Source organism: [Muricauda] lutisoli (nom. illeg.) (genome assembly GCF_017313105.1).
GTDB lineage: Bacteria > Bacteroidota > Bacteroidia > Flavobacteriales > Flavobacteriaceae > Flagellimonas > Flagellimonas lutisoli.
The window spans coordinates 1,451,271-1,566,613 of the sequence record NZ_JAFLND010000001.1; the positions used below are offsets into that span (position 1 = coordinate 1,451,271).

99 protein-coding genes (2 of these 99 cut by a window edge) are annotated in these 115,343 nt (G+C 41.3%); 43 read left to right on the forward strand and 56 right to left on the reverse strand.

The features are described from left to right. The 7 genes from ppdK to J0X13_RS06780 all read left to right on the forward strand — a co-directional run. On the forward strand, window positions 1-26 hold the 3' portion of the coding sequence (gene ppdK / locus J0X13_RS06750) for a pyruvate, phosphate dikinase (protein WP_207070650.1). The gene continues 2,695 nt to the left of window position 1, outside the view; only the last 26 of its 2,721 coding nucleotides appear in the window; the start codon falls outside the window, past its left edge; its stop codon occupies window positions 24-26. A 140-nt stretch (window positions 27-166) separates the two neighbouring features. After that, window positions 167-1,048: a cation diffusion facilitator family transporter gene (locus J0X13_RS06755; RefSeq protein ID WP_207070651.1), complete on the forward strand. Its 882-nt coding sequence runs from the start codon at window positions 167-169 to the stop codon at window positions 1,046-1,048. Between the two features lie 60 nt (window positions 1,049-1,108). Beyond that, complete coding sequence (locus tag J0X13_RS06760; RefSeq protein ID WP_207070652.1) at window positions 1,109-2,839, forward strand: alpha/beta hydrolase-fold protein; 1,731 nt, start codon at window positions 1,109-1,111, stop codon at window positions 2,837-2,839. A gap of 4 nt (window positions 2,840-2,843) precedes the next feature. Beyond that, a complete protein-coding gene (locus tag J0X13_RS06765; protein ID WP_207070653.1) occupies window positions 2,844-3,560 on the forward strand; it encodes a DUF6090 family protein in 717 nt (238 codons plus the stop codon). A gap of 108 nt (window positions 3,561-3,668) precedes the next feature. Next, the gene (locus J0X13_RS06770) at window positions 3,669-4,511 is read left to right on the forward strand and encodes a C-GCAxxG-C-C family protein (RefSeq protein ID WP_207070654.1); all 843 of its coding nucleotides are present in this window, start codon (window positions 3,669-3,671) and stop codon (window positions 4,509-4,511) included. Between the two features lie 5 nt (window positions 4,512-4,516). Next, window positions 4,517-5,011 (forward strand): hypothetical protein, encoded by a 495-nt coding sequence (locus J0X13_RS06775; protein WP_207070655.1) that lies wholly within the window; start codon window positions 4,517-4,519, stop codon window positions 5,009-5,011. Between the two features lie 43 nt (window positions 5,012-5,054). Next, window positions 5,055-5,243, forward strand: a complete 189-nt coding sequence (locus J0X13_RS06780) for a hypothetical protein (RefSeq protein ID WP_207070656.1) — start codon at window positions 5,055-5,057, stop codon at window positions 5,241-5,243. Window positions 5,244-5,247: 4 nt separating this feature from the next. Here the strand turns inward: J0X13_RS06780 and J0X13_RS06785 are convergent, their stop codons facing one another. From J0X13_RS06785 to J0X13_RS06820, 8 genes are all read right to left on the reverse strand, one after another. After that, entirely contained in the window at window positions 5,248-7,002 is a 1,755-nt protein-coding gene (locus J0X13_RS06785; protein ID WP_207070657.1) for a hypothetical protein, read from the reverse strand. After that, window positions 6,995-9,229 carry a tryptophan-rich sensory protein gene (locus J0X13_RS06790; RefSeq protein ID WP_207070658.1) on the reverse strand — a complete coding sequence of 745 codons (2,235 nt, stop codon included), beginning with the start codon at window positions 9,227-9,229 and terminating at the stop codon, window positions 6,995-6,997. Before J0X13_RS06790 ends, J0X13_RS06785 begins: the two co-directional genes overlap by 8 nt. After that, window positions 9,226-10,506 carry a BatA domain-containing protein gene (locus J0X13_RS06795; protein WP_207070659.1) on the reverse strand — a complete coding sequence of 427 codons (1,281 nt, stop codon included), beginning with the start codon at window positions 10,504-10,506 and terminating at the stop codon, window positions 9,226-9,228. The genes J0X13_RS06790 and J0X13_RS06795 overlap by 4 nt, the downstream gene beginning before the upstream one ends. Further along, window positions 10,507-11,406, reverse strand: coding sequence for a DUF58 domain-containing protein (locus tag J0X13_RS06800; protein WP_207070660.1), 900 nt, complete (start codon window positions 11,404-11,406; stop codon window positions 10,507-10,509). It abuts the gene before it with no gap. Then, on the reverse strand, window positions 11,406-12,410 hold the full coding sequence (locus J0X13_RS06805) for an AAA family ATPase (protein WP_207070661.1): 1,005 nt from the start codon (window positions 12,408-12,410) through the stop codon (window positions 11,406-11,408). The genes J0X13_RS06800 and J0X13_RS06805 overlap by 1 nt, the downstream gene beginning before the upstream one ends. Window positions 12,411-12,420: 10 nt before the next feature. After that, window positions 12,421-13,041 carry a DUF4159 domain-containing protein gene (locus J0X13_RS06810; RefSeq protein WP_207070823.1) on the reverse strand — a complete coding sequence of 207 codons (621 nt, stop codon included), beginning with the start codon at window positions 13,039-13,041 and terminating at the stop codon, window positions 12,421-12,423. Between the two features lie 89 nt (window positions 13,042-13,130). Then, entirely contained in the window at window positions 13,131-14,447 is a 1,317-nt protein-coding gene (locus J0X13_RS06815; RefSeq protein WP_207070662.1) for a TldD/PmbA family protein, read from the reverse strand. 26 nt (window positions 14,448-14,473) lie between these two features. Further along, a complete protein-coding gene (locus tag J0X13_RS06820) occupies window positions 14,474-16,114 on the reverse strand; it encodes a TldD/PmbA family protein (protein WP_207070663.1) in 1,641 nt (546 codons plus the stop codon). Between the two features lie 314 nt (window positions 16,115-16,428). Here J0X13_RS06820 and J0X13_RS06825 point away from each other — a divergent pair, with 314 nt between their 5' ends. The 4 genes from J0X13_RS06825 to cls all read left to right on the forward strand — a co-directional run bounded on the left by J0X13_RS06825 (window position 16,429) and on the right by cls (window position 20,831). Next, complete coding sequence (locus tag J0X13_RS06825; protein WP_207070664.1) at window positions 16,429-17,112, forward strand: aspartate/glutamate racemase family protein; 684 nt, start codon at window positions 16,429-16,431, stop codon at window positions 17,110-17,112. Window positions 17,113-17,248: 136 nt separating this feature from the next. Beyond that, on the forward strand, window positions 17,249-17,914 hold the full coding sequence (locus J0X13_RS06830) for a peroxiredoxin (protein ID WP_207070665.1): 666 nt from the start codon (window positions 17,249-17,251) through the stop codon (window positions 17,912-17,914). A 57-nt stretch (window positions 17,915-17,971) separates the two neighbouring features. Continuing rightward, window positions 17,972-19,300 carry an MBL fold metallo-hydrolase gene (locus tag J0X13_RS06835; protein WP_207070666.1) on the forward strand — a complete coding sequence of 443 codons (1,329 nt, stop codon included), beginning with the start codon at window positions 17,972-17,974 and terminating at the stop codon, window positions 19,298-19,300. A gap of 124 nt (window positions 19,301-19,424) precedes the next feature. After that, on the forward strand, window positions 19,425-20,831 hold the full coding sequence (cls, locus tag J0X13_RS06840) for a cardiolipin synthase (RefSeq protein ID WP_207070667.1): 1,407 nt from the start codon (window positions 19,425-19,427) through the stop codon (window positions 20,829-20,831). Here the strand turns inward: cls and J0X13_RS06845 are convergent. The 11 genes from J0X13_RS06845 to J0X13_RS06895 form a co-directional block, all read right to left on the reverse strand. Next, window positions 20,826-21,833 (reverse strand): 2-hydroxyacid dehydrogenase, encoded by a 1,008-nt coding sequence (locus J0X13_RS06845; RefSeq protein WP_207070668.1) that lies wholly within the window; start codon window positions 21,831-21,833, stop codon window positions 20,826-20,828. The genes cls and J0X13_RS06845 overlap by 6 nt on opposite strands. Before the next feature lie 21 nt (window positions 21,834-21,854). Beyond that, window positions 21,855-22,298, reverse strand: coding sequence for a hypothetical protein (locus tag J0X13_RS06850; RefSeq protein WP_207070669.1), 444 nt, complete (start codon window positions 22,296-22,298; stop codon window positions 21,855-21,857). 51 nt (window positions 22,299-22,349) lie between these two features. After that, window positions 22,350-22,790 (reverse strand): Hsp20/alpha crystallin family protein, encoded by a 441-nt coding sequence (locus J0X13_RS06855; RefSeq protein ID WP_207070670.1) that lies wholly within the window; start codon window positions 22,788-22,790, stop codon window positions 22,350-22,352. 77 nt (window positions 22,791-22,867) lie between these two features. Further along, complete coding sequence (locus J0X13_RS06860) at window positions 22,868-23,275, reverse strand: hypothetical protein (protein ID WP_207070671.1); 408 nt, start codon at window positions 23,273-23,275, stop codon at window positions 22,868-22,870. 86 nt (window positions 23,276-23,361) lie between these two features. Beyond that, window positions 23,362-23,790, reverse strand: coding sequence for a hypothetical protein (locus J0X13_RS06865; RefSeq protein ID WP_207070672.1), 429 nt, complete (start codon window positions 23,788-23,790; stop codon window positions 23,362-23,364). A gap of 14 nt (window positions 23,791-23,804) precedes the next feature. Further along, window positions 23,805-24,656 carry a universal stress protein gene (locus J0X13_RS06870; RefSeq protein WP_207070673.1) on the reverse strand — a complete coding sequence of 284 codons (852 nt, stop codon included), beginning with the start codon at window positions 24,654-24,656 and terminating at the stop codon, window positions 23,805-23,807. Between the two features lie 59 nt (window positions 24,657-24,715). After that, window positions 24,716-25,531, reverse strand: a complete 816-nt coding sequence (locus tag J0X13_RS06875) for a universal stress protein (RefSeq protein WP_207070674.1) — start codon at window positions 25,529-25,531, stop codon at window positions 24,716-24,718. 9 nt (window positions 25,532-25,540) lie between these two features. Then, on the reverse strand, window positions 25,541-26,383 hold the full coding sequence (locus J0X13_RS06880; protein WP_207070675.1) for a universal stress protein: 843 nt from the start codon (window positions 26,381-26,383) through the stop codon (window positions 25,541-25,543). 152 nt (window positions 26,384-26,535) lie between these two features. Continuing rightward, on the reverse strand, window positions 26,536-27,372 hold the full coding sequence (locus J0X13_RS06885; RefSeq protein ID WP_207070676.1) for a universal stress protein: 837 nt from the start codon (window positions 27,370-27,372) through the stop codon (window positions 26,536-26,538). A gap of 88 nt (window positions 27,373-27,460) precedes the next feature. Further along, window positions 27,461-28,510 (reverse strand): response regulator, encoded by a 1,050-nt coding sequence (locus J0X13_RS06890; protein ID WP_207070677.1) that lies wholly within the window; start codon window positions 28,508-28,510, stop codon window positions 27,461-27,463. Then, a complete protein-coding gene (locus tag J0X13_RS06895; protein ID WP_242535628.1) occupies window positions 28,482-30,020 on the reverse strand; it encodes a sensor histidine kinase in 1,539 nt (512 codons plus the stop codon). The genes J0X13_RS06890 and J0X13_RS06895 overlap by 29 nt, the downstream gene beginning before the upstream one ends. Before the next feature lie 86 nt (window positions 30,021-30,106). Between J0X13_RS06895 and J0X13_RS06900 the strand changes: the two genes are divergently transcribed. Then, window positions 30,107-30,514, forward strand: coding sequence for a hypothetical protein (locus J0X13_RS06900; protein ID WP_207070678.1), 408 nt, complete (start codon window positions 30,107-30,109; stop codon window positions 30,512-30,514). On the opposite strand, the gene J0X13_RS06905 is transcribed toward J0X13_RS06900, so the two are convergent. The 3 genes from J0X13_RS06905 to J0X13_RS06915 all read right to left on the reverse strand — a co-directional run bounded on the left by J0X13_RS06905 (window position 30,515) and on the right by J0X13_RS06915 (window position 32,698). Continuing rightward, the gene (locus tag J0X13_RS06905; protein WP_242535629.1) at window positions 30,515-31,420 is read right to left on the reverse strand and encodes a universal stress protein; all 906 of its coding nucleotides are present in this window, start codon (window positions 31,418-31,420) and stop codon (window positions 30,515-30,517) included. It abuts the gene before it with no gap. Between the two features lie 69 nt (window positions 31,421-31,489). Next, a complete protein-coding gene (locus tag J0X13_RS06910) occupies window positions 31,490-31,780 on the reverse strand; it encodes a chaperone modulator CbpM (RefSeq protein WP_207070679.1) in 291 nt (96 codons plus the stop codon). 6 nt (window positions 31,781-31,786) lie between these two features. Beyond that, window positions 31,787-32,698 carry a DnaJ C-terminal domain-containing protein gene (locus J0X13_RS06915; RefSeq protein ID WP_207070680.1) on the reverse strand — a complete coding sequence of 304 codons (912 nt, stop codon included), beginning with the start codon at window positions 32,696-32,698 and terminating at the stop codon, window positions 31,787-31,789. Window positions 32,699-32,877: 179 nt separating this feature from the next. Here J0X13_RS06915 and upp point away from each other — a divergent pair, with 179 nt between their 5' ends. Further along, entirely contained in the window at window positions 32,878-33,531 is a 654-nt protein-coding gene (gene upp, locus J0X13_RS06920) for a uracil phosphoribosyltransferase (protein WP_207070681.1), read from the forward strand. Between the two features lie 8 nt (window positions 33,532-33,539). On the opposite strand, the gene J0X13_RS06925 is transcribed toward upp, so the two are convergent. After that, complete coding sequence (locus tag J0X13_RS06925; RefSeq protein ID WP_207070682.1) at window positions 33,540-34,910, reverse strand: MBL fold metallo-hydrolase RNA specificity domain-containing protein; 1,371 nt, start codon at window positions 34,908-34,910, stop codon at window positions 33,540-33,542. Window positions 34,911-34,916: 6 nt separating this feature from the next. Further along, complete coding sequence (locus J0X13_RS06930) at window positions 34,917-35,759, reverse strand: ATP cone domain-containing protein (protein WP_207070683.1); 843 nt, start codon at window positions 35,757-35,759, stop codon at window positions 34,917-34,919. 286 nt (window positions 35,760-36,045) lie between these two features. Between J0X13_RS06930 and J0X13_RS06935 the strand changes: the two genes are divergently transcribed. Next, on the forward strand, window positions 36,046-37,227 hold the full coding sequence (locus J0X13_RS06935) for a GAF domain-containing sensor histidine kinase (RefSeq protein ID WP_207070684.1): 1,182 nt from the start codon (window positions 36,046-36,048) through the stop codon (window positions 37,225-37,227). Between the two features lie 82 nt (window positions 37,228-37,309). Here the strand turns inward: J0X13_RS06935 and J0X13_RS06940 are convergent, their stop codons facing one another. The 5 genes from J0X13_RS06940 to J0X13_RS06960 all read right to left on the reverse strand — a co-directional run bounded on the left by J0X13_RS06940 (window position 37,310) and on the right by J0X13_RS06960 (window position 46,516). After that, window positions 37,310-40,456, reverse strand: coding sequence for an efflux RND transporter permease subunit (locus tag J0X13_RS06940; RefSeq protein WP_207070685.1), 3,147 nt, complete (start codon window positions 40,454-40,456; stop codon window positions 37,310-37,312). Between the two features lie 8 nt (window positions 40,457-40,464). After that, window positions 40,465-41,673, reverse strand: coding sequence for an efflux RND transporter periplasmic adaptor subunit (locus tag J0X13_RS06945; protein ID WP_207070686.1), 1,209 nt, complete (start codon window positions 41,671-41,673; stop codon window positions 40,465-40,467). Window positions 41,674-41,695: 22 nt separating this feature from the next. Next, entirely contained in the window at window positions 41,696-43,117 is a 1,422-nt protein-coding gene (locus J0X13_RS06950; RefSeq protein ID WP_207070687.1) for an efflux transporter outer membrane subunit, read from the reverse strand. 182 nt (window positions 43,118-43,299) lie between these two features. After that, complete coding sequence (locus J0X13_RS06955; protein ID WP_207070688.1) at window positions 43,300-45,837, reverse strand: ABC transporter permease; 2,538 nt, start codon at window positions 45,835-45,837, stop codon at window positions 43,300-43,302. Window position 45,838: 1 nt separating this feature from the next. Then, window positions 45,839-46,516, reverse strand: coding sequence for an ABC transporter ATP-binding protein (locus J0X13_RS06960; protein ID WP_207070689.1), 678 nt, complete (start codon window positions 46,514-46,516; stop codon window positions 45,839-45,841). Window positions 46,517-46,558: 42 nt separating this feature from the next. On the opposite strand from J0X13_RS06960, the gene J0X13_RS06965 reads away from it, so the two are divergent. After that, complete coding sequence (locus J0X13_RS06965; protein ID WP_207070690.1) at window positions 46,559-47,260, forward strand: arylesterase; 702 nt, start codon at window positions 46,559-46,561, stop codon at window positions 47,258-47,260. A 141-nt stretch (window positions 47,261-47,401) separates the two neighbouring features. Beyond that, complete coding sequence (locus J0X13_RS06970) at window positions 47,402-49,594, forward strand: PAS domain-containing sensor histidine kinase (RefSeq protein WP_207070691.1); 2,193 nt, start codon at window positions 47,402-47,404, stop codon at window positions 49,592-49,594. 16 nt (window positions 49,595-49,610) lie between these two features. On the opposite strand, the gene J0X13_RS06975 is transcribed toward J0X13_RS06970, so the two are convergent. Beyond that, window positions 49,611-50,336 (reverse strand): NUDIX hydrolase, encoded by a 726-nt coding sequence (locus J0X13_RS06975; protein WP_207070692.1) that lies wholly within the window; start codon window positions 50,334-50,336, stop codon window positions 49,611-49,613. 147 nt (window positions 50,337-50,483) lie between these two features. Here J0X13_RS06975 and J0X13_RS06980 point away from each other — a divergent pair, with 147 nt between their 5' ends. After that, entirely contained in the window at window positions 50,484-51,842 is a 1,359-nt protein-coding gene (locus J0X13_RS06980; protein ID WP_207070693.1) for a TolB family protein, read from the forward strand. Between the two features lie 20 nt (window positions 51,843-51,862). After that, window positions 51,863-53,263 (forward strand): Gfo/Idh/MocA family protein, encoded by a 1,401-nt coding sequence (locus J0X13_RS06985; protein WP_207070694.1) that lies wholly within the window; start codon window positions 51,863-51,865, stop codon window positions 53,261-53,263. Between the two features lie 134 nt (window positions 53,264-53,397). Here J0X13_RS06985 and J0X13_RS06990 read toward each other — a convergent pair whose 3' ends face one another. Next, entirely contained in the window at window positions 53,398-54,852 is a 1,455-nt protein-coding gene (locus tag J0X13_RS06990; RefSeq protein ID WP_207070695.1) for an alpha-L-fucosidase, read from the reverse strand. A 189-nt stretch (window positions 54,853-55,041) separates the two neighbouring features. On the opposite strand from J0X13_RS06990, the gene J0X13_RS06995 reads away from it, so the two are divergent. Beyond that, a complete protein-coding gene (locus tag J0X13_RS06995; protein ID WP_207070696.1) occupies window positions 55,042-55,617 on the forward strand; it encodes a Crp/Fnr family transcriptional regulator in 576 nt (191 codons plus the stop codon). Window positions 55,618-55,632: 15 nt separating this feature from the next. Here the strand turns inward: J0X13_RS06995 and J0X13_RS07000 are convergent, their stop codons facing one another. Beyond that, complete coding sequence (locus tag J0X13_RS07000) at window positions 55,633-56,310, reverse strand: DUF4386 domain-containing protein (RefSeq protein WP_207070697.1); 678 nt, start codon at window positions 56,308-56,310, stop codon at window positions 55,633-55,635. A 179-nt stretch (window positions 56,311-56,489) separates the two neighbouring features. On the opposite strand from J0X13_RS07000, the gene J0X13_RS07005 reads away from it, so the two are divergent. From J0X13_RS07005 to J0X13_RS07020, 4 genes are all read left to right on the forward strand, one after another. Further along, complete coding sequence (locus tag J0X13_RS07005; protein ID WP_207070698.1) at window positions 56,490-57,068, forward strand: Crp/Fnr family transcriptional regulator; 579 nt, start codon at window positions 56,490-56,492, stop codon at window positions 57,066-57,068. Between the two features lie 77 nt (window positions 57,069-57,145). After that, window positions 57,146-57,769, forward strand: coding sequence for an NADPH-dependent FMN reductase (locus J0X13_RS07010; RefSeq protein WP_207070699.1), 624 nt, complete (start codon window positions 57,146-57,148; stop codon window positions 57,767-57,769). 10 nt (window positions 57,770-57,779) lie between these two features. After that, the gene (locus J0X13_RS07015) at window positions 57,780-58,508 is read left to right on the forward strand and encodes a GNAT family N-acetyltransferase (protein ID WP_207070700.1); all 729 of its coding nucleotides are present in this window, start codon (window positions 57,780-57,782) and stop codon (window positions 58,506-58,508) included. A gap of 70 nt (window positions 58,509-58,578) precedes the next feature. Continuing rightward, window positions 58,579-58,878, forward strand: coding sequence for an antibiotic biosynthesis monooxygenase family protein (locus J0X13_RS07020; RefSeq protein WP_207070701.1), 300 nt, complete (start codon window positions 58,579-58,581; stop codon window positions 58,876-58,878). A 5-nt stretch (window positions 58,879-58,883) separates the two neighbouring features. Here J0X13_RS07020 and J0X13_RS07025 read toward each other — a convergent pair whose 3' ends face one another. From J0X13_RS07025 to J0X13_RS07050, 6 genes are read right to left on the reverse strand one after another with little or no spacing between them, the layout of a single operon-like run. Beyond that, window positions 58,884-59,306, reverse strand: coding sequence for a hypothetical protein (locus J0X13_RS07025; protein WP_207070702.1), 423 nt, complete (start codon window positions 59,304-59,306; stop codon window positions 58,884-58,886). Between the two features lie 52 nt (window positions 59,307-59,358). After that, window positions 59,359-59,820: a nuclear transport factor 2 family protein gene (locus J0X13_RS07030; protein ID WP_207070703.1), complete on the reverse strand. Its 462-nt coding sequence runs from the start codon at window positions 59,818-59,820 to the stop codon at window positions 59,359-59,361. Window positions 59,821-59,824: 4 nt separating this feature from the next. Then, window positions 59,825-60,967 (reverse strand): alpha/beta hydrolase-fold protein, encoded by a 1,143-nt coding sequence (locus J0X13_RS07035; protein WP_207070704.1) that lies wholly within the window; start codon window positions 60,965-60,967, stop codon window positions 59,825-59,827. 9 nt (window positions 60,968-60,976) lie between these two features. After that, window positions 60,977-61,321, reverse strand: a complete 345-nt coding sequence (locus J0X13_RS07040) for a 5-carboxymethyl-2-hydroxymuconate Delta-isomerase (protein ID WP_127022734.1) — start codon at window positions 61,319-61,321, stop codon at window positions 60,977-60,979. Between the two features lie 24 nt (window positions 61,322-61,345). Continuing rightward, entirely contained in the window at window positions 61,346-62,674 is a 1,329-nt protein-coding gene (locus J0X13_RS07045; protein ID WP_207070705.1) for an amidohydrolase family protein, read from the reverse strand. A gap of 4 nt (window positions 62,675-62,678) precedes the next feature. Next, window positions 62,679-64,136, reverse strand: a complete 1,458-nt coding sequence (locus J0X13_RS07050; RefSeq protein ID WP_207070706.1) for a serine hydrolase domain-containing protein — start codon at window positions 64,134-64,136, stop codon at window positions 62,679-62,681. Window positions 64,137-64,311: 175 nt separating this feature from the next. Between J0X13_RS07050 and J0X13_RS07055 the strand changes: the two genes are divergently transcribed. The 3 genes from J0X13_RS07055 (at window position 64,312) to J0X13_RS07065 (ending at window position 67,015) form a co-directional block, all read left to right on the forward strand. Continuing rightward, window positions 64,312-64,761, forward strand: coding sequence for a DMT family transporter (locus tag J0X13_RS07055; protein ID WP_207070707.1), 450 nt, complete (start codon window positions 64,312-64,314; stop codon window positions 64,759-64,761). 38 nt (window positions 64,762-64,799) lie between these two features. Then, complete coding sequence (locus J0X13_RS07060) at window positions 64,800-65,429, forward strand: NAD(P)H-dependent oxidoreductase (RefSeq protein ID WP_207070708.1); 630 nt, start codon at window positions 64,800-64,802, stop codon at window positions 65,427-65,429. A gap of 98 nt (window positions 65,430-65,527) precedes the next feature. Continuing rightward, on the forward strand, window positions 65,528-67,015 hold the full coding sequence (locus tag J0X13_RS07065) for a serine hydrolase domain-containing protein (RefSeq protein ID WP_242535630.1): 1,488 nt from the start codon (window positions 65,528-65,530) through the stop codon (window positions 67,013-67,015). A gap of 132 nt (window positions 67,016-67,147) precedes the next feature. On the opposite strand, the gene J0X13_RS07070 is transcribed toward J0X13_RS07065, so the two are convergent. Both J0X13_RS07070 and J0X13_RS07075 read right to left on the reverse strand, forming a co-directional pair. Then, window positions 67,148-67,678: an NADPH-dependent FMN reductase gene (locus tag J0X13_RS07070; protein WP_207070710.1), complete on the reverse strand. Its 531-nt coding sequence runs from the start codon at window positions 67,676-67,678 to the stop codon at window positions 67,148-67,150. Window positions 67,679-67,823: 145 nt separating this feature from the next. Beyond that, window positions 67,824-68,432 (reverse strand): superoxide dismutase, encoded by a 609-nt coding sequence (locus tag J0X13_RS07075; protein WP_242535631.1) that lies wholly within the window; start codon window positions 68,430-68,432, stop codon window positions 67,824-67,826. Window positions 68,433-68,519: 87 nt separating this feature from the next. Here J0X13_RS07075 and J0X13_RS07080 point away from each other — a divergent pair, with 87 nt between their 5' ends. After that, window positions 68,520-69,152 carry a helix-turn-helix transcriptional regulator gene (locus J0X13_RS07080; RefSeq protein ID WP_207070711.1) on the forward strand — a complete coding sequence of 211 codons (633 nt, stop codon included), beginning with the start codon at window positions 68,520-68,522 and terminating at the stop codon, window positions 69,150-69,152. Window positions 69,153-69,209: 57 nt separating this feature from the next. Here J0X13_RS07080 and J0X13_RS07085 read toward each other — a convergent pair whose 3' ends face one another. The 11 genes from J0X13_RS07085 to J0X13_RS07135 form a co-directional block, all read right to left on the reverse strand. Further along, on the reverse strand, window positions 69,210-69,773 hold the full coding sequence (locus tag J0X13_RS07085) for a YceI family protein (protein ID WP_207070712.1): 564 nt from the start codon (window positions 69,771-69,773) through the stop codon (window positions 69,210-69,212). A 50-nt stretch (window positions 69,774-69,823) separates the two neighbouring features. Beyond that, a complete protein-coding gene (locus J0X13_RS07090; protein WP_207070713.1) occupies window positions 69,824-73,588 on the reverse strand; it encodes a family 78 glycoside hydrolase catalytic domain in 3,765 nt (1,254 codons plus the stop codon). Window positions 73,589-73,615: 27 nt separating this feature from the next. Then, on the reverse strand, window positions 73,616-75,232 hold the full coding sequence (locus J0X13_RS07095; protein WP_207070714.1) for a carboxylesterase/lipase family protein: 1,617 nt from the start codon (window positions 75,230-75,232) through the stop codon (window positions 73,616-73,618). Window positions 75,233-75,512: 280 nt separating this feature from the next. Next, entirely contained in the window at window positions 75,513-76,127 is a 615-nt protein-coding gene (locus tag J0X13_RS07100) for a nitroreductase family protein (RefSeq protein ID WP_207070715.1), read from the reverse strand. A gap of 228 nt (window positions 76,128-76,355) precedes the next feature. Continuing rightward, a complete protein-coding gene (locus tag J0X13_RS07105) occupies window positions 76,356-77,243 on the reverse strand; it encodes a sugar phosphate isomerase/epimerase family protein (RefSeq protein WP_207070716.1) in 888 nt (295 codons plus the stop codon). Window positions 77,244-77,270: 27 nt separating this feature from the next. After that, window positions 77,271-79,619 carry an alpha-L-rhamnosidase-related protein gene (locus tag J0X13_RS07110; protein ID WP_207070717.1) on the reverse strand — a complete coding sequence of 783 codons (2,349 nt, stop codon included), beginning with the start codon at window positions 79,617-79,619 and terminating at the stop codon, window positions 77,271-77,273. A 47-nt stretch (window positions 79,620-79,666) separates the two neighbouring features. Further along, entirely contained in the window at window positions 79,667-81,268 is a 1,602-nt protein-coding gene (locus tag J0X13_RS07115; RefSeq protein WP_242535632.1) for a carboxylesterase/lipase family protein, read from the reverse strand. Between the two features lie 159 nt (window positions 81,269-81,427). Then, window positions 81,428-84,730 (reverse strand): glycosyl hydrolase, encoded by a 3,303-nt coding sequence (locus tag J0X13_RS07120; protein WP_207070718.1) that lies wholly within the window; start codon window positions 84,728-84,730, stop codon window positions 81,428-81,430. 181 nt (window positions 84,731-84,911) lie between these two features. Continuing rightward, window positions 84,912-86,369: a RagB/SusD family nutrient uptake outer membrane protein gene (locus tag J0X13_RS07125; RefSeq protein ID WP_207070719.1), complete on the reverse strand. Its 1,458-nt coding sequence runs from the start codon at window positions 86,367-86,369 to the stop codon at window positions 84,912-84,914. A 39-nt stretch (window positions 86,370-86,408) separates the two neighbouring features. Then, window positions 86,409-89,510: a SusC/RagA family TonB-linked outer membrane protein gene (locus tag J0X13_RS07130; protein ID WP_242535633.1), complete on the reverse strand. Its 3,102-nt coding sequence runs from the start codon at window positions 89,508-89,510 to the stop codon at window positions 86,409-86,411. A 196-nt stretch (window positions 89,511-89,706) separates the two neighbouring features. After that, on the reverse strand, window positions 89,707-90,735 hold the full coding sequence (locus tag J0X13_RS07135) for a GntR family transcriptional regulator (protein WP_207070720.1): 1,029 nt from the start codon (window positions 90,733-90,735) through the stop codon (window positions 89,707-89,709). Between the two features lie 99 nt (window positions 90,736-90,834). On the opposite strand from J0X13_RS07135, the gene J0X13_RS07140 reads away from it, so the two are divergent. The 6 genes from J0X13_RS07140 to J0X13_RS07165 all read left to right on the forward strand — a co-directional run bounded on the left by J0X13_RS07140 (window position 90,835) and on the right by J0X13_RS07165 (window position 98,857). Beyond that, the gene (locus J0X13_RS07140; protein ID WP_207070721.1) at window positions 90,835-92,934 is read left to right on the forward strand and encodes a bifunctional aldolase/short-chain dehydrogenase; all 2,100 of its coding nucleotides are present in this window, start codon (window positions 90,835-90,837) and stop codon (window positions 92,932-92,934) included. A gap of 81 nt (window positions 92,935-93,015) precedes the next feature. Then, complete coding sequence (locus J0X13_RS07145) at window positions 93,016-94,296, forward strand: sugar isomerase (protein ID WP_207070722.1); 1,281 nt, start codon at window positions 93,016-93,018, stop codon at window positions 94,294-94,296. 10 nt (window positions 94,297-94,306) lie between these two features. Continuing rightward, entirely contained in the window at window positions 94,307-95,680 is a 1,374-nt protein-coding gene (locus J0X13_RS07150) for an FGGY-family carbohydrate kinase (RefSeq protein ID WP_207070723.1), read from the forward strand. 1 nt (window position 95,681) lies between these two features. Then, entirely contained in the window at window positions 95,682-96,827 is a 1,146-nt protein-coding gene (locus J0X13_RS07155) for an alpha-hydroxy acid oxidase (protein ID WP_207070724.1), read from the forward strand. Window positions 96,828-96,867: 40 nt separating this feature from the next. Continuing rightward, window positions 96,868-98,277 (forward strand): purine-cytosine permease family protein, encoded by a 1,410-nt coding sequence (locus tag J0X13_RS07160; protein ID WP_207070725.1) that lies wholly within the window; start codon window positions 96,868-96,870, stop codon window positions 98,275-98,277. 256 nt (window positions 98,278-98,533) lie between these two features. After that, window positions 98,534-98,857: an early set domain-containing protein gene (locus J0X13_RS07165; protein WP_207070726.1), complete on the forward strand. Its 324-nt coding sequence runs from the start codon at window positions 98,534-98,536 to the stop codon at window positions 98,855-98,857. Here the strand turns inward: J0X13_RS07165 and J0X13_RS07170 are convergent. The 5 genes from J0X13_RS07170 to J0X13_RS07190 all read right to left on the reverse strand — a co-directional run bounded on the left by J0X13_RS07170 (window position 98,775) and on the right by J0X13_RS07190 (window position 104,075). Continuing rightward, the gene (locus J0X13_RS07170) at window positions 98,775-99,122 is read right to left on the reverse strand and encodes a cyclophilin-like fold protein (RefSeq protein ID WP_207070727.1); all 348 of its coding nucleotides are present in this window, start codon (window positions 99,120-99,122) and stop codon (window positions 98,775-98,777) included. The genes J0X13_RS07165 and J0X13_RS07170 overlap by 83 nt on opposite strands. Window positions 99,123-99,350: 228 nt before the next feature. Next, on the reverse strand, window positions 99,351-100,220 hold the full coding sequence (locus J0X13_RS07175) for a helix-turn-helix domain-containing protein (RefSeq protein WP_207070728.1): 870 nt from the start codon (window positions 100,218-100,220) through the stop codon (window positions 99,351-99,353). 77 nt (window positions 100,221-100,297) lie between these two features. After that, on the reverse strand, window positions 100,298-102,535 hold the full coding sequence (locus J0X13_RS07180; RefSeq protein WP_207070729.1) for a xanthine dehydrogenase family protein molybdopterin-binding subunit: 2,238 nt from the start codon (window positions 102,533-102,535) through the stop codon (window positions 100,298-100,300). A gap of 84 nt (window positions 102,536-102,619) precedes the next feature. Then, window positions 102,620-103,183: a sugar O-acetyltransferase gene (locus J0X13_RS07185; protein ID WP_207070730.1), complete on the reverse strand. Its 564-nt coding sequence runs from the start codon at window positions 103,181-103,183 to the stop codon at window positions 102,620-102,622. Window positions 103,184-103,262: 79 nt separating this feature from the next. Next, window positions 103,263-104,075, reverse strand: a complete 813-nt coding sequence (locus J0X13_RS07190; RefSeq protein ID WP_207070731.1) for a hypothetical protein — start codon at window positions 104,073-104,075, stop codon at window positions 103,263-103,265. A gap of 154 nt (window positions 104,076-104,229) precedes the next feature. Between J0X13_RS07190 and J0X13_RS07195 the strand changes: the two genes are divergently transcribed. The 10 genes from J0X13_RS07195 to J0X13_RS07240 form a co-directional block, all read left to right on the forward strand. After that, window positions 104,230-105,132 carry a helix-turn-helix domain-containing protein gene (locus tag J0X13_RS07195; protein ID WP_207070732.1) on the forward strand — a complete coding sequence of 301 codons (903 nt, stop codon included), beginning with the start codon at window positions 104,230-104,232 and terminating at the stop codon, window positions 105,130-105,132. A gap of 239 nt (window positions 105,133-105,371) precedes the next feature. Next, the gene (locus J0X13_RS07200; RefSeq protein WP_207070733.1) at window positions 105,372-105,743 is read left to right on the forward strand and encodes a hypothetical protein; all 372 of its coding nucleotides are present in this window, start codon (window positions 105,372-105,374) and stop codon (window positions 105,741-105,743) included. A gap of 40 nt (window positions 105,744-105,783) precedes the next feature. After that, window positions 105,784-110,754, forward strand: coding sequence for a 2-oxoacid:acceptor oxidoreductase family protein (locus tag J0X13_RS07205; RefSeq protein WP_207070734.1), 4,971 nt, complete (start codon window positions 105,784-105,786; stop codon window positions 110,752-110,754). Between the two features lie 11 nt (window positions 110,755-110,765). After that, window positions 110,766-112,127, forward strand: coding sequence for an electron transport complex subunit RsxC (gene rsxC, locus J0X13_RS07210; RefSeq protein ID WP_207070735.1), 1,362 nt, complete (start codon window positions 110,766-110,768; stop codon window positions 112,125-112,127). After that, entirely contained in the window at window positions 112,120-113,139 is a 1,020-nt protein-coding gene (locus J0X13_RS07215) for an RnfABCDGE type electron transport complex subunit D (protein WP_207070736.1), read from the forward strand. The genes rsxC and J0X13_RS07215 overlap by 8 nt, the downstream gene beginning before the upstream one ends. Continuing rightward, window positions 113,136-113,837 (forward strand): RnfABCDGE type electron transport complex subunit G, encoded by a 702-nt coding sequence (locus tag J0X13_RS07220; protein WP_207070737.1) that lies wholly within the window; start codon window positions 113,136-113,138, stop codon window positions 113,835-113,837. Before J0X13_RS07215 ends, J0X13_RS07220 begins: the two co-directional genes overlap by 4 nt. Then, complete coding sequence (rsxE, locus tag J0X13_RS07225) at window positions 113,824-114,456, forward strand: electron transport complex subunit RsxE (RefSeq protein ID WP_207070738.1); 633 nt, start codon at window positions 113,824-113,826, stop codon at window positions 114,454-114,456. Before J0X13_RS07220 ends, rsxE begins: the two co-directional genes overlap by 14 nt. Further along, entirely contained in the window at window positions 114,453-115,034 is a 582-nt protein-coding gene (locus tag J0X13_RS07230; RefSeq protein WP_207070739.1) for an electron transport complex protein RnfA, read from the forward strand. Before rsxE ends, J0X13_RS07230 begins: the two co-directional genes overlap by 4 nt. 16 nt (window positions 115,035-115,050) lie before the next feature. Beyond that, on the forward strand, window positions 115,051-115,260 hold the full coding sequence (locus J0X13_RS07235) for a hypothetical protein (RefSeq protein WP_207070740.1): 210 nt from the start codon (window positions 115,051-115,053) through the stop codon (window positions 115,258-115,260). A gap of 45 nt (window positions 115,261-115,305) precedes the next feature. Next, window positions 115,306-115,343: the beginning of a ferredoxin reductase domain-containing protein gene (locus tag J0X13_RS07240; RefSeq protein WP_207070741.1), read on the forward strand. 820 nt of this gene lie beyond the right edge of the window; 38 of the gene's 858 nt are visible here — the first part of the coding sequence; the start codon lies at window positions 115,306-115,308; its stop codon lies off the right edge, out of view.

Genomic DNA, 115,343 nt, shown 5'->3' on the forward strand with positions numbered 1-115,343 from the left:
CAGCTGCTCAAGCCGTAATATCATAATTGTAAATACACCTGACCATTCTGTTTTTTTTAATCCCCGACTTTTGGATACATTTCAAAGTCGGGGATTTTTATAACTCAAATTTCTCAACCCAGATTCCACTTGTAATGATGATCTTTGCAAAGCAATCCATAGTAAAATGAGTAACGAAAAAACTGCCATACGAACTACCTATTTCAGCCTTCTTGGCAATTTTAGTTTGGCCTTGGTAAAAGGTTTGGCCGGATTTTTTGGGAACTCCTATGCACTGATTGCCGATGCCATAGAATCCACAACGGATATTTTTTCGTCACTTTTGGTTTTGTTAGGATTTAAATATGCGGAAAAACCACCTGATGAAAACCATCCCTATGGCCATGGTAAAATAGAACCACTCATTACATTCATTGTTGTAGCTTTCTTGGTCACCTCCGCCACGATCATTGCGTACGAAAGTATTCAGCATATACAAACCCCTCATAAAACACCGGAGTCATGGACGTTGATTGTTTTGGGAGTCATTATTTTATGGAAAGAGATATCATATCGGGTTGTCATCCGAAAAAGTAAACAGACCCAAAGTTCTTCGTTGAGAGCGGATGCTTGGCACCACAGAAGTGATGCAATAACATCGGTAATGGCCTTTTTGGGTATTTCCATAGCACTCATATTCGGTGAAGGCTATGAGACAGCCGATGATTGGGCCGCTCTGTTGGCATCGGGATTCATTCTATATAATAGTTATTTGATTTTTCGTCCGGCCTTGGGCGAAATAATGGATGAACACCAATACGATGATTTGATATTGGAGGTTAGGAAAAAATCCTCCCAGGTAGAAGGAGTTTTGGGTACAGAAAAATGTTTTATCCGAAAATCAGGGATGATTTACCATGTAGACCTTCATGCCATAGTAGATGGCAAAATATCTGTAGAACGAGGCCATTGGATTGCCCATAACCTAAAAGATCATCTTCGAAAAGAGATTCCCAATTTAGGACATGTATTGATTCATATAGAACCGAACGAATACACTTACAAATAGGGACTTATGCTTTGGTTAATGGGTTAAATGGATTATCTTATTCATCTAAACCTAACTACCATGACCAAACTCTCCATTCTTTTTTTTAGTTGTTTTCTAGTGTTGATTTCCTGTAATACGGATGAAAAATCAAAATATGGCATAGCTGTAAGTTTTGATGAAACCGTTGGTGCCGCAAGTAAAGATGGGCGATTGCTCCTCATGCTTTCCACGGACGACAGCAAAGAACCACGTTTTCAAATCAATGATGGCTTAAACACCCAACTTATTTTTGGAATGAATGTGGATGGAATGTCAGCCGGCGAATCCATTACGTTTGATGAATCCATTTTCGGATATCCTTACCCTAGTTTATCCGAAGTTCCACCTGGAGAATATAATGTTCAAGCATTATTGCACGTGTATGAAACTTTTGATCTATCCACGGGACATACTGTAAAACTCCCTATGGACAATGGCGAGGGCCAGCATTGGAACACCTCTCCCGGAAATCTATACAGCAAGCCCTTTAAAATAACGGTTGGGGAAAACGGAGTCGAAAATGTGTCTGTAGTCATGGATCAAGAAATTCCTCCAATCCCCGAACCAGAGGATACAGAATGGATCAAGCACATTAAAATTAAATCGGAAAAATTATCGGAATTTTATGGAAGGGATATGTATTTGGGAGCCCATGTGCTGTTGCCCAAGGGTTTTGATGAGCATCCCGAAGCAAAATATCCGTTAATGGTCTTTCATGGTCATTTTCCAAGTGATTTTAGAGGATTTCGCACTACCCCACCCGACCCGAATTTAGAACCAACCTTTTCGGCACGTTTTGATTTGGACGGTTACAATATTATTCAACAACAAGAGGCTTATGATTTTTATAAACGTTGGAACGAACCCGATTTTCCGCGCTTCCTAATTATAGAAATTCAACACCCAACCCCCTATTACGATGACTCCTATGCTGTAAATTCTGCCAGTCAAGGACCCTATGGAGACGCCATTACCTACGAATTGATTCCTGAAATCGAGAAACAATTCAGAGGGATGGGTGAAGGTTGGTCACGTTTTTTATATGGTGGTTCAACCGGAGGCTGGGAAGCCTTGGCCGTGCAGGTAAAATACCCCGAGGAATACAATGGTTGCTTTGCCGCTTGCCCAGACCCAATTGATTTTAGGGCCTATTGCCTTACCAATATTTATGAAGATGACAATGCGTATTATTACGATTCAGAGCATAAGAAATTAGAGGTTCCCTCCCATCGAAATTATTTGGGGGATATCCAATCCACTCTACGGCAGGGGAATCATTTAGAGCTTGTTTTAGGTGACAAATCCAGATCAGGACAACAATGGGATATTTGGGAAGCTACCTATTCCCCTCAAGGAGATGATGGCTACCCAGTTCGGATTTGGGACAAAATGACCGGTGACATCAATCACGATGTAGCTGAATATTGGAAAGAAAATTACGATTTGAGATATATTTTGGAACGTGACTGGGACAAATTAGGCCCACAGCTAAAAGGTAAAATCCACATCTATTGCGGCGACATGGACAACTATTATTTAAACAATGCGGTCTATTTGATGGAAGATTTTCTGGAAAGTACCAGCGAACCTTATTATGATGGTGAAGTTCTGTATGGCGACCGTGCGGAGCACTGTTGGAACGGGGATCCCGACCAGCCCAATGCCATTAGCCGCTTAAGGTATAATTCCATGTACGTACCAAAAATTATGAAACGTATTGCAGAAAGTGCGCCGCAAGGAGCAGACTTGACCAGTTGGAGATACGAATAAATCAATGATCACATTCTTTAGAAAAATTAGGAAGGACTTCCTTTCTCAAGGAAAAATGGGAAAGTATTTAAAATACGCCGTTGGAGAAATTGTTTTGGTGGTCATTGGTATTTTGATTGCTTTACAAGTAAATGATTGGAACGAAAACAGAAAAAGTAATGTTTTTGAGCAGGAAATGCTTGCCCAAATACAGGAAAACATAGGAAATGACAAAATTTCCCTTAAGAAAATCCAGGATAATTTTAAAAAAGCAATTACCTCCATCGATAAAATTATGGATCATCAACAGCATAAATACCCGGATAGTTTGAAGTTTTGGCTGGGGGATATCGTCCAGTTCGAAAGGTTCGCCTCAATAACCAATTCCTACGAAGCCCTAAAATCCAACGGATTGGATAAAATGTCGGACAACGAGCTGCGGTTGCTTTTAAGTAATTATTACGACAATGATATAAAGCAAGTAAGTAGGTCGATCACCGATGTGGAATACTCATTTCTGACCGATTGGAAACCATTGTTACAGGAAATATCCCTCGTTGACTTTAAGTTTCGGGAGTATGTCATAGTTACGGACCCAACCATTTTTGATACCCATTCCAAAGCGCGTAACAACTTAATCTTGAACAAAGACAATTACGCAGGAGGAGTCAATCGAATTTCCACCGTCATCCAATCCATTGAAAAAATCGAGCATAGGTTGTCAATGCTAACGGATGAATAGCATATCCTGAGGAATGCAGTTTATCGTTTTCCATCAAACTAACCTATATCATAGGATTGTATTTTGAATCGCATTACCTTCTAAAGGTCAAATTCAAAATATATTCCAATGGAATCTGATGTAAAAATGCCCAAAGAAGGTCCAAAGGACGGTAAAAAGGTGTTTAAGAAGCTAAGAACTTGCTCCCGAACCTTTTTCTACATTTTGAACCGTGAATTTGGCCATTTAAAAGAGCTGGAAGAACGTGCATCTGATGCACTGGCCGGAGGAATTATGCAAGAGGGTCATCAATGCGGTATGCTTTGGGGAGCATCCTTGGCAGTAGGGGCCGAGGCTTATAGAAAATGCAAGGATAAAAATCAGGCTATTTCCGTGGCTGTCCATGCCACGAAAAATATCATGGACTCATTTTCAGAACGGGAACACACGATAAATTGCCGCGATATTACCCACTGTGACTTTTCCAGTAATTTAAGTATGGCCAAATACTTTTTCACCGGAAGGTTTTTGCACTGCTTCAATCTAGCCGAACAATGGGCACCAGAGGCAATAAAATCGGCTATTCAAGGTATATCGGAGAGTAAAAGCGAAACCTCGGGGGAATGCCATAGCTGTGCTTCCGAGGTTGCCAAAAAAATGGGGGCAAGTGATGAAGAGTCCATTATGGTAGCCGGATTTGCAGGAGGCCTTGGTTTAAGTGGGGCTGCATGTGGCGCTCTGGCTGCAGCAATTTGGATGAAATCCCTCCAATGGTGCCGTGAAGTAACTGAAAGATCGTCCATGGACAACCCTTATGCAAAAGAAACTTTGGATACATTTTATCAATATACCAACTCGAACATTTTGTGTTCCCAAATAACAGGTAAGCAATTTGAAAATATTGAGGAGCATACAGGATTTATAAACAATTCTGGATGTGAAGAACTTATAAATGTTCTGTCAAATTCTTAAAAAGAATGGAACTCTTAAAAGAAAATCTTATCCCATGGTCCATAAGCAATGGTCTCGCCTTAATTGTTCTGGCAACATCTTTTCGATGGACAAAGCTTACTCGATTGCTCCTTTTTATACTATTTGCCTGGGCCAGTTGGTTAAACTATACCACTGCCCATAAAACACCCGAATTTTATTTACTTTATGCCAACTTCACCCCATTTGAAGGGTATCACAATTTCATAATACATTGGTTCAAGTCCAACATTGTTACTACTGTTACCTTAATATCGATTGGACAGGGGCTTATCGCCTTTGGTATTATCTTAAAGGGAATGGTTGTTAAAATCGCATGTGCGGGAGCCATACTATTCTTTGTTGCCATTGCTCCATTGGGTATTGGTTCGGGATTTCCTGCTACGCTTATAGCCGCAGCAGCTACCTTTTTAATATTAAAAAAAGATAATTTGGATTATTTGTGGCACTTTAAAAAAAATGGTGAACACAAAGAGCTTTAAAATGAATCAAACTATAGTTAATCTATAAAAACCTACAATCAAAATGAAAAAAAGAGAAGAGTACAGGAAATACATTTATATGGGAATTGTGGTAATTTCTATAGGAGTTGTTTTCTCAGCAACCTTCGAAGGAAATGTTGAATCTTTGGGAAATGTTCTGGTAGCTGTTGGTGGATTGTTATTTATTGTTGGAATGAGCAAAAAGAAAAGGGAAGAAAAAGACAATCAATAAAAAACTAATTAACCAATTTTGGCTCCAACCAAAACCAGCCCAAACACAAAAGAAGCACGATATAAAACCACCATGGTGATATAGGCTTCAATTCCTTTTTTGTTGCAGAAACGGAGGCGGCAAAACTGTTGGTCTTACCAAACGTCCGATAATTGGCTTTTAAAGTCCGTGAATCAGCAATAGACTGCAATTGATTCTGTCCATAGACGAAATATGAAAATGGCGCAATAGAATCATGGGAAACCTGGAGTTGGTTCCACCCTGTTTTTCGAGGATATTGCGTTCCTGTCCATTTATGGGCCATCAAATCATCCTGAAGCAACGTAATAGTAGTCCCCTCATCGGTTTTCAAGGTCAAATCGTTTAAAGCAGTATACAACTCAAATTCAAAAGGCTGGTCTGGTCTTGGATATTGGGTAACACTTGACCATTCCGCTACACTTTGTCGTTCCTTCGCTATACTGTTTAAAATTTGAGTCCAGATATGAGCATAAAGCGGTTCGTTCCCATCCAAAATCAGTTGATAGGTGTTTTGGAGCAATGTAGTGCCCACCTTACCCGTTTGTACCGGTACATAGGCAGCCAGAGCAACGGAATCTGCCAGAACTTTCTGTTTTCGAATTTCTTCTTGAAATGCAAATGGATATTTTTGTAAGGTCTGTTCCGGTTCCCCAAACATGATCTCCGTTATAAAATCCCGATTGAATTTAAATGGGTAACTACTGTCTCCACGTCTGAACAAGCTTTCATCGGGTTGGATAAAAACACCCAGTCCATTTGATTCGACGATCTCTTCCATAGCTGCTTTTGATGCTCTTCCAAGACCAGTGTAAGAATCCGTATCGATAATCAATAGATCATACTCCTTTAAATTTTCGGAGGTAAAACCATAAATAGGGTCCGATGATCCGTTGAAGTACTCGAACTTGTACTTGTCTTTGGTAAGTTGCGTACGTGCCAAGACTTCATGACCCCGATCGGTCAAGAAATTCTTGAGATATTTGGTCTCAAAAGTTGGGAAGGTATTGACCATCAATACTTTTAAGGGCTCACCTTCCACCACTTTAATGGGAAGGGGCTCATCCGAGAGCAGCCCCTTCTCGTTCTTCACCAAAAGATGGTATACAAACTCTCCGCTTGCTATGGGGGTGGTCCTGAATGTGACCACCTGCTCCCCTATTTCCTCAAAAGGGACCGAGTCCAAAGGATTGCCGCCATTGTCGGTCAAAACGGCCCAATGCCCCGCTTCAGGATTGGAGTATTTTGCATTTATTTCCAGTGACTCCCCTAAAATTGCTTCACTCTTATTCGGACTGATAGCCGTCCATCCTTCCACATTTTCGCCACCCAAAAAAGCAACGGATTTATCCTGTATTTGCCACAAATCAAATGGAACCAGCCCATGACCGAGAAGAAACAGTGAGTCCGTATCTTCCAAAATCGATAAAGTTCTTCCTTTGGTGTACTCCTCCGTCGGGATCCTTTTGTATATGGCTGTTAAACTGTCCAGTTGGGCGGGTCGATAACCATGGGTCAGAACGATTCCTTTACCACTTGAGGATTCTTGCCGGTTACTTGGCTTCAATACAATCATAACAAGTGAGATAATGGCCAAAAATGCGGCCACCAACTTTATCCAAAACCTTTGTTCCCTTCGCTGCGACCATTCTTTCCAAACAAAAACCACGAAAAGTAACAGTCCGATCAACACTGCGGGCCATAAGAAATTCTGATTCAAGAAAACCGCACCATCACTCATATACATCCAATTCTTTTAAATACAATAGATTGATTTCGTCTTGGTATCTTGCTTTTTTCATAGGATTGTCATCCACTTGAGGCAACACGGACAAAAGATTTTTCTGAACCATCCGGTAATTTTCTTCGGTTCTGTTGACGGCTTTTCCCAAGTCACGCAACCCTTGCAATACTTTCAAATATTTTACCGGTTCTGAGATGGCCTTTTCTGCCAATTCGTTTCCTGCATCAACAAAAAGAGCGCCATCGGTATCCGAAAATGATGCTTCGTTTTTTATCAAAACCTCTAAGCGTGAAATAGCTTCCCTGGTTGCAGCAAAAGACATTTGGTACACATATTCTTCCTGTTTATCAAAATTGGTGATATCTTCAATATCGCCGCTCAACCTGTTCTCCTCTTTAATGGGAGGGGGGTCAAAACCAATACGGTGTACATAGATTCTAGCACTATTTTTAATATCCTGGATTATTTTGAGCGCATCATATTGATGTGGCAACGATTTTTCGGGTTCATACAGTCTCAGGTATAGTTCGGCATCCCACATAATGTTCAAGGCATCCCTAAGTTTTGCTTTTAAGGATTTCTCGAACAAGGTCGACTCCTCCGGGTCCGAATGATTGTGCAGATAATCATGGAGTGGGTCTTCCTCTTCTACTTGATCCTCATTTTCATGGTCGTGTTCTTCAACTAAATTATGTTCGTTCTCGTTATCGTGTTTATGACTGTATCCATCCAGAAGATCTTCCTCCCCCTCTTCTCCAGAGTGTTCCTCAGCTTCTCCCTCTTCAGTAGATGAAACCTGCCCAGGGGCCGCTTGCATTTCGGTCTCATCTCCCATAAACTGTCCGTACTTTAAGCGCAGCTGTTTTTGGTCAAAACCTAGTTCATTGCTCCTAAACTTGAAATCCTTTTCGGAAATATTGGGCCGATCGGCAATCAATTTTTCGGTATCTATAATCAATTGACGCTGGCTCCTAAAATAGTCGGGCATCAAGTCAACGCCCAAATTTCCCTCCACTGCAAATGCATCGGTAAGGGTATCACGGATTACAGCAAAATATGTTTCGCTGCGAGCAATGTTCGGTGATGGTGTTTTTTGATCAAGTGCCTCCACATAAAAATAGAGTTCGTCCCCCGGTTCCATTTTAAGGGCATCAAGATCCAATTGTTTTTTAAGCCGAAGTAACTTTTCCCCTTTGGGAACAGCATTATCAAATGGTACGGTCTCCTCCCTAAACTTTACAGACTCGCCTGATCCCCTACTTACCGTTGCAACAATGTAGGCGTCGGCAATCCCAAAATCATCTGAAATATTGGTGTTCAACTTCAAGCGTTTGTCGTCATCGAATTCGAAATAGCTATAATTGTCCAATCCCATAATTTGAACCATGGGTGGTTCATCGGTCACCATTTCCAAGGAATATAGATCGCTAACATAGTCGTTGCCATCAGCATCTTTAAAAGTAAAACTATAAAATCCAGAGGCCTCCAAAGTCTTGCTCAATCGATACCCGGTCTGGTTTTTTGTAAAACTGATGCGCTCTCCCATCAGGTCCATTTCCACTTCCGTTACTTTTCCTTCGAATTTCAGGTTCCAAACAATTCTGGAGCCTTGTACCGCTTTAATGTTGGGGTCCGTTGTGTTCAATGCCCCCTTTTTAGTATAACTTGGATACTGAACGGTTATGCTCGTACCTGTTAATTCAGGAATTTCAAGGGTGGCGGACAGGCTGTCTTTTGGAGCAAAAGTGATTTGTTCCTTATTGGATGGTGTCGCGTTTAAGGGATTTTCCACCTTGGCCAATATAAAACCTGCTGCAAGTCCCAGTAAAATCAATCCGAACATTACAAGGGCCGCCCGGAGCAAATTATGGGGAGGTATTAGTTTGGACAAAACAGGCTGTAATTGCTCTGCTATGCGATATTGCTGCAGCCTGGACAGATTGGAGAGTTCATGGTCCGGAGATAACAAAAGACCGCTACTATATCCGGCCTGGGGCAAATGGGCATCAATATAAGCTACGGCGTTTTCCGAACTTATGTTCCATGGTTTTAAAACAAAAACAGCAATTACCGCAGCGATTGCAATCCCTATAATTCCATAGAACAGATTATGGGTCAACAGGTACACAAAACCACCAAACCCAACAGCATAGAATGTCGCTTCCACATACATGGATTGCCGCCATCGGCGTTGAAATTGTTTTATATCCCCTGCTCCGATCATTGTTTTTTATAATTCGCTATCAACCGTTCCAGAATCATCAACCCTGCAAGTAAACAAAATACCCACAGGGAAATATCGATCATGGTCGCCCTTTCCCGTTTCTTTTTAGGTTCCACATAATTGGGGTTGATCTCAGTTTCATCCAATTGCCTTACATCAACTTCCCGTACCAATGCCTTTAATTCCTTGTTCAAATCCAAAATATCCAATAACTGTTCCGGCAGGTGCTTTTCTACCGTGTTTTTAGGATTTAATCTTGAAGTGAGGTGATATATATTTTTTGCATTTGTCAATTCAATCAACTGTTTGGCCATAGGATTTGGCCAATAAATCAACCATTTGCCCTCTGGATGGTCGTTTGCTTCATTACCCAACCAGATATTCAAAGTTGTTTCATTATTGGGCAATATATCCTCCTCTTTGTGAATAATGATCTCCCGCTTTAAAAATGCTGATAGGGCCCTAAAAGATGCTTTGATATAATTTTCTTCCCGTTCAAAATTTTCTTCAACATACATATTTATATGAAGCGTATCCAAACTTATCAATGGAACTGTTTTTGCAGCACTGGAAAGTAAACGAAGACTATCCCCGCTATCAAAAATTTCAAAGCCATCGACCAACAATTCCCTATGGATCCCGGTTGCAACACTATTGCTCGAAGATGTGATCAATTCAACTCCAGACTCACCATTTAAAGCCAGCAAGGGTACATCCTGGGTTTCTTCGGATTCCATGACCACCCAATGAATTTTCTTTTGGGTATTGGGCCGCATGCCCCGAATACCTTTTACCATTGCCTTGGTGAACACCACAATGCTATCGGAACGCAACGAATCGATTTTTTGCACCAGTTGCCAATAGTTGGGTTGCTCTTGATCCCCACTATAATCAATATCCGTTTCCCATTCAGGAAAACCTTTTTTCAACAAAAAAACCGGGGAATCCTCGTGTAAACTATCCAAAATACTGCCTATGGATGGCTCGTTGGCAATGGATGCCTCAACCAAATATGTGATCTGTTTTTGATTACCGTTGATGCGCCATTGAGGACCCGCCATCAGCAGAACAATAAGTGCAACGATCAACATTCGAAGCAACAGCAACAACCATTCATTCAACTGAATGCTGCTGGATTGCCGTGAATTGGATTCGTCCAATAATTGGATACTTCCAATTTTTACGGTCCTAGCCTCCTTCTTGCTCCAGAAATGGATGGCCAAGGGAACCAAAAGTCCCAAAAGTGCCCAGAGATATGAAGGATTCGCAAAAACCATTTACACCAATCGTATTCGTTCCTTTAAAAAGAGCTGCAAAGCATCGCCCAAATCACTGTCCATTCTAAACAGATGATAGTGAACACCTTGGGACAGCAACCGCTCTTTGGTCTGTTTTATTTTTTCTTCCAAGGTCCTCAAGTAGGCGGCCTTGGCCTTATTAACGTCCACTTTTACTTTCGCTCCTGTTTCCAAATCTTCAAAAGTGATCGAGTTTTTATAATTAAAATCCATCTCTGAACCCGCCATAATTTGAAGTACCACTACCTCATTATTTGCCGTTTTCAAGTTATTTACAAAGTCTGACAGTTCGGAAACATCTTCATACATATCGGTCAAAAAAAACACCAGCTCCTTTTCTCCCCTAATGTGTATCCTGCGCGAGGCAATAGAAAGTTCGGGCCATCTCCCTTTGGTGGATATCTTTAACAGTTCGAGCAATAAACGGTTAAAGTGTTTTTGGTCCGCTTTGGGGTAAATGCTCACAAAATCATCTTCATTTAGGGCAAAAAGACCTACGGAATCCCCTTGTTTTTGTGCCATATGGGACAGACAGGCTACCATGACGCGGGCAAACTCCAATTTGGAAATCCCGTTCTCTTCGTGCTCCATGGATGCACTGGCATCTACAATAAACTTAACGGTTACATGACTTTCCACTTCGGATTGTTTAATGTAGTACCGCCCAGAGCGTGCCAACATTTTCCAATCGAGCAGCCTAAGGTCGTCCCCAGGTTCATAACCTCGGTATTGACTGAATTCCATACCGGGCCCCACGCTCTTGCTCCGATGCAGACCAGATGTATATCCTTCCACCACAATACGTGAAATCAAGCTAAGGCCCGATACGGTATTGATGACTTCCGGTTGTAAAAGGTCGTGGTAGTCCCTGGCCGCCATTATTTATCCCTTAATTGAACTGATTTCAATATTTCTTTTGTGACCGTATCCGAAGTGATTCCTTCGGCATCTGCCCTAAAGTTCACGAGCACCCTGTGCCGCAGTACGGGCAAAACCACGGTTTGCAAGTCTTCCAAGGTAACGGCCAATCGGCCTTCCAGGAGTGCATTTGCCTTAGCTGTCAAGATCATGGCCTGACCAGCGCGGGGACCAGCTCCCCAATCCACCCATTGTTTCACATAATCCACCGATGTAGTATCTGGCCGGGTGGCCCGTATCACATCGCTCACATATTGAATCAATCCATCACTAATGGAAACTTCCCGGACCAATTGTTGTAATCTGATGATATCCTTTCCCGACAACACTTTGTTCAATTTCGCCTTTTTGGTTCCGGTGGTAGCCTTTAAGATTTGTGTTTCCTCCTCATCCGTTGGATATCCAATTTTGATGTACAACAAGAATCTATCCTGTTGCGCTTCCGGCAATACAAAGGTTCCTGATTGTTCTATGGGGTTTTGTGTGGCCAATATAAAGAATGGCCTGTCCAACTGGTATGTTTTGTCTCCATAGGTCACTTCAAACTCCTGCATGGCCTCCAAAAGGGCCGCTTGTGTTTTTGGGGGCGTTCGGTTGATTTCGTCCGCCAAAATGATATTGGAGAAAATTGGTCCTTTATTAAACTTGAAGAACTTTTTGCCCGTTGTATGGTCCTCCTCCAAAATTTCAGTTCCGATAATATCCGAAGGCATCAGGTCGGGTGTAAACTGTATCCGTTTGAATTTTAAATCTATAGCGTTGGAGAGCGTACGAATCATCAAAGTTTTGGCCAGTCCTGGAACACCTTCGAGCAAAGCATGCCCTCCTGCTAAAAATGTGATCAGCAATTGGGAAACGGTCTCGTCTTGACCTATAATTACTTTGCCAATTTCCTTTTTAAGGGCAATCAGTTTTTCGGAAAGCCCTTCTACTTCATTTGCAATTTGTTGTAGTTCTTTATCCAAATTAGTATCGTTAAGAGGTTAAAGCGTATAAAACAATATTTACCGCAAATCGGGTATTGTCAATTTTATACCATCGTTTGTTTCTAAAGTCGTAATCCCATTCGCAGCCGTAGTCCTTGTTGCTGTATAGCACACCGATTCTTCCATCGATTACAATGGCTTTGAGGTAATCGTGCACCAAATCGTCTCCCCACCCGTTAAGCTCTTGCGATGTAGTGGGCGGACCATCATCAAACTCAAAGAAAATGGTATAGATTTCGTGGTCATTGGGTATTTTTTTCAATGCTCCGGACCCAAATATTTCTTCCATTTGGCGTTCGAAGGATTTGGCGAACAGGCCATCAATATCATGGTTACAGTCATCGGCAAACACAAAACCGCCATTGCGGACATATTTTTCAAAGTTTTCCCGTTCCTTCTTGGTGAACTGGACCAGTTTATGGCCCGAAATATAACAAAAGGGGCTTTTAAAAATATCGTCGCTGGCGAGGGTAATGATTTTTTCTTGGGTATCCACCTTGAGAGTGGTATACTCAACTAAAGAATTCAACAAATTGGAAGGCATACGCTGGTCCACCTCCCAATCTCCCGATTCATACTGTAAGCGTGTAAAAAAGAATTCGTTATCCAATGCCATTTGGGTCGTAGGCTAAAAAGTTGCCAAAATAAAAACTGGCGATCAAGGATAACCTGATCACCAGTTTGTTTTAATTCCAATGTTTATACCGCGTCCGAAAGACTGGTGAAAGTAAAGTCACGAATCTTCATATAGGGTATTAAGTTACCATTGACACGTACTTGTTGTCCAAGAGATTCCAAATTATTCAACATAATGATCGGGCTCTCATTGAACCTGAAGTTTTTTACTGGAAACTTGATTTCTCCATTTTCAATATAAAAAGTTCCATCCCTTGTCAAACCGGTGTACAATAAGGTTTGTGGATCCACGCTTCGGATATACCAAAAGCGAGTTACCAAAATACCTTTTTTGGTTCCCTTTATCATATCCTCAAGGCTTTCATCTCCACCTTCCATAATACCATTGCTAGGGAAAGGTACAGGGTCTACACCTTTTTGTTCCGCCCAATAACGGCTGTAAGCCAAATTTTTGACCACTCCATTTTCTATCCAACTGGTTTTTTTGAGTGGTTGTCCAGCCCCGTTCCATGTAGATGTTGGTACATCCGGGTGCAATGGATCGGACCAAATATTAACACGTTCGTCCACTATTTTTTGACCGATTTTTGTTCCACCTTCTTTTGCGGACATAAAACTTCTACCTTCATCGGCAGATCTTGCATCAAAAGATCGGAACATGTTTCTCAAAAGCCCAATCGATGCCGCAGGTTCCAAAATCACCGTATACTTTCCTGGTTCAATTGCTCGTGCCTCTCTCGACATAACAGCTTTGTCGATAGCCACTTTTGATGCCTCATCAGCATCAAACTTGGAAATATCATTGTAATCCCTTGTTACCCAGCCCGAACCTGTACCATCATTGGTACGCATGGTTACAGTAAAGTCCACATCGGTGGATTGGTTATATGCAAACAGTCCGTTGGAGTTGATCATCGCCGAAAATTGGGCCGAATCGTCCAAGAACCCAGCTGCGGTCACATCTTTTGCTGCTGCGGGAACAATACTACTATTGGCCACCTCTGCTCTGTATTCGGGTGTTACATTGGCCGTAGCTTCCTTAAACGTGATAGCTTCGTCATATTCTTGTGGTCCCAAGGGTGGCATAAACTCGGGGTTCTCTGGTGACAACTGAGCGAGTTCTTCCGCTCTTCTCACCACTTTTTCCAATGATGCATCATCGAACTCATCTATGGTCGCAGTACCCACTTTTTTACCAAAGCTTGATTGTACCGCTAAACTTTGAGTTGATCTATACCCTGCCGTGGACACGGTATTTCTAGCATACCGGATGTTTCCACTATTACTTCCGCTTAGGTTTATTTCGCAGGCATCGGCCTTGGAAAAACTCAATGCTTTTTCCAAAATCTTTTTTGCTTCTTCTCTTGTATATATAGCCATTGTCTTATTATTTGATTAAATAAACCTTAAATGGTTCTACCTGTATTGATTACATTGATTCCATTAAATCTGGATGTAGAGCTACCGTGCGAAACGGCGCTTACCTGTGAAGGTTGTCCTTTTCCATCAAAGAAAGAACCAAACAACCTATAATCATCCTTATCACAGATTTTCACACAAGAATTCCAGAATTCTTGGGTATTGGACTGATATGCTACATCATCGAGCATACCAACAATCTCACCATCCTTGATTTCATAGAATAAGGTTCCTCCGAACTGGAAGTTGTAACGCTGTTGGTCGATGGAATAAGAACCTCGACCTAGAATATAAATTCCTTTGTCCACATCCTTGATCATGTCCTGCAAGGAATACTTTTCCTTACCTGGCTCCAATGAAACATTGGGCATACGCTGGAACTGCACATCTTCCCAACTTTGGGCATAACAGCATCCGTGGGATTCGTTTTGATCGATCATATGAACTTGATCACGTATGGCCTGATAGTTCACCAAGGTTCCGTTTCTTATCAAATCCCATTTTTTGGTCTTCACGCCTTCATCATCATATCCTACGGCGCCCAGAGATCCAACTTGGGTTTTATCGGCTACAATGTTTACAATGTCGCTACCGTAATTAAAGTTTTTCGACTCCCATTTATCCATGGTCGCAAAACTGGTTCCTGCATAATTGGCCTCATAACCTAGTACACGATCCAATTCCAATGGGTGGCCCACAGACTCATGAATCGTTAATCCAAGGTGGTTGGGTTCCAAAACCAAATCGTATTTACCGGCTTCCACCGATTTAGCGGTTAACTTTTGCCTGGCTTGCTTAGCTGCCAAGGTAGCATCTTCCACAATATCATAACTTCTGTTATAAAGTTTAATACCTTCTGGACCTGAAAGTTTTTCGGATTCCAAACCATCCATATACTCATATCCCATACCCATTGGGGCACTCAATGCCTGACGACTCTTAAATTTTCCTGCCTGGCGATCAATCGCCGTAACATTGAAGGTTGGCCAAATGCGGTGTACGTCTTGATCTATATAAGAACCATCTGTAGATGCAAAATACTTTTGCTCATTCACCATGAAAAGTGCCGAGTTCACAAAGTTGGCACCATTTTCCATGGCTGCGGAATTTGCGCTCAAAAGCAAATCGACTTTTTCCGAGATAGGCACTTCCTTAAAGTCTTTTTGGATCGGTGTTTTCCAAGATACCTCACCATGTGCCTCAACTGGTGCCAACACCACGGGCTCTTTCTGTATTTTGGAATTTGCCTTGGCAATGGCTACGGCATGTTGTGTAGCTTTTTTAATTCCATCCTCAGTCACATCATTGGTTGAGGAAAAACCCCAAGTACCATTGGCAATAACCCTGATTCCTATTCCAAATGATTCGGTATTTACTACATTTTGGACCTTGTCCTCCCTGGTAAAAACATATTGGTTTAAATATCTTCCTATTCGAGCATCCGCATAGGTGGCTCCCATGGACTTTGCCGTATTAAGGGCAACATCGGCCATTTTCTTTTTGAGTACGGTATCCATACCCGGTTCGAGCAAGGCTTCTGTGGGAATGTTGTTTCCCATAAGAAGCGAGGGCATCATCATGGCCCCTGCACCCATACCGGCGTACTGTACAAAATCTCTTCTTTTCATATGTTAGTTATTTGATTTATTTTGAGTTAACAATGGGTAGGTATCTGCTAAAATTGGTTTCATCAAATCCATGGGTCTTAAAATTAAGTAGTGCGTATTTAGCTTTATGTTAATTTTAACCTAAAATCCTAGATCAGTGGTTATAATCTGTTACATTTTCCAGTGAGAAACAATGATTTGTTTTCAGATTCCTTGCCGCTCTTGAAATCCGTCACTTATTTTAAATAAAATGCAATACGTCATATTTTTATGTATCACTTTTCTGTAAATTGTTACACTTTCACTGATATTTTTTGAAGATAATGACAGAAAACATGAAAACTTTGGGAATGATCGGAGGAACTTCTTGGCATTCCACGATAGCTTACTACAGGCTCATTAATCAAATAGCCTCAAAAATAATTGGTGATTGGGCCAATCCTCCATTGATCATACACAGTATCAATATTGAATTGATGCGGGAACAGAACAAAGAGAAAATCAACACGACATATTTAGAGACTGCAAAAAAACTCCAAACTGCTGGTGCGGAGGCAATAGTAATCTGCGCGAATACGCCTCATATGGTTTATGATTTTGTACAGCCCAAAATAAATATCCCCATTCTACATATTGCCGATGCAACAGGAAAGGAAGCCCAAGGTCTAGGGCTGAAAAAACTTGGATTATTGGGCAATAGACCCACGATGACCGGAAGCTTTATCCCTAAAGTTTTAATGGATAATTATGGTATAGAAACCATTATTCCGGATAAGGAGTACATTCCACAATCACACGAATACGTTTCCAAAGAGCTTACACAGGGCGTATTCTCCGAAGGAGCCAAACAATTTTATTTAAAACAAATTGAATTGCTGAAAGCAAGAGGTGCAGATGGAATAATCTTGGGATGCACGGAGCTACCGTTATTGATACAGCAAAGTGATGTTGATATCCCCACCTTGGCAACAACTGATTTACATGCCCAAATGGCGGTTGATTTTATCTTTGATAAATAGTATATTAAAGCAAATTGTTTTCCAACAGTTAAACTCCTGTTAAGTATCCATTATGTAACATACGTTACTGCGACATCTATAGTTATAAGTTAATTTTATCGAGAATTTAATATCAATAAATATAATTTATAACACTATGGAAAAGCCTTATTCAGAAAACGAAAAAGTAAATCAAATGCCCCGAATTGGGGATACTGCTCCAGATTTTGAAGCTGTAACTACCAAAGGAAAAATAAAATTCTCAGAGTTTGCAAAGGATAAATGGACTGTTATGTTCTCTCACCCTGCAGATTTTACTCCTGTCTGCACCACAGAAATGAGTGGGTTCGCTCAAAGAAAGGATGAGTTCGAAGCATTGAACACCGAACTTATCGGTTTGAGCATTGATAGTATCCACGCTCACTTGGGATGGGTTCAAAACGTAAGGGAAAATACCGGCGTATACTTTGATTTTCCCATTATCGCCGATTTGGATATGAAGGTGTCTAAGTTGTACGGAATGCTTCAACCCAATGAAAGTGAAACTGCAGCAGTTCGGGCAGTTTTCTTTATAGATCCTTCTAAAAAAATCAGATTGATCATGTACTACCCTTTAAATGTTGGAAGAAACATGGATGAAATTTTAAGGGCTTTGGAAGCATTGCAAACTTCGGATAAGCATAAAGTATCTATGCCATTGGATTGGAAAAAAGGAGACAAAGTCATAGTTTCCCCTCCCAAGACATTGGACGAGTTGAACGAAAGAATTACAGATGATTCTTTGGAAAAGGTAGATTGGTACCTTGCCAAAAAGGAAATCTAAAAAAAACATTGTTGAATACAGGGCACCTTATTTCAGTGCCCTTTTAAACCCTATTTTATGGAAATAAAACAGTTTGAATATAAACCATTGGCCCACTATTCCTATGCCATTGTGGACAATGGTGAAATGGCCGTTATAGATCCAGAAAGGGATCCTATGCAATACTATGCCTTTGCCCAAGAGCATGAAGCAAAAATAGTAGCCGTTATTGAAACCCATCCACATGCTGATTTTATAAGCTCCCACTTACAGATACACAAGGAAACCGGAGCCTCTATTTATCATAGCAAAGATTTGGGGGCCGATTATGAATATGAACCTTTTGATGAAGGCCAGCATATTATGGTCGGCGACATCAAAGTATCTGCGCTGAACACTCCAGGGCACTCACCGGACAGTATTACAGTTGTAGCGGAAAAAGATGGAAAAACTGCACTTTTTACAGGTGACACACTTTTTATTGGTGACGTTGGCCGACCAGATTTACGCGAAAAAGCAGGCAATATGACTGCAAAACGCCAAGAACTGGCCGAAATGATGTACCATAGCATCCAAAATAAATTCAAAGACCTGCCCGATGGGGCCTTGGTCTATCCTGCACACGGAGCGGGTTCCCTATGTGGAAAAAACTTGAGTTCCGACAACAGTAGCACCTTGGGCAACGAAAGAATGGGTAATTGGGCCTTTAAACCACAATCGAAAGAAGAATTTGTGAATACCCTTTTGGACAGTCAGCCCTTTATCCCATCTTATTTTGGTTTTGACGTGGACACCAATAGAAAAGGTTCGGAAAACCTAAGAACATCCATAGCACAAGTCCCCTTAAAACTAAATACCAGCATTAATGGGTTAATTGTGGATGTAAGGGATGAAAACGAATTTAAAAAAGGTCATCTACCAGGAAGTATCAATATTATGGCAGTTTCTGAAAACTCCAAATTTGAAACTTGGCTGGGAGCCATTATAAATCCAGAAGAGCCATTTAGCTTGGTTGTTGAAAAACCTTCCGATGCAGAAAGTATATTGAAGAGGGTTGCCAAAATCGGGTATGAGAAACAAGTGAAATTAGTTTTAACGTTGGACGAAAACGCACTAGTGCAAAGTGATAAACTAGATCTTACACATTTTAAAAACAACCCGGACAAATATACTATTGTAGATATCCGCAATAAAAGTGAAATCGAGGAAGGAAAGTATTTTGAAAGTGCATTGACCATACCCCTGAACGACCTTAGGGCTTCATCAACACAAATACCCAAAAACAAACCCATTATAGTTCACTGCGCTGGTGGGTATCGAAGTTCTGCCGGAAGCAGTATCATTGAAAGTTTAAGTGAGAATGTCCAGGTCTATGATCTTGGAGACAACATCAATGATTTTATATAAAGCATATGCCCTTCTTTAAAAGAAGGGCTTTTTATTTTGGCAAGATAAATATTCGATTCGCCTCCGAGCACCAAATACTTTTGCTAACTTGTATATAGAATTTAACCAAGTATCAAAAAAATAGATGCTCGTTCCCATTCTTATTGCGGTTTACATAATAATTGCCCTTGTAATGGTGATAAGCTTGCTATTGAACGGGGTGAGACCCAGCAAGACCCTGGCTTGGTTATTGGCCATTTTTACCATTCCCGTAGCTGGTGTTTTGTTGTACATTTTATTTGGGCGCAATAGAAGAAAAAGTAAAATGTTCTCCTTAAAAAATCAGTATGGTTCCTTGATCGAACCAGAGAACGCCACATGCCTTCCAAATCTTTCAGGAAACAAGCAACGTATTGTATCATTAATAAACAAAACATCGAAGTGCCCCATTACCTGTCATAATGATCTGGATTTGCTGAAAGACGGAAAAAACACTTTTGAAAGTATTTTTCAGGCCTTGGAAGAGGCCAAAGAGCATATCCATCTGCAGTACTACATTTTTGAGGACGGACTGCTTGCGGATAAACTATTGGAGGTTTTTGAAAGGAAAATAGGGGAAAATGTGACCATTCGACTTCTTTACGACGGCATTGGAAGCTACTCCTTAAGTAAAAAATACCTTAAAAAACTAAGAAAGATCGGTGTGGAAACCGCCCAGTTTCTGCCTTTCAAATTTGGTAGGTTCCTTTCTGCATTAAATTACCGGAACCATAGAAAAATAATTATAATAGATAATAAAATCGGGTTCACAGGTGGAATCAATATTTCGGACAAATACCTCAAAGGAGATCCCGCCTTGGGCAAATGGCACGATACTCATTTAAAAATAGAAGGTGAAGCGGTAGACTTTTTAAATAGAACTTTTGTAACCGATTGGTACCTTGCCAGTGGCAAAAAAGTCGATGTTTCCACATTTCATAGGTATAGGCCCCTTAAAGAAGGAACCTCCCTTCAAATAGTACCCAGCGGACCAGATGATGATTTTGATGTGATGGAACAGGTTTATTTTTCCATTATAAACAGTTCGGAAAAATATCTCTACATCGTCAATCCCTACATTATTCCCAACCATGCCATTTTACAGGCTTTAGTGACGGCTGCATTGAGTGGTGTCGATGTCAGAATCCTAATGTCTTCCAGCACGGACATCAAACTGGTGGATTGGTGTGTTAGGGCCTATTTTGAATCCTACCTTAAGGCTGGCATCAAAATTTATTTGTACGCGGAAGGATTTTTACACAGTAAGGTAATGCTTTGCGACGATGAAATTGCGAGCATAGGCACGGCAAACCTGGATAATCGAAGCCTCCAACAAAACTACGAAGCACAGGTTTTTGTTTATGATGCTTCCCTTTGCGAACGCATGAAAACCGATTTCCTAAAAGATTGCGAAAAATCCATACTCCTCAGTGATTATAAAAAATATAAAGAAAGGCCTTGGGGCAAAAAACTCATAGAGGGTTTTGCAAAACTGTTGAGTCCCCTTTTATAGCATAATGGTTTCGAAACCCAATTCGTTTTTACAGGTTTTCCCTTCTTCCCAACAATCCAGGTTGTAAATCGTGGTCTCCGCAATTCTTATAAGAGCTTCTTTGGTAGCAAAGGCTTGGTGCGGGGTTAAGAGAACATTGGGCAACGAAATCAACTCTTGCAGCTGTTCATCTTGGATTCCTTTCTTACTATTGTCCTTAAAGAAAATATCCCTTTCATACTCATAAACATCGGTAACGTATCCGCCAATATCACCCTGTTTTAATGCCAAAATAATATCATCGGTTTTAACTATTCCACCTCTGGCCGTATTTATTAAAATGGCCTCGCTCTTCATTGCTTTGAACAGGGGTTCGTCAAAAATATGGTGGGTTTCATAAGTTAGGGGGGTATTAATACTTATGATATCCGATTTTTTACAAAGCTCTTCCAAAGGAAGGTATTCCACATCATAATGATTGATCAAGTACTGACTTCGATGTATATCCGTGGCCACCACCTTGCATCCGAACGCATGGAAGATCCGTACCAAATTGGAACCGATTCTTCCCGTACCAAATATGCCCACGGTCTTTCCATTCAAGTCAAAACCTATCAAATCATCCAATAAAAAGTTATACCGGTGCACCTGTTCATTCGACAGGATCAGCTTTCGGTTAAGGGCCAACAAAAGCCCAACAGCGTGTTCCGCTATAGCATGTGGAGAATATTCAGGTGCGTTGGCTACCTTCAAGCCTATCCGCTTGGCGGATTTTACACTTACATTGTTATAACCCGTTGAACGAAGGGTTATATACTTAATGCCCATCTCGCGAAGAATCTCCAATACAACCAAGGAAGCATCATCATTCGAAAAAATGGAAATAGCATCGTACCCGGCGGCCATCACTGCCGTAGTGGAATTGAGGGCGTCGGGTACAAATCTTATTTTGTGTTTGTTGCCGTTTGATTTTTCCAAGTTTTTTATTTCAAAATCCTTGGCACTATACACCAGTACTTTCATCTTTCTTGTTTCTAAATAAATTTAGTTCAGTAATCTCTTCTGTTTTTTTCGCTTTATCACGTTGGACACGATATCGAATATCTTGGATTTGGAGTCGCGGTAATTTTCAAAGTAATCCTGCACCTCCATAGCAAGGTCGTTATGAGTATCCAGGTACGCGGCTTCCATTTTTTCTTGATTGACCTCATCAACCATAATTTGAAGCTGATTCTCGTGCAACTGTACCTTTTTGAAAAGGTCCACCAAATCCTTCTCAGATTTGTTCAAAGACTCCACAATAGGCTGAACGGTCTTGAACATGTCGGAATCAATAATATCCAAAGTATAGTCCTTCACCATATTGTTTAGGAACTTTTGCTCGTCTTTTGCAAATTTTAATTCCGAGAACCATTTTTTTGATTCTTCGTGCAACTCTTCTGCACTGAACCACTCCCTAAATTTTCTTTTGCTTGATTTTGTTTCCATTTCTTTAATACATTGAGCGGCAGACGAATGCTCATCTGCCGCAAATTTCATTTAAACCACCTCGATAACTTTTTTATGGTCTTCTTTAGCTTCTTCCATTTTTAGGACTTTTAGCTTAAGAATACCATTTTCGTAAACTGCCTTTACATCTTTTGATCGGTCAACAGAAGTAGGCAATTGCAAGGTTCTTGTAAATGCATTGTAGTTGAATTCCCTTCGTGTGAAGTTTTCATCCTCCTCGGTCTCCTCTTTGCTTTTTTGGGCAGAGACCTCCAATACATCATCTTTCATAGTGATCTCGAAATCTTTTTTTTCAAATCCGGGTGCGGCAAATTCAATTTCAAAATCATCTTTATGCTCTTTGACATTCATTGATGGATGGGTTTTTTCCAAATTGAAAAAATCATCATCAATAAACGTGTCCCGATTGAAGAAATCAATCAGACTTTCATTCCATGGAAATCGTTTTCCATCTAATTTGACAAGTGACATAACTACATAATTTACTGATTAATGAATATGTGTCAATCCGACAAGAACTCCATTTCACTTATTAAAACAAAGCCCTGTCAGTACAACGGCTTCTTTTTTTTGAGTACCGAACCTGCATAATTGTAGACCTCTTCTTTAAGGTTGATGTAGGTTTTGATATACTCGGCGATTTTTTCCTTTAAATCCTGGTGCTTTTCATAATAATGATCGTCGCATTTACGCTCCACGCATTCAAAAATGCCACCAAGGCCATTCTCATGTTTTTTAATGGATTCCGATAGCGACTTTCTGTTTTTTTGGGAAGTATGGAAATGTTGTTTAAATGTATCCAACCGTTCAAACAAGTTGGGCGTACTCGGTTCAAAGACATAGGAATCCAACAACCTCTGTATAAAGGCCATTTCATCCTCGATAAACAACAAATAGGATTTCCAGTTTTGCAGCTCATCGTGCATTACCTCTATTTTTCTTTCCCTTACCATCATTACGGTATTACATTTTTTAATTACTAATGAATGTAAGGTTTGGTCGGTTCCTGTGAAATGATCTAAATCACTTTACTGGTTTAAATTTAGGTGGTCTCAGGATAACGGTCATCTATTCCAAAAGATCGTTTCACCAATGCTTTGAACTGGTTTTCCGACATACTATCGGCTGTCTCGGTTGTTTTTACCTTGGCGGCCAATCCAGGGTGTCGTTCTTTAAGTGAACCCACAAATTTTTCAGGGGCTTCGGCGGGTCCAAATATGGCAATTTGATCTGCATCCGAAATCTTTTCGGCTATCTTTTCAAAATAATTATGTAATTGGTGTTTTTCCCTTTCGAGATACTTGCTATCCTGCACCACGTCTTGTGGACCCCATTTGGTTTTTGATCTTGCGCCTCCCTTAGGATTAAAAAAATCGAGTTCCGAAGGAATGTTAAAAAGACTTTCCTTTCCATTGTTCAATATTACTCCATTGGCTTCTTGTTTATCCAGCCATATTCCTACTTGCTTCATAGTTCCATCTTTTATTAGTTATCATTCAGTTCTAAAATGGGCACTTGTGGATCGTACCCTATTTTTTTTACCAACGGGTTTGACAGTATGCTCCCAAAAAACAAATGTTTCTTGTTTAAAAAAGCTACCATATCGCAGTTGTGGTCCTCAATGAACTTATTGATTCCACTACTGATTTTATCAGCTGGCAAAAAATGCATTTCGTAATCTGTTCCCTGCAGAATTTCTTGTAGCAGTTCCTTATTTATCTTTTCTTTTCTACTGAGCTTTCCGTCTTTATCCTTATCAATGTGAACTACATTGATTTTTGCATCGAACAATTTGGATATCTCTATCAAGTCACCTATTTCCTTTTTCTTGAAAGGTGTCTTATAATCTGTCGGGAAGACAATTTCCTTTGGTTCCTCGAACATATAGTTATTGGGAACTGCAATCACTGGACATTCCCTTATCTGCTCCATCACATTTACGGTATTGGTACCAAATATGCGAGCTTTGGACTCCGTTATCCCTTTAGTGCCCATTACAATAATATCGATGTCCTTTTTATCGATCACGTTTCTGATAGCTTCTGTTAAGCTATTGAAAGTTGTAATGGTATGAAATTCGTGCTTATCATTTTGGGGGTGTAATTTCACCATTTTCATCAATCGTTCCATTCCTTCCTCCGATTCCTGTTTCGCTGCTTCATAATATGGCTCACCTGCTTCGGGCACCCTCATACTGTCCAAAGTGTAACCGGAAACATGAAAGGCGTTCAGGATATAAAAATCGCATCGTATATTTTTATAGAGTTCCAGTGCATATCGAATGGCGTTCAATGCATTTTTTGAATAATCCGTAGGTAACAAAACTCTCTTGTCCATGATGATCTTTGGTTTTTATGAAAGTTACATTTCCTTAAAATGATATACCATGATTTTGGTCAACTTGGGTCGTGGGGCAAAATCAAAAAGGGCACGTTCAATTTCGTGTTGAGCTCCTTTATGATCCCCTTGCCAATAAACTCCAAGAAAAAGTGATGTGGATAGTAAACCATGCACAACATATCAATACTCCATAGGTCCACAAATTCCAAAATGGTATTTACTTTACCATCAAAAACAGGAAGCTCAACTTCTTTGGAACATTTTTGGTCGATTTCCTTAAAAAAGCCAGCCTTGTTTTTCTCGGAGGCAGGATCATCCTTATCCTCATCGATGCTCATGGGTACAATTATGCCATCAGATAAATCACAGAAATACTGTAAGGTTTTACTATTTTTCTTTGCTATTGGATTTATATAATTGGAGGTAAATGCAATTTTGTCCACCTTTTTAAAGTCGATTTCCAAAGGCACTATCAACACCGGGCAATTGCTTATCTCCCGAACTATTTGCATGGCATTGTTACCAAACAGGATATGCTTGATATCCTCTTTGCCTTTATTTCCAATCACTGTCAAGTCCACTTGGTGATCTTCTGCATATTGGGCAATCCCCTCGGTCATATCGGAGCATAAAGAAACTTTTTTAAAGACATGTTTTGTATTTTCCCCAACATCCCTGACCAATCTATGTACCATGGCATCCAAATCTTGGGCCGATTCCGTTTTGGCCTTTTCCTTATCAGGATCAGTATCCCCACTGCAAACATTCACAAGATGAAATATGCATTCCCTGTTCTGAAATAACCTTGCTGCATAGTAAAACGCATTGTACGAGTTGTTTGAAAAATCGGTGGGCACTAAAATCTTTAACATGGCTTTTGCTTATTGTTGATATGGAAGTACTAAAAAAGGAACTTTGGTATGGAGACCTATATTTTTGATTGTAGGTTCCACGAAAAGGCGCTCTAAAAAAGTATGTTTGTTTTTGACCATGGCCAACATCTCCACGGGGGTTTCCTTTTGAAATTCATTTATGGCTTCTATGAGCTCCTGATCTGGTAGGTCGTGAAATTTATGGTTTTGTTCCAATAGCTTGCTCTCCAAAAAAACCTTGTGGTTTTCCTGATCCAAATCAAGTCCATCAGGTGTGGTCACGTGCATAATATGTAATTTGGAATGCCACAATTTGGAAAACTTGAGCAGAAAGTCAAGATTGGCTTTATTATAATCCACTTCATAATCGGTAGGGAACAAAATGTTGTTCGGTGGCTTATATTCAAAATCATAGGGTACGGCCAGAACAGGAATACTTGATTTTTGGATCACATGAACCGTATTGGACCCAAAAAGAATTTCTTTGGCTCCGGTGGCCCCCTGTGTTCCCATTACAATAAAGTCGATGTTTTCCTTTTGCGAAACGGACTCAATTTCATCACCCAAAGAATTAAAAGCGGCATGTGTGATATAGGTGTGTTTAGATATATTGAAAAGAGCCTTTATTCTTTTCCTTGTTTTTTCCAGTGCTTCCTCGGCCTTATATTTCTCATCATCCGCCAATCCAAATTGTCCTGGACTTCCCAGTGCATAATCTACTCTATAAATAGCTGGGGTATATGCATGTACCAAGTAAAAAATGCAGGTAGAATCCTCTAATAACTTCACTGCATAAGAAATAGCATGAAATGCTTGTTCGGAAAAATCGGTGGGCAATACTACTCTGATCATAGCTCTATTATTTAAAAACCTACTATAAACAAAGCTATCCACAGTACTTATTTTATACTATGATTTACATCAGATATTAAATAAATTCAGGGGAACCAAACTAATGCCGGAACAAAAATTGGACTCGATTCGATTGGTCTGGAAATAAGAGCTTATTCGTGAATTACGTAAAAGGGGATTTTTGTATGAAAACTTATTTGTTCCACTATGGAGTCGAACAGGATCTGTTGAATAAAATTTAGGTTTTTTGCGACCATAACAATCATATCAATGTCCCTGCTCTCCACAAAACACTGAATGGCCGGCTTTACCTTTTGATTGCTAATTGTATGAAAACCGTATTTTCCTTCAAAAGAATCTTGCATGAAATCCAGTAAATGTTCTTTGTTCTTTTCTTGTTCTTCATTTAAACTATCACCCTCTTTTAAGGCATTCATGACACTGAATTTTGCTTTACCCAAAGTAACCATTTCTTCCATCGGCCTTAAAATTTTAAGGGAATAGAAAATATTAAAATCTGTAGGGAATGCTATTTCCTTTGGTTTGGAAAGTTCCACACCAACGGGAACAACAAGGGTATTGCACTGTACTTTGGTGATCACATCCCCTGCGTTGCTTCCCAGTACCTTTTCCCTTATTCCAGAAATACCTTTGGTACCCATTACAATAAGTTGTATGTTTTGCTCCTCTACATGTTTTTTAATAGTGGGGATAAAAAAGCCGTACTCGTGCAAAGCAAAGAAAAAGTGGTTGGCCTCCGTACTGTGTTTCCGGCTTTTTTTAACCAGATCATTAAGTCGTTTTTTGGTGTTTTCGCTGGAATCATTTTCCACTTCCTGAAAAGACTCCGAATCCTTTTTCGTGTCCAACAATGTTCCGACGTAAAGCAAATAAAAATTACATTCCATAGCGCTAAAGAGCACTTGGGCATACTTTAATGCTCGAATGGAATTTTCGGAAAAATCTGTTGGGACCAGAATATTCTTCATTTGTCATAAATTGATAGTACAAGTTTGTCATTCATTAAAAAAAAAGGAATGATATATATCACTTGACTAATTTATGACCCATATTTTGTTAGTGCACTTGTTCCAATGCTTCCTTATCAAGGACCAAAATATTTCTGTTTTCTATCGCAATAAGTCCCTCATGTTTAAAATCCGAAAGGGTTCTGATAAGGCTTTCCGTAGCAATACCGGCCACTCCGGCCAAGTCGCTACGTGCTATTTTTAAGGGAGCCTGTTTGTCCCTGTTCATGGCCTTGCAATACATTAAAAGGGTCTGGGCTGTTTTTTTTCTGACCGAACTATAGGCCATTTGCAGTAATTGCTTTTTAATATTTTCTAGGTCTCCTGCCATGACATCCATCAGTTCGAGGGAAACACTTTTGTTGTCTTCCAAAATCGCTTTTACCTTTTCTTTGGATATTCCCGCCAACTCCACATCTTCCATGGCCACTGCATACTCTTTGTACGGCAGGTGGTCGGTTAACGAGGTAAAGCCCAAAAAATCGTCCTCTGCATAAATAGATGTGATCAATTCCTTCCCTTCCTCGTCCAATCCACAACTTTTGACCACTCCTTTTAAAATCAGATATACCATGTTGGAATGGTCTCCCTTGGAATAAATGGTCTCGTCCTTATCGTAGGAAAACAACTGACCATGATCATCAAAAAAGTTTTTCAGTTCGTTCAAATTCCTTATTTCATGCTCTTGGCTTGCTTGTTTTGGATGTTCCTCCAGAACAGCCTTCATTTGTTCGGCCTTCTCCAATCGACATTTAATGGCGGACAAAAGTTCTTCCTCTTCAAAGGGTTTTGTCAAATAATCATCCGCACCAAGGTTCATTCCCTTTCTAACATCTTGTTTTTCTGTCTTGGCAGAAACAAAAATAAAAGGGATGTAACGGGTATTTTCGTAGGTCGAAAGTTCTTCCAATACTTCGTAACCATCCATTTCCGGCATCATAATATCACAGAGCACCAAGTCCGGATGTTCTTTTTTGGCCAGTTCCACGGCCATTTTTCCGTTCGATGCCGAGCAAACGTTAAAGCTGGATAATTCCAACAGTTCGGCTATATTTTCACGCAATGAGGTGTCATCCTCCACCAACAGAATTTTTTTCATCTTTTTCCTTGTTATTTATTGGTATGTACAGTGTGAATGTGGAACCCTTACCCAGTTCACTTTTAAAAGTAACATTGGCGTTTAAGTTATGCATGTGTTGCCTAACAATATTCAATCCTATACCTGTACCTTGATAGGTTAAAACATTACTGGCCCGATAATATCTATCAAAGATAAAGGGTTGGTCTTCCGATGGAATTCCAAAACCTTGATCCACTACATCGATTTTTAACTGATTTTCTCCTTTTGAAACCCTTAGCTCTACAGTTCTATATTCGGGAGAATACTTTATGGCATTGTGCATAAGGTTGGAAAGTGCCAATCCCATAATTTTTTCGTCAAACTCCATTACAATACCATCTATATTCTCGGGATACTTAATACGTTGCCCTTCCTTTAAAAGTGTATTGGAGTCGTAAACCACTTCATTGATCAATCTGCTCAAAGGAAAGGTGGTCATATTGTATTTTACCTTTCCAAGGTCCAAACGCTCAATAGACAAAAAATCCGTTAAAATATTGTCCAAATACTTTACTTTGGATTTAATGGTGGCTATGTGCTTGTTTCTTCGCTCCTGATGGCCGGTTTCCGTATACTTTGATAGTAGCGAGGTAGATGTTAGAATACTCGTCAAAGGTGTTTTAAACTCATGGGACACGAGCGACAGGAACTTTGTTTTCAGCTCATTGAGCTTTTTCTCTGCCTTCAAGGCCTGTCTTAACTGTTGGGTACGTTCTTCCACAGTGTTTTCCAACTGTTGGGTATAATTTTTCCTTTCGGTAATATCCAGTACAATGGCCACACAAACCTTCTGCTTGCCAATAAATGATAATTGAAGGTGCACCTCGACCGGGTATCTCCTGCCATCCTTGCGTTGGTGTACCGTTTCAAAAATCACCTTTTCCCTTCTTTCCGATAACAAAGGTGAAATCAATCGTTTCATGACCTCCGAAGTAACCTCGGGCTTAATATCCATTACCGACATTTCACCCAATTCTTGCATGTTGTACCCCAAATTGAGCTGGGCACCTCGGTTTACATTGATAAAGGTGAACGACTCCGCATCGAACACATAAATTTCGTTCAGGGATTCATCAAAAATTTGATACCAATAATCTATGGTCTGTTCGGCCTTCTTCCTTTCGGTTATATCCTTTATTAACGCAAGGACATACTTTTTTTGAAGAAGTTTGAAAGGGTTGAGGCTTATTTCCAAAGGAAACTCTTCACCTCCTTTTCGTATGCCCACCAAATCCACTTCCGGGCCCATCTGTCTTGATTTGCCCTTTCGCATAAAGCCCGAAAACAAATGCTCATGCCCGTCCCTGAAACGTTCCGGCAACAAAATCTCCAAGGATTCACCGTTAAGTTCTCCATCGGCATAATCAAACATTTTGTTGGCTGCAGTGTTGCTCGCCGTAATTCGCTGTTGTTCATTTACAATAAGAATGCCCTCGGAGATTGCCTCCGATAAAATGCCAAGTACGTTACTATCTTCGAATCTTTCCAAAACAATAACTAAATTTACTGATTTACATCATGGGGGGAAATTATTTACATGAGTATATTTAATCTCTTAGTCTAAAATTTAAGAAAATGTTGGAATCCAAAAAAAACCTTGGTAATAAACTTTATCAAAATTTAGGAAAATTATTTTATGCCATGGCCATGGCCGACCATAGTATCCACATGAAGGAAATGGAAAAACTGAATGAAGTGGTGAAAGATTATTGGTTGGAAGTAGATGATATTGAAGATGAGTATGGTACCGATGCCGCTTTTCAAATTATTTCTGTTTTTGATTGGTTGTTGGAGTATGAAAAGGACAATGACGAGATTTACGAAGAGTTTGAAGCTTTTTATATGGACCACAAAATTCTTTTCACGCCAGAGATCAAAAATTTGGCAATGTCCACTTCAAGAGCTATCACCGCTTCGTTTTCGGGGAGTAATAAATCTGAATTGATTTTGTTGGGGCGTCTACAGTTACTTTTCGAAAAATAATCAAAGCTTGATGGTCATTACCGGTATTTTGGCATGATTGGATACATTTTCTGCTAAACTTCCCACAACAAAATGCGCCAATCCTTTTCTTCCATGGGTTGGGATCACCAATAGATCTGCATCTTTTTCAAAACAGTAATTCAGGATTCCACGCTCAACACTGTGGTGGTTATAGAAATTAATATTGATTTCCTGGCCCAATTCCTTTTTAAAGGATTCCATTCTTTTCTCCACATCGTCGAACCCCATAAAATTTGCCCCTGATGTATTAACATAAACAACTTCCAAGGATGCAGAAAACAATTCTGCAAACGCTTTGGCCTTGTTATAAACAGGTATGCTTTCTTTGCTCAAATCACTGGCCAACACTATTTTTTTGATGGTAAAATCATCATGTGACTTTTTGATCACTATTACGGGCAAGTCGGAAGTTCTTACCACTTTTTCGGTGTTAGAGCCCACAAAAAGCTCGCTCAGGCCTCCTGTCCCATGAGAACCCATTACCACCAAATCACAATTTTGTTCCTGGGCCACATTATTTACCTCTGTAAAGTCCTTGTAATTTTGAATGATAGCGTTCACAGAAATATCTTTAAGATATTCCTTTGCCGTAAATTCCTTGATTTTATCCTTTGCCAACTTTAAAAAGTATTTGGCTTCGGCTTCTTCGGCAATCTCAGAATTGGCCAATACCGAATCGGATAATCCTATCATGTGAAGTAAAACAATGCCTGCCTCATGTTGCCTAGCTATTTTGGAGGCAACTTCCAAAGCGTATTCAGAGTGTTTCGAAAAATCTACGGGTACCAATATTTTTTTCATGACATCCAATGTTAAAACATAATGGCTTTCTTCCTGAATTAGAAAGGATGCTTGCAAAACTCCTATTCCTTGAGCCATTTCCATTTGTTGCGTTTTATTCTAAAGATAACATGGATGCACTCCTTATACTATGACCTTGGTCATATCTACAGATCATTCCAATCTACCCAATTTCTTTTTAAGGGAAGCTACTTCTTGCTGCAGGCTCTCTACTTGTCCCAACAGATGGTAAATGGCCTGGATTCCTTCTGGATTAATATCCAACTCGTTGTGCAAGCGCACCATTTTTTCCAGAAGTGGTAGATCCTCAATATGGAGCATATCTTCATCTGTGTCCCGTTCCACTTGCAAAATCTCATACTCGTACATGGAGTAAACAAAAGATTCCCCAACCCCATGGCGTTCACAAAAAGTTTTTATGGATATGTAGTTTTCTTTTTTCATGATTTCTTATGCTAGGTTGGTCTTTTCCAAAGATTCGAACAACTTTTTTTGCTCCGGGGTAAGGTTCTTCGGTATTTTTACGGAATAGGTCAAGTAAAGGTCTCCAAACTGACCTTCTTTTTTATATTTTGGGAATCCTTTGCCTTTAAGTTTCACTTGGGTACCATTATCGGTTCCCGGAGCTACTTTTAATTTCACTTTTCCTGTTAGGGTATCCACCTGAATGTCTCCTCCAAGCACTGCTTTTACCAAAGGAATCTGCACGGTTTTGTACAAATTTGCACCGTCTCGCTTAAAAGGTGTGTTGTTGGTAATGGAAAAAGTAATGTAAAGGTCCCCGGCAGGACCGCCCTCTATTCCCGGTCCTCCATGGTCTTTTATTTTAATGGTCTGTCCATCCTCGATACCTGCAGGAATGGTTAATCTAATGTTTTTCCCATTAACCGTAAGGGTTTGTTTCTGAGTAGTGTAGACATCCATTAAGGATAATTGAAGCTGGGCATTGTAATCTTGCCCGCGAAAACGCACCCTTTGACCTCGTGAGCCAAACCCCGAAGCACCTCCGCCGAACATAGATTCAAAAAAGTCTGAAAAGTCCTGGGCAGACCCCCCTGAACTATATGTGTAGCCGGAATAATCGCGTCCATGGCCCTGTTGCGCTCTTGAACGTTTTGCTTTTTCAAATTCTTCGGCGTGCTGCCAATCCTTTCCGTACTCATCATATTTTTTCCTTTTTTCAGGGTCGGAGAGCACCTCATTGGCCTCATTGACGCGCTTAAAATTCTGTTCCGCCTCCTTATCGTTCGGATTAAGATCAGGATGGTACTTTCTGGCAAGCTTTCGGTAAGCTTTTTTTATTTGGTCGGTGGATGCATTTTTAGCCACACCCAACACTTTATAATAATCGATAAAATCCATAGGTCGATCAGAAATCTGAATTCATTTAACCTTAAAAACAACTCTTTCAAATTTCGTCAAAAATCTTCTTTTATTCCAATGACCTTTATCAGTGTTCGGAGCAACTGCTCATGGCAAGGTTTTTCATTTTTATATATTCCCAACAACAATTATCTTTAAGAAGAATCAATTATCAAAAAATGATTATCCACCAGTTTGATCAAGCCAATTCCATTCTGAACACTTTTATTTCAGAAATTAGAGATGTGGAAATACAAAAAGATTCCATGCGGTTTCGAAGGAACATTGAACGCATCGGGGAAGTCCTTGCTTACGAATTGAGTAAATCCCTGGATTATGAGGAAACCGAGGTGAAAACCCCTTTGGGAACCAAAAAATCCTTTTTGTGTTCGGATAAGTTGGTTCTTTGTTCCGTGCTCAGAGCTGGGTTACCGCTTCATCAAGGTATTTTAAGCTATTTTGATCGAGCGGAAAATGCATTTATTTCGGCATACAGGCATCACCCGAACAATGAAGATGCTTTTGAAGTTATCGTAAAATATTTTGCCGCACCTGCTTTAGATGATAAAATATTGGTACTAACGGATCCTATGCTGGCCACGGGAAAAACATTGGAAAATGTACTCAACGCACTCAAGAGCCATGGAACACCAAAGCAAATACATATTATTTCGGTCATCGGTTCAAAATCTGGAGTAGCAAAGGTTAAAAAAGTATTTCCCAAAGACACCCACCTTTGGATTGCCGCTGTTGATGAGCATTTAACAAGTAAAGGGTACATAATTCCAGGGCTGGGCGATGCAGGGGATTTAAGTTATGGGGTAAAGTTATAAAGCCTGGGCTATAGTAAAATCTCGACAACCTCGTGCATTTTGGGAATATGGCAATTCCAATTGAATCGTTCTTCGATTTTCTTCTTGTAAACCTCCATCGCCTCCTGCTCTCCATGAACCAAAAATACTTTTTCGGGAATATTTTTAATGGACCCCATCCAAGTTAATAGTTCACCTTGATCGGCGTGGGCCGATAGGCTCTCCAAATGGTATAGTTTCGCTTTAATGGGTACATATTTTCCATATATTTTTAGTTCTGTGGCCCCTTCCAACAATTTTCTGCCCCGTGTTTCCTCCGCTTGGAAACCCACAAGTAAAATGGTGGTGGTATCCATATCGCCCAATTGTTTGATATAGGTAAGTACACGTCCGCCGGTAACCATTCCGCTTCCTGCAATCACTATTTTAGGTCTTGTATCATCAATGGTCTCCCAAGTTTCGGCATAAGAGCTTACCAAGGTAATATGGTTGCACATATTACGATATTCTTCTGGAGTTAGTTTATGCCAGTTTGGAAAATCCTTGAATACCTCCAAAACATTGTTTCCCATGGGGCTATCTACAAAAATCGGTATGTTGGGAATTCTATTTTTCTTATACAGCTTCCATAATTGGTACATTAGGGATTGCAACCGCTCTACCGCGAACGAAGGTATGATCAAAGTTCCCCTATGGGACAACGTTTCTCTGATCAGACCGGTTAAAATATGGGCTACGTCCTCATCTGGGTGCTGTCTATCTCCATACGTACTTTCCACGAACAAATAATCGGCCCAGTCGGGTTGTTTCGGAGGGTTTAGCAGTTCGTCTTCCTGACGGCCTACATCACCTGAAAAAACAAGTCGTTTTCCATGTAAATCAATCTCGATGTAGGTGGAACCGATAATATGTCCGTTGTAAAAAAAACGGGCATCACAATGTTCGGAGAGCGAAAGCTTCTCCCCTTCCTCTATTTGCTCAAAAAAATTCAGCGCAAATGCCACATCTTCCTCTGTATATAATGGCAAAGCAGGGTCGTGCTTGCTATATGCTTCCTTATTGGCTTTTTCGGCTTCCTCTTCCTGTATTTTGGCACTATCTTCAAGAATAATCCTAGCTATTTCCAGTGTAGGCGCCGTTCCCAAAATTTTTCCGCGAAATCCATGCCTAACCAACAGGGGCAAATATCCACAATGGTCCAAGTGTCCGTGGGTAAGTAGTACATAATCTATCTCTGAAACATCAACAGGCAACCGTTCCCAATTTTGCCTCCTTAATTCTTTTAGCCCTTGAAACAAACCGCAGTCCACCAAAATTTTGACCTCTTCGGTATGTAAATAAAACTTAGACCCGGTCACAGTACCGGAACCTCCCAAAAAATGGACTTCAAGCTTTTTCATAACCTATTATGGGTTGCACAATGATTTCATTTCCTTTAAAATTCTTTGTTTACGACCATTGGAGACCCCTAAATGATCCAGGAGAAAATCATTTTTTTCCAATTGCCTACAGAGAACTATATCCCGTTCCAATAAAAAAGCTTTTTCCCTGCTCGATAATAATGTAGATACCGTAATGGGATAAAGTCTCAATCTATCGATCCGTTCTTTAAGTCCATCTCCCTGGGGATAATCCCAACTCAAAAGATAAAGCCCTGCACATTTTCCATATTCAAGTGCATCTTTGGTAAATCTGGTGTTGGTTACCACCCAACCTTCAGTATTTTTAAAAGGTTTATCCTTTTGTGAATTCAATGGGACCTTTACATCCGTATATCTTGACTTTACGTATAACGGAACCTTCACGTTGCACTTGAGACCATCCTCACTATGGAATTTACATTCAATTACATTTAAAGTTCCATTTTTAAAGGCAACTACATCAATTTCATGCGAAACACAAGTACCTTCCAACATCTCTCCCACCCTGGTTTCGTAACCCGAATAATGCAAAATCCCGCTTATAAACCGTTCAAAGGGAAACCCAGTAGGTCCAAGTTCGTAAATAGCCTTTTTTAATTTATACTTTGATGCATAAACTGACTTTTTCTTTTTTAGCAAAGCAAAGGCACGGTTGTGTATCTCCCTTGTTGAAATGCCCGGATACAATTCATCCTGTACACGTTGCACTATCTCCTGAATCATCTCTTCACTGGCACCACTGTGCTGAAGAGATCTTTTAAGCTTATTTATAGAAAACTTCACCTGTTCGCCAGATGATTTGGTAATATGGAACTCCTTAATTGCCATACTACTAAGTTACATATGAAACTGAACTTTTAGAAATTATTTCATTAGGGTGGCCATTGGTCCAGATGTGTTTTTCCAATAAATCACGATAATCTGAATTTATAAACTCAGCCATGCCCTGCTATTTGAAACACAAAATATTGAATGCCAACCTCATAAGATTATTAAAAAGATCAATGAATTGATTTGAATCAAATAGATATTAAAATTTAACATTTTGTAATACTATTCTTTCAAATAAAATAGACTGAATTCCGTTCGATGAATACTTGATAAAATAATAATGATGTTGAAAGATTCCATGAAGACCATTAACGAATATCAGAGGTCCAAAAAGTTAAACGATCTTGATTTGGATTATGCCGATCTTCAGGATGAGTTTGAACGCTTGGTAAAATTGGCCAAATATATAACTGATACGGATATTTCCTATGTTAACCTAATCGATAATTATTCACAATGGACCATTACCTCATCGATTTCAGAACCATTTCAAGTTGACCGCGAAGATTCAATTTGCCAATACACCATACAAGGAGAGGGCATCCAAGAATTACCAAACCTTGATCAGGACAAAAGATTTAGTGACAATCCTTTTGTAAAACGGGATAAGTTGAAATATTATCTAGGAATACCATTAAAGGTGAGTACCGGGGAAAATATCGGAGCCCTATGTGTATTGGACCAAAGTGAAAAAAACATATCACTCGAAAAGAAAAGACTATTACAGTTGATTGCCGATGAAATTGTGGGAAAATTGGAAAACAAAAAGAAGTTGGACCAACTGGAGGACCAATTGGCCAGTGCCATTAAAGAACGCTACCAAATAGCGCATGACATCAGAAGCCCATTGGGAGGGATACTTGGTCTTACTTCTACTATTGAAGAGGAAAATATGGATGCCGAAGAATCCAAAGCTTATTTTAAATTGATCAATGGTTCGGTTTCGAAGTTAATGGAATTGACCGACGATATTTTAGAAAAACGCCAAAAGCTTCGAGATAAAAATCAATTTGACCTTTCCTCTTTAAAAGCGCATTTGGAAGAGCTTTACTTAATTCCTGCAGGCAATAAGGATATCGCACTTGATGTAAGTTTTGACCAGACAAAAAATCAATATAAATTTTCACGAAGAAAACTGCTCCCCATTATAGGGAACCTTATTGCCAATGCCATTAAATTCACTCCTCCCAAAGGGAGTATAGCCGTTACACTTGATATCATGGAAATGGACAAAAAAGCCTTTCTTACGGTAAAAGTATCCGATAATGGAATAGGTATGTCAAAGGAAAAACTGAAAGACCTGACAAACGATACCTTAGGTCTAAATCCAGGAACAAATGGCGAAAAGGGATTTGGTTTGGGCCTTCAGCTTGTAGCAGAGATGGTAAATAGTATCGATGGTAAACTAAATGTTGTGTCTGCAGAGGACAAAGGGACTACAGTGGATGTGACAGTACCCATTTAATGCAATTTAGTTTTAGAAATAAAAATTCCTTCCTTTAAAAGCAATAAAATTCATCTTTATCCAAACGGATGAGGGAATGCCATCAAGAAATCACACTCTCGGAAACGTCCACGTTCTTCACGGTTCTACCTTTGTTAATGGATAACCGAACATCTTCCAAAATCAAATACAAACATGGAACAATCACTAGAATGATGGCTGTCGCGAACACGATACCAAACCCTAATGAAATGGCCATGGGAATTAAATAAAAAGCCTGACTCGAGGTCTCTAAAATAATAGGGGCCAATCCACCAAAAGTGGTCATGGTTGTCAAAATAATCGGGCGGAACCTTCGTAAACCAGCTTCGTGAATGGATTTATATATGGGATCTCCCTCTTTACGCCGTTTATTGGCATAATCAATCATGATCAAGGAGTCGTTGACTACCACACCGGATAGTGCGATAACCCCCATTAAACTTACCAAAGAAAGGTCGTAACCCAATAAAATATGTCCAATGACGGCCCCAACGATTCCAAACGGAATTGCCGTCATTACGATCAAAGGCTGCACATAACTACCAAATGCAATGGCCAACAGTGCATAGATCAAAAGCATGGCAATAGTAAAACCTGCCCGAAGGGTGCTCGTACTCTCACGCATATCGGCCTGGCTCCCCTCAAACGTCCAAGTTATTCCAGGATAATCGGCCCTGAGTTGGGGCAAGGTTTCTTCCTGTACCTTTGCGATTACCCTGTTCACTGCATTTGCGGGTTCCACATCCATTCCTACATTGACCACTCTACGACCATCTCTGCGATTGATGCTGGTAAATGCTTCGCGTTGCTGTACCTCGACAACATCCATTAAGGGTACTTCAACGCCGTCCTGTGTCCGTATCAGGAAGTTTTCAAGATTTTTGATGTCCTTGCGCTCTTCCATTGGAAGTTTTACACGGACTTCAACTTCGTCCATACCACGAAGTTGTCTCATGGCCAAGGCTCCAAAAAATCCGTTTCTCACCTGTCTTCCAACTTCGTCGGAAGTTAGCCCAAGGTTTCTGCCCTGTGGCAAAAGTTTAAAATCGTATTGTAGTTTTCCTTTGTTATAGTTGTCCGTAACATCCCGTGTATTGGAAAAAGCATTCATCCGCTCTACAAATGCCGCACTCGCATTTTCGAGCACTTCAATATCGGTATGGCTCAAATCAATACTAATGGCCTGACGCGCACCTCCTGGACCCCGTTCAGCTTCGAAAGTAATTTGATCCACCCCTTCAATGTCCCCGATATTGTCCCGCCATAACGAAATGACTTCACCTGCGGTTATATCCCTTTGGTCCGGCGGCAACATCACAATCTCCACATCTATAAAGTTCTGTCCTCTTACGTTTGTTTTGATTCCCTCTGCTACCTCATACAAGTTATGTTCCTCGAACATTCGTTGGGTGGCATCGGAGATATCGTGGGCCACTTTTGCGGCTTGGTCGGGCGTGGTGCCTACGGGCAAACGTACACCTGCTTCGATTTCATCCGCCGCCACTTCGGGCATCATGATCATTCCCATGTGTCCGCTATAACCGTACCCTCCAACGATCAGCAATAAAGCTATTGCACTGGACAGGGTAATATATCGGTGTTTCAGACATTTATCCAACAGTGGACGGTACCTTCTATCTACAAATTCATTGAACTTATTGGCGAAGGAACTCTGCCAACCTTCCAATTTATGCACCCATTTGTTCTTGCTCGGATTCTTTTTTAGGTGGGCCAAGTGAGAAGGTAAAATAAATAAAGCCTCCAACAACGATACGGCCAATATCACGATGACCACCGCTGGCAATGGTTGCCAAAATTTACCCGTTTCCCCTGGCATAAAAAGTAAGGGTACAAACGCAATAATCGTTGTAGTGATGCTGAACACCACGGGTAGAGAAACATCCTTAGTACCCGCAATGGCCGCCTTTAGGGGACTTAATCCCTTTTTTCGGTATTCGTACACATTTTCTCCGACCACAATAGCATCATCAACTACGATACCGAGGACCACCAAGAACCCAAACATGGAAATCATGTTCACACTTATACCAATAAGCGGCAAGAAAATCATACCGCCGATAAAGGAAACTGTCATTCCCATCATCACCCAAAAAGCGAGACGGTATTCCAAGAAAAGGGTAAGTATGAGCAAAACAATGATGATTGCCAACACACCATTCTCGGTAAGCAGGGACAATCTTTCGCGATAGTCGGACGCCCTATTGCTATCGGTGCGGTAATTAACGCCTGGTGGTAATTGAAAATCTTCCAGTACACCCATGGCCACATCCTCTATTTCCATGGGGGATTGGTCTCCGATTCTAAAAATCTGGAGCTCTACATAGTTCTCCTGGTTAAATTGTCCATGAAAACCAGTTTCCTCAAAGTCATCTGTAATGGTTGCAATGTCGCTAAGGCTGACCTTGGCTCCGGATGGGGCTGAAACAATGGTGATGTTTCCATATTCGTCCGCCCATTGTTTACGCTCCTTCATCCTGAGCAAAATTTCCCCACTTTGCGTTTGTACGGCTCCTGCGGGGACATCATTACTGCTTTGACGGATAATGTCGGCCACCTGTCCAAGGGTCAAATTATATTTTTGGAGGTTATTCCGGGTAATCTCGATTCGGGTCTCATAATCGGGCACATTATTAAGTTCCACTTGAGTAATTGCAGGGTTACTTAACAATATAGTCCGTAATCTTTCTGCAAGTATTCGAAGGGTCCATATATCCGCTTTTCCATAAAGTCCTATTTGAAGTACATCCCGCTGTCGCGATCGTAAACTGACTTCGGGCCGTTCAATGTCATCTGGAAAAGTTCTTATCCGGTTGATCGCTTGGTCGATATCTTGGAACGCCTTCATTCGTTCGGAACCGGCAACCAGTTCAATACTGACCTCAGCCGAACCCTCATTGGCTTGAGAAACAATCTCTTTTATACCCTGAACGCTCCGAACCGCTTCCTCCACAGGTTGAAGCACTCCCTGTTCCACCTCTGCCGGTGAGGCTCCCGGATAGGCCACGGATACATCTACAAAATCAAGCTGAAATTCGGGAAAAACCTCCTTTTGGATGGTATACATCGTAAAAATACCTCCGCCCAAAAGTATCAGCATCAATAAATTTGTGGCAATGGAATTTCTGGCCATGTATCCGATGGCCCCTTCTTTTCTCACTTTTTTATCCGAATCCTTTTCTTCCATCATGGCGTTTTTTAGTCATTTTCCTCTTCTGAAGCTCCTTCGGAACGCGTCCTAAGTTCTATACCGTTCGTAACCGTACTCAAATTAGTGGTCACCACTTGGTCTCCATCTTCCAGACCTGATTGCACATAAGCGTATTGATTATCGGTAAGCACGATATCCAATTCGCGTATTTCCAGTAAATTATTCTTCATCACCCAGGCCGTTTGATCGGTCCTGACCAAATCGCGGTCGAGACGTACCACATCGGGAATGGAGTCAGCCTGGATGTTTACCTCCACAAAGGTCCCGATCATCAATTTAGGAGCACTCTCTAGCTCTTCTGAGGTTGCCAAAGGGTCTTCCACCCTGACCAATACTCTTGCTAGCCGCGTTTGATTGTCCAAGGCACCGATTTGCCTATCCAAATATCCTTCACGCTGGGTACCTGCCGGCCAAGCAGAAGAATTTTCTATATGAACAATCGACCCTTTTTCATCATTTGATTCTGGGAATTTTAACCATTGTAAACGGGAAACTGGTACTGTTGCCGTTACCCAATAGCTATCGGTACCAACTATCCTTCCCAGATTATCTCCTTGGGCCACTTGGCTACCCACAGTTACATTCTGGCTTAAAATATGGGCATCAAAAGGTGCTCTGATCGTGGTACGTTCCAAATTCAACTGAGCTTGGTTCATGGAAGCCCTTGCGGCTTCAATAGTTGCCTTTACCGCATTTAATTGTGGTTGACGGAGTACCAATTGTGTTTCGTTATCGGATAGTGGGTTATCCCCGAAAAGGGAATCGTTGTTGATAAGCTGCAGATCTTGTTCGGCAATCTGTTGGCGTCCCATTTCCGTGGCCAAGGCGGTTTCGGATTGCAACAGCTCACTTTTTCGGAGTTCCAAAGTGTTTCTGTAATCTGAAGGATCTATTTGCAACAGGACCTCTCCTTTGGTTACAAAACCACCAGGGGTAAATGCTGGATCCCGACGAATGATCTGGCCAGAGACCAATGGACTGAGAATAACATCTTCCACGGGCTGTACGGTCCCTGTGGCCACTATGGTAGGGGCGTAAGTTCCTTTTTTCGCGTCAACCACGTCGACCAAAATTGCGGTCTCAATGGTGGCACCTTCGCTCTGTGCTTCAGGTTCGGTTGAAAATATGAGTGCAGTCACCAATATTCCACCTACCAAAATGGCCAAACAGATGTATATTATTTTTTTATTGTTCATAGAGTTCGTCCAGTTTACTTTTTTAATCTTCTATTGTTCTTCCTGTATCAAATCCTCCTGCCAATGCACGATACAAGGCTATCCTAATCTGCACGTGCTGTAATTGGGCGGCCACATAATCTCTTCGTAATTGTTGTTCTTGGTCCAACCCCAATAGTACGTCCAAATAAGGACTGAATCCGTTCAGGAATTCGACGCGTAGTTGTTTATTGCTTTTTTCGGCAAGTTCCAATTGCCTGCTGATATTCTCGAGTCGTTCTGTTTGCTTGACATCCTGTACCAAAGCATCCTCAACCTCCCGAAAGGCGACCAAAGTGGCTTGACCATATTGGTACAATCGCTGTTGTTTTATAGCCGTTGTCCTGTCTACCTCGGCATTAAGGCGTCCCCCATAAAAAAGTGGTGCCAAGAGGTTTCCTGCCAAGGAATAAGCCCAGTTGTCAAAAAGGTTATCAAAGTTATTGGAGCGGAGCTGTCCACGTCCGCTTAATGTAATCCTTGGATATTTACTTTGAACTGCCGAAGCCATATCCCTATCTGCAGCCAACAAAAGGGCAAAAGATTGTTTGAGGTCCGGCCTTCGCCTGACCAATTCCAAGGGCAATCCGGCATCGGGTAATTTTGGAACGGAGGGCATCGTAGCTTCTTCCAGAATAATTCCTTGTTGTGGTTGTTTCCCCAACAGTACGGCCAATTGGTTCTCAAGCAACTGCACATTGGTCTCAAAAATGATTTTTTGTTCCTTGGTACTTTCCAGCAATTGTGCCTGACGCAAAATATCGACCGCTCTTATTTGCCCTCCTACAAAACGGGAGCGTATTAGCTTGATAATAGCTTCATTTGTTTTAATCTGATTTTCGGTAATCTGTAGTTGCTTTTTGGCGGCCTGTAGTTGGTACCAAGTCGTAGCTATCTCCGCGGAAAGTGATAAGGCGAGGGTTTCATAGTCAAAATAACTGGCCTCGGACCTGAATTTTTCCGCATTGACTGCAGTTCCGATACGCCCCCACAAATCCAATTCGTAACTGGATAAAAAACCCAATTGGGTATTTTCACCCCCCACAAAGTCTGGTTCTGGAAGGGTTCTTGCCGTTTGGGCAGAAGCTTCAATGGATGGCCATTTATTCGACCTCTGTGACCTTACGGACGCCCTTGATGCCAAGAATTGTTGCCAAGTGGCAGCTAAATCCATATTGGATTGCATCGCACTGTCGATCAATCTGTTCAAGCTTTGATCCTGAAATGCTTCCCACCATTTATCCGGAATCATGGAATCACCTTCCATAGTGAATTCTTGTAATTCATTAATAGGTGGTGATACATTGGAATACTTGGGTGAGCAGTTGAATTGTAGGAACCCAACTAAACATAAAAAGAACAGTGTCAAAAGGCTGCGCCTGGGGTCAACCTTAAGATTACCTCTTATTTTGATTTTCTTTCTCATACCTTGATTTGATGGTTGCAGTTTTACAAGACCCATCTTACTTAATAAAATGATTTTCAAGGTATTTTGAAAAAAAAACCATTCCAACGGCAATACATATACCCCAAACGGCAATTTTGGCCCTAGCAATGCAATTTGGAACAATAGCAATCCTGTCCGCTACCTGATATAGCGGCTCTATTTTATTCCTTTTCCTTCTTTAAGACGGTAAGCGGTGAGTTCCTCACTATACCGATACTGTTTCCTACACCGAGGGCAAAAACCAACAAAGTGATCGCCGGAAGAATAATGACGAATGGAATCCATGAAGGGGTGAATGCTGTTTCAAACAACATATAAGCTAATAGACTACTTCCTAAAACGGCAAGCAATACGCCCATAAAAGCTCCCAAAAAGCCAAGGACTGCATACTCTATGGCAATCATTTTTAATATTTGAGCGCCTTGGGCCCCTAAAGTCCTCAGCAATGCACCTTGCTTTACGCGTTGGTGCTTGCTGCTGTAAATGGCACCCATGAGCACCGCCACCCCAACGAATATGCTAAAGAAGGCCATAAAGTTGATGACCCATCCTATTTTGCCCAGTATATCCTCCAAAAGACTTAATATTCGTTTTAAATCCAGGATGGAAACATTCGGGAATTGACGTACCAATTGCTGTTGAAGCTTGGCCGAACCCATATCGTCGGATGTTCTGGTCGTCATTACCCCAAATTGTGGAGCATTTTCGAGCACCCCCGATGGAAAAACAATGGAAAAATTGGGCTGCAATCTACTCCAGTCCACCTCACGGATACTTTGCACAACCGTATTCATGATCCTACCCTGTACATTGAAGGAAACAGGATCACCTATGGTGACTTTGGCCATGTTGGCAAAATCGCTGCTCACAGAAATGGGTACATTGGAATCTGTATCCACCGTACTTACCCAATCTCCTTCTAAAAGACGTTCGGAATTGATCAGGCTATCCCGATAGGTTACTCTGAACTCATGATTCAATATCCATCTTCCCACCTGTGATGTGGTATCTTTTCTGATATCTTCCACATGTTCCCCGTTTAAGGTTTCTACCCGCATGGTAACAATCGGAATTTTGTCAATAACTGGATATCCAGCTTCTTTGATGGTATTGGACACCCCATCCACCTGTTGGTTCTGGATATCCATCAAAATCATATTGGCACTGTTGGCACTATCCTCAATGGCCGCTTTTTCCAAGAGCATATCCTTGGTAAAGTAAAGCGTACTGATCAGAAACGTTCCTATACCAATGGCCAACACCAATACCAGGGTCTGATTTTGGGGACGGAATAAATTCTTCAGGCTCTGGCGAGCAATGAAACTCCATGAATACGGGAAAAACTTTTTCAACATGGCCATAAAGAATCGGGCCACAGCGGTCAAAATCAAAAAGACGACCAATAATCCTATCACAAAAAACAGAGAGCGCATAATGTCTCCCAAAAGCCAAAATGAAAAGCAAAATACAAACAGAACAATGCCCAAACCAACGGCTGTTGTTGCCCATTTGGAACGGGACTGTTTTTCCTGTACTACGCGCAAAGCCTGTAAGGGGGAAACGTACAATGTTTTCATTAAGGGATAAAGCGCAAAAAGTATGGACATGGCCAATCCCAAAGACAACCCCAGTACAATACTCTGTAAAGACAAAGTGACATCGACGTCTACGGGCAACAAATCACCCAACAATATGGGGAACAATTGCTGCAGCCCATAACCAATGGCCGTTCCCAGCAAACCGCCCACAATGCCCATGCAGGCTATTTGAATAAAGAAAATAAGGTAACTCTGCCGTTTTGAAGCTCCCAAACATTTAAGCACGGCGATGGATTTTATCTTCATTTGGACATAAATCCCCATACCGCTCGCGATACCTACGCAGCCCAAGAGCAGGGCTATGAACCCTACAAGGTTGAGGAACTTTCCGAAGTTTTCGTACCGTCGACCCAATCGGCGGGCTTCGGACAGGTGCGTATCCAAATCGGCCTCTTCGGCATCGAGCACGGGATCTACCTGCTCATCCAATAGTGCCATATCCTCGTTTGCATCGGCCTTAAAGTAATATTTGTACTCGATACGACTTCCTGTTTGCACCAGACCTGTCGATTCTATGAATTCGAAAGGAATCAAAATCGGAGGTGCTATGGCTCCAAAAACCGAGGTGCTCCCTGGGACTGCTTCCAATTCGCCCGCTATGGGCAAGGTAACGGCTCCCAATTTTATACTATCTCCGACCTTTAGGTTGAGTTGAAGCATGGTGGTGGCATCAACAAGGGCTCCACCATGTCTAAAGTCATTAGTTGCCGATTCGGGCTCGGTTCCCAATTCGCCATAGAACGGAAAACCACCTTCCACACCCCTGACCTCCATGAGTTTGGTTCCATCGTTACCAGGAAAAGCGGCCATGGACATAAAATTGATTTCCCGCGCATCCGCGCCACCCAAAGAGTCCATAATACCCATCACCTTATCGTTGACGGGTTTATCACTTTCGATGACATAATCGGCTCCCAACAGTGCTTTAGACTGCGATGCAATATTATCCTTGAGCAAGCCGCTAAAGGAATGTACACTCACCACTGCGGCCACACCCAAGGTTATGGAAAAAACAAATAGTAAAAGTTTACCATAGCTTGCCTTACCATCGCGCCAGGCCATTTTTAGCAACCAAGAAAATCCAGCGTTGTTCCTTTCCATATTATCCAACAGTTTCCTCGATTTTGCCCGATCGTAGGCGAATGCTCTTATCCGTTTTTTGAGCCAATTCCAGATCGTGGGTCACGATTACGAGTGCCGTGCCCTGCTCTTTGTTGAGTTCAAAAAGCAAATCCTCTATTTTGGTTCCCGTTTCATCGTCCAGGTTTCCTGTAGGCTCATCCGCAAAAAGAATGGAAGGTTTATTGGCAAAGGCACGGGCCAAAGCCACACGTTGTTGCTCACCACCCGATAGTTGGGACGGGTAATGCCCTTCCCTATTTTCCAGACCTACCTTGGCCAAGAGTTCCTTTCCGTGGGCCGTTGCTTTTTTTACACCTCGCAGTTCCAAGGGAACAATCACATTTTCCAAAGCCGTCAAAGTGGGCAATAATTGAAAGTCCTGAAATACAAACCCAACATTCTCGTTCCTCAAACGTGCTCTTCCATCTTCATCCAAGCCGAACAGATTCTGGTCGCAAAGCCATATTTCACCTTCGTCGGTAGTATCCAATCCTGCACAGAGTCCCAATAAGGTGGTTTTACCACTTCCCGAGGGGCCCACAATTGCAAAACTTTCTCCACTTTTCACTTCAAAAGAAACATTATTGAGCACATTAAGATCATGTTCACCGCTCCGATAGGTTTTAGAGAGGTGCTGAACTTTTAATATCTTTGACATATCACGCTTTTGGTTAAAACTCTCAAAATACTAAAATTGATTATGACCAAGAAAATCCCAAGCTTCCGTTTGCCGTTAATGTTTTGTTATTTTTTGACCCTTTTGCTAGTTGGTTGCGGTGAAAAGAGCTCAAAAAAAGAAGCTACCGAAGTATCGACCACCGAACAAACCGAAGTAACGGAGACAACCGACCCATCTAAAAAAATACTGTTTTTTGGGGATAGCCTAACAGCAGGATATGGACTTGAAGTGAGCGAAGCATTCCCTGCTTTGATCCAACAAAAAATAGATTCACTAGGTTTGGGGTATTCCGTGATAAATGCCGGATTGAGCGGAGAAACCACCGCTAGTGGAAAAAACAGATTGGAATGGGTTTTGGAGGACGATGTTGACATCATTATCATTGAACTGGGTGCCAATGACGGGCTCCGAGGTGTTCCCTTGAGCGAAACAGAACAGAACCTGCAAAGCATGGTGGATACGGTACAAAGCAAATTGCCCGAGGCCAAAATTATCCTGGCCGGCATGAAGATCCCGCCGAACATGGGGCCGGAATACACTACGAAATTTGAAAGCATTTTTCCAGAATTGGCCGCTTCAGAAGACATTGAATTGATTCCTTTCCTGCTAGAAAATGTTGCAGGAATCCCTGAACTCAACCAAGGTGATGGCATCCACCCGACGGTTGAAGGACAGAAATTGGTTGCCAATAATGTTTGGGAAGTATTAAAACCCATGCTTTAAAGGAACCGAATTGAATACTTCAAGACCATTGAACATGGAGTAAAATCGATTTTTCCATAAAAGAAAGCTTATTTTAAAAACAATATTGTGGGAATTCCCCTGTTTTGATATTTTTATTTGATTTTCAAAACATTCCCCAAGATGACGTTAAGCCAATCCATCTTTCACAATACCTCCATCCCATTTGCAATTCTAGATGCACAACAGTGCTTCGTTGATTTTTCCAAACAATGGTTAAGTCAGTTCGACCTAAATCCAGAAATAGAGGGTAAAGACTTTTTAAATGAGATGCCCGAACTGCCCGAAGAACTAAAACTGGACATCAAGTATTGTTTGGAAGGTATTGAACATCGGTCGGATTCCAAAAGATTGATCTTGGCCAATGGTGATTCGGTTTGGTACGATTGGAAAATAAGCAGTATACATGAAAATGATGTTGCCTCACCGAGTGTTCTGATTATTTTAGAGGATATCACCGATAAACGAAGGGAGGAGGAACTTATGATCAGGTCACAAGAAGTCGCCAGAATCGGTGGCTGGGAGATGGATTTGGTCAAGAACAGCCTTTACTGGTCAAAAATCACCAAAGAAATCCATGAAGTTCCAGAAGATTATGTTCCCGATATAGAAAGGGCTATTTCCTTTTACAAAGAAGGTCAAAGCAGGGACACCATTACCCATTTGGTACAAAACGCGATAGATTTTGGAAAGCCTTGGGAAACAGAATTGGAAATCATCACTAAAAATGGCAAAGAACTATGGGTGCGTGCCATTGGAGAGCCCGAAATGGTCAACGGAAAATGTGTTAGAATCGTAGGGACATTTCAGGATATTGACAGAAGAAAAAGAATAGAGCTTGGATTTAAAGTGGTAAGTGAAAGGTTGTCCTTGGCCACCAAAACAGTAGGTATTGGTATCTGGGAATACAATATTCCCGACAATCAGGTGTATTGGGATGAAAACATGTACTTGTTGTATGGTATTCAAGAGGCTGACTTTGATGGCGTGTTGGAAGCGTGGCAGGCCTGTGTACACCCCGACGACATTGAACGAACCTCTATCGAGGTGAATAATGCCATTTCGGGAATCAAGAATTTCGACACCATTTTTAGGGTAATTTGGCCCAATGGTGACATACGCTGGATCAAGGCTGGAGCTACCATTCTTTGGGATGGAGATGAAAATGCCCTTAAAATGATCGGAATCAATGAAGATATCACCGATTTAAAAACAACGGAATTAGAATTGCTCAAAAGTGAAGAATCACTTCAAGGCACTCTGGAAAATTCATCAATTGGAATGGCACTGGTGGGCAAAGATGGAAGCTTTATTAATGTAAACCCAAGTCTCTGTGAAAGTTTGGGGTATTCCAAGGAAGAGCTTTTAAATATGACTTTTCAAGAAATCACCCACCCGGAAGATCTTGAAATTGATCTCTCCCATTTACGAGAACTCATAGAGGGCAAAAGAAGCACTTATCAGATTGAAAAAAGATATTTTAATAAAAACGGGGAGATCGTTTATATCATATTAACCGTTACTGCTGCGAGAAATATAGACGGCAACATTTCACATTTCATTTCTCAAATTGTGGATATTTCCGCAAGAATAAAAGCGGAAAAAAAATTAAAGGGGCTCTTGGAGCTATCCACCAGCCAAAACAATAGTTTGTTGAACTTTGCACACATTGTATCACATAACCTAAGGTCCCACGCTGCCAACCTCACTATGATCAGTAGCTTTTTAAACGATGAAACACTTGGGGAGGCCGAAAAAAACGATAGTTTGGGTATGTTGAACAGAGCATCCGATGGACTAAATGAAACCATTGCCCATTTAAATGAGGTGGTACAGGTAAAGCTGGAAACAGATAAAAAACTAAAATCAATACAGCTTCCCTACATTGTGCAAAAAGTTCTAATGGATATTCAGGCCTTAATCGATAAAAATGATCTGCAAATAAGTGTTGATGTTCCCAAACAACTAGAGGTAAAAGGGGTTTTGGCATATCTGGAAAGTGTTGTACTGAATTTGGTATCCAACGCGATCAAGTATAGGGACCCCGAGAAAAGAAAATCGACCATACATATAAAAGCATGGGAAGAAGGCCAAAATGTTGTCTTGGAGGTAGCCGACAACGGACTGGGCATTGACCTTGATAAATATGGCAAAAAACTCTTTGGAATGTACAAAACCTTCCATAGGAATAAAGATGCCCGTGGCATTGGCCTATTTATAACCAAAAACCAAATTGAATCCATGGGAGGACAAATATCCGTGGATAGTTTGCCCATGAAAGGAACAACATTTAAAGTAGTGTTATTAAAAGGGTAGCGTCTCGCTGTAAAGCTTATTTTTTGAAACGGTAGAGATAAGGAGCCCTATTCTGAGCTCCGGTAAATTTCTTACCCAGCCTTTCCAAAACATTAAGGCCAAGTATTTTCTTTTGAAAGTTGTTCATGGGGAACTCCCTGTCGTAAACAGCTTCATAAAGCTCCTTTACCTCGCGCATGGTAAATTCTTCGGGGAGCAGGTTGAACCCAATTAGTTTTTCATCAAGATTTTGACGCAGTGCCTTGTGTGCCGCAGCAACGATTTTATTGTGATCGTGGGTCATGTTCGGGAGCTCATCAATACTTACCCATTTCAAAAATTCCTCGAACTCCCCTATCCTCGGCTCCACCTTATTCAAATCAACCAAAGCATAGTAACCAATGCAAACAAAACGGCTGGTTACCCAATCTATGGCCTCATCATCAAATCTGTTGGAATCAAAATTGCGCAGCCCCGCTCTCACCAAATCCCTAAACTCGCTTCCAATAATCCTGTCCGGACCACCAAAAGCCCTAAACTGTTCCAAATAAATATTGTCCAATCCTGTTCGCTCTCTTAAAATTCGAGAGGCTGCCTCGTCGATACTCTCGGTCTGTAAAATATATCCTCCTGGAAGGCTCCATAAATTCTCTCCATAACTTAATTTGGAAATCAAAACCTTCAATTCTTTGTTCTTATAACCAAAAATCACACAGTCAATTGAAAGCTGTGCTATGTAATCTTCTATGTTAAACTTACCCATAATCCTTCAGTTAATGCAGACAACATGATACAAAGTAAACATTAGTTTCCAGGCATATTATATTGGTAAAGTTAAGAATTCATTTCTATTATCTTTAATTTAGAAAATAAAATGTATATTTATCCGGCACACCAAAACTAAACTATCATGAAGATATTTTGTCAACTTCAGCATTGCTTTTTTCACCATATAAAGCAGTTGTCACAAAAATATACCCTGTTTATTATTGGGGCACTTTTAAGTTCTTCTTTGTTTTCTCAACAGCAAGATTCTCTAGCAATCATCCAACTATTGGAAAAAGAAGGGCTCACATGGCGTATGGGTGACAAACAAGCCCATGCAGACTGTTGGCAGGCGCAACCCTATAGCCGTATTTTAGTTTCCACCGCGGACGGACGCACCCTAGACATTCCTACCGAAACGATTATTGATCCACCGTCGAGCATGCTGGGAAACGGAGGATTCGCTTTCCATTCCAACCATAAAATGAAAATTGGTGATAATACCGCTTGGGTCGCCCATGACGAAGTTTCGGTTGACACTAATGGTAAAGAAACCCTTTCGCACGAAATTCGTTTACTGGATAAAATTGATGGTAATTGGAAATTGGTAGGACAATCCCTCCATTTCTATAATCATCCCCCGGAAAATAAAATTGATACCACTAGCTATATTCAAACTGTGGATATAGCATCGGGTAGAATTGAGACCGTGCTCAGTATTGATGAGCATTTTGAAGCTCCCAACTGGCACCCTGACAATTACCTGATCGTGAACAGTATGGGGAAATTGTACACTTTGGATTTAAAAACCAAGGATTTAGAGCTACTAAATACCGATTTTGCGGACCAGAGCAATAACGACCATGGTATTTCCCCCGACAATAAATGGTTGGCCATAAGCCATAACGATGTGACAGACCCGTCGCCCAAAGCCTACAAATCGGCCATTTATGTCTTACCCATAGAAGGTGGGAAACCTAGAAGGGTGACATCGGAAGTGATGTCCTTTTGGCATGGTTGGTCACCCGACGGAAAACGTTTGGCTTATTGCGCGGAGCGCAACGGAAATTATGATGTATATACCATAAGTGTGGATGGAGGAAAGGAAAAAAGGTTGACCACGGCAGAAGGTCTGGACGATGGCCCTGAATATTCGCCTGACGGAAAATATATTTATTATAACTCGTATAAATCCGGGCATATGCAAATCTGGCGCATGCGCACCAACGGAAAAAAACAGGAACAATTGACTTTTGACGAAAACTCCAATTGGTTTCCACACCCTTCCCCAGATGGTAAATGGATTGTGTATATTGCCTATACATCGGACCAAAAACAAAATCATTTGTTCGGTAAACAGGTTAAATTGAGGCTAATGAATCTAAAGACCAAGGAAATTAAGGACATAACCCCTGTTTTCTTTGGAGGACAAGGTACGATCAATGTACCATCTTGGAGTCCCGACAGTAAAAAATTGGCCTTTGTGAGTTATTCCGTCAACTAAACCATCAAAAAATCAAGTACATGAAAAGTAACAATTCAAACAAAAGAAGAAAGTTTTTACGGCAGATAGGAGCCACTACATTGGCCTCTGCGGCCACTCCCTTCGCCTCTTTTGCAGCCCAAGAAAAAGCAGAGGAGCGAATATTGCGATACGACCGGGAATTTTCCAACAACGATAAGGTAAGAATAGGGGTCATAGGGTACGGAGTTCAAGGGCATTTTGATTTGAACACTGCACTTCGTGTTCCAGGCGTTGAACTTGCTGGCATATGTGATCTGTACCAAGGCAGGTTAACAAGGGCCCAAGAAGAGTATGGAAAAGATCTATTTGTTACCAGGAGCTACAAAGAGCTCTTGGACAAAGATGATATTGATGCGGTATTGATTTGCACCACAGATGTTTGGCACTCCCGCATAACCTTGGATGCTCTTGCTAAAGGCAAGCACGTTTATTTGGAAAAACCAATGATGCACAAAATAGATGAGGGGTATCCCATGATGAAAGCTGCGGAAAAATCGGGGAAAGTATTTCAGGTGGGAAGTCAAAGGGTGAGCAGCGTTGGTTACGCCAAGGCCAAAGAGCTATTGGCCGCTGGGGAAATAGGCGATCTAAATATGGTACAAGCGGCCTGGGACAGGCAAAGTTCCATAGGGGCTTGGGAATATACTATTCCAGATGATGCGAGCCCAGAGACCACCGATTGGGACACATTTATTGAGGTAACGGATAAAATGGAATTTGATGCCAAAAAATTCTTTTGGTGGAGAGCTTTTAAAGAGTTCGGTACTGGGGTTGCAGGTGACCTCTACATCCATTTGTTGAGTGGAACCCATTTCATCACCAATTCAAAAGGGCCGGAAAATATTTACAGTACAGGACAATTTAGTTACTGGAACGATGGCCGAAACATGCCCGATGTAATGTCCGGGGTAATGCAATATCCGAAAAGTGAGGAGCACCCCGCATTTCAATTAAATCTGCGCGTCAACTTTATTAGCGGAACCGGAGGTCAGGAAATCATACAATTGATAGGTTCCGAGGGAACAATCACCATAGACCGCAACGACATTATAGTAAGTTATAGCAAAATGCCCGAAGCGCCAGGTTTTGGAGGGTATGATTCCCTCTTTACCTTTCCAGAGGAAATGCAAGATCGAATGACGGCAAATTACAATGCCAAATGGACCGAAGCACAACAAAAAAGACATCCGAAAGGTGATGTGATCTATAAAGCCCCTGAAGGATATAGCGATCACTTGGATCACTTTACCAATTTTTTTGATGCTATCCGGTCTGGAAAAGAGGTAGTGGAGGACGCCGAGTTTGGTTTTAGGGCAGCTGCTCCGGCATTAGCCTGTAACACCAGTTATTTTGATAAAAAAATCATGCACTGGGATCCCAAGAAGATGAAACTCGTATAACAAATTTCTCATTGTTTCTTTTGGAAAGCATAAGGAGGCATTAGGGTTTTCCCAATGAGGTATCTCGGATTGTTTTACCACAAATGGGATCAGCCTATTGTCTCCCCAAAAGATTCAACTTTTTCCCACACATCTCAATAAATCTCTACATTGGAAATCACGGGACTTCCAAGAGCTTCGGTTATTTCCACTTTTATTTTAGAAGTGTTGGTTCCATTCAGGGGTAAAATTCTTTTGTAGCCAATCGTTGTTTCATTGCCTACTTCTTTCCAATCATTATCAACCCAAGCATATACTTTAAACGCGACCACTCGCTGCCCAAGGGCTATATGCTCCTGAACAACTAAATAGTTTAGTTTTTGGGCCGTATCCATCTCAATTTGAAATGATGCTTCGGTTATTTCATCGTCTGTGGCCCAATAAGTGTTATCGTCTCCGTCGGTCAAGTTCAATGGGGAGAACCTTTTGTCGTTACCCCTAAATGTGCTGGCCACAACTTTTGTGGATCTGGCTAAATTATTTTGAAAAACACTGTCCAAAATCTTTCTAAAACCTTGTAATGCCTCCACATCATTTTCATGGAACAATCCCCTTGTATCCGGGGGAATATTTAAAAGTAAGGTAGAGCCCCTTCCCACAGAGGTAAGGTAGCGCTCAAACAAATTTTCGGGGGTTCTTACCAAGCTATCCTCAGCTTTGTGGTAAAACCATCCCGGTCTTATGGATACATCAACTTCGGCGGGAATCCATTCACTCCCCCCTTTGGTACCATGTTGCAATAATTCTTCAATGCCGGATTTACCTGCATATAGCGTATCGGGGGTAATGGTATTCCAATTGGTTTTTCCAGCAATACCTCGCTCATTGCCCACCCATCGTAAACTTGGACCTGCATCGCTAAAAAATAATACTTGTGGTTGTATGGAATCGACCATTTTCAATGTTGTGGGCCAATCATAGTAATTCTCTCTATCGATTGTCCTTGTTTCTCGAGCACCTCCGTAATAACCATCACCACCATTGGCTCCATCAAACCACATTTCAAAGACAGGTCCGTAACCGGTAAAGAGTTCTTTGAGCTGATTTCGGTAATACTCAACATAAGAATCTTGCCCATAATCGGAGTGGTTCCTGTCCCAAGGAGATAGGTAAACCCCAAATTTGAGTCCATGTGCCGCGGCTGATTCCGATACTGATTTTACAATATCCCCATTACCCGATTCAAACGGACTATTCTTAATGGAATGCTCGGTATAGGCCGATGGCCATAAAGCGAACCCATCGTGATGCTTTGCTGTTAAGATAACTCCCTTGAAACCCGTATTTTTTAACACTTTCATCCATTGATCCGCATTGTATGATGTTGGGTTGAAGAGTTCCGGAGATTCATCGCCATACCCCCATTCCTTATCGGTAAAAGTGTTTATGGTGAAATGGATAAATGCATTCATTTCCATTTGGTGCCAGGCCAATTGTTCTTCAGAAGGAATGGGTCCGAGCGGTGCGGGAGGTTGGACCATGTTCTCTTTTTGACATGATACATAGGCCAAAGAAACAATTATGATAAAAGCGTAAATAAGGTTCCTCATGATAAGTGGTTTATCCAATTTGGAGCTATTTGCTCAAAGATGGCATCAAGATACTCAAATCGCTTTATTCCACCTCGTGGTTTTATGGACTGGATCTCCCAAAAACCTTTGCTGCCTCCTATCAAATTTATAATCAAAAATTAGAAGTTAGGGAAAAGGTTACTTTTGTAACAATCAAAGATCCCTAAGTTGAAAAGTGAAATTGTACAATTATTGGAAAAAGCTTTGGACCTAAATGAGGAGGAGGCCAATGCCATTACAGAATGTATTCCGATCAAAACCTATTCAAGGGGCCAGATGTTGCTCCGAGAAGGACAGGTCTCCAATGAATCTTACTTCAATATTTCTGGGTTGGTAAGGAAGTACTACCTGGTGGATGGTGAAGAAAAAACGACAGACTTTTACGCGGAACAAGATGCTATTTCATCCTTGCGAAGTTATCACCTTAAAATACCTTCAAATCATTATTTGGAATGTATAGAAGATTGTAAGTTGGCTATTTTGTCTCGAGAGAAAGAACAGGAACTTTTTAAAAGGGTCTCGGGTTTTGAAACCCTCTGCCGGGTTTCTGTAGAAGAAGAACTTGGAACACACCAAGACAAACTCGCCCAGTTTATGATTTCCTCCCCAGAACAAAGGTATGTTTCACTTATGGAAAACAGGCCAGAACTACTGCAACGGGTACCACAGTATCACTTGGCCAGTTATTTGGGCGTGAAACCGGAATCTTTGAGCAGGATTAGAAAGCGTATTGCAAGAAAGTGAAAAGCAACAGGTTCTTTATTGAGCTTTTTTTAATCCCTTTATTAACAACCATATAGTAAAGGAAAATTCCCCTACTACCCCGAACAGTACCACCATTAATTCAAAAAATTGGTCATAGTCAGTGTAACCGGGCAATACCAGTTTTGCTGAACAACTCACCAAATACCCCAAAGCTGCCAAAAGCAATAAATAGCCAATACTTTTTGGAATTATAGTGGACTTGACGGACAAATACCCCAAAAACGCAAGGTGAACTCCAAAAAATAACAATCCAAGCGTCCATACCCCATCAAATCTTTCCAGTGAATGCATAATGCAGTCCTCCAGGTTTACCCCCATACCAATAGGATTAACCGTTATTAGGTAAATCCTTATCAAACTTATCAGAGCAATGCCGAAACCAATGGCATGTAACATTCGAAACACGGAGGCCACTATCGTTAGTTTTCGGTTTGTCTGCTTAGTTAAAGGATACAAGGAAAACACAAGGACTACATCAAAAATAAGCATATCCAAAAAAGCTAAAATGCCACTTCCCAATCTCGTGCGTTGTCCTATGAAGTTGGCAACGGTCACATCAACATTATCGGGTACAACCATAGTTTCTAAAATGGAAAAATTGGCGTAAAACCCCGTTATGAAAATCATAAGGTAACTTAAACCCGATATCACTAATGCTTTTCTAAGATCCATGATATTCCTTTTTGATTTAAAAAATGTATGTAAAGGTAGATCGAATTGATTTTCAATATATTGACTTTGGTTAAGAAGCACTTTAAAAATAAAAAGTTACTTGTTGACATGAACATTAATTGGCCACAAAGTCTTTCGTCCATTAACTTTTATTAATTTTCTGAATCAATTTCTGGGTTTTGGATATAAAGGAAATACTGTTATCACATTTAAGGGAAACTATTGTTTTAAATACCGAAGAGGAATCCATAGTGCTTGATAGTTATACGGAAAGGCACCTTAAAAAGAAAGAGGTCTTGCTTTTTGCCGGGGAAGTGTCCAACCACATGCGGTTTATTGCTGAGGGCAGTTTACGAGCTTACCATATGGATGAAGAGGCCAAGGAGCATATTGTACAATTTGGTATTGAAGGCTGGTGGGTAAACGACCTCTACAGTTATTTAACGGAAACTCCCGCTAAACAATTTGTGCAGGCTATAGAACCAACCATTGTGTTGCAAATACACCGAGACACACTGAACAAACTTTATGAAAAAGTTCCCGCCATTGAACGATTCTATAGATTAAAGTTTGAAAAGGCCTATGTTGCCTTACAGGACCGTACCATTAACTCTATGAGCAAATCGGCCGAAGAGCGCTATTTGGAATTTAGGTCAAAGTATAGGAGCATTGAGCAGCGTGTTCCACAATACATGGTTGCTTCCTATTTGGGCATCACCCCAGAGTTTTTGAGCGCCCTTCGAAAAAAGATCAAGTAATACCCTTTCTTAATACACCTTAAGATTAACGGTTTTTCCCTGTAATAGGTTTGCGTTGACATACAAATCAGCGCATTATGAAAAAAATTATTGCATTTACCGGAAGTACCAGTCACCATTCCATAAACCGAAAACTCCTAAAATATATTATAAGGGAATTCCCGAACGATGGAATAGAATTTCTTGATCTTAAGGAGTACGACATTCCAATCTACAGTACTGAAATTGAGAAAAAAGGAATTCCGATTTGGACCAAAGAACTTTTTCAAACTTTTGCCTCAGCAGATGGATTTATTTTAGCTTCTCCTGAGCATAATGGACTTCCATCCGCTTTTTTAAAAAACCATATCGACTGGCTTTCAAGAGTAGACCAACGCTTTTTGCAAGACAAGCCGATTTTATTGTTGAGCACTTCACCAGGGGCCACCGGAGGTAAATCGCATTTAGAAATTTTGGGAAAATTGGTCCAGCGATGGGGCGGTGAACTGGTGGGCCAATTTTCTTTGGGCGACTTTTATCGAAATTTTGACTGCCACACCAATACGCTCTGTAAATCAAAAGATGAACAGTCGTTGAAACAGTTAATCGAATCCCTTTTGAATTATCAAAAACAACCAAAGGAGAGTTATAGGACCCAAAGGGAAATTGAACTTTTCCTGAGCAAAATTGTGGACCAATATAAAAACAAAGGTTACTTATAAAATTGAAACCATGAACAAAGCAATTATTAATCACTTATTCGAGTTTTGGACCCAAATAGGAAAGCAAGGTGGATTCCTAACCAAGGAAAATGGTCTTTTGTTTACAAACCCTTTAAACAACTCATGGCCAAGTAAGGTTTTTGATATTGATCATGAAAAACTGGACATTGATGACCTACGTAGAAAAATCGGTTTTGGAGCGATACCGAATTCGATTGCAACCTATGAGGACGATACCATAAAAACCATTCTGGAATCCCATCAATTTAGACGCTCTTCCAAAATCAAGGCGATGGCTTTGGATACTTTCGGAGTCCTCTTTGAGGATATAAATGAAACCGAGTTTATAACTGTAAGCACTAATGACGAAGCTAAAACATTTGCAGATGTCGCCTCCGAATCTTTTGGCTACCCTGTTAAAGCATCCACCATCATCCCATTAATTGACAAGCCTTCATTCAAAATCATTTTGGGAAAACACGATAAGGGTATCCCCACATGCGGTATGGTCTATATTGATGAAAATGGCGTTGCCGGTATACACATGATCGGCACTAAAGGAGCCTATAGAGGATTGGGGCTTGGAAAAAAAATGACCCAATTCTTGATCAATCAATCCATAAAAGCCCAGAGCAGGAAGGTCTTTCTTGTTGCATCTGAAGCCGGGGAAAGAATATACACTAAAATGGGATTCACCTCCCATGGGTTTTTGGAGAGTTATTCCTTACCTTTAGAATAACACCACACACCCCCATTTCTTTGACTTTTAGAAGATATCTTACAGTTTTAGGAAATAAAAAACACTCAGTATGTATGCGGTAATATATCAGTTTGATGTTGTCCCTGGTCTTGAAAAAGACTTTGAGAGAACATGGCAGCTTGCAACAGAGTCGTTTATAGCACATGCCGGAGGGCTTGGCTCCAGGCTCCATAAAAATGAGGCGGGCAGCTATATAGCCTATGCCCAATGGCCAAACAAGAATTGCTGGGAGTCCGCTAGACAAAAATTGCCGAAAACAGCTCTAGAAAACCTGCAACGGATGAATGAGTATTGTGAGGGAATTACAGTACTGTTCAATATGGAAGTGAAAAAAGATTTACTGTTGTAAAAATATCAATTCAACCTTTTTGCAGGTCTTAGGTAAGTCAATACTACCAGTAAAATAATCTGAATTGCCAGTACAATTATTTTGGGATTGATTTCCTGATAGTTTACAAAAAGTGCAGCATGCATGGCTATATAAATCCACAACAGGTAGAATCCCCATTTGCCACGCGCTATAATACCTACCGCCCCTGCTGTTAGCAAAATACCCATTACCAGGATATAGGCAAAATATCCTGAAGTAGTAAAAGGGACCAACTGTTTACTTGAACGAGCATTTATAAATTTTTCAACCTCTAAAGTAGCGTCATTAAGCTCTTCAAAACTTATTATTTCCGATGTTTGAGCAAGCAATACGGTACCGACACCAATTCGAATAATCCCATATCCCAGTAATAGAATCAATATTATAAGTCCTATTTTATTTTTCATTTTTGATTGATTGATTTTTAGATTTCGTTTTATTAATTATTCCTTCAAAAGGCTACCAATACTCGGTAATCCTATAAATTTTTCCATCCTTAAACTCAAAAAGAGCCATTTGGGCCTCTCCCTCCACTATTTTGTCTTCCTCTTTTTTTATGAAACGTTTGCTGACGGCAATGGCATTCAGCCCAACAATTTTATTTTCCATTTTGATATCGACCACACTGCCATCATAACCACCATTGTTCTGGTTGCGTATGTAACCGTTGTATAGATCTTCCCTGGTGTATACTCCTCCATATTGGGGATGCACATAAGTAAAATCGTTGGTAAACAGTTCAAAGATATTGTCAACGTCTTCTGGAGTCGAGTCTGCTTGAAAAACCTTTAGGTTTAATTTGTAGTATTGATCCAATATAAGATTTAAGGGATCTTTATTTGTATGTGATGGATCCTGAGCATTGATTTGATTAAAAGTAATACTCAATAATAATATGCCTTGGATGTATTTAAGCTTCATTTCTCTATTGTTTTTTGGTCAAGTGTTGGATTGCATTCTTTTTTTTGGTCAACAAGCTTTCTGAATTCGGATACTTTTTCAACAAAAGATCATATAGTTCAATTGCTTCCTGAAACCGATTGTTTTTTTCATAAAATGTGGCTATTTGGGATACGGCATAGTCCCTATTTTCTATCAACTCTTGTATAAATACATCTTTATCCATGGAATTCAACAAGGTTTCAAAATGATAAAAATCATCGGCCCGCATAGCACTGCGAACAATGGTAAAACGCGACCATAGCGAAAGATTAGGTTCAAACCCATAGCGCTTGGCCCTTTCCCGAGCATGATTCAAAGCATACGCCATACCTCCCGCATTGATAAATTTTATCAGGTTGTTCGTTTCAAACTCCTGATAATATTTAAAATAGTCCCGCAATCCATGGTACAAGGTGGGATACCCTGTGGAACGGTGTTCTTCCAGTTCAAACTCAAAATATTTCCAGTCAAGCCCATCAATGGGGTTCGATGTCAGTTTTCTGTTCAATTTTTCAGTACTGTGCATCACATCATACTCATCGGGGCTTACCGCAAAATAAAGCTGGGTTTCCATGTTGGATGAAGTGTCCAAATCATCAATAGCATCAAAAATCGGGAATGGACTGGCCATCAAATAGGCATTAAAAAGTGTAGGGTGGTCCATCATCATATGAAAAACAAAGCTTCCGCCATATTCCCAACCAAAAAGCAGGTTTTCTCCCTTGGTTCTGAAGTTTTCGTTCACATAGGGCATCAATTCATCTTTTAAAAAGCCCTTGAAATTTTCCTTTTCCTTCCCAAAATGCCCAAACCTGTTGGGATAACTATTGTTAATCCCCACAATAATAAATTCGGGGGCCAGTTTAAATTGTTGGAACGATTGGCTGAGGCTGACCACGTGTAAAAAGAAACGTTGCCCATCCAACACATAAACCACGGGGTATGTTTTGTCAGAATCTTGATAGTCTGGCGGCAAATAAATCTGAACTCCCCGCTCTTCATTCAATATTTTAGAGGAAAGAAGGTGGTTGGTGCCGACTACATTCGGAATACCCTCCGATTGAGCTTGTACACCAAAAAACATCAAAACAATCGCAATGGTCGCCGTTATTACTTTCATTTTCATAGTAGAAGATTATACCATGGTTTTGTTACAATAGGTCGCTTTCTCAAAATCCCTGATGTTTATCGAAATAATAGGAACTTCGGGGAACATACCTTTGAGTTCAGAAACAATTCGCTTTGATAAATTGGCCTTTTGTTGAGTAGTTCTCCCTTCCATGATGTTTCCAAAAATGTGGATGAAGTCATCCTTTGCATTCCCAACCATATAGTGTTCAAAGGGATTGATTCGCACCTTGATATCATTAGGGTCAAAAAGACCTGTGGATTTAGCGGTATCATAAACCAATTGCATTATCGATTCCGGGGATTGAGATTTAATGACCGTATTGGAACAGTCCAGCACAAAATGTGGCATAGGTATTTTAATTTATTTGAGTTTTCAATGATTTAGCGATTCAACTTCTTTTAAAAAGCTGTCCAATTGGTCTCGACCCAACCACTCCCCTTTCAACAGTACACCTTCAATCGTTTTGGTGTTTTTAATATCTTCCAACGGGTTTTTGTTCAACAGGACCAAATTGGCATTTTTTCCTTCGGTAATAGTACCCTCCGTAGCAATAGAACCCAAATATCGGGCAGGTGTCAATGCACTGGCCTTAAGTATTTCGTAGGGAGATAGACCAGCTTCTTGAAGAAATTGAAATTCTTCGTGCAAGGAAAATCCGGGTACCACAAAACCAAAAGTATCGCTTCCGGTCATCATGGGAACATCTTTTTTTGCCAACATTTTGGTAAAATTCTTCATCCATTCAAAGTAACCTTCCAACAATGGCAATGCATCCATTCCGTTGATCACCTTACCTTTTAAATTTTGACGATAGGGATTATCGTCCGATGCCCAATACCCATGATCTCCGTTCAGCATATATGTTGCGACTTCTTTTTCCTTAAGTTTTGCAAAGCTATTGTCGTCCAAACATTTTACGATCATATCAAAAACCACCAAGGTCGGTACAATGACAATTCCGCTGTTTTTAATCTGCTCTACGGCATTTTTCAGGAATAGACTATCCCTTCTTTGTTCATCACCGAACAAATACACAAACTCCTCTACATGTTCAATGGATTTCATCCGAAGCGAATACTCCAAGTCCATCTCACGCTGGGCATGCCCCATCACGGGAATATTATAGTCGGCTGCCCTCTCAAGAACTTTCAGATAGATATCCTTCGGAAGATTATCCGCGATTTTTATAAAGTCATATCCTTTGTTGTAATGCTGTGCTATGATGCGCTCTATATCTGCACTGGTTTTTAGATCCCCAGACTGCAAATAGGGTCCCGAAGTATAGTAATTTGGGCCCATTAATTGGTTTTTGTCTATACTATCCCTAATGGCAATATGATCTTGCCAATCGTACTCAGCCATGTTCCGTACCGTGGTAACTCCGTTGGCCAAAAGCAATTTGAAATCACGTTCAATCCCTCCTTCCTTGTTGCGCCAATGGTAATGCATTTCATGCAATCCGGGAATCAGGTATTTGCCGGAACCATCAATCTGCTTGGCCATGGGATATTCCGATGCCTTTGACACGTCTTCAATACGAAGTATCTTTCCATTCCCAACAACCACCCTCTGATTGCGGAGAAGGATGTTCTCGTATACTGGAATTATATTGACATTCTCGATGGAAAGCGTATCGGTTTGGGCAAAACCGGCCGTAAGTCCGAATATGATCAGGGTTAAATTGATGATTGTTGTTTTCATGATTTTAATTGATTGATGATGAATTGATTTTTTTGAACCACAGGTTTTTTACCCTACCTGTGGATATATGGAGACCGATTACTTCTCCTTTTTGATTACGTGACATCTTGATGCTTTCCAGAGGCCAGGAACTTTTGAACACATCAGGTCCCTCTACTTCCATTGTAAATTCTCCATGGCGCCCGTGGGAACATTTTAAGGTATCGCCTTCTAAGTAAAATGTATAATGGGCATCTATTTCCGGACTATAAAATGTACCTGTGCAATCAGTCAGCTCCATGGAACTTTCCTGTTGCCTTATTTCATTTTGATGCGCTGAACGAACAAACGGTTGCATTTTTCCCCTGGTTTCTGATAGTAAAACACCTGCAATGTCATCGGCCCGCTCTCCAAATGGTGCATTGGAAAAATTGGTCGATACAACAATGCTCAATTCTTCTTCGGGATATGTACAAAGGAAAGTCCGATATCCCCCTACAACACCAGCATGCTGTATCCGTTTTTTACCGAACATTTCATCGATATAAACACCATAGGCATAGTTGATAGGGTCGCCATTGGTTAAACCGCCCAATGTTTGAAGAATGGCAAAAGATTGTTCCCATCCAGCTTTGGGGTTATAAAAGTTATGGGCCCACTTTAATAAATCCTCAGCAGTGGAATACATATTTCCCGCACCGGTATAGGCCCAATAGGCCTGCGCCATTTCAAAAACCTTATCGTGGCTATGGTAGTACGATGTGGCTCTGTTGGAGACAATGTGCTGATTATTATCCTCCACATAGGTTCGCTTTAGTTGTAGCGGTTCAAAAACATTGTTTTGCATCCATACTTTGAAATCCTCTCCCGTAACTTTTTCAATAATTTCGGCCAGCACAACATATCCCGTGTTGGAATACATAAACTTTTCGCCTGGTTTAAAATTCAAATCCGTTTGCATTTGTAGCAACCTTACTACATCCCCATTGGTTCTATAGTCATCGCCCCGCCAACCGGCAAGTGCCATTAATTCGTGAAAGTCCCTTAATCCACTTGTATGCTGCAATACATGTTTTAGGGTAATGGGATTACTGAAAATTGGAAACTCAGGGAAATACTTTTGAACCTTATCATCAACAGACAATAGTCCTTTTTGTTGAAGAAGCACAATCCCCATTGCCGTGAATTGTTTTGATATGGATCCAATATTGAACAAGGTGGACCTGTTATTGGGAACCTTATATTCCAAGCTGGCATTCCCAAAAGCGTTTAAGTATGTAATCTCTCCGGATTTCATAACCCCCACTACTCCACCGGGGTGATTGTCCAGATTCCAATCATTGAAAAATGCATCAATCCGGCTTTCCTCTTTGATGTCGGTCTGACCAAAACCAAATATGGGACAAACCAACATGACCCAAATGAATAGGTGCTGACACCCAAGAACTTGCATCAACTTGTATGTACTATGTGAATCCTTCATAATTCAACAAAACTATTTTGTGGCAATGTGTTGTCCATTGACTTTAGTTAAGAAATTCGATTTATCTGATTGACCAGAAATCAAAATTAGACCTATGCCCTTTCCTATTTCTTAATGTACTTTAAGATTTCTCGAAAGCTTTCCACCTAGTTTTGTGACATCAAAAAGAGAAGTCATGAACCAGTATATCAACATTTTATTGGCTTTTATCGGCGGCGTGTTTTTGGCCATGCAGGGGGGATTGAACGCACAACTTGGTGTTCAGCTCAAAAATCCGCTATTAGCTTCACTGACGGCCTTCTTTTTTAGCATGCTCTTCGCATTGTTGGCCGTTGTGCTAAGTGTCAAAAACATACCAAAGACATCTCTTTTGCTCAGTATTCCCAAGCATTTATGGTTCACCGGAGCCTTGTTCAGTGTCATCGGAATAGGGCTTTATTACTATACCATTCCCAAACTGGGCATATCCACCATGATTTCCTTGGGATTGTTCGGACAACTCATTTTTTCGGCAATAGCTGGGCATTACGGATGGTTTGGGCTGCCCGAAGAACCGATGGTGGTCAAAAAAGTATTGGGCCTATTGGCCATGACCCTTGGCATTTTATTGATCAATAAAAGCTAGAAAGAAGTAACGGATAAAATAATTTAAAAACGAAGACTATGGAATTATTGGAAAACTTGAAATGGCGTTATGCGACTAAAAAGTTTGATTCATCCAAATCTATCAACAAAGATGATTTGGAAAAACTAAAGCAGGCCGTACAACTATCGGTATCATCTTACGGCCTACAACTGTACAAGGTTTTAATCATACAAAACAAAGAGTTGAAAAAGGAACTACGGGAAGCCGCTTGGAACCAGTCCCAATTGACGGATGCCTCACATATTTTTGTGTTCTGCAATTATACGGAAAGAGACAACCGAGACATTGATGCTTTTATCGAAGCAACCTCCAAAATACAAAATACTCCATTGGAAAAATTAGAGGGGTACGGAGATTTTATTAAAACGAGTCTCTCCTCAAAGCCTATTAAAGAGTGGCAAAACTGGTCGGAAAAACAAACCTACTTGGCACTTTCCAATCTTTTGACAGCATGTGCGGAACTTAAAATCGATTCCTGCCCAATGGAAGGATTTGAGCAAGAAAAATTCAACTCCATTTTAGGTCTTGATCAAAAAGGGTTGAATGCGGCAGTAATAGCTCCGGTCGGGTATCGATCCGAAGAAGACCATACACAATTCAGAAAAAAAGTTCGTAAGCCCAAAGAAATATTGTTCGAGGAAATTTAACAATGTGTTTATCCTGGATGGAATCCCGAGTTAAAGAAAAATGTAACCTATCCTGGAGTTTGTTCGTCAAAACCTTAAATCAAAAAACAAATCAATTTATGAGACTGTTATTCTTATTGACCCTAATACTTAGTACTTATTCCTGTGGAACAAGCAAAGGCATATCCTCGGAAAACACGGGCAAATTCAAGGACCAACACCCAGAATTTTCATCTCGATTTCAAAGCAAGGCAATAGAAATCTATCAGGAAAAAGAGCTGTACGGGGATTTCATATTTGCGGTGGTCGACGAAAATGGCTTAGCATATTCATTTGCACTGAACAGGGAAATTCTAGATGGTGAAGCATCATCTTTGGACAACGATGCTCCTTTATATATTGCATCAAGTACAAAATCCTTCACAGGAACATTGCTCAAAATTTTAGAGCAAAAAAATGTATTGGATTTGAACAAATCCCTTCAAGAATATCTTCCACAACTGAATTATAGCGACAGTATTGATACCGGGAACATTTCCATTAAAAATCTTTTAAACCATACCCATGGAACCTTTAGCACCAGCATGACCTGGAAAACAGCCTTTTTAGGGTATAGCGGTGGTAACGAAGAATTAATTGAAGACCTGAACACAGATTTCCTATTCGACCCTTCCGGTAATTATCGATATTCTAATGTGGGACCGATCATAGCTGGGATGGTTGCAGAAAATGTAACGGGAAAAACATGGAAAGCGTTGATGGAGGAACATATCTTCACCCCTTTGCAAATGGAAAGCACCAGTGCCAACATCAGTGACTATGCTATTGAAAACATTCGCCCTTCATTGACTGTTACCAAAGAAAGAGGAATTGTTGAGAAAGGTATCTATAAATCGGAGATCACCATGCATGCCTCTGGAGGAATCATCTCAACCATAAACGATCTATCAAAATGGTTGGCAGCAAATATCAATCAGGATAATGTACTATTGAACAAAGGTTCATGGTCCGACCTTCACACTGCAACAACCGCTCAGGACAAAAAGTACTATACGTACCAACGGAATGGCTATAGTTTGGGTTGGGACATTGCGGAATATCAAAACAACAAGATTTTGACCCGATTTGGAGGATTGGCCGGCATTAGCTTTCATATCTCTTTTATGCCCGATAAAAAAGTAGGAATCATCGCCTTTTCAAATGATAACAGAGCATACCTATTGCCTCATTTGATGGCAAATTATGGCTATAATCTAATCAACAAGCAATCTGCGGACAGTATTCTGAATATTGAAAAAACAGGACTTGATAAAAGTTTTGAAAGGGAGGATGACATCCAATATCCTAATGATTCAGAATTGCTTATCGCCAACAATGATAACGAAAGTATTGTCGGCACCTATAAAAGCACCACAAACTGGCCCACCATTGAAATTTACAGGGAAGATGACCACTACATTTTTAATTGGGGGGTATTAAAGGGTAAAATATTCGGAAATGATAAGGGTGGTTACAGTAGCTATCTCGGGGTTTTATCAAGAAACTTTAAAATAAGCAACGACACGCTTAAAACAGGTTCCTTGGTATATGAAAAAGTGAAATCCTAGAACTTACATTGGAACATACTTTTTAATAGAGCACCCGACCATTATTGGTAGGGTGTTTTTTTGTTTGCTTAAACCTGATCAGCGTCCATATCCGAGATTTAAAAATGAACGTATCCTAAATGGGAGCTGGGTTCAAGACATCAACAAAGTCATCATTCGTTCAAATTTATCTTGATATTCAACAGCAAGTGTTTTTGTGTCTTTGGCGTACAAATCCTGTATAACAATAGGTACGCTATAAGGTAAAGTCCAAGCCCTCAGGGTATTGGCAACTACGCGCATATTATCCACGCCTGTTGAGGCATTTCCGCCGTAGGCCCAGCAAATCAAAGCTACTTTTATGTGACTCAGATAAGGTTCTTTCTCTCGAGCACTTACAATCAACCAATCCAAACAGTTTTTCATAGCGCCCGTCATTCCTCCATGGTACAGGGGACTGAACCATATATGTCTTTCACAACTGCGGAACAGCTCCACCATTTTTAATACCGATGGGGGAACGCCCTCGCTATCTTCAGAAAAAAAAGGAATGCTGTTTTCGGCCAAATTAAAAACCACTACTTCAACACCCATGCCTTGCAAGGTTGCTTTAAAATAATCAACGATGTGGTTGGCGGCATTGGATTTGGTAGAATTTGTTCCGTTAAAAACAAGTACTCTCATGTTTCCTTTTCTTGAGGGGTTTTTATACCAGGTAAAAATACCATTGCCAATTTGAAATTGGAAGCCTGTAAATTATGGAATAATAATTAAAATTAAATCCAGGACAGCAATGGCCATCCTGGATCAGTTCTAGGTCTAATCATTATTATGATATGGCCGCTAGATAACGTTTTTCCACTTCTTTCCAATTCACAAGGTTCCAAAATGCATCGATATACTCCGGTCTCTTGTTTTGATAGTTCAAGTAATATGCATGTTCCCAAACATCCAGGGCCAAAATTGGAGTTCCCTGGTCCGAAGCCGTATCCATTAATGGGTTATCCTGGTTTGGTGTAGAAGTAACTTTTAAGTTGCCGTGCGTATCAACAATCAACCAAGCCCAACCTGAACCAAAACGGGTCGCCGCAGCATTGGAGAAGCTTGTTTTAAGCTCATCCAAGGAACCAAATGTTTTATCTATTGCCTTGGACAAAGTGGCTGGCATTTCAGAACCGTTTGGTGTTAATATGGTCCAGAATAAACAGTGGTTATAGTGGCCTCCACCATTATTTCTAATCGCAGTGGACAGTTTTGATATTTTTCCAAAAAGGCTATTCAGGTCCGTGCCCTCAATACCTGACTCTTCCAAAGCAGCATTTAATTTGTTTACATAACCTTGGTGATGCTTGGTATGGTGAATTTCCATGGTTTTGGCATCAATGTATGGTGCAAGTGCATCGTAACTATAAGGTAGCTCTGGTAATTTGTAACTCATAATATGTAGTTTTGAATTAAATAACTTTTTAAAACAGTACAAAGATATTACATTTGTATAATAAACCAAATATTTACTTTGTTTATTATGAATAATAGTATTCCAGAAAATGAACGGGCTATTTGGATTCTCAAAAACGAAGGTGAAAAAACCTTGAAAGAATTGGCTCAAACTTTGGGGGTAACCACGGAAGGGGCCAGATTTCAACTTTTAAAACTGTCCAATGATGGGTATGTTAAATCTGAAAGTAGGGCTAAGGGAAGGGGGCGCCCAAAACAAGTCTGGTCCTTGACCAAAAAAGGGCATTCCAAATTTCCAGATACCCATTCTGAACTGACACTGAGACTTATCAATAAAATAAAGGAGCATCTTGGAGAGGATACATTGACCGAGCTTATAAGTTCCACGGGGCAGGACAATCAACAGCACTATCGCAATGCCATTCCTGAAGAAGCAACTTTGGAAGAAAAAGTTAAAAAATTGGCCGAGTTGCGTAAAGAAGAGGGGTATATGGCCACGTACGAACAACATGGGAATGGTGACTACCTTTTGATAGAAAACCATTGCCCTATTTGCGCTGCGGCCACCATATGTCAAGGATTTTGCGACACTGAACTCAATACATTTCAATCGGTATTGGGACCAAATACCAATGTAGAGCGTGTCGATCACATCTTGGCCGGTGCAAGACGCTGTGCTTATCTAATTCAAGAAAAGTAAAAGGCCGAACAATACAAAATTGCCCAGCCTTTTACATTAGGGTTGATATACACTATACTATTGCTGAGCCATCTCCAGGTTTACCGTAAACTCTACCTCATCCCCCAATGTGGGGGTATCGCCTCCTACCCCAAATTCCAAACGGTCTACAGTTCCCGTCAATTTTAATCCGGCTTTTAACTTTTGACTACGCTGATCGGTGATAACACCATTCACTTTCCCATCCAAAGTGACCGACTTGGTAACCCCGTGCATGCTAAGGTCACCTGTCAAGGTAAAGGTCTTATCCCCTGTTTTTTCGAAGCTTGTACTTTTAAAGGTTATCGAAGGGTACTTCTCTGCATCGAAAAAGTCGGGGCTTTTTAAATGGTTGTCCCTGTTTTCATTATCGGTATCAATACTTGCCACTTTGATATCTACATCAAAAGAAGCATTATCAAAATCATCTTCCGCGGTGGCGGTAATATCAAATTCCCCGAAACTTCCCTCCACTTCAGAAATCATTAAGTGGGTAATACTGAATCCGACCTTGGAATGTGCATTGTCCGATTTCCAAGTGGATTGTGCTTGAATTGTGGTCCCTGCAAGAACCATTACTAGAAAAAATGACAGTTTTCTCATACGTTGTGATTGTTTAAATGTGATTGTATAGGTTTTATTTAAATTCTTTTTTACTCAACTTTTACTGTATTATCAGCAAGTGTGAAATTGAAGGTTCCAGAGCTTAATTCGTATACTCCTACCTCGATTCCATTACGTACCTCTGTTCCCGTGTACGTTACTCCTTCTATCGCCTCAAAGGAATCGTTATCCCCTCCCATTGGCAAATACAGGGTGGCGCTGGTATTAGCGGGAACCGTGGTTTTGTAAGAGGTCATATTCCCTTCTCCATCGGATGTCCAACTACTGTGAATGATTCCATAATTGGATTCGTAACTACCCGATAGGGATTCAAACTTACCTGCCACCTGTGGCTGCAACACAAAGTGTTTGTATCCAGCTTCTCCCGATTCATGGTCCGTTGTAATACCCAATTGAAACTCATACATCCATTGACCAACAGCACCAAGTGCAAAGTGGTTAAAGGAATTCATTCTGTTTTCGTTATTCCCCTTAAATGCTGCCGTAAATCCATTCCAGCGTTCCCAAATGGAAGTAGCCCCTTTGGTAACAGGATAAAGCCAAGAGGTATAATCCGTACTTGAGAATAATTTATAAGCTTCATCGACCTTACCTCCCCTGCTTAAGGAGGGCAGGATATTCGGTGTTCCCGAAAAACCTGTGGTTATGGTGTAGGGCAAGAAATCCTCGGTAACCTGTTCGCTATTCATTCCAAAACCGCCCAATGGTCCTTCTCTCATCGGATATTCCACTCGGGTACCATCTGCATTTGTATTACTGGAAGATGGCATCGATACCAGTTCCGCCAAATAAGCTTCTGCTTTGGGTCTGTTTTCTTCATTGAACACATTAAAGTTAAGTGGGGTTGCATAGGATGTTTGTGAATGTACAATAAGGCCATTAAGGTTCCTTGTCCTTCCCGACTCGGGATCGACAAAAAATTTGTTCCATTCATCCTTCGCCTTACTGTGTCTATCTCTTAGTTCATTTGCGTAGGCGGTTTCGCCAATGGCATCGGCCATAATCGCTGTAACCTCCATCATATAAATATAAATGGCATTGTTCACTAATTCTGGCGGCGTATTGTTATCCATGGCCAACCAATCGGCAAGCCCATCTGTTTTGGAGGACAAATAGGTATACTCTTCGTTAAAATCATAATGGTCCATGCCATCCAACCATAGGCGCATGGTTTCCATATTCTCTTCGATAACCTTGGTATCGCCATACTGAACATACAACTGCCATGGCACCATACATACTGCCGCGGCCCAAGTTGTTCCATTGGCAAAGCTGGTATCGTCCTTCATATTGTACGTAGGCACCGTACTGCCTATACCTCCCGGAGCTTCTGTTTCACTACCTACACCTTGGTCATCGCGCAAAGCGACCATCCATTGTCTAAAAAAATTGTAAGTGTCCGAATTATAGGTACCTGTTCTTGTATAAGCTTGGGCATCTCCTGTCCACCCCATACGCTCGTTACGTTGTGGGCAATCGGTAGGGAGCGTAAAGAAATTCCCCAATTGACTGCGCTGTATGTTTTTGAAAAGTTGATTGGCCAATTCCCCTGTTTCTTTGTCCGTAGTGGCCGCAACATAGGTTCCTGTGGGCAATTCGTCAGAAGAAAGCGATAAACCAATTACGTTTTCCAAAGGCAAAGCACCGGTATGATCGGGCAATGTAATTTGAATGTACTGATATCCCCTAAAAGTTGTTTTTGGCTGAATAACGGTCTGTGCTCCATCCTTGGCAACATAAAAATCGGTTGCCATAGCAGCTCTGTAATTCTCGGTAAGTATTCTTCCCGCAATACCTTTTCCATTCTCGTAACCATACATGTCGATGTATTGGGGTTCATCACCATCCAAACCTGGATAAACCTGTTCTCCATATCTTAAAATAACGGTGTCCCCCTTTTTCAGCCATCCTTCAGGCACAGTAATTGAAGGCACCCCGACCATGTTTACCCCCATATTATAGGTATACGTTTTTTCGTCTGTGCTATGAACTTCCATGAGCTCCTTGGCCTGCAAGCGTTCCACTACGCGAACGGGTCGATCGTACCGGGAAACGATTTCAAAATCTATCCATTCACGAGGTTCAACCACTTCAGCATGGGCCCAACCATCGGCTTCGTAAGCCGTGGTGGTCCAACCATTGGCATTACCATCAACAGCGATACGTTCTTCCTTGAGGGCATTATAGCGTTCCCCTTGGAAAAAACTTCCATACTCTACGGGGCCCTCGGTAAATATTTTCCAAGAGTCCGTGTTGGTGACCACGGTCTGTTCGGTTCCGTCAGCATACGTAATGACCAACTTGGCCAACAATGCCTCCGTATCTCCAAAAAAGTTAAAGTTGGAAGGGGTATACGTCATGTATCCCGTATACCATCCAGGAAAAATCAACGCACCAATGACATTCTCACCCTGATTCATCTGTTCGGTTACATCATAGGCATAGTAACCCAAGGTTTCACGGAATTGCGTGGCCCCTGGCGCAAACCAATCCTCCCCTATCCTATCGCCATTTATGTAGACCTCGTTGGAACCCATGGAGGTCGCATATAGTTTTGCCTTGGCAATAGCTTTATTTCCGGTATTGAACTCTGAACGGAGCATGGTCGCCGACCCATGACTAGGGTCTGCATATTGAATCAAGGTTTGGTCCGAATCATTGGTTACTTCTATATTACCTTCTTGATTGACGGAAACACCTTCAAACCCTTCAAATATGGAATAAGTTGCCCCTACATCCTTTCCAAAAACCGTATTGTTGTTCGGGTCGCTTTTCCCAGCGTTCAAAATTTTATAATCCTTAAAAACAACCCTACTCCCTGGCTCCGCACCAAAGCCAACGGAATTAATATGTGGATAGGTGAGAAAATTACCTCCACCACTGGAACCTGTTACCGAAAAACCAACCTCCCTAAATTGAGGGGGTACAGGGTTATTGGGATCTTCAGGCTCCAACTGCAGCATTTCTCCATTGATCTTAATGACAATGTTGCTCGCATTCACCTCTATTTTGAGGGTGTTTTTTTCATTCTTGTTGCGTGATGTGATCAACTCATTGATATTGGTCTGAGGATAATTTTCTTTGGAAATCACCATATAAGGGATTTCCTCAGAATCGTTTACATCAAAGCCGACACGATAAATTTTCAAAGCTGCTCCGGAAGCACTTCCCACCCCGGAAACATCCAGTTCCACTCTAAGATAGTTTTCTCCTTCAACATTATTGATATTCTGAAATTTATCGTTAAACCTATAGTCGTTGGCACCGATGATCAACGATGCCGTGTTTCCTTCCAAGATCTGAACATCGGTTTCAACATCAAAAAGCAATGCCGATGTCGCGTCCAATGTCAAGGTGTTGGTTCCAATAAATTGGGCACCATCCCAGGCAGACAAACTAGGGATCATTAAGCCTGTCTCAAAACCGGATGTCTGTGTATAGGTTTTTCCTTCCACATCCCAAACGGTCAAATTCCAGGTGTACGCGGTTTCGGGTTCCAAAGCATCTCCTTCGTACGCAACATTGTTGGATATACCACTCTCTACCCTTCCGCTGTCCCAAACTGGGCTTCCATCAGACTTCATCACCTTTATTTGATAGGCTTGTTGTTCCTGTCCGACAACATCCGATTTCATTTGCCAACCGAACAATGGGTTTTCATCTTCTACTGCCAAAGGTTTTTCTGCATAGGATATCCGTAGATTTTGTATTTCGGTACTTGGGGAACCGCAGGAAATAACCATAAGAAAGCTACCCCAGATTAGGGCAGCAATTGTTTTCGGGAATGATTTCATTGTTTACTTTTTAAATGTGCTGTTTATTTAACGTTCGGCCATCAAAGCCAAAAATTCTTTATCATGTTGTGGTTTTACCTCACAGGTGTTATCAAAGAACATGGTAGGCGTATTCTCCGTGTTGTATTGAGGCCATTGTGGCATGCCATCGTGATCAGGGTTTCCTGTTTTGGCAAAACTGATCCAGGCGCTGCTCATTTTATCGGCAAGCATATGAGCCTCCGATCCGCCACCTGTCATCTGTCTGGCTCTTTCTACATTATCAAATACAAATGGGAGTTCCATGCAATGTAGGGCCTTGTATTTCCCATCAAAAACAGGGGACTGCCACGTGAACATGTACATGTAAACGGGTGCGCCATCCGCCAATTGTGACTTTTTATTGGCTTGGTACACTGCTCCTGGCCTAAAGGTGGCATCAATGTCCATTAAATCGGATGGTCTTGTGTCGTTTGGATAGGCTTTTTTTACAGCGGTTACATAATGATCCGCCTTATCCTTATAAGTTTCCTTGATATGCGCCATCACCTCATCTTCGGATGCATTGAAAAAACGGCCGTTCCTAAAAGGGGTGAATTCATTTTTGGTGGTACCCACCATTAAGGGGATGTCCTTGGAAAGTTGAAACGCTTCGTCCGAAAATAAGTCGTGGGGAAGGACATTGCCATCCATACTTGGCCCCCAGCTTAGACCGAATCCTACCGGTGCGTTGCCTTCTTCTCTCATTTTTTCGGCCACTACTTCCAGAGCTGCCAATCCTGCCTTGCTCAATTCATCAAAAGGAACAGTTTGCAGACTATCTACTTGGTCTTCGGACAACGAAAGTTGGTTCAACACCTCAGCTGCAATCGCTCTAGTGGTTTCTTTTTTGGACAAGCTTCCCCTGAACGAACCACTTTGATTGATGGCTTTGTGGAATAATCCTTTTGCCCGTGGCATGGCCATTAAGGTGTTTACTTTGGCTCCTCCACCGGATTGACCAAAAATGGTCACATTGTTGGGGTCTCCGCCAAAATTGGCAATATTGGCTTTTACCCAATCCAATGCAGCAACAATATCCAACATACTATTGTTGGCAGTTTCTTTGTATTTATCACCATAAGCCGATAGATCCAAAAAGCCCAGGATATTTAATCGATGATTGATGGAAACTACTACCACATCCCCTTTATTACTGAGGTTTTCACCATGGTAAGATGGCAATTCTTGGCTGGAACCTGCGGTAAAGCCTCCCCCATGAATCCAAAAAAGGACAGGTCTTTTTTTATCATCGTCAATGCTAGGGGTCCATACATTCAGCCTCAAACAATCTTCACTGGTATAGCCCCAATCATGATCAAAAACGAACTCTGATTCATCTTGGACTTGAGTGGTCGGTGTCATCAACGGTGCTACCGGACCGTACATGGTAGAACTTCTTATTCCCTCCCACGGCTCCACTTTTTTAGCTGGCATAAAACGATCTGCCGTTGCATAGGGTATGCCCTTATAGGTATATATTCCGTTTTGGATAAACCCACGGACTTTTCCCGATTCGGTATCGGTAACGGCCACATCCGCTCCTGTAACAACTTCACTTTGTGAGTGTAAAGAACTTGTTCCTACAACAATTAGGAACAAAAAAAGTGCTTTTTTCAATTTCATGTTAGTTTGTTTAGTTAGTGTTTTTATTGGTTAGAATCTACATTATTTTTTTATGATTCCAGAATAATCGGTTAAAGGTGCCAAGTTTTTCATTTCACATATTCCAATCAATAATAAGATATAACAGCTGAATAACTGTTCTTGTCTGTTCTGCCAAAAACCTGTTATTCGTTACTTTCGTTGTTCCAAAGATTGAATCATGCCCGTATTTTTCCAAAAAGTAAAGCTCCCGAAATTGATATCTCGAGAGCTTTGAAATTTGATTTTTAAGGAAGGCCATTTAATGTTTCCATTCGCCTTTAAAAGCAAAATCCTTTTGTGGCATTCTTGTTCGTTCTGCCAGCTCACTTTCTTGTAAATCCTCGGACAAATCTTCCATGTTACCACCATAATAGCCTATAGCTATTGCAGTGCTTATGTGGTACCCTTCTGGAACGTTAAATACTTTTTGGGCCTTTTCCCAATCAATTCCGGCCATATGGTGCAAGGCTATATCCAAATATTGGGCCTGTGTTGTCATATTTCCCAAACTCAACCCAAGGTCGTGAAGGGCATGGAAGTTTTCCTTGCCGTCCTCGGTTTTCTCTTTATATGCGGTCAATAGTAAAAAAGGTGCATTAACCGCCCAGGATTTATTGAAATCGCTCAGACAATCAACCATTTTATCATAGGCTTCAGAGCCTTTTTCAGCATAAATAAATCGCCATGGCTGTCGGTTAAAAGAACTTGCGGCCCATCGGGCAGCCTCAAATAATTGTCTGATGTGGCCAGATTTCAATTTCTCTTCTCTAAATATTCTGGGACTGTATCGCTGTTTGAGCAGCGCATAGATTTCATATTCCGTATCTGCTATGTTTCCTAATCTAATTTGGTCTTCTTCTGTTGTTATAATCATTTAGTTACTTTTTTTACAATGATAAGTATCCGAACAATTATTAATTGCCTCAATTCATGATCATATTAACGCAATTCATTTTTGGTTTTACATTCGACACTTTGACCTATTTAAATTATAACAAAACAAAATTTGGGAAGGCACAAAAAAAAAGCTGGGCCAAATAGTTGTCCTATTGTAGCCCAGCGTATATAAAATCACCTTTATAAAAAAGGTTGTTTGGTTGGTTTATTCCAAAACCTTATCGAAACCAATGTTTTTCAAGCCTTTATGACTGATTCTTATTGCCTCCAATGGCTTAAGTCCATCAAAAACCCTGTCCTGCTCAACAAAGAAATACTGCATCCCCGACTTGTTTTTGCTCGCCAAGATCCTTTTAAAATCTATTTTTCCCTTCCCGACTGGAGCAAACCTATCCTGTTCATCCATATCTTTCACGTGCCAACTTTTAAACCTGCCTGGATATTTTTCAAAATAGGCAACTGGGTCGGCATTGGCCCTTGTCATCCAGAACAGGTCCATTTGAAAATTCACATATTTTGGGTCAGTGTATTCCAAAAGGTAGTCCAAAGGTTTTACGCCATTCTCATCTGGCTTCAATTCCATATCATGATTATGATATAGAAGCTGAATACCCTCTATTTCGCATTTTTTTCCAAGTTCGGTCAGGAAATCAACAAAATCATCCAAGGTTCCTTTCATTTTCATGGTTCTGGTTTCTCTATCTACCTCCACCAAACTTCTGGGTGGAGAAGGCACCACAAAGTATTTGAACCCTGCTTCTTTAACTGCGGCAACCATGGCATCGGTTTCCTCCATCTCAGTAACCCTTTGGTGGGTACTGATCGGCTTCAATCCTTTTGAACTCAACAATTCTTTGAAGTCGGCGGGCTCCATTCCATAAAATTTACCTTCGGAATATCCAGCAGCCTCCACATAACCATATCCTACATCCGCAACTTCTTGAAGCGTAGCTTCAACATCAGATTTCATGTTGTCCCTTAGCGTGTACAAAGCCAAACCACCAAAGTTTTGTTGGGCATCCATCTTTGTAAATACCGCTGTGACCAATAAAGCCATCAGCCAATATGTTTTGATAAAAGAAGTACGAATCATAATTGTTTAGTTTATATGAGTTTTTATTTACAGGTTGATTTTATTCTCACCCGCTTGCAATGCATTTACCTGTCCGTTCCAAACAAATTCACCTTCAACTCCCTGAGGCAAGGTAATCGTTGCTTTCAGCTTTTTTCCAGATTTCTCATAATTTACAGAAATCATTCCAGATGGGTGTGGCATTTCCCCTCCAATCTTTTTGATGTCTCCCAAATTTGGAGCTATCCTAACGGTTTTAAAATTGGGCGAAGCACTTTCTATCCCCAAAAGAATCCTGAAAAATTCAATGTTGGGACTAGAACCCCAAGCGTGGCAATCGGAACGCGTGGTCTCCACCTGGGAGGTCTCTCCCCATGTTGTCAAGCCAAGTTCCATGTTCTTTCTCCAAACGTCCAACCAATCCAAGTATTGGTTTCCGTAACCTGCCTCGTTAAGAGCCAAATGTAAGTAGTAGCTAAAATAAATGGAAGCTGGTGCCAACGACTCATCCTCCAACAGTGATTTACCTATGGCCTTTTTTGTTTCCTCATCCACGATATTGGCCAAAATGGCCAACGAATTGGCATGTTGGGAATATTTGTCCTTAGCCGGTGTATCGGCAAACAATTGTTTGGATTCGTCCCAATACTTTCTTTTGATGGTCTCCGTCAACTGATCGGCCATTGTGGTATAAAGGGTAACGAATTCTGGTTTGCCCAATTCCTTTTCCAAAGCAATTCCGGATTGCAGCGCATGTAACATTTGAAGATCCAAGGCAGCTGAAGATCCATCCTCTGCCATTGGTGCCATACCAAAGTTCCATTCTGGCACCCAGTCGGTGTAATTCCAACCAGGAACATTCTTTAGGGAGCCATCATCATCCAAATACGTAATAAAGTAGTTCAATACTTGGCGGGACCCCATTAATTTTTCGGCAATAAAATCCGCATCACTTCCATACATCATATAATCGTAGAGCATGCTCACATACCATAAGGAATAGGTAGGGATCACCTGGTCCTGTCTGTCCGGATATCTACTCAACGTATGTCCATTGGGCTGTCTTGAATAATCGATTAGGTTGATGGCATTTTTGATCAAACGATCATCCCCACTATTATAAAAGGATACAAAATGCTGGATTCTGGTATCTCCCACATACTGAAGCCTTTCGTAATAAGGACAGTCCATGTACGTATCCACTGCACAGAGGCGAGCCGTTCTCCAACCAATTTCCATCATATCGGAAAGTTCTTCCCTGTCGGACATTAAATTGGCCTTCATTTGGAACGGATACCCTGTAAAAGTACCATAGATATCATTGATTGTCAAAGGTTCATTCTTGGTCTTTACATCCAACTCCACATACCTATATGTCCTGTAGGTCAAAGAAGTGTATTCCTGATTGTCCATTCCATTGGAAATAATACTATCCCTTCTTCCGGTCATGGTCTTTCCTTCGATAATGTCGCGATTGCCTTTGGCCCCTTCGCTATCGTAAAGTCCTTCGGCATAGGATAAAGTGATCACACTATTTTTTCCACCACTGAATAATAGACTTACGTAGGCATTGGTAAGATGTTCTTGGTCCAAAAGAATCTTTGCACTGGAATTCGCATCAACCTTTATGGATGCAGGTTGGGCTGGAAAGGCAGATGGAACTTTCACCCCTTCGGATTTTCTCGTAGTCACCAAACGTTCCTCGGTCAATTCCATTTCAGGTAATATGGATGGAACCAAATTCCACCCTTCTTGCTGTCTGAATCCAAAACCCTGTTGTACTGCTTCAAAAACTGTATCTGCAGATTCCCATGAGCTATCATCAAAATCCTGGGCCTTCCAGTTGGTCACCGCTTTGTTCATATCAATAAAATCACCCGCTCCAGCGGCATAGTATCCACGGATATGCTGCTCCAAAGGCGTATAACTTTTATCCTCGGTCACTTTCCAACTCTTATCGGTATCAACGACTTTGGCCAACTCGGTCTGTCCCTGTAGGATCAATGCCGTTTTAAAGGAAAACTGTGCCACGGCACGTAGATCGGCCTCGTTCCAGACTTTTACTGCCAAGGTGTTTTCGCCCTGCTTTAAATGTGAGGCGATGTCCATGGATTGGTAATTCCAATGTTTGATGTCCCCCCAGTTTGGGCCTACAGAAACCAATGTTCCGTTAACAAAAAGTTTATAGCGGTTATCAGCAGAAATGCGGATCGGGAATTCAGCTGGAACTGCATCCAGGTCGAATGATTTTCGGAAAAGATACATTCCGGCCGCTTCGGCATCTGCATCTCCCAACGTAATCCAAGTTGCGGTCCATTCAGTTTCGGCATCCGGTCTACGTTGAGCGGTTACGGCCAGGGCCGAAAATAAAATCAGTAATGCTAGTAAGTTTTTCATATTGTCAGTGTAATGCTAGTTATAATTTTTATGTTGAATCTTAATTATTAGGGTAATCGACCAATCTCACGCCACATGGCCAATTCTTGTGAAAATCTGTCCTCAATAACCACACACTCCGTATCGATTCGCATCATGGGCTTACTATTCAGGTTGTATTCGGGCCATGCTGGCAAATCCTCGGCATATGGTGTCCCCGTTTTGGCAAAGCCTGTCCAATAAGCGGCCATATTATGGGATGCCGTAAAGCGTTCAGGTCTTCCGCCTCCAAAGAAACTCGGGCGGTCAGGTTCTCCATCTTTTGGTGGTTGTTCATTATTGAACTTGAATGAGATATCCATGGCATGTGGTGTTCCCATGGGATAATCCGTTCCAGGTACCGGTTTTTCAGATTTATAACCAAAATTATACAAATATACCGGTGCCCCATCCTGTTTTGCTTTTCGCTGGGCGATTTCAATGGAGCCCAGACCCATCATTACAATAGATGATACGGCCACAAAAATATCTGCTGGTGATGCCTCTGGGCGTGCTTTTCTATATACTTCGATTATTTTGGGGGTATCCTCGCCAAATTGAGGTGTCAATCTGGTTTTTAAACTTTCAAAATCCAATGTGGCAAATTCCGTATCCTTTCTTTCCCATGCAAAAAAGGTGTACTCGTCCTCGTTCCAACCCACCATTAATGGCTTATCCTTCGAAATCTTTGGCGCGGTTGGGTCAAATGGATGGTTTGGAAGTACCGTTCCATCCACTACCGGTCCAAAACCACCAACGGCAGGATCTGTTAGACCTCCTGTGTTTTTCTTCTCTTGGAACGGTGGCACAAATGGAATTTTTGCCTGAACTTTTAAAATTTCATCCGTAGGAACATCCAATAGTTTTTTCCAATTGTTTTTGGAGATACCAAACTCATTGAGGACCAACTCCGTGTTCTGGGCGCCCATATCCTTGGTGAGCATACGTACTCCGGGGCCACTTTCTATGGATGCTTTGTTAAAGTAAGGTGATGCTTCGGGCATGGCATAAAGGCAAGAAGTTTTTGCACCACCGCCAGATTCGCCAAAGATCATCACATTATCCGGGTCTCCTCCAAATACATGAATGTTTTCGTTCACCCATTTCAATCCTTCGGTGATGTCCAAAAGTCCCATATTCCCGGAACCTTCATATTCGGGACCTGCTATCTCGTCCAAATACATGAAACCGAGCATTCCCAATCGATGATTGGTCTCCACGACCACTACATCAAAGTTTCGTGCCAAATTGGCTCCATCCTGTCCAGCTGAACCTCCCGAACCTATTACAAATCCGCCGCCATGGCTGTAGAACATCACCGGGCGTTTCTTTCCATCATTGGCAGGTGTCCAAACATTTAGGAAAAGACAGTCTTCTGCCGGTGCCGGTTCGTTCCGTCTCGGCGCTTGGATAGCGGGAGGGCCCAATTCAAAGGTGTCCAACACCCCAGTCCATGCTTCCAAAGGTCCTGGTCTACGAAACCTTCGATCCCCTGATACTTTTCCGGCGTAGGGTATACCTTTAAAAATATTTACCCCTGCGGAACGCATTCCTTTTATTTTACCTTTCGAGATTTCAGCCTCGACCCATTCTTCAGGAATATCCCAGCTCTTATATCCAAAAGGCAGCATTGTACCTGGAAGGAACATCAAAGCTGATGACGCTCCAACTTTTTTTATAAAGTTTCTCCTTGTATTAATTTTAGTTATTCGTTTCGCTCCCAATCCTAAGGCCAAATTGTCAATTTAAACTTATAAAACAATCTATATCTAGGGATAATTTTATCCTGCTCATTCCTGTTCCAGGATCTTAACATCTCCCATCAAACCAGAAGTCAAAAGTGGTTCGTTTCCTTGGTAAAAAGGCATGGTCGTATAGGTAATAGTTTTCTGGACATTAGGTTGCGCATCCCTTATCAATCGGTTGACCCAAACATTGGTGACTGCAACTTCAAGCTTATTCTCACCATTTTGCAATGCTTCGGTTATATCAATTTTGAATGGTGATTTCCACAAAACCCCAATATCCTTTCCATTCAATTTGATTTCGGCAATATTCTTCACCTCACCTAAATCCATTATAAATGATGCTTCTTTATTGGTTTTGTCAAAATTGAAGGTTTTATGATACGTAGCAGTTCCGGAGAAATATTTTATTCCTTCATCCTCCTTCTCTGTCCAAGATGCCAAGGTTTCGAAAGTAGCAGATGACGGCGCACCTCTATTTTCTTGAAAAATCACTTCCCATGGCCCCTCTAAAGTTAAAATGGGTGATACTGAAATTGCGGGAACTGTATAAGTTTTTTCATTAGTATCGTCTAGAAAAACAACAAAATAAGCCTCCCAAGATTCAAATGGCAACTGAACCCAGGTAATTTCTTCCTCCATCGAATAGCTTACATCCATGATTTCTCCTGTTTGCGGATGCCATAATTTTGGTTGTTTTCCCGTAACCCTAAAACCGATTCGAGTTTCGGTGGGTTTCACATTGCGATTGTTCAACCAATAAATGTGTGAATCACCCTTTGCTCTGTGACGGAACAATATTTTATGATCTGTTTCAGTAACTTGAACATCGGGTAAGATGTCTAAACTTACATCTTTCCCTACATTGGGTTTTCCCCAAATTTCATCGGCCAAAGATTGAAAAGCATCAATATCATCAGATAAGCTGGGAGTTGCCAAAGGCTTTGCACCTTTTATTTTTACTCCATTACTGGCCAGTTCCGCCAGTTTTTTCAGCGTGGCCATTGACATTTTTTGTGTGCCTTTATCCAATTGAAGCAATTCATATGTAACCCCTCCGACAGCCTTTAATTTACCATCTTCTGCAGTGATTGCTTCTTGAAGTATGGTCGGGCTCACAAAATCAAACTCATACCCTTTAGGTATATTAGGGAGGGTTTCCCTTGTAATCCAGGTTACGTTGTCGTTTTCTCCATATAAATACAGTACATCAGCTACATTCTGTCCTAGTTGCAACATATAACTGCTTTTCGACAAATAGTCGACCCATGACGCTGCTCCAGCACCGGACCAAGTTTCTTGACGGGTAAAATATTGTCCAAAAGGTCCCAAAGAGAATCCCGGCATTTTATCGTCCAAGGGTTGATGTACCGATGTATGAATCACATATCGATTAAGACCGGAGGCCAGTTCCAAATCTGCCGTACGTTTCAATTTTTCGGGATGCCAAGAAAATCCATTTTGTATAGAGGTCATGGATTCAGCTGCCACATAAGGCTTCCCATAAATATGAGCTACAGAAGCCGATTCACGTATATCTCCTTCGCTTCGGACTTGTTCATCAGGTCCTTCCGAAAGACCCCCAGGGGTCCACATGGCAGCCATAGGCACATCGGCATTACGTTTCACATCCATTCCATCAGCCAAGAAAACTCTTCCATTTTCATGGCTTTCAGTATATCTTTTCATCCCACGTTTTTGGAGTTCTTCACCAATGATATCGTAGTGATTGTCCGCTATCATTTCACCAATGGTCTTTCTAAAATCCCAAAGAAATTTTTCTGAGGCTTCCCTACTTTCAATTATTCGGCCCGTTAGTACCGGTATCCAAGGTTTTAAATCGTATCCTCGACGTGATAGGAATTCTTCGGACATATCATGAGTCCAATTCAAATGTCCAGCTTCATAGCTATCCAAAATAATATAACCCAATCCTGTCTCCCCCATTTGTCCACCCGTGGCATCTTGATAAAGGTCTAGATAATGGTTGATGTATTTTCTAACGGCGTCTTCATCCAATTTATCCACTTCCAATCCAGTAGCTTCTGGAGAAGCAGGGTGATTTTCCCTCCCCGTTAAGGAATATCCCAACCTTATTATTTTCCATTTTCCTTGGGGAACATCCCAGGTAAGCGTTCCGTCTTCCTGTAATTTATCGGTCAAATCAATCACATCTTTACTTGCGATGGCATCAGCATCATCCCCCATTTCCAATTGAACATGCTCCCTCCATGGGGCAAATCCAGCTTTTCCTTCAAAACGTTCAATTCTTGATGTGTTGTTCAATATAAACTCGGACACATCCACACCTTCGGGCTTGAAATCTTCATTGCTTCCCATTAACACGGCCAGTCCTGATGGACCTGGAGGCAATGTTTCAAAAACAAAACGCCAATACTTCGCCGTTGTTTTAGGAAAAGACCCTGATGTTTGGGGAACCAAATTTCCAGGGATATCAACGACTTTTTTAAAGTTTTTACCATCATCGCTTACTTCGATAGACCTATTTTCGGGTGCTCCTCTAAAAACAGATAAACGACTGAGTTTAGACCCGACTACTGAGTAGCTCTTGAAAGCGACCGGGTTGTCAAATTCATATTGTATCCATGTTTTGCCTCCTACATCAGCGGGGGGAAGAAAACTACCATTGTTTAAATCACCATCAGTTAGTTTTTTCAATGAGAAATTTCCACCACTTGAGCTCACTTTTGGATTAAGCTGAGCCAGAGATACTTCATCATTTGGCATTTTATATGCAATTACGGCTGCGTCACTGTAAAACTGTGGTGTTTCCCGAACAGATTCATCCATGCTCAAGCCAGTTTCTGGAGGAACATTCTGGAATGTACTGGTCTCCTTGGGTGGTTCTGGTAATATCCCGTCAAAAGTCTTACCTCCTTCCACTTCCAGTTCTGCCCAAACATATTTTTTCATTCCATCCCTAGGTTCAACCCAAGGTCCTCCAGTTTCAGACCATCCCGGCGAACCGGCTATGGCCATCTCAAACCCTTTTTCAATGGCCAAATCAGTTGTGAACTTGAAAGCTTCCCTCCACTTTGGTGTCATAAATACCAGTTTTTCATCAGTCACCAAAGGGGTAAAAAGGTTGGCATCAAAATTCTGGAACCCACCGATACCGGTACGTTCCATCCAATTAAGGTCTTTTTGGATTCCATCCTTCGTAATATTACCGTTCATCCAATGCCACCATACCCTGGGTCTGGCCTCATTGGGAGGGTTTTTAAAATTTAATAGTAGTTCCTCCTTGTTAAAATTAACTTGTTGGGGGTTGTTATCACAAGCCAAAAAGGCGATGGCCAATAGGAAAATAAAAAGTACTTTTTTCATGATTGCTTCTTTATTGATAATGTGTGTTTCGGTGGTTTCGAGTCCTTTTTTATCAGCACTTTAGGGAGAAATAGCTTAATATAAGATACCCTTATAATAAAACTAACCCGGCATATTATGCCGGGTTAGATTAACTAAACATAACCCTACTCAATTGCCAATTCTTCCATTAACCAGTGGGTTAAAAGTTTGGATTCAACAATGTCTCACTTGCCGGAATCGGGAACAGTTCGCTAATGTTACCGTAAGCTGCTGGTGCTGGGCCTATTCCATTTGGGTAATAATAATCCTGTGGATTGGCCTGCACACGTTGTCCATAGGCGGACATTACGGATTGTGCATTTCCTGTGCGAACGAGATCGAGCCATCTTTTATTTTCAAACGCCAATTCTACCCGACGTTCATCCAATATTGCCTGTCGCATTTCAGCCTGACTTAATCCGGTTACCGATGCAAGTCCTGCCCTATTTCTTACCTGGTTCAAATAAGGTTCTGCTGCTCCAGTCTGTCCGCTCTCATTTAATACTTCTGCGTAAAACAATAACGCTTCTGAATACCTATAAATAGGCATGTTCACACCAGTGAGTCCGGGATTGGAATGAGGTTGCCAGAATTTATTTATATAAGGATAGAAGGTCCCCTCTACTTCGATACTATCAATAGAAACACTCTCTCTTAGGTCACCATCCTCGTAACTACCCATAATATCAGGCGTTGGAATATTGAAGCCTTCCTCGTTTGCTGCCTGTGAATTAGGCACCCCTGTAATTTCAGCTACTTGTTCAGCAGTCAAAGGCATTGGTAGCCATTCGTACATAAACGAACTGGCAAAACCTTCGGTTCCTTCCAAAAACTGCACTTCAAATATGGATTCGATGCTGTTTTTATTGCTTAAATCAAAGACATCTGCGTAGTCACCCAAAAGATCATATTCCCCTGAGGTAATTAAACTGGACAAGACGGTTTCGGCACTGCTCCAATTTTCTTGCACAATATAAAGGTTTGCCAACAGCATTTGGGCAGAGCCCCTTGTGGCTCTTCCTGCTTCTTGCTCCGATTTTGAAGGTAACAATGAAATGGCATCTTCCACATCTGAAACGATTTGTCCAAATATTTCGTCTGTAGTTGATAACGGCAAAGCAGCCTCCTCTCGATTTATAACAGGGGTCAAATGCAACGGCACCTGCCCAAAGTACTGAACTAGATCGAAATAGGCCAATGCCCTTAAAAACTGCGCTTGTCCCTTAACGTTATCCTTCACAGCAGCATCATCAAACTCTACCTCATCGATCAGGGATAAAATTTGGTTTGCCCTAGCAATAATTAAATAGTTATTATCGTATTTATTTTCGACGTAAAAATTAGCATCATTAACTAAAAAATCAGCCACATTTTCACCTGCTTGTACCGCTCTATAATTGGGATTGTACTTATAATGTGTATTATCGGACCGCATCTCTCCCATGGCATATGCTCCACCGACCCCAACATTTTGCAAATTTCGCAATGGTGCATAAGTGGCATTGATGGCCTGGGCAAAATCTTCTTGTGTTTCAAAGAAAATAGTTTGACTCAATGAATCTTCTGGCGGTATCTCTAAAAAGTCTTCACTACAAGAATAAAATAATCCTGTAGCCATTGTTATGTATATGATTGAAATTATTTTTTTCATGATTTTCTAGAATGATAAATTAATACCTAATGTAAATGTTCTTGGAACCGGATATGAGGCCCAATCGTAACCCAAGGCAAGGGTTGATGCCTGTGTTCCTCCTGAGGTTCCACTAACCTCTGGGTTAGCTCCTTTATAACTTGTGAACACGAATGCTTGTTGTACAGAACCATACAACCTTGCTCGTTTTAAAAGTGATTCACTGCGCATTGGGAACGAATATCCAACAGTGATATTTCTAACTGTTAAATAACTTCCATCTTGAATGAAACGCGTACTGAACCAATCACGCTCCATAAATGTTGCCGCCGTAGTTTTCCCATATTTTCCGTTACCGGGGTTTTCCTCGGACCTCCATCGGTTTTCAACCTCCTTTAATACATTGAATACCCCATCCAAATTTGTAGTACCTTGGTCAGAAGCCACAGCTATATCATTACCCACCGAACCTGAGATTACGATACTTGCATCCCAATTTTTATATTTAAAATCATTAGTAAATCCGAAAATATAGTCTGGAAAAGGGTTTCCAATTACAGTACGATCATCATTATCACCTCCATAGGTAATTTGCCCATCACCATTTACATCGGTAAACTTGACAGTTCCCACTTGTGATTCTGCAGCTTTTGGAGAGTTATCGAATTCTGCTTGGTTAGCATATACCCCATCGTGGATCAATCCCCAAAACTGCCCTAAGGGCTTTCCTGGCATCGTAACACTCGTATAAGGTCCTGAATTAGTATACAATCTATCTACTCCATCTGCCAATGCCACTACCTCATTTCTGTTAAAAGAAATATTGAAGTTGGATGTCCAAGTAAAATCCGGTTTGGAAATATTCCTTGAGATTACGGCAAATTCATGACCCCAAAACTTGATTTCACCTATATTATCATTAAAGTTTGTAAACCCTGATTCTTGTGGAACCGCAACATTGAACAACAAATCCGTGGTGTTCTTTTTATAGTAATCATATATAAATTCCACACGATCATCGAACAACCTTAAATCCAATCCGATATCCAATTGTTTGGTACGCTCCCATCCCAAATCGGAATTACCCAATGTGGTGACTGCCGCACCACTGGCAATAGTATTACCAAAAACAGCATTTAATGAATTATCGACCAATGCGTATTGGGTATAATTCCCGATATTGTTGTTTCCAATTACACCATAGCTGGCTCTAAGCTTACCAAAACTGATAAAATCAGCTCCTTCCAAAAACGACTCATCAGAAAAAACCCAACCTACAGAGGCTGATGGAAAATTACCCCACCTATTATTGGAACCAAATCTTGATGAACCGTCCCTACGTAAAGAGAGTGTAGCCAAATATTTTCCTTTATAATCATAATTTACTCTGGAGAAATACGATGTTAAACTCCACTCGTTAATATTATTGAAGGAACGTGATCTATCAATATTCAAAGCAGACTGAATTGTTCGAACCCTATCATCTGGGAAATCAGAAAGATATAGTTGAGAATTATCTCCTTCAAACTTTTGATAAGAAGCACCCAATAGAACTTCTAAACTGTGATCTCCAAAGGAGGTAGAATAGTTTATCGTATTTTCATTCAACCATGTGATATATCTATTCTCTCTACGAATGGAAGTAGCTAAGACTGGAGGTAAACTTGCGAAAGTCGTGGAAGCCGTGGACGGACTGAAATTTAAAAAAGAAGTGTTTCCCAAATCACCGTTTAAGGTAGTTTTAAATTGAAGACCTTTAATTGGCTCATATTGCAATGACAGGTTACCTAAGATCCGTGTCTGTTTTGTCTCATTTGTTATTTCATTCGCGGATCTAATCCAGTTAGGCGCAGGGAATGCGCTTACCCCAGGTATCCAGGCTGTTAAAGGATATGTTCCATCCTCATTTTGAAAAGGTATTATAGGCCAAGCCAATAGTGAATTATTAATCAATCCGCCAGGAATGCCCGCATCCACATTTGTTGCATAAAATGCCCCATCAGAACTAGGAACATTATTTATGGAATATGTTGGTGCTACCGAAAATCCGAGCTTAACCTTATCACCTAAATCAAACGAAGAGTTTGCTCTTAAAGAATATCTTTTAAAGTTTGAATTGATCATTACACCATCTTGATTGAAAAAGCCTGCTACTACAGCAACAGATGACTTTTCACCTCCAGCCGTCCAATTTAGATTGTAACTTTGAATCGGGGCCGTTTGCAACATGGCATCATACCAGTCATAACCTTCCCCGTACTGCTCTGGATTTTGAAATGCTTCGGGCACAGGCTGCCCCAAGTCTTCAAAAGATTCCTTTTTAAATTGGGCAAATTCGGTTCCGTTCATCATATCGGGTCGTCCTTTTTGCGGTACCACCTGAACACCTCCATAATAATTAAAAGATAAATTGTTAGATTCTTTTTTACCTCCCTTTGTGGTTATCAAGACAACTCCATTGGCAGCTCTAGAACCATACAAAGAAGTAGAAGCAGCATCTTTTAATACTGAAATACTTTCTATTTCATCCGGGTTTATTGTACTAATGTCTCCAACAATTGGGAAACCATCCACCACATACAATGGGTCACTACCTGCCAAAATAGAGGCTTGTCCCCTAACTCGGACCTGTAGTCCTTGTCCAGGTTTACCCGTAGTTTGATTAATCTGTACACCTACCAGTCTACCCTGCAATTTTTGGGTTACCTGTGGCACAGGTATATCAGCAAGCTGCTCAGAATCAATCTGTTGAACAGCACCGGTAACCTTTCTACTGGTCTGTGTACCATATCCAACAATCACAACCTCATCCAATTGTTGGCTGTCTACCGATAAGCTAAGGTTAATTTGTGACCTTCCGTTGACTGGTATGTTTTGCGCTGCATAACCCACGGAAGAAAAGGTCAATACTGCGTCTGAAGCAACATCAATAGAATAATTTCCATCAAAATCTGCACTTGTACCATTTGTGGTACCTTGCTCAACAACGGTTACCCCTGGTAAGGGTTGACCGGTTTCTGCATCTGTAACAGTTCCGCTTACGGTAATCCGCTGTTGTGCATGGGCTGTAAAGCCACAGAAGATAGCCATAAAAAGAACCCCTAACCATAATGTCTTTTTAGTCCTCATAGTTTGTTTTTAGTTAATTAATTTGTGTAATCGACCCAATCTTTGTGCATGTAAATTGGGCCAAAAATGAATCACAATCACATGTTTGGCAATTGATTCACAACAATGTTAAGATAATGTTAGGGGAGAACTATTCCGTTCTGTACTGTTCTGATACGGAATAATTTTTAGCGTAATGAAATTTGAAGAATATATCCTAAAGCGAGTTTCTGGTAATCACATAAAACGGATTTTCGGTATAAATGGTTTGGTTTTTCAAAACAATTTCCGCTGCCTTTTTTCCTAAATTCTCAAAATCCGTGGAAATTACCGTAATACCATCCAACAATACCTCCTTTAAGGGAGTTTCATTGTAAGAAATGATTCCTACATCCTTACCCAATACATATTTGGATTGTTTGATTTTCTTTATTAAAATCACAAGGTCGTTCTCCTTAAGGTTAATGTATACGGTTTCCTTTTCTATTTCACTGGATTCGATCTCTTCAATAATACCAAACTCATAAGCAAATTGCCCACAGAACTTAATGAACCCTTTTTTGATCTCTATCGGATGATATGTTTTTTTTCGAAGAAGTAATTTGAGTTGTTTGTACTTTCTAAGTTTTGGATTCAATTTTACGAGGGCCGAATAAATGTCTTGCTCAAAATCCTGATAAATACTGGACACGGTATTGGGCAATCCATCCAGTCTTTTGTCCAGCACGATCAATTTTTCCAAAGGAATCTCCTTTTTTATAAAACTGAGCACATCATCCCCACCTTCTTCAAAGTGACTGATCACTACGTAATGTGTATAGGTATAGGACCTTGTTTTTGAATACAGGATCAATTCCTTAAAATGCCTGTAATTGTTTTCATAGATAAAAAAATCGATGGTTGCATTATCGCCCAAGGTCTTGGCAAATGCATCATAGATTATTTTTTTATGGGGACTAAGTTTATTGAACAACAGAAAAACCTTGGCCTTCAGAGCCAGTTGATCTCTTTTCACATAATAGCCCTTTCCCGGAACCGATTCAATGATCTTGTTTTTCTTAAGATGATCGTATGCCCTTACCACAGTATCCCGAGAAATATCAAATTCGATCAATAGTTCGTTCACCGATGGCAACCTATCATCCAATTTTATCTTGCCATTTTCGATGGCGGCCAAAATGGAATCCACTATCTGTTTGTACTTGGGTACTTTAGATTCTTCTTTTATATCGATCAATTCCAACATTTTACTAACTTTTAGGACAGGTTTACTTAACAGTGCAGAACACTTAATAGAAAATGGGTAACTACATTTACCAACAACAATAATAAAAAAAATAACCTGATGGGGATAAAGACTTTTAAACACGTGGATTATCTATGGGACGAAAAAAAGGCCTTGGAACTTGGTGATGACCAAGTGGCCCTGTTCCTATATAGGTCCAATATTTTGGGCTCCGATTTAAGGATTACGAACTACGGAGGGGGAAATACAAGTTGTAAGACTATTGAAAAAGACCCTCTGACCAACGAAGACGTTGAAGTAATGTGGATTAAAGGATCTGGAGGTGATATCGGAACCCTAACCCGTTCAGGAATTGCAGGTCTTTATACCGAACGATTAAGAAATTTGAAGAAGGTCTACAAAGGATTGCACGATGAAGATAGGATGGTAGGACTATTCAACCATTGTATTTATGATTTGGACAGTCGAGCCCCCTCAATCGACACCCCATTGCACGGATTACTTCCTTTTAAACATATTGATCACTTGCACCCAGATGCGTTGATTGCCGTTGCGGCCGCGAAGGACAGTGAAAAGGTCACCAAGGAAATTTGGGGAGATACCATGGGCTGGGTACCATGGCAACGACCTGGGTTTGACCTAGGGCTTCAATTGGAAAAATGTTTGAACGAAAACCCCGGTATAAGAGGTATTGTTTTAGGAAGCCACGGTTTGTTTACTTGGGGAGACACCTCTTATGAATGCTATATCAACAGTTTGGAAGTCATTGAAATGGCTTCTGAATACATTGAGAAAAAAATAAAGGAACAAGGTGAAGTTTTTGGAGGACAGAAAGTGAAATCTTTACCTGCAGATCAAAGAAAAGAGAAAGCGGCCCAGTTGATGCCACTTTTGCGAGGACTGTGTTCTTCTGAAAACCGTATGATCGGTCATTTTACCGATGCTGATGTGGTGATGGAGTATATCAACAGTAATGATTTGGAGAAACTTGCCCCAATGGGAACTTCGTGTCCAGATCATTTTTTAAGAACAAAAATCCAACCTTTGGTTTTGACTCTGGATGCAGAAGAAGATTTATCCAATGCAGAGGATGTTCTTAAAAAGTTAGAGCCCGCATTCGAACAATATAGAAAAGAATACGCAGCATATTATGAGAACTGCAAGCACGACAACAGTCCTGCCATGCGTGACCCCAATCCGGTCATCATTATTTATCCAGGTGTTGGAATGTTCAGTTTCTCAAAAAACAAGCAGACCACACGTGTAGCAAGTGAGTTTTACATCAACGCTATTAATGTGATGCGTGGAGCAGAGGCAATTTCCGCCTATACCTCTTTACCAAGACAAGAGGCCTTCGATATTGAATATTGGTTGTTGGAAGAGGCTAAGTTGCAACGTATGCCGAAGGAAAAGCCGTTATCCAGAAAAGTGGCATTGGTCACAGGCGCAGGGGGCGGTATTGGCAAAGCCATCGCAGATAAGCTTGCAGAGCAAGGAGCCAATGTGGTTTTAACCGATATTGCCGAAGACAGATTAAAAGAAGCTGTGGAAACCTATCCAAGGGATGTTGCAAGCTATGCCGTTTGTGATGTAACGAACAAAGACTCCATAAGTAAAGCTTACAAAGATGCCTGTTTAGAGTTTGGAGGTGTGGATTTGGTGATTCACAGTGCAGGATTGGCTATATCAAAACCATTGGAAGAGACCACCGAAAAAGATTGGGACCTACTCCAGAATGTGTTGGTAAAAGGTCAGTTCGAACTCTTTAAGCAAGGGGTCGATATTATGAACAAGCAAGACTTGGGCGGTGACATCATAAGTATTGCCAGTAAAAACGGCTTGGTATCCGGTCCAAACAATGTTGGCTACGGAACTGCCAAAGCAGCACAGATGCACATGGTACGTTTACTAGCGGCAGAACTTGGAGGCAAAGGAATCCGCGTAAACACCGTAAACCCCGATGGAGTGATCGTAGGAAGCAAGATATGGGAAGGTGAATGGGCCGAAGGACGTGCCAAGGCCCATGGAATAAAAGTGGAAGACCTACCTGCACACTACGCGAAAAGAAATCTGCTCAACGAAATTATATATCCAGAAGATATCGCCAATGGGGTATTTGCCTTTGTTGGCCTACTGGACAAAAGTACTGGAAACATTATCAATGTGGATGGCGGCATGGCCAATGCATTTACAAGATAGGTTTTGAGTTAGTTTATTTTAAATTCAAGTATTACCGTAGGCCAGATCATGGCCTACGGTTTTTAAAGATGGCAAGACCTTATGATTTTAAATAAAGAACAGATAACATCTCACAACCAAAGCAACTTTGATAAACACGATCAAAGTTTTGATTTTTTGGCCAACAACCTTACCAATAAGGGCCATGATGTTGAAAATATCCTAAAAAAAGTCGGAGACTTTCAGGTAGCTATTCCAAGTTGGGCCTTGGGTGCCGGTGGAACACGTTTTGGAAGATTCTCCTTTCATGGGGAACCCGGAACTTTAGAGCAAAAAATTGAGGATGTCGGTCTTATCCATGCACTTACAAAATCCGCAGGAGCCATTTCGCTGCATATCCCATGGGATGTTCCCGAAGATGCAGAGAAGATCAAAGCCTTGACAAAATCGCTTGATCTTAAGTTTGATGCCATGAACTCCAATACCTTTCAGGATCAACCTGATCAAAAACATTCTTATAAATTCGGGTCGCTTTGCAGTACGGATGACAAATCAAGAGAACAGGCCATACAACACAATATCGATGTTATCCGCTTGGGAGAAAAATTGGGTTCCAAAAGTTTGACCGTTTGGCTGGCCGATGGTTCAAGTTTTCCCGGCCAGAACAATTTCCAGACCGTTCTCAAAAACACCCAGGACAGTTTACAGCAAATCTACAAGACCCTACCCGAAGATTGGAAACTGTTTATAGAATACAAGCCTTACGAGCCAAACTTCTACAGCACGGTAATCCAAGATTGGGGCACTTCCTTTATGTTGGCCAATGAATGTGGACCAAAAGCCTATACCTTGGTAGATTTGGGGCATCACCTGCCCAATACCAATATAGAACAGATTGTGGCCACTCTAATGATGAAAGGTAAATTAGGAGGGTTTCATTTCAATGATAGCAAATATGGGGATGACGACCTCACGGTAGGTAGCATAAAACCATATTCCCTTTTCTTGATTTTCAATGAGTTGGTGTACGGAATGGAGAACAATCCACAAAACCCTTACCCAGCTTGGATGATTGACGCTAGCCATAACATAAAAGATCCATTGGAAGATCTTATGCAATCCCTGGAAGCCATCCGTTCTTCATATGCGAAAGCGCTTTTGGTGGACCAAAAGGCACTTCGCGAAGCACAAAAAAATCACGATGTAACCCTATGTCAAGAAATTTTACAGGAGGCTTACCTTACCGATGTACGACCACTTTTGGAACGTGCACGGGTATCGAACGGAGGAGCTTTGAACCCATTGGACACCTACAGGCATTTGGAGGTTCGCAAAAAATTAGTGGACGAAAGGGGTAAACATACAATGGCAACAGGCCTATAATCCAAATCATATGGCAAAAGAAGTAATTGCGGTTTTTGACATTGGCAAGACAAACAAAAAGTTCTTTCTCTTTGACATGGACTTCAAAGAAGTCCATCGCGATTACACCTATTTAGAGCCTATCCAAGACGAGGATGGCCATCCCACGGAAAATCTGACCGAACTTCAAAACTGGATAAAGAATACCTTTCACAGCATTCTAAAGTCCAAGGATTATAAAGTAAAAGCTGTCAATTTTTCATCTTACGGGGCAAGCTTCGTTCATTTGGATGATATGGGCAAAGTGGTCACCCCGCTCTACAATTACACCAAACCCATCAATAACGACATTGTTGAAAAGTTCTATGCGCAGTATGGACCGGAGATAAAATTTTGCAGGGAAACGGGCACCACACGAGAGGGCATGCTCAACTCGGGCATCCAACTCTATTGGTTAAAGCACGAAAAACCGGAGGTATTTTCAAAAATCAAGTATTCACTGCATTTACCACAATATCTGAGCTATTTGTTTACGGGAATTCCGGTCAGTGAATATACCAGTATTGGTTGCCATACTGCGCTTTGGAACTATGAAAAAGAGGATTACCACGAATGGGTCTACCAAGAGGAAATCCATAAGTTATTGCCTTCCATCGTGGATACGGAGACCAGTATCAACACCAACTTCATGGGACATCAAATCAAAGTGGGCGTTGGGATACACGATAGTTCCTCGGCCCTTTTACCTTACATTCGAAGTATTGACAAAAAGTTCCTGTTGCTTTCCACGGGAACATGGAGCATTGCCCTCAATCCATTTTCCAAAGAACTTTTGACGGATGAGGATACCGATTCCAATTGCATTAATTATATGCGCATCAATGGTGAGCCCGTAAAGGCTGCACGATTGTTCCTGGGCAATGAGTACAACGAACAGATCAAGGAACTGGCAACACTATTCGGAGTTTCCGAAGATTATCACAAGACCGTAAATTTTGATGCCGATATCCATCAAAGGATAAAGGATAATTTTACCCATAAATTTAAATGGGCAAGTCTTGATGCAGCATCTCCGGACGTACAAGCACCAATGCAATTTAATTCCTATGAAGAAGCCTATCACCAATTAATGATGGAACTAGTGGAATTGCAAATAGAAAGTATACAACGAGCTATCGGAAAGGATAACATCAAACAATTGTATATTGACGGAGGCTTTACCAACAATCAAATATTTGTGGAATTATTGGCCCGTGGATTTGATGGAATGAAGGTGAAGACCACGGATGCATCACTCGGTTCCGCCTTGGGAGCCGCCATTGTCATTTCCAACGTGGAACTGGACCAAAAGTTCCTAAAAAAGAACTACGCGTTAAAAAAACATAGACCCCTAATAACAAATTGATATGGCCCAAAGTTTTGATACTCGATATCCTTCTGTTGATGATTTAAGGGAGAAAGCCAGAAAAAGAATTCCGCGCTTTGCCTTTGAATACTTGGATGGAGGCTGCAACGAAGATGTCAATATCCGCAGGAACACTTCCGAAATTAGAGATATACAGCTTAAACCGATCTATATCAAGGATTTTAAGGGCGCATCCATAAAAACCACTTTGTTTGGGCAGGAATACGATGCCCCGTTCGGTGTGGCACCTGTTGGCCTTCAAGGGTTGATGTGGCCCAATTCGCCGGAAATTTTGGCCAAGGCGGCCAACAAACACAATGTACCGTTTATCTTGAGCACTGTGACCACCATGGATATTGAAAGGGCCAGCGAACTCACCGAAGGTAAAGCTTGGTTTCAATTATACAACCCAGCGGAAGATGCTGTTAGAAATGATATTTTGGATAGAGCGGCCGCAGCAGGCTGTCCTGTTTTGGTCTTGCTTTGCGATGTACCCACCTTCGGTTACAGACCACGTGACTTTAAGAATGGGTTGGCCTTACCCCCAAAAATGACGATGGCCAATATTCTTCAAATATTAGGGAAACCAAATTGGGCGCTTCAAACCCTTAGGCATGGCATTCCCACATTTGAAACCTTAAGACCATACACACCAGAGGGACTCAACCTAAAGCAATTGGGCAAATTTATGGACAAAACCTTTTCGGGACGCTTGAACGAGGAGCGCATCAAACCGATCAGGGACAAATGGAAAGGAAAATTGGTGTTGAAAGGTGTAGCTTCGGAAGAAGATACCGAACAGGCCATAAGATTAGGATTCGATGGAATTATCGTTTCCAACCACGGTGGCAGACAATTGGATGCGGGAGAATCCACGATTGCTCCTTTGACACGGATTGCTGCCAAATACAAGGACCAAATCACGGTAATGATGGACAGTGGTATGCGATCAGGACCTGATATGGCGCGTTCCTTGGCGCGGGGGGCTGAATTTACCTTTATGGGGCGTTCCTTTATGTACGGTGCCGCTGCGATGGGCAAAAAAGGAGGCGACCACACCATGACAATTTTAAAGGTCCAACTACAACAAATTTTGGATCAATTGTGCTGCGAGAACATCCATGACCTTCATAAGCACCTGATCTAACAAACAAGCACATAAATTTAACGATACAAACCAAACCCACATGAGCCAATATAATATTGATGAAGAAATCGAGGAGATAGCAGGCGGCGAATTTGAAAGAGAACCTGTTCCGCAATCAAAACTGAAAAGTTGGAAAAGCTTTTTGGGGATGTATGCCGGCGAACATGCAGCAGGTACCGAATTTGTAATCGGCCCACTCTTTTTAACCACAGGTGTGAGCGCCTTCGATTTAATTGTTGGACTTCTTTTGGGAAATCTTTTGGCAGTATTGAGCTGGCGATTTCTTACGGCAGAAATAGCGGTGAAGTACCGACTTACCCTATACTATCAATTGGAGAAAATTGTGGGGAAAAATTTAGTGACGGTCTACAATCTTGCGAATGGAATCCTCTTCTGTTTTCTTGCTGGCGCTATGATCACGGTTTCGGCCACTGCAGTGGGTATTCCTTTTGATATGGAAATGCCCAAGTTAACGGACACCATGCCCAATGGAATTACATGGATTGTAATTGTATTGGCGATTGGAGCGGTGATATCGTTGATTGCCGCAAAAGGATATGAGACTGTTTCCAAAGCGGCCAACTATATGTCACCTATAATTGTATTGGCATTTTTGGCCAGTGGCATTGTTGCCTTGCGTGACCTTGATGTGAACAGTTTTGCGGATTTTTGGAATATTTGGGGCGAGGGAAGTGAGCCTTTCCCAGGCCAAATTAAATATACATTTTGGCATGTTATGATTTGGTCTTGGTTTGCCAATGCAGCCATGCATGTGGGAATGTCCGACCTTTCCGTGTTCCGATTTGCAAAAAAAGCAAGTTCTGGCTGGACCACCGCAGCAGGAATGTATGTAGGCCACTACATGGCATGGATTGCAGCAGCACTACTTTATGCTGTTTACTTGAAATCTCCCGAAGCACAGGCCGCTTTGTCGGATGGTACGGCGCCAACAGTTGCACCGGGACCCCTGGCTTACAACGCTTTGGGCATCTTTGGAGCCATTGCCGTTGTTTTGGCAGGATGGACAACGGCCAACCCTACCATTTACAGGGCAGGATTGGCTTTTCAGGCCATTATTCCAAAAACCTCGACCTTCTGGGTAACCATTATTGCAGGTAGTGTGGCCACCTTGGCCGGTCTTTTCCCTGCATTCGCGATGAAACTATTGGATTTTGTAGCACTTTACGGTTTTATTTTGGCGCCCATGGGAGCTATCATCGTATTTGAGCATTTTTATGGCAAAAAGGCCAATATCATCATAGATTACGCCGAAAAAATGAATATGAAGTTCAATCGGGCGGTATTTTGGGCCTGGGCCATCAGTTTTGGAGTTTGTTACTTTATATCGGTAACTTTTGATGTCTTTTTATCCTTCATGACCTTGCCAGCGTGGTTGTTTTGCGGACTACTCTTTTTACTTTTTTCTAAAAAGAAAACTTTCAGCTCGTAAAAAAACAGCAAATCATCACCATTTTATAAGGCATCGGTAATACGGGTATCTATATCAGTAATAGTGGTATACCAATAGCTAGGTTTATCCCATAATTTTACTTGATTATCAACTCCACCGTTTTGACAAGGTACATCCAAGGACAAAACAGTAAGGTTTGATGATGACCGATTACATGGTAGAACCCATGGATTGGCATTAAAATTTACATGCCCTCAGCAATTAGCGGAGCACATAAAAAACAAACACCATAATCATGAAAAACAAATTTTTATTCGTGGCTTTAGGTTTGATGACCCTATCAACCTATGCCCAACAAGATCTTTTCAACGAACCAGCTCTGGTTTCCCCCGAAATCAACCCCGACAACACAGTAACCTTTCGCGTAAAGGCACCCTTGGCTCAAACAGTAAGTGTATCGGGCAGTTTGGATGGCGAACATGCCTTCGCTACTATTTCCTATGAGATGGAAAAAGGGGAGAAAGGTATTTGGACCTTTACCACCCTCGAATTGCCATCAGAACTCTACCGTTATCATTTTTCCATAGACAGTGTTCGCACGGTCGACCCAATCCGATAAGCCCAGACGAATAGCTGAAATTTTTATAAAAAATAGCCACATAGCCCCATGGAGCATAATAGGTAATATCACCCTTGCTTGGTTCGTATCCGCTTGGCGCCCCACCTTTGGTCAATTTTCTTTCGGGATAGAATATTTTTTCGTTGCTGGCATAATCCTCCAGTTCCGTGGTAATGGGAAGCATGGAGATTAAATCCCTTGAAGTTGGATTGTCGTACAAGGTGGCGGTAAGTTCGGTATCCCCGAATGAGATTTTTAATTTCATATCATTAATGGTTAGTTGTTCTTTTTCAGTGCTCATTTCTTTACCAGATAACCATAGGACAGTAAAGCAAAGGAACAGTGAAGTTGAAAACATGAGTGTTTTCATCATCCTGAATTTATAGCCGTGATAAGGCATGTTCTGTTAGCCCTAAAAACACGATACAAAGTTAACTTACCTCTTTAGCTATAAGTTAATGATAATCGAATCAAAAATTAAGAAAATCAAATATTAGGCGCGAATCGCCTTTGGAGTAGTACCTGTAAGTCTTTTAAAGTAGTTATTAAAGTAGGTAGGATAATCGAATCCAAGTGCATAAGCTATTTCGCTTACATTCCAATTGGTGTGCTGCAACAGTGCTTTGGCTTCGGTAACAATACGTTCAGATATATGGGTAGATGTAGATTTCCCCGTAACCTCTTTTATGGATTTATTCAAGTAATTCACATGTACGGAAAGATTATCGGCATAGTCTTGTGGACTTCTCAACTGCAATGGATTATCGGCAGTCTCTATAGGAAACTGTCTTTCCAAAAGCTCTAAAAACACATTGGTCAACCGTGATGCCGCACTCTGGTGCTTCACGTAGTTCTCCGAAGGTTGCATCTTTAAGGCTTCGTGTAAAATAAGGTGAATATAATTTCTAATCAAATCATCCTTAAAGGAATAGTCTGTTTGTTGTTCCTCCATCATTTTATCAAAAATGGAATTCAGGAAAAGACGCTGATCCTCACTTATCTTCAAAACCGGTGTGCCGCCCAAACTGAACAATGGAGATTTTAAAATACTATCGGAACGTTCGGACATATTTAAAAATTCCTCCGAGAACAAACAGGTATAGCCAACGTAAGTGGTCGAAATAGTCTCCCACGAGTAAGGTATGTGTGGATTACCAAAAAATAGAATGGTGCCTTCCTGCTCAAAACTTCTATCGGAATAATTAATGATGCTCTTACCAGTGGTCAAACAAATCTTGTAAAAATCCTTACGACTGTAAATTTTGGTCGCACTACTGTCCTCTTCAATTTTAAATATATTAAATCCTTTAAGCTTTAATTCGCTATTGAAGGGGGACACCGATTTTTCTGTTTTTGTTTGCATGTTGCAAAGTTAAGAAATTCAAACCAGTGGGTAAATAAAACATTTTCCCAAACTTCTATTAAAAACCAAATATTGCCTTATAAAAAAGGCTGTCCATACAATCGTTTACCGGTGGCCTTGTACATAGCATTGGCCAACGCTGGGAATATGGGTGGAAAGGCAGGTTCACCCAAACCAGTGGGGTCTATTTGGTTTTCCACAAAATGTACCTCGATTTCTTTTGGGGCTTCCGACATCCGAATCATACGGTAGTCATCAAAATTTTCCTTGTTGGGCTTTCCATCCTTAATGCTCAATGATCCAAACATGGCATTCCCGATTCCGTCCACCACGGCACCTTCCAATAAATTCTTGGCGGCATCGGGATTGACTACAATGCCACAATCAACGGCACAATATACTTTGTCCACTTTTGGTTGGCCATCTTCCATAATAAGGTCCAGCACTTGGGCCACATAGCTATTATGGCAGAAATATGCCGCTACACCACGGAAAACACCTGGTTTATCTTCCCCCCAATTGGATTTGTCCCTTACCAATTCCAAAACACCTTTATATCGGCCTGGGTCGTAATCGTTTCGTTCTCCAACAGGATCGGTTTCTGCCCGACTCAACAATTCTAAACGTAGTTCGATGGGATCTTTTCCCATTGTTTCTGCCAATTCGTCCAAAAAGGTCTGCTCCGCACAGGCCATAAAATTAGATCTTGGTGCCCTAAAGGAACCCACGGTAATATTGGAGGGAATAGCCCAATCTTCGGCCAAGTAATTATCCAAAGTCCCTGCGGGAAAGCGATCGGCATACATGGGGCTTTCTGGCACGCCACCTGCATTTAAGTGCAAGCCTGTAATCTTCTTATCCCCATCCAGAGCTGCTTTATACGTAGCTCTGTATGCTGGTCGGTAAATTCCTGCGGTCATATCATCTTCGCGTGTATACATCAGTTTAACCGGTGCATTCATACGCTTGGAAACTATACCAGCCTCTACCAGCCAATGCGCATAGGACCTACGTCCGTATCCACCACCCAGCCGGGTCATTTTTATATCAATTTTATCCAAAGGAATGTCCAATCTCGAAGAGAGGGTCTTTTCTGTAAATTCAGGCTTTTGAAGCGGGCCTGCAAAATCGGCTTTTTCTTCAGTTACGTGGGCAAAAAAGTTCATGGGCTCCATACAGTTATGGGCCAAAAAGGGTGCGGTATAGGAACGCTCCAAAACTTGGTCCGCTTCGCGCAAGGCCCTATCGGGATCGCCATCTTTTCTACGCTCGTCGCCCTTTTGGTTGGACATTTCCAACATCTTTTGGTTATGATCCGATGTATTTTCCAGTCCAGCCGGATAAACCATGGTGGTTTTGCTGCCAAATCGATCTCTGGCTATCTTCAGCTCGGGCCTGGTTTCCCATTCTATATGGGGTGCGAGTGCTTTTTTTGCATTCATGACCTCCCATGTGGAATCCCCCACCACTACGACCAATTCCAAAAAGGAATTGGTGTCAAAATATTGCCATTCGTAATCATCGGCATAGGTTTTTATGGAGAAAACATCTTTTATGCCGGGCATTCCCTTTAAGGATGATGCATCAAAACTTTTTAGGGTCAAACCAAAAGCAGGTGGGTGCACGATCATGGCGGTCAGCATCCCTTCTTGCATATAATCCATCCCAAACAAGGGCTTACCGGTGATTATTTTTTTTGTGTCCACATTCTTTTTGGAGGTACCAATTATGGTGAAGTCTTCAATATCTTTTAAAGAGACTGTTTCTGGCACTGAGAGTTGGGAGGCTGCAGTGGCAAACTCCCCATAATGGCCTTTTTTACCACTTGCTGAATGTGTCAACTGTCCTTTTTCCGCCGTTATTTCCGTCATGGGCACGCCCCAGCTCTCCGCCGCGGCCTGCATCAACATATATTTGGCCGATGCCCCGGCTTGCCGTAAGCGTTCCCAACTCTGCCGGATGGCCTGGCTACCTCCAATAAATTGACGCGTATATCGGTCGGTATCCAATGGTGCTTGCTCCACCACAACCATGTCCCAATCCGTATCCAGCTCATCGGCCACGATCATGGGCATGGAAGTCTTAACGTTTTGACCGCCCTCTGGGTTTGGGGACATAATGGTCACCATGCCATTTTCTCCGATCTTAATGTAACCGTTCACCTCTATCCAATCCTCCGGCATTTCCATACCAACTTTTTTTGCTTGGTCTTTGCAGGAAATCATCCAACTAAAGCCGAGCAGCATACCTCCACCTGCAAGTGTGGATGATTTTAAAAATAATCGCCTATTCATTTGAGTTTTGGTAGTAGCCATGGTTACTTTTTATTTGCTTTTCGTATTGTCTTATCTAAGTTTCCCCTTAAAATAACGAATATTCAAGGTATCCTTCACCTATAGTTATTTAATTGTTTTTAAAACTTTCGCAGGAACACCTGCAACCACCGTGTTGGGCGGTACATCTTTATTCACAAGAGCCCCAGCGGCCACCACGGAGTTCTCCCCTATTGTTACTCCCGGTAGAATTGTTGCGCTCGCTCCAATCCAAACATTCTTTTTGATGAACACGGAACTCGGGCGCATACTCTTCCTTGTTTTGATGTCCGTTGGATGGTTCTCCGAGGTAATGCTTACCCGCGGACCTATCATAACATCATCTTCAATGGTAATACCTCCCAGGTCCAAAAAACTACAGGCATGGTTGATGAAAACATTCTTGCCCAAAGAAATGTTCTTTCCGTAATTGGTATAAAAAGGTGTAAAAAGTGTAGTGGTTTTATCCACCTCAACACCAATGATTTCACTTAATACCGTTCTGATCTCATCCACGTTTTTGGAAGCGTTTAATTTAGTGGACAGTACAATGGTCTTGTTGACCCCAACTCCTATTTGTGCATAATCGGGGTCGTTCATTGGAATTTCTTCACCCGATGTCAATCTTTCAAATATATTCATTGCTTTCATTCAATTTTCTGATGGTCCTTTACCTTAAAAAAAGATACTTATGGGCTACTAAAAATAATCTTACACCTTATTGAATCTTTTAGAAACTATATACCAGGGAAACATTCCAAGTAAAATCGTCCTCGGGAACAATTTCCGTATCCAAAGCCTTGTTTAAAATAGCGGATATGGATAGTGGAAAATCCTTTTTCTTAAAGGATAAGAATCCGGCTAAATAATATCCTTGTATATCATCCGTAGCCAAAAAATAGGCCTGCGGAGTAATATCAAAGTAATATTGGTCCGTTACATAAAGGTTTTTAAACGTCGATGTAAAAACAACGAAGTTGGTCTGTTTCACACCGTCATCAAACCCGCGGCCATGGAGATAATACATTCCGACATCTATGTTCTCTGCCACTTTAAACGTTGGAACCACTTCTGCCGCCAAATATCTCCTTGCCTCCAAAATATCCTCCGAAGCACCGTTCCTCATAATGGGTATGGTCCTAAAGTTAATGGCTGGATGCGCCCCGACCCGGAGAGAGAACTTCTCTTTTTCGATAGCTTTGTACCGCCACCAAAAAATAAATGTCCAAGGTTTGCCTTCCAAGGCAAAGCGCATATCTGGCTCAAAACTCAACCTCCCTTTTTTGAACTTAAGGTCAAAGATCAATGCCGGGTCTCCCAAAGAAAAAGATGGAATCAGCGAAATTCCATTGTTGGTAACACTTGCTGTTCCACTAAAATCATCCAAGAAGGGTTTTCTTTCCTCTTGGGCCAAAGAAACATTGTAAATGAGAAGACTACCAATTATAATAAAAAACCGGATAGGTCTTCTGCTGAGGAAAGAAGATAATGGTGAGAATTGCAAAGCTCCGCACCTACTCCTTCTGGGGTCAATACTTGTCATGATGGGTTAGTTGGTTAATTTTCTCAAAGATAGCAGGAATGGTGATTAACTGTCGTACCCATTTTACAGAAAGATTTACCTTTTTTACGGATAATGACTCTGACCAACAGGTAACTATTGTTTTGGTTGATTGTTTTGGGTACATTGTGGTGATATGAGCGAGATCATCAACTTAGAGACCGTAAACGATTACTGTAATCGATTCAACCAAATCTCACAACATCCTTTGGTGAGTGTGATGAACCTGCACAATTTGAAAAGAAATTCGCAAAAGGGCATTGAAGCGCTCCGTTTCAATTTTTATGGAATATTCTTAAAACAGAACCCGGATTGTATTCTAAAATACGGCAGAAAGTATTATGACTTTCAAGAGGGTACTTTGGTATTCATAGGTCCTGGACAAATTGTCCAGATTGAAAACGGTGATGACTATGTTCCATCCGGTTATGCCTTATTGTTTCACCCTGATTTACTGCGAAAAACCAATTTGGGTGAAATTATTTCCAAATATTCCTTCTTTTCCTATGAGTTGAGCGAGGCATTGCACCTATCTCAAAAAGAACGAGAAATTATTATTGATTGTATTGAGAAAATACGATTTGAACTGGAACGGGATATAGACAAGCATAGCAAAGAGCTCATTGTATCCAATATAGAACTTTTTCTACGTTATTGCTCACGCTTTTACGACCGTCAATTTATTACCCGCGATGTCGTGAACGATAGTGTGGTCCATCAATTCAAAAGGTCGCTCCACCATTACCTCTATTCAGGAAAGGCCAGCGAGCAGGGCTGCCCATCTGTAGGACATTTTGCCCAGGAACAATATTTGTCCGCCAACTATTTTGGTGATCTTATTAAAAAAGAGACAGGAAAAAGTGCGCTCGAAATCATTCAGGCCAAACTTATCGAGGTCGCAAAAGAACGTATTTTCGATCCCTCGAAAACTGTTAGCGAAATTGCCTATGAACTTGGCTTTAAACATCCCCAACACTTCTCCCGTTTATTCAAGAGCAAGGTGGGCTACTCTCCCAACGAATATAGAATGATGAACTAACATCAGCATCTTTCATACTCTCCTTATTCAAACTTTTACACAGAGATAAAATAGATCGAAGTAAAAAGGACCAAGGTTAAGTTCATGCTCAGCTATGGGTTTATCGTAGTCCTTCTTATTCCATAAAATTTCTTCAGATACTGATAAATGTCATTAAATGAAGACTTTACTTTCAATAATTTTAGTGGCAATTGCTAACAACTGTTTTGGTTCTCTATAACCAAATAAAAATATTTATTATGGACACCAATCAAATCAAGACCAAATTCGAGCAGGCTGATCAGTTTCTTGAGGCAGCCCAAAGTGAGTTAAATCGACCAGCAGAAGATGTAGTACCCTATATGGTATGCAGAAGCGCCCGAAAATCTATTTCTCATTACTTAAACGGGTTTTTGTTAAAACATGGGGTTGAATCCAATGAGGATGATACCGTGGAAATATTGTTGAACAAATGCCAAACCATTAACAGTGAATTCAACAGTTTTGATTTGAGTCCCATAACATTCACGATGGATGAGGAATACAGTGCAGAATTCGACAAGATGAAAAGCTGCATTGATTTGGCCGCCTATACCAAACAATTGGTCGGAGTTACAAATTCAAAATTTTGAAAGCATACCTATTAATTAGTACAACATTAATCCTCATATTATGAGCAAGTCAGTTTTGCAGAAAATTGGAGTACCCAAAAACATCACAAAAGGCAAAGAGAAGAAATCATCCAAATTCAAATACCCTGGAAAACCAGTAGCAATGGACGGAAATACCGCCGCAATTATGTGCGAGCGCGAATCTACCGATGCTGCTGGCGCATTCCCCATTACACCCTCTACGCAAATGGGGGAATACTGGGCCGATGCAGCTGCTAAGGGACATTTGAATATTTCGGACAAACCTTTGATATTTATTGAACCGGAAGGGGAACACGCCGCTGCTGCAGTTACCGCTGGCTTGTCCATGACCGGTTTGCGTGCTGCAAACTTTTCTTCCGGGCAGGGTATTGCCTACATGCACGAATCCCTTTATGCCGCAGTGGGTAAACGCCTTACCTATGTACTGAACATCGGTGCACGTGCCATGACCAAATCCACATTGAACGTTCATGCCGGGCACGATGATTATCATGCTATTGACGATACTGGCTTTTTTCAAATGTTTGCCAAGAAGGCGCAACATGTGGCCGACCTTAACATTATTGCCCACCGCATTGCCGAATTGGCGCTGACTCCAGGTATTATCGCACAAGATGGGTTTTTGACCACACATTTGATCGAATCCTTCCTTTTGCCCGAACGTGAATTGATCAAAGAGTATCTGGGCCGTCCAGACGACATCATCAAAACACCAACACCTGCACAACGCATCATTTATGGTGATACGCGTAGACGTATTCCCGAATTATGGGATGTGGATAACCCTGTGATGGCCGGTATTGTACAAAATCAGGATTCTTACATGCAAAGTGTTGCTGCCCAACGTCCATTTTTCTTTGACCATATTAAGGAGTTGGCAGATCAGGCGTTCAAAGAATACTACGAACTCACCGGAAGACACTATCAACGAGTAATGACCTATCGAGCAGAAGATGCCGATTACCTTATTTTAGGTCAGGGAAGTTTGGTTCCCAGTGCAGAAGTTGTTGTGGATTACTTACGCGAAACCAGAGGAATAAAAGTAGGTGTGGTCGACCTTGTTATGTTTAGGCCATTCCCTTCCGATATGCTCGGAGAAATTTTAAAAGGTAAAAAAGCCGTGACTATTTTGGAAAGATTGGACCAACCATTGGCCGTCGACTCCCCAATTACACGAGAAGTACGCTCTGTTTTAAACAAGTGCGTTGAAAATGGCAGGGATAAAAAACACAAAGCCTATCCAGAGTTGAGTTCCTATTCCATATCCGATATGCCCGCAATTTACTCGGGTTCCTTTGGTATGGGTAGCCGCGACTTACAACCGGAAGGCATCATAGGAGCAGTAGAAAATATGTTGCCCGATGGTAAACACAAAAAACAATTTTATCTCTCCATAGACTTTATCCGACAAATACCACATTCCCCCAAGCAAAAAGCATATCAGGAAAGTATCCAAGAATCCTATCCACTTGTTAAGGAACTGGGCATTAGGGGCTCGGAAAACCCCAACCTTATGCCAAAAGACGCCATCACGGTACGCTTTCATTCCATTGGTGGCTGGGGTGCAATCACTACGGGTAAAAACCTCGCCATGACCCTATATGAGTTATTGGGGTACAATATTAAGGCCAATCCTAAATATGGTTCGGAGAAGAAAGGACAGCCCACAACATATTATCTCGCAGCCTCTTCGGAGCCCATCCGAATAAATTGCGAATACTACTTTGTGGATGTTGTATTATCCCCGGATCCCAATGTATTTAAACATACCAACGCATTGGCCGGTCTTAAAAAGGGAGGGAATTTTATTATCCAGAGCGATAAACAAACACCTGATGAAGTTTGGGCGGATATTCCTGAACGCTATCAAAAAATCATTATAGATAATGATATTCATGTGTTCTATATCGATGGATTTAAAATTGCGAGGGAAGAAGCCACCGACCCCGAACTACAACTACGTATGCAGGGAATTGCCTTCCAAGGAGCATTTTTTGCCGCATCGCCCTTAATGAAGAAATCAGGGTTATCCGAAGAAAAATTATTGAAAGCCATTGAGGACCAATTGCAACATAAATTTGGATCTAAGGGCCAACGTGTGGTGGATGATAATATGCGTGTGGTAAAACGTGGCTTTGATGAAGTTCATGAAATCACCAATAAAGTTTTGGGAGCAGGCAACAAGACCAATGGTGCTGTAAAAGAACCCCTTCCCATCCCAAGAATGATGAAGGAAATTCCACAAAGTGAATCACAGTTGAGCGATATCCATCGTTTTTGGGAACAAACAGGTAATTTCTATCTGCAGGGAATGGGGAATGATAACCTCACCGATCCATTTATAGGCTTGAGTGTAATGCCAGCCGTTTCCTCCGTATTCCGAAATATGACCGGTATACGTTTCGAGCACCCTGAATGGGTACCAAACAATTGTACCGCATGCGGAAACTGCTACACGATATGTCCCGATACCGCAATACCCGGACTGGTAAGTGAAGTATCCGATGTTTTCGACACTATAGTGAAACGTGTAAAAAACAACCACGGTAAAGTTGAGCATTTGCCCAAAGCGGTCCGTAAAATGGAAGGGCATGTCAGAAAATTGTTTGCAGGTTCAAAAAACGGAGCAACCGTCAATGACTATATGCAGCATGCCATAGACATGACGCTCGATGAGCTGGGCAATGGCAAGGAATTGACCCAAGAACTCGATTGGTTCAAAGAAGAGTTGGGCGAATTCAATTTCGCTTTAACCCGCCCCTACTACGACCTACATGAGAAAAAAGAAGAAAATAGTGGCGGATTGTTCAGTATAACCATCAACCCGAACACATGTAAGGGATGCATGGAATGTGTTGCTGTTTGTAATGATGATGCTTTGATCAAAATACCACAGACCGAAGGGTCCATCGCCAAACTGAACAAAGAATGGGATTTTTGGCTAGATCTACCCAACACACCGCAAAAATTCAATCGAATCGATGATCTTGAAGAAAAAATAGGTCCACTGGAAACAATTCTATTGAACAAAGATGCCTACCTGAATTTTGCCAGTGGCGATGGAGCCTGTTTAGGCTGTTCCGAAAAATCGGTGGTACATATTTTCACGGCCACCGTGGAATCCCTCATGCAACCGCGTATAGAAAAACACATGGCCTATCTGGAAGAATTGACCAACAAATTGGAAAGACATATCCAAGGAAAATTGATGGACCGTGTGAATTTGACCGATTCGGAGGCCATGTCCAAAATAGTTTCCGAAATGAAAAATTCAGATTTGACCATGTCGGAGATTACCAGAAGGTTGGAATCTAAAAATGGAGGTGAACCCATTGATCAGGAATGGTTGCGCAATGTTACCCAATTACTCGCTCAACTGAACAAACTTAAATGGAAATATACCAACGGAACCACCGGAAAAGGAAGGTCCAATATGGGTATCCTCAATTCCACTGGTTGTTCTTCGGTATGGGGAAGTACTTGGCCATTCAACCCTTATCCATTCCCTTGGGCCAACCACTTGTTCCAAGACTCACCTTCCATGGCGATGGGTGTTTTTGAAGGACATATGGCCAAAATGGCCGATGGTTTCAAGACCATACGCAAAGCAGAATTGGAGCTCGAAGGGAAATACAATGCCGACGAACATGACGATTTCTTCACCTATTTTACTTGGAAACAATTTACAGATGAAGAATGGTTGCTATGTCCTCCAGTGGTAACACTAGGCGGTGACGGTGCCATGTACGATATCGGTTTCCAAAACTTATCAAGAATGATGGCTTCCGGCAAACCGATCAAAGTAATCGTACTTGATACACAGGTATATTCCAACACAGGTGGACAAGCCTGTACTTCTGGATTTATTGGTCAAGTTTCCGATATGGCCCAATATGGTAAAGTATGGAAAGGTAAAAGTGAGCCTCGAAAAGAGATTGGTCTCATTGCCATGGCACACAGAAACACTTATGTAATGCAAGCCACTTTGGCCAACACAAGTCAAATGATAGAAGGATTTATCGATGGCTTGATGACCAAGCGACCAGCTATTTTTAACCTGTACACCACCTGCCAACCCGAACATGGTGTAGGTGATGACAAAGGGGCAAATCAAGCTAAACTTGCAGTAGAATCCAGGGCTTATCCTATATTCAAATACAATCCCGATCATGGAATAAAAGCCCGGGAAGCATTTGATTTAGCAGGCAACCCTGCCATGGATCAAATCTGGCCAACTTATAACTTAAAATATCTCGAATACGGTCAGGAACGCACCATGGAACTACCGATGACGTTTGCCGACTTTGCATTGACCGAGGCACGTTTCAGGAAACATTTCAGAAAAGTACCACGCAGCGCCTGGAACGATAATATGATGCCCCTGGCAGAATTTTTAGAAATGGAAGAAAACGAACGTGAAGGCAAATTCCCTTATATCTGGGCAGTTGATAGAAATCAGAAACTTAATCGGGTATTGGTCGCAAAAGCCATTGTGGAGTCTTGCGAAGAACGTAGGGATTTCTGGCTGATGCTACGCGATATTGCCGGAGTGGAACCAGAAAAACCACAAGAAGAAAACCTCGAAGAAAAAATAAGAAACGAGGTTGTCGGAAATATTGCACAGGGACTTATGCAACTTGCTGGTGGTAATGGGAATGGAAACGATCTGTTAACAATGGCATTGGAAAAACCAGTTGAGAGCAATGGAGTTGCAGTAGAAGAACCATCATCAAATGGGGAATATATGGCCCCATGGCTGGAAACTGACGAATGCAGTTCCTGTGATGAGTGCATCAAGCTCAACCCCAACATTTTTGCTTATAACGAGGATAACAAAGCTTACATCAAAAATCCGAAGGCCGGACCGTATGAAGACTTGGTCAAAGCAGCGGAAAAATGTACTGCAGGAGTGATTCATCCCGGATTACCTGCCGAACGATCTGCAAAAGATATGGAGAAATGGATAAGTCGAGCTGAAAAGTATAATTAATGTAATAAGGCATGATGTCCCTTTTCAATCTTCATAAAGACTCGTTTAAACACGGTATTCACCCTCCGGAGAGTAAGGACGAGACAAGTGGTTTGCCCATTAGGCAATTTCCATTTGCGCCCCTTATAATTTTACCGATGGCACAACACATTGGTGCTCCTTCGGAAATTGTGGTGCGAGAAGGTCAGGAAGTGCAACGGGGTCAATTATTGGCCAAGGCAAATGGGTACGTTTCCGTGCCCATGCACGCACCTGTTTCCGGAAAGGTTCGCAAAATTGCCAATGTGCCCACTATTTCAGGAAAAATGTCCACCGGTATTTATCTGGAAGCCTTTCCTTTTTCCACCCAAGAGGTTCTCGAAGGAAATCCAATAGACCCCGATACGGCCACACCAGAAGAAATTCTGCAAGGAATTCAGGATGCCGGTATTGTGGGATTGGGAGGTGCTGCATTCCCAACACATGTAAAATTAAAGGTTCCAGAAGGCAAAACATGTGAAACCTTGATCATCAATGGAGTGGAATGTGAACCCTATTTAACCACGGACCATCGGGTAATGTTGGAACAGGAAAGCGATATTTTTACCGGAATCAAATACTTGTTGAAAGCTACGGGGGCAAAAAAGGCCATCATTGGCATTGAAGCCAACAAACAAGATGCTGCTGACCACTTGTCGAAACATATGCCCAAAGGATTGCCAGTTGCTGTACAAGTGCTTCCTGTAAAATATCCCCAGGGAGCGGAGAAAATGCTGATCACTGCCATACTGGGCAAGGAAATACCTTCGGGCAAGCTTCCTATTGAAGCTGGGGCAGTTGTTGTAAACGTGGCAACAACCGCAGAAATCGGCAGATTACTACCACACGGTCGCGGAATCCAAGAACGCGTGATCACCATCACGGGACCAGGAGTTAAAAAGAAAGGAAATTATCTAATTCCAGTAGGTACTCCCCTGCGTTTTGTTTTGGAACAAGTAGGGGTTGACCAAGAAATCAGTGAAGTATATATGGGAGGTCCAATGATGGGTATGGCGGTTTCCAATCTGGACATATCCATTGTAAAAGGTACTTCGGGCATTTTAGTGTTCACAAAAAAAGATGTGAACCGGTCAACAACAATATATCCATGTATTAAATGTGGTGCCTGTGTCGATGCTTGTCCAATATTGTTGAATCCATCAAAGTTGGGAATATTGGCAAAATTCGAAGCCTATGACGAAATGGCCTCCGATTACAATTTGATGGATTGTTTTGAATGCGGGTCGTGCACCTATGTGTGTCCTTCCCATATTCCCTTGGTCCAATATTTTAGATCGGCAAAACGGATAGTTCGAAAGCGGGAAGCAGATAAAAAAGAGAAAGTACATGCTTAGAAAAACCTTAAATATTAGCACATCGCCCCATATCAATAGTGGGAGGAGCACCGAACAGATCATGAAAAATGTGGTTTGGGCCTTGTTGCCCGTTGTATTTTTCTCTATCTATTCCTTTGGGTTGAATGCTTTGCTGGTCATTGGGACTGCAACCTTCGCCAGTGTGCTTACCGAACATGTGCTTTGCAAACTTTCAAAGAAAAAGACCACTGTTGGTGATTATTCAGCGGTTATTACTGGACTGTTATTAGGGCTCACCTTGCCTCCAAGTTTTCCATTATGGATGGCTTTTATAGGTGGAATCATCGGAATCGCCCTTGGTAAATATATTTTCGGTGGATTGGGATATAATGTGTTCAATCCGGCACTCGTGGCAAGGGCTGTTTTACAAGCCGCTTTTCCTGTCGCCATTACCACTTGGCATCCCGCTTTTCTGACCGATCGTTTTTCAACCGTAGCAAGTTCGGTATTCACATGGCCCTTCATGGAGCCAAAATTTGATGTGATCTCCGGGGCGACTCCCTTGTCAGCATTTAAGTTTGATGGAGTAACAACTTCAACTGTAGAACTGGCCTTGGGTCAAATTAGTGGTTCGGCAGGAGAGACCAGTGCTGTGATCATCATTATAGGGGGGCTTTATTTGATTGCACGGAATATGATGAATTGGAGAATACCGGCGGCCATATTATTAAGTGCATTTGTATTGAGTGGTGTACTTTTTTTGATCAATAGTGAAATATATCCATCACCTTGGTTTATGCTGTTTTCCGGCGGGTTGATGCTAGGTGCGGTATTTATGGCCACAGACATGGTCTCCTCCCCTATTACACCGCTCGGTTTATGGGTTTACGGGGCAATCATTGGCATTTTGACCATTGTGATACGAGTTTGGGGTGGTTTATCCGAAGGAGTCATGTATTCCATACTATTGGCCAATGCCATTTCTCCGCATATTGATTCGGTCATCAAAAACAGAGTGTACGGAACCAAAAGAAAAATGAAAGCCGCATGAGTGAAGTCTCCAACATAGCGATGCAAAATCCTGCGAACAGTAAAAAAATGCTACTGGCCATGGTGGGTATAGGTATCATAAGTGCTTTTCTTATTGTGTTGACATATGAATTGACCCTTCCCCGTGTTCAGCGATTAAAGGCCGAGGCATTGGAAAAAGCAATTTTCGAAGTGCTTCCCGGAACAGATCATACACAGGCCTTTGGACTGAACACTGATGGGACATTATTTAAAATCGAAGAAGGAGATAAATCTGAAGCAGCTCTCTATGCAGGATATGACAAAGATGATAAACTGGTAGGCTATGCAGTGGAAGCTGCAGGTCAGGGTTATGCGGATATTATCAGAATTATCTACGGCTACGACCCTAATGAACAAATATTGATTGGGTTTCAGGTATTGGAAAGTAAGGAAACCCCTGGACTTGGAGATAAAATTGAAAAGGATGAAGCCTTTCTCAACAATTTTAAAGCACTGGATGTCAGCGTTTCCAACGATGGACAGCTACAAAACAAGGTTGTTACCGTAAAACAAGGTGAAAAGCAAAATGCTTGGGAAATTGACGGAATCACTGGAGCCACAATTTCCTCGCGGGCCATCGGGGATATCATTGGCAAAAGTACTATGGAAGTTGTTCCTATTCTCCATCAAAATTGTAAAAAGGACCAACATAAAATGGATAGCAATGAGCAACGATAATTCAACATCAAAGCAAAAGGTCACCTCAACCGATGAGTTTATTAAAGGGTTGTGGCGTGACAATCCCGTATTTGTGCAAGTATTGGGAATGTGTCCGGTTCTGGCAGTTTCCAATACAGCAGAAAATGCACTTGCCATGGGGTTGGCCACAGCTTTTGTGCTATTGATGTCGAATATTTTGGTCTCGCTTTTACGAAATTTTGTTCCCAAACAGGTGCGTATTGCATCATATATACTCATCATCGCCACATTTGTTACCGTAACCGATTATGCGATTCAGGCAATTAGTGTTGAGCTTCACAAGAGTTTGGGAGCGTTTATCTCACTTATAGTGGTCAACTGCCTGATATTGAGTCGAGCCGAGGCCTTTGCATCGAAAAATACGATAGGACGATCTATCCTTGATGCATTGGGTATGGGGTTCGGATTTACGCTCGCCCTTTTTTGCTTGGGGGCCGTAAGGGAAATACTTGGCAATGGTTCAATTTTTAATGTTCCACTTTTTTCCGAAGGTTATCAAAGTTGGATTGTGATGATATTACCTGCCGGGGGATTTTTCACCTTGGCACTTTGGTTACTTATAATTAATGCACTACAAACAAGAAAAGTAAAATCATGAATACAGAGTCCTTAGGTTCGATTTTTCTCAATGCCGCCTTGGTCAACAACTTTGTTTTGGCCTATTTCTTGGGTATTTGTCCATTTTTGGGGGTATCCGGAAAAATGGAAACTGCTACAAAAATGGGTGGTGCCGTAATGTTTGTAATGCTCATCAGTTCCATGAGCGCCTACGGTATTCACGCATTTCTGGTAAGTATCGATGCTCCGTTCCTTCAATTGATCAGTTACATTGTAGTGATTGCTTCAACGGTACAGTTAGTGGAAATGTTCATCAAAAAAATTAGTCCGGCGCTGTTTAAATCATTGGGGATTTTTCTCCCATTGATCACAACAAATTGTGCCATACTTGGAGTGGCCTTGTTTCAGACCAGTAAAGGATATGGGTTTTTAGAAAGTGTAATCTATTCTTTGGGTGCCGGAGCAGGATTTATGCTCGCACTGGTATTGATTGCCGGTATAAGGGAACAAATGAATTTTGCGGATGTGCCCAATATTTCCAAAGGAACAGCACTTACATTGTTCATAGCGGGAATTTTATCACTCTGCTTCATGGGCTTTGCAGGACTGGGCGCTTAAAAAAAATAAAGAAAGGATGATTAAATCACTCATTATAGGAATTGGCTTAACCGTAACCATTGTATTGGCATGGGCACTTGTACAAACCCTGTGGAAAAAAACATTTCGGGAAGAATATTCGGAAGACGATGTTCTGGCCGGACGCAGAAGTTGCTCTAATTGTGGATGTACGGGCTTCTGCGAGAGAAAGGAAGTAACTAAAAAGGATACAAAAAATGTCCTTTAGGGAAGAAAATCAATTAAAAAAATATAACATATACAATTTAAGAACATGGCACATTTATCTGATTTTGATACCGAAAAACGGTA

Excerpts from the sequence above, each read along its gene's own strand:
- J0X13_RS06965 (WP_207070690.1), top strand. The coding sequence starts at position 46,559 with ATGACCAAGAAAATCCCAAGCTTCCGTTTGCCGTTAATGTTTTGTTAT.
- J0X13_RS07220 (WP_207070737.1), top strand. The coding sequence starts at position 113,136 with ATGAGTGAAGTCTCCAACATAGCGATGCAAAATCCTGCGAACAGTAAA.
- J0X13_RS06855 (WP_207070670.1), bottom strand. The coding sequence starts at position 22,790 with ATGTCACTTGTCAAATTAGATGGAAAACGATTTCCATGGAATGAAAGT.
- J0X13_RS07145 (WP_207070722.1), top strand. The coding sequence starts at position 93,016 with ATGATTTTAAATAAAGAACAGATAACATCTCACAACCAAAGCAACTTT.
- J0X13_RS07200 (WP_207070733.1), top strand. The coding sequence starts at position 105,372 with ATGGACACCAATCAAATCAAGACCAAATTCGAGCAGGCTGATCAGTTT.
- J0X13_RS06765 (WP_207070653.1), top strand. The coding sequence starts at position 2,844 with ATGATCACATTCTTTAGAAAAATTAGGAAGGACTTCCTTTCTCAAGGA.
- J0X13_RS07110 (WP_207070717.1), bottom strand. The coding sequence starts at position 79,619 with ATGAAAAACTTACTAGCATTACTGATTTTATTTTCGGCCCTGGCCGTA.
- J0X13_RS06930 (WP_207070683.1), bottom strand. The coding sequence starts at position 35,759 with ATGGCAATTAAGGAGTTCCATATTACCAAATCATCTGGCGAACAGGTG.
- J0X13_RS06960 (WP_207070689.1), bottom strand. The coding sequence starts at position 46,516 with ATGTCAAAGATATTAAAAGTTCAGCACCTCTCTAAAACCTATCGGAGC.
- rsxC (WP_207070735.1), top strand. The coding sequence starts at position 110,766 with ATGATGTCCCTTTTCAATCTTCATAAAGACTCGTTTAAACACGGTATT.
- J0X13_RS07135 (WP_207070720.1), bottom strand. The coding sequence starts at position 90,735 with ATGTTGGAATTGATCGATATAAAAGAAGAATCTAAAGTACCCAAGTAC.
- J0X13_RS06795 (WP_207070659.1), bottom strand. The coding sequence starts at position 10,506 with ATGGTTTTTGCGAATCCTTCATATCTCTGGGCACTTTTGGGACTTTTG.
- J0X13_RS07185 (WP_207070730.1), bottom strand. The coding sequence starts at position 103,183 with ATGAAAGCAATGAATATATTTGAAAGATTGACATCGGGTGAAGAAATT.
- J0X13_RS07000 (WP_207070697.1), bottom strand. The coding sequence starts at position 56,310 with ATGGATCTTAGAAAAGCATTAGTGATATCGGGTTTAAGTTACCTTATG.
- J0X13_RS06970 (WP_207070691.1), top strand. The coding sequence starts at position 47,402 with ATGACGTTAAGCCAATCCATCTTTCACAATACCTCCATCCCATTTGCA.
- J0X13_RS07205 (WP_207070734.1), top strand. The coding sequence starts at position 105,784 with ATGAGCAAGTCAGTTTTGCAGAAAATTGGAGTACCCAAAAACATCACA.
- J0X13_RS06790 (WP_207070658.1), bottom strand. The coding sequence starts at position 9,229 with ATGATCGGAGCAGGGGATATAAAACAATTTCAACGCCGATGGCGGCAA.
- J0X13_RS07095 (WP_207070714.1), bottom strand. The coding sequence starts at position 75,232 with ATGAAATTGAAAAAAGCACTTTTTTTGTTCCTAATTGTTGTAGGAACA.
- J0X13_RS07050 (WP_207070706.1), bottom strand. The coding sequence starts at position 64,136 with ATGAAGGATTCACATAGTACATACAAGTTGATGCAAGTTCTTGGGTGT.
- J0X13_RS06815 (WP_207070662.1), bottom strand. The coding sequence starts at position 14,447 with ATGGCTATATATACAAGAGAAGAAGCAAAAAAGATTTTGGAAAAAGCA.
- J0X13_RS06770 (WP_207070654.1), top strand. The coding sequence starts at position 3,669 with ATGGAATCTGATGTAAAAATGCCCAAAGAAGGTCCAAAGGACGGTAAA.
- J0X13_RS07085 (WP_207070712.1), bottom strand. The coding sequence starts at position 69,773 with ATGAGAAAACTGTCATTTTTTCTAGTAATGGTTCTTGCAGGGACCACA.
- cls (WP_207070667.1), top strand. The coding sequence starts at position 19,425 with ATGCTCGTTCCCATTCTTATTGCGGTTTACATAATAATTGCCCTTGTA.
- J0X13_RS06900 (WP_207070678.1), top strand. The coding sequence starts at position 30,107 with ATGTTGGAATCCAAAAAAAACCTTGGTAATAAACTTTATCAAAATTTA.
- J0X13_RS06830 (WP_207070665.1), top strand. The coding sequence starts at position 17,249 with ATGGAAAAGCCTTATTCAGAAAACGAAAAAGTAAATCAAATGCCCCGA.
- J0X13_RS06820 (WP_207070663.1), bottom strand. The coding sequence starts at position 16,114 with ATGAAAAGAAGAGATTTTGTACAGTACGCCGGTATGGGTGCAGGGGCC.
- J0X13_RS06825 (WP_207070664.1), top strand. The coding sequence starts at position 16,429 with ATGAAAACTTTGGGAATGATCGGAGGAACTTCTTGGCATTCCACGATA.
- J0X13_RS07120 (WP_207070718.1), bottom strand. The coding sequence starts at position 84,730 with ATGAAAAAAGTACTTTTTATTTTCCTATTGGCCATCGCCTTTTTGGCT.
- J0X13_RS07140 (WP_207070721.1), top strand. The coding sequence starts at position 90,835 with ATGGGGATAAAGACTTTTAAACACGTGGATTATCTATGGGACGAAAAA.
- J0X13_RS07045 (WP_207070705.1), bottom strand. The coding sequence starts at position 62,674 with ATGAAAACAACAATCATCAATTTAACCCTGATCATATTCGGACTTACG.
- J0X13_RS06860 (WP_207070671.1), bottom strand. The coding sequence starts at position 23,275 with ATGATGGTAAGGGAAAGAAAAATAGAGGTAATGCACGATGAGCTGCAA.
- J0X13_RS06760 (WP_207070652.1), top strand. The coding sequence starts at position 1,109 with ATGACCAAACTCTCCATTCTTTTTTTTAGTTGTTTTCTAGTGTTGATT.
- J0X13_RS07010 (WP_207070699.1), top strand. The coding sequence starts at position 57,146 with ATGAAAAAAATTATTGCATTTACCGGAAGTACCAGTCACCATTCCATA.
- J0X13_RS07075 (WP_242535631.1), bottom strand. The coding sequence starts at position 68,432 with ATGAGTTACAAATTACCAGAGCTACCTTATAGTTACGATGCACTTGCA.
- J0X13_RS07080 (WP_207070711.1), top strand. The coding sequence starts at position 68,520 with ATGAATAATAGTATTCCAGAAAATGAACGGGCTATTTGGATTCTCAAA.
- J0X13_RS07165 (WP_207070726.1), top strand. The coding sequence starts at position 98,534 with ATGAAAAACAAATTTTTATTCGTGGCTTTAGGTTTGATGACCCTATCA.
- J0X13_RS06975 (WP_207070692.1), bottom strand. The coding sequence starts at position 50,336 with ATGGGTAAGTTTAACATAGAAGATTACATAGCACAGCTTTCAATTGAC.
- J0X13_RS06980 (WP_207070693.1), top strand. The coding sequence starts at position 50,484 with ATGAAGATATTTTGTCAACTTCAGCATTGCTTTTTTCACCATATAAAG.
- J0X13_RS07115 (WP_242535632.1), bottom strand. The coding sequence starts at position 81,268 with ATGCTGCCTTTTGGATATAAGAGCTGGGATATTCCTGAAGAATGGGTC.
- J0X13_RS07150 (WP_207070723.1), top strand. The coding sequence starts at position 94,307 with ATGGCAAAAGAAGTAATTGCGGTTTTTGACATTGGCAAGACAAACAAA.
- J0X13_RS06880 (WP_207070675.1), bottom strand. The coding sequence starts at position 26,383 with ATGATCAGAGTAGTATTGCCCACCGATTTTTCCGAACAAGCATTTCAT.
- J0X13_RS07065 (WP_242535630.1), top strand. The coding sequence starts at position 65,528 with ATGAGACTGTTATTCTTATTGACCCTAATACTTAGTACTTATTCCTGT.
- J0X13_RS06905 (WP_242535629.1), bottom strand. The coding sequence starts at position 31,420 with ATGGAAATGGCTCAAGGAATAGGAGTTTTGCAAGCATCCTTTCTAATT.
- J0X13_RS07020 (WP_207070701.1), top strand. The coding sequence starts at position 58,579 with ATGTATGCGGTAATATATCAGTTTGATGTTGTCCCTGGTCTTGAAAAA.
- rsxE (WP_207070738.1), top strand. The coding sequence starts at position 113,824 with ATGAGCAACGATAATTCAACATCAAAGCAAAAGGTCACCTCAACCGAT.
- J0X13_RS06885 (WP_207070676.1), bottom strand. The coding sequence starts at position 27,372 with ATGAAGAATATTCTGGTCCCAACAGATTTTTCCGAAAATTCCATTCGA.
- J0X13_RS07030 (WP_207070703.1), bottom strand. The coding sequence starts at position 59,820 with ATGAAGCTTAAATACATCCAAGGCATATTATTATTGAGTATTACTTTT.
- J0X13_RS06955 (WP_207070688.1), bottom strand. The coding sequence starts at position 45,837 with ATGGAAAGGAACAACGCTGGATTTTCTTGGTTGCTAAAAATGGCCTGG.
- J0X13_RS06890 (WP_207070677.1), bottom strand. The coding sequence starts at position 28,510 with ATGAAAAAAATTCTGTTGGTGGAGGATGACACCTCATTGCGTGAAAAT.
- J0X13_RS07060 (WP_207070708.1), top strand. The coding sequence starts at position 64,800 with ATGGAATTATTGGAAAACTTGAAATGGCGTTATGCGACTAAAAAGTTT.
- J0X13_RS07070 (WP_207070710.1), bottom strand. The coding sequence starts at position 67,678 with ATGAGAGTACTTGTTTTTAACGGAACAAATTCTACCAAATCCAATGCC.
- J0X13_RS06990 (WP_207070695.1), bottom strand. The coding sequence starts at position 54,852 with ATGAGGAACCTTATTTACGCTTTTATCATAATTGTTTCTTTGGCCTAT.
- J0X13_RS07055 (WP_207070707.1), top strand. The coding sequence starts at position 64,312 with ATGAACCAGTATATCAACATTTTATTGGCTTTTATCGGCGGCGTGTTT.
- J0X13_RS06940 (WP_207070685.1), bottom strand. The coding sequence starts at position 40,456 with ATGATGGAAGAAAAGGATTCGGATAAAAAAGTGAGAAAAGAAGGGGCC.
- J0X13_RS07105 (WP_207070716.1), bottom strand. The coding sequence starts at position 77,243 with ATGATTCGTACTTCTTTTATCAAAACATATTGGCTGATGGCTTTATTG.
- J0X13_RS06985 (WP_207070694.1), top strand. The coding sequence starts at position 51,863 with ATGAAAAGTAACAATTCAAACAAAAGAAGAAAGTTTTTACGGCAGATA.
- J0X13_RS07195 (WP_207070732.1), top strand. The coding sequence starts at position 104,230 with ATGAGCGAGATCATCAACTTAGAGACCGTAAACGATTACTGTAATCGA.
- J0X13_RS06785 (WP_207070657.1), bottom strand. The coding sequence starts at position 7,002 with ATGAGTGATGGTGCGGTTTTCTTGAATCAGAATTTCTTATGGCCCGCA.
- J0X13_RS07015 (WP_207070700.1), top strand. The coding sequence starts at position 57,780 with ATGAACAAAGCAATTATTAATCACTTATTCGAGTTTTGGACCCAAATA.
- J0X13_RS06910 (WP_207070679.1), bottom strand. The coding sequence starts at position 31,780 with ATGAAAAAAGAAAACTACATATCCATAAAAACTTTTTGTGAACGCCAT.
- J0X13_RS07130 (WP_242535633.1), bottom strand. The coding sequence starts at position 89,510 with ATGAGGACTAAAAAGACATTATGGTTAGGGGTTCTTTTTATGGCTATC.
- J0X13_RS07235 (WP_207070740.1), top strand. The coding sequence starts at position 115,051 with ATGATTAAATCACTCATTATAGGAATTGGCTTAACCGTAACCATTGTA.
- J0X13_RS07230 (WP_207070739.1), top strand. The coding sequence starts at position 114,453 with ATGAATACAGAGTCCTTAGGTTCGATTTTTCTCAATGCCGCCTTGGTC.
- J0X13_RS07170 (WP_207070727.1), bottom strand. The coding sequence starts at position 99,122 with ATGAAATTAAAAATCTCATTCGGGGATACCGAACTTACCGCCACCTTG.
- J0X13_RS06925 (WP_207070682.1), bottom strand. The coding sequence starts at position 34,910 with ATGAAAAAGCTTGAAGTCCATTTTTTGGGAGGTTCCGGTACTGTGACC.
- J0X13_RS06775 (WP_207070655.1), top strand. The coding sequence starts at position 4,517 with ATGGAACTCTTAAAAGAAAATCTTATCCCATGGTCCATAAGCAATGGT.
- J0X13_RS06845 (WP_207070668.1), bottom strand. The coding sequence starts at position 21,833 with ATGAAAGTACTGGTGTATAGTGCCAAGGATTTTGAAATAAAAAACTTG.
- J0X13_RS07100 (WP_207070715.1), bottom strand. The coding sequence starts at position 76,127 with ATGATTATAACAACAGAAGAAGACCAAATTAGATTAGGAAACATAGCA.
- J0X13_RS06945 (WP_207070686.1), bottom strand. The coding sequence starts at position 41,673 with ATGAACAATAAAAAAATAATATACATCTGTTTGGCCATTTTGGTAGGT.
- J0X13_RS06865 (WP_207070672.1), bottom strand. The coding sequence starts at position 23,790 with ATGAAGCAAGTAGGAATATGGCTGGATAAACAAGAAGCCAATGGAGTA.
- J0X13_RS06850 (WP_207070669.1), bottom strand. The coding sequence starts at position 22,298 with ATGGAAACAAAATCAAGCAAAAGAAAATTTAGGGAGTGGTTCAGTGCA.
- J0X13_RS06875 (WP_207070674.1), bottom strand. The coding sequence starts at position 25,531 with ATGTTAAAGATTTTAGTGCCCACCGATTTTTCAAACAACTCGTACAAT.
- J0X13_RS06915 (WP_207070680.1), bottom strand. The coding sequence starts at position 32,698 with ATGGATTTTATCGATTATTATAAAGTGTTGGGTGTGGCTAAAAATGCA.
- J0X13_RS07215 (WP_207070736.1), top strand. The coding sequence starts at position 112,120 with ATGCTTAGAAAAACCTTAAATATTAGCACATCGCCCCATATCAATAGT.
- J0X13_RS07160 (WP_207070725.1), top strand. The coding sequence starts at position 96,868 with ATGAGCCAATATAATATTGATGAAGAAATCGAGGAGATAGCAGGCGGC.
- J0X13_RS07125 (WP_207070719.1), bottom strand. The coding sequence starts at position 86,369 with ATGGCTACAGGATTATTTTATTCTTGTAGTGAAGACTTTTTAGAGATA.
- J0X13_RS06800 (WP_207070660.1), bottom strand. The coding sequence starts at position 11,406 with ATGGCGGCCAGGGACTACCACGACCTTTTACAACCGGAAGTCATCAAT.
- J0X13_RS07155 (WP_207070724.1), top strand. The coding sequence starts at position 95,682 with ATGGCCCAAAGTTTTGATACTCGATATCCTTCTGTTGATGATTTAAGG.
- J0X13_RS06870 (WP_207070673.1), bottom strand. The coding sequence starts at position 24,656 with ATGGACAAGAGAGTTTTGTTACCTACGGATTATTCAAAAAATGCATTG.
- J0X13_RS06755 (WP_207070651.1), top strand. The coding sequence starts at position 167 with ATGAGTAACGAAAAAACTGCCATACGAACTACCTATTTCAGCCTTCTT.
- J0X13_RS06780 (WP_207070656.1), top strand. The coding sequence starts at position 5,055 with ATGAAAAAAAGAGAAGAGTACAGGAAATACATTTATATGGGAATTGTG.
- upp (WP_207070681.1), top strand. The coding sequence starts at position 32,878 with ATGATTATCCACCAGTTTGATCAAGCCAATTCCATTCTGAACACTTTT.
- J0X13_RS06835 (WP_207070666.1), top strand. The coding sequence starts at position 17,972 with ATGGAAATAAAACAGTTTGAATATAAACCATTGGCCCACTATTCCTAT.
- J0X13_RS07190 (WP_207070731.1), bottom strand. The coding sequence starts at position 104,075 with ATGACAAGTATTGACCCCAGAAGGAGTAGGTGCGGAGCTTTGCAATTC.
- J0X13_RS07090 (WP_207070713.1), bottom strand. The coding sequence starts at position 73,588 with ATGAAATCATTCCCGAAAACAATTGCTGCCCTAATCTGGGGTAGCTTT.
- J0X13_RS07035 (WP_207070704.1), bottom strand. The coding sequence starts at position 60,967 with ATGAAAATGAAAGTAATAACGGCGACCATTGCGATTGTTTTGATGTTT.
- J0X13_RS06935 (WP_207070684.1), top strand. The coding sequence starts at position 36,046 with ATGTTGAAAGATTCCATGAAGACCATTAACGAATATCAGAGGTCCAAA.
- J0X13_RS07180 (WP_207070729.1), bottom strand. The coding sequence starts at position 102,535 with ATGGCTACTACCAAAACTCAAATGAATAGGCGATTATTTTTAAAATCA.
- J0X13_RS07175 (WP_207070728.1), bottom strand. The coding sequence starts at position 100,220 with ATGCAAACAAAAACAGAAAAATCGGTGTCCCCCTTCAATAGCGAATTA.
- J0X13_RS06950 (WP_207070687.1), bottom strand. The coding sequence starts at position 43,117 with ATGAGAAAGAAAATCAAAATAAGAGGTAATCTTAAGGTTGACCCCAGG.
- J0X13_RS07040 (WP_127022734.1), bottom strand. The coding sequence starts at position 61,321 with ATGCCACATTTTGTGCTGGACTGTTCCAATACGGTCATTAAATCTCAA.
- J0X13_RS07025 (WP_207070702.1), bottom strand. The coding sequence starts at position 59,306 with ATGAAAAATAAAATAGGACTTATAATATTGATTCTATTACTGGGATAT.